We start from the raw sequence: 115,343 nt of genomic DNA, 5'->3' as shown, positions 1-115,343 counted from the left end.
CATAAATTGGCATAGCCGCAAACAACGCCGGGATAAGAATCGCAAACACAAACGTGCCCAGGAACTCGATAATCGGCGTGTATTTTTTATGCCGGATTCCCAGCGACTGAAAGCCGCTTTGAAATCCGTGTACGAGGTGATACCCTAAAGCCACCATGGATACTACGTACAACAGTACGTACCACCACTGCGCAAAAGCCTCCTGAACTACAGCGTACAGATCCTTGTACTGCTTTCCGTCATACTCGGCCATGGGTACGGAGCCAAAGTGCATTTCGTACCAAAACGTCCGCATATGAATAACAATGAACAGGAACAAAACGGTCCCCAGAATGCCCATGTTACGCGATGACCAGGTACTGTTTGCTTCCGGACGACCGTAAGCATATTTAACCGGCCGCGAAGCCTGGTTGTGGCGCGTCAGTACAACCGACATTAACGCATGAACCAGAATAGACGTGTAGAGCAGGTAGGAGATTGTGATAATGAGCGGATTGTGCGTCATGAAATACGTATACTCATTGAACGCACGTCCATCGTCACTTTTGAACAATTGCAAATTACCAGCTACGTGAACAATCAGAAAGGAAGATAAAAACAGTCCCGTCAGCGACATGATTACCTTGCGACCGAGCGAGCTGGATAGTGTTTGTGTTACCCAAGCCATATGGTGAACGACACGAAATTTTAGTGGTAAACGGTTGAAAAAAAGCCGTTTCAAACGGCGCATCAAAACTAAAGCACAAACCCGATGGAAACAACTTTACAGGACTTTTTCCAGTTACAAAGTGTCTAATTTATAGCTTGTAAAAATTAGACAAATCCATCGACTTGCTAACAGAGTGTGTAAAGTTTTTGTTTGTCTCCTTCAACAAAATGTACCCCGTCGAGGATACCGCACATCCTCCTTTTTTTGCCTGACAAACAGCGTGTCATAAACACAATTCAAGTGCTCACAGCGCGGATTTTGGTTTCGACCGGTCAGTCTTGTTACTTTGCAGAAATACTCACCTGATTTACTCAACTGTTTTTGTACCACTAAATTCCCCTGTTTCAGCAGGTTCAACTTGTCATGAAAGCATACGTTTTTCCCGGCCAGGGCTCTCAGTTTCGAGGTATGGGCCACGAACTTTATCAACAATCCGGTGCTGCTAAGGCGCTGTTTGATCAGGCAAACGACATCCTGGGGTATGAACTGACCCGGATTATGTTTGAGGGCACAGATGATGAACTTAAACAGACCATCTACACCCAACCGGCCGTTTTTCTGCATGGGGTTACGCTGGCGCTAACTACCGAATCATTTGCACCTGATATGGTTGCCGGCCACTCGCTCGGCGAGCTCTCGGCGCTGACGGCCGCCGGTGCCCTTTCGTTTGAAGATGGACTGCGGCTCGCATCCATTCGGGCTCAGGCCATGCAGCGGGCCTGCGAACTGACTCCGTCGAGTATGGCCGCCGTGCTGGGTCTGGCCGACAACGTCATCGAGCAGATCTGCCATGAAATTACTGATGAAATTATCATCCCCGCCAATTATAATAGTCCGGGGCAGGTTGTTATTTCCGGAAGTCTGGAAGGCATCCAACTCGCTACTGAAGCGCTGCAGAAAGCCGGTGCCCGCCGTATCGTTCCCTTGCAGGTTAGCGGTGCCTTCCATTCGCCCTTTATGGAACCGGCCCGTCAGGAATTTGCCGAAGCCGTAGACGCCATGACTTTTGTTAAGCCTCGCTGCCCGATTTACCAGAACGTCGACGCCCGGCCTACCACAGACCCACAGACGATACAGGCGAACCTGATTGCTCAGCTAACGTCGCCGGTCCGCTGGACACAATCGGTAGAAACGATGGTAGCTGATGGGGCAACCGAGTTTATCGAGTGTGGTCCGGGTAAGGTGCTTCAGGGGCTGATCAAGAAAATTGTCTCTCATATTGAAGTAGCCGCTGTATAGTCACCACTGGTTAGCGCTGAGGATCAGGGGAGAGCTGTTTTTATGAGCCAAGTCGATTATTTTTTCGAACTCAGTCTTGCTTTTGACACCTCGTCCTTCTTATCTTTGCACTCGCAAATGCGAATTGCCCGATCGTCTAAGGGTAGGACAGCAGATTTTGGTTCTGTTTGTGGAGGTTCGAATCCTTCTCGGGCAACATAAAAAAGCCGCTTGGTATTTACTGAGCGGCTTTTTTATGTTGCTTTAAATAAGATAACGTAACCAATGGTAAAAAACCACCACTTTTTTGTACGAATTTGTTTGCCGATTAATATAAAAACGTTTTCTTTGCTAATAGTATCTTTCAGGTGACTTGTATAACTTTCTGCCGTAGTGTAGATTATAGATCTTTTGTTTGTACAATCATTTTATAAAAAAACGTTTATTCAGTAATTGCCATTTGTCAGCCCCCTTTGCCAGCTATTGAAGTACAGCGATTCTATTTTGTGTACAATGCGACTTTAATGTGACTATTCTTGGCAACTTCAGTCTGACAGATAACAAGGTATTGAATCGCAGTACTGTTCATCACATGGAAAAAGCAGAAAAAGTAAGAAGAAACCGGGCAAAGACAACCCAGCGCATCGTTGAAGCACTGGAAGAAGTGATTGCGGAGCGAGGTTTAGAAGGTGTAGGTGTAAACCGGGTAGCCGAAAAAGCTAACGTCAGCAAAGTCCTTATCTATCGCTATTTCGGCGGTATGGAGGGTTTGTTGGAGTATTACGTGAAAATGGGTAAGCTCTTCCCGGTGCTTAATCCTGCCGTACTTGATCAAATCCGTCCGCTTCACGAATCGGATGTTGCCCGTATCTGGTACCGCCAGGTAATCCAAACCTACCGCTATTTCCGGACGTTCAAAGCTGCCCGCGAGATCCTAAAAGCAAGTATCATTGAGAATGACCCGACTGCCGCTACAACGGCCCGGGCACAGGATGAAGAAATGACCCGGCTTGTCGAACAATTGTCCTTTGTAAGAGGAGCCGACACGCAGGCTATTTCGGCTGTGGTTCTTGGTGCAATGTCCTATCTAACCATCCTGGCTCAGAACGACCGTACAATGATCGGCATCGACCTGCGGAGTGAAGAAGGCTGGAAGCGCATTGAAAACGCCGTGAAAGCGATTTACATCGCTCTGAACAAGATGGCAATCCAATCAAAAGACGTACAATTGGATCTGCAGTCAGCTAATTTGCCGATCGCTCAGTGGTAATATAAACGATTATGTCAGATTTTTTCTGGCATCCATTTTCATGTAGATACACGCACATGAAAATGGATGCCTTTTTTTATTGTACCTGAATGGTGCGCTGCTGAGGCCCAACGCCCTTAATGGTAAGCGACTTCCACTTTTTAGGTAACCGGGTTTTCAACTGCGTTATCCCGTTATCGGTGATGTCTAATCCGCCAAAACCATTCAGCACTGCCTGTAACATACCACCTGCTCCCGTAGCAAAATAGGGATTTGTACCGCCTGCCGTTTCGGACAATACGCCAAATGGGGGTACTTCATTGGGTTTATAGCTTTTTACAAACCAATCGTAGGCTTTATCAGGCTCATTGAGCCGGGCATGCAGCGTCGATAGCACTGACCAGCCCATAGCCGGCCCTTCCGGAGAGTAACGAGGTCCATAATACGCTAGATCCTTACGGATAGCCGCTTCATCATTGACTACTGTTAACGGATAGGCTAATAGGTTAACATCAGCCTGCTTAATCGTAACTCCATCATACGTCCGGTTTTCTTTGGTTGTACCGTCTGGAAATTTTAGGATAGGAATGTTGGCTGCTACACTTGCCCACTCCGGATCTGGCGTTATACCCAGTTCCTGAGCAGCCTGAGTGGCAAAACCAAGCACCGTTTTAGCCATTCCGTTCGTAAATGCATTGTCGTCAATGTTCTCCTGCCATTCGTTGGCGCCGATTACATTGTTGATGTGTAATTTTCCGTCCTGTCCTTTCTCTACCCGGCTGACCCAGAAATCAGCAACTTCTTTCAGCATGGGATACCCCCGCGTCCGGAGCCATTCCTTGTCTTTCGTTACCTGATAGTATTTCCAGAAAGCCCAGCCGACGCAACCCGTAATATGGTGCTGAAACGGCCCCGTTAACGCCCAGACTGGAGTCGCTTCCTGCCCATCGGCGTCGGACTCCCACGGAAACATTACCCCATCGTAGCCATGACTAAACGCGTTTTGCTTCGCCATTGCCATCCGTTCAAAGCGGTATTCAAGCAATGATTTAGCCATTTCAGGTTTTAGAACCAGCAAGGGCGGATACATCCAGAGCTCTGTATCCCAGAATACGTGTCCGTTGTAGCCCAGTCCAGACAGGCCCATAGGTGACAAACTGTAGGCTGTATTCTCACGGGCAAATGAATACAGATGGTAGAGTGCGGAGCGTACTGCCCGTTGTGCATCCGGGTCGCCGTCGATAACGATATCGCTTTGCCAGAGCTTGGTCCATTCGGCCTGGTGGCGCTGGAGCAGACGCTGTGTCCGTTCGAGGGCTGCGAAAACGGTTAGCCGCTCGGCTTCATTGTGCGGATCAGCCGTGTGGGCGGTCGATGATACCGAACCAACCACGCTGAATCGGTAGGTCTGACCGGCTTTCAGGCGTTTTTTAAACTTAGCCAGATGCATATTGTAATCCCAGTCCTCATGGATCACGTCGGGCTCCTGGCCATGTGGTTCCTCGAAGATGAAGCTGTTTGAGGCAGCGACCGTATGCCGACCTGATGGACTTTTGGCTACCGATGTCAGCAGTCGAATTGTAACGTGGGGGCGGTCAACTTCGGAATAAAAGTTTTTTACCTCCTTCAGGTTTTCCGGCGACTCAATAACCGACATCGGTACAATCTCACAGTCTTTTTTAGCGGTGATTTCAACCATAGACAGGGCGGTAAACGGTAGGTGACGGAGCGCCATCATGGTTTGCCGAACGGTTATCTTATCCTTATAGTCGAAGGTAGTTGTCAGGGCCGCCTGCTTCATATCCAGGGTCTGACGGTAATTGACAATGTCTTTAGGGCCCAGCCGCATCCCGTCGACATCCAGGTTCATATTGGCAAAGTTGAACACCTTCAGAATGTTGGAAACCCGCCCCCGTCCGTACGTATCAAAAGCCCCGTTGAGGACTACGTCTTTAACTTTCATCGGCTCCGGCGACGACACCAGGCCAATGATGCCATTAGCCACGGTGATGCCGTAGTAGTTTGCCGGATTAATACCCTGTCCAACAATTTGCCACTCGGGTCCTGATGCCTGACTAAAGACGTTTGAACCGGAAAGGACTATGACGTTCAACAAAGCAAAAGCCCCGCTAAACCGGCTAAATCTTGTTTTCATGTAATTATTGATACGATAAGTCCTCAAATTTGAGTGATTAGCAACTACAAACCAATAATTACAAAGAATAAAGCTATGCGTAAGTTTGAGTATATGGTGTTGGACGTACCAGCAGGAGGTTTCTGGGGTGGTAAGGTGAACTTTGACGAACTAACTCACAAATTGAACGAATTAGGCAACCTGGGTTGGGAAGTGACAACCACCACCGACACAAATACGTTTGATGGAGCTTCCCGCGGGGTCTTAATTATCCTCAAGCGCGAGATTCGGTAGCAAAACCTTAACGCATGAACCTATCGGCTCGCAATAGTCGACTTGCGGGTACGTGCCTTTTGCAGAATCCATTGCCCTACCTTTTCGCCCATAGCGGCTCCGTTGTCAAGCGCCGATCGGTAATGTATACCCCCGTAGAGCCGGCTAACCGATGCTTCCAGGGCAGCGTCTCTGAACGATTTAAACGACCTGATGCCGTGCCCGTATTTGTATTCCGTCGAGTCTGTGAAGGCAATGTTATCGCCTATCAGTTCCGTAAGCACCGTCGCTGCAGCCGCCGAAATGGTACTGTGCCCGCTTGGATACTCGGGGAAAGGCGGGGTTTGCAAATAAGGCGTCCATTTTGGATCGAGGCTTTTGTTGATCACCGTTTCCGGCCGAACGGTACGGGTACGGTATTTCTCATCCCAGCACGCAATGAACCCATCGGCCATGGCAAACGACGTAAGGGTATACGCTTCGACGGTTTGCATCAGGTTTAATTTCTTCTGCCGGGCAACCGTTTCGGCAATAGCCAGCCAGTGGCCGCCGGGCGTCATTTTTTTCGATGCGTAGGTCACGTGCCCCGCTACGTTGATAACGAAGGCGTTATCATCCCAGAAATACGCAATTTTCTTCTGCTCTTCGGTCAGGTTTTTACCGATCTGGTAGACTTCCATCACCTCTTTCTCGTACGGGGTGCCCTTGGCCAGCGAGTAAGCGAACGGACGGGGCGGCATAAACTGACTGCACGTATCCATTACCCAGCAACGGAGTTTGTTCCACTGCGGCTCAGCAGCATCCATATAAGCAGGGGGCGTCGGCACCCAGGTACCCTCTTCATTCGTTACGGTGAATTTGAACCCCCGGGTTTGTTTGTAAGAATCCTTGGCCGCAAAATCAAGTACGTGTTTGGCAACGGCCTCACCATAGGCCATTGACCGCTCGTAGACATCGTCGGGGACACCGTCTTCTTTATACTTCTCGTAAAATGTCTTCTCAAATTCGTCGTAGAACTCGGTTTCAAACGTAAGAGCGCGGGCTACGGTCAAAAAAGCGCGGGCACTGGCGAGCGGATAACAATAGTCCTTACCAGCTTCAGGCTGAGGGCCCGTTTGAAAGCGCTTCATTTTTCCGCCCAGCGAGGTATAGTTTGGGTCAAACGGAACCAGCGCTTCATAACCGGCCAGGTTGGCGTAGCCGTAGATCCGGCTGGCTACCGGGGGCGAAAAAATGTCGTGAATAACTACCTGAGTCAGCTTGTCCAGGGCCATATTATACCGCTCCGGATCGGCGGCTTTAGCATTGTATTCCGCAGGCGTCGCCTTCTTCTGGCAACCGGCCAAACCCAGCATAACCAAAGCGGTGAGACAGCCAAAAAGAAGTTGTTTACGCAAATGCTTCACGGGATTCATAAATGATTGGCAATCAGTGGAAACTAACCAGGCACTAAAACGTAGCGCAACAACAAAAATAACTGTTTTTGTCGTACTTAGAAGCCTGACCGACGGCTTTAACAGCATTATAACACGCACAATGACAGCATAAAAAACCCCGGCCACTATGTACTGGCCGGGGTTGTAAGCAATCACTGTTCATTAAGACTCTTTTACTGGATAATCCTTCATGATCTTACGCACACCCCGGGCAATCTGCCGCTCAAGGCGCTTTGGATTATCAACTACGCCCTGGGCCGTTCCCCGCCACAGAAGCTGGTTCGTGCGTGCATCGACCATATCGACCAGCAGTGTACCCTGCGTGAAATTTTCCTGGCGATACGCTGGCTGATTCCAGCCGCCGTAGTACCCACCAAAGAAAGGCCAATAGAACCGGTAGGGAGCGAATCCCCAGCCGTACCGGAAAAGCGGTCCATAGGCCGATCCGTTGTATACGTTACGGGTCTTATTCTCGGTATATGTATGGATTTTAACCAGCAGGTCAGGGTTAGTTTTCTGTTGCGTCAATCCCCGCTCATTAAACTCGCGAACCAAATTACCTTCAATACGCTGCATCAACAACGGGTTCTTATACACCGGATTGTTGCCAACATTCACCTCCGGTTTAGCAAAGGTGTACGTCCGGTATTTCGAGAAGTCGACCGATTGGTCGTAATCAGTGCTGATTTGAGCATTCGCTATGTGGCCGAACAAGCCTAGCACCAAGGCAGTGGCCAGAGCAAGCATTCGTTTCATCTATCTGTTAATTGGTAGGTTTTCCAAACAAACTGAGGGTGTTCTTACCACTCTACTAATTAACAAGACTATAAGATGGAAAATTCCAGAATTTACGTTATTTCTTACTAAGTAGCTGTCCTGGCTTCACGGTGGTTTTCGGGCTGAACAATTGTGGGAGTTGTCCATTACGCGCAATCATGATCAGCGGCCCGGTAGCCGTTTGTATGGAGCGGATATCCCGTACTTCTCCGCTTAGCAGGAAGCCGGTCCGGATCGGCGACAGGGTGGTAAACTTTCCTTTGCCGTCGTTTCGAAGCACCAGCCCGTAGCTGGCATCATAGCGCCCCTGATACGTACTGACACCATAGTAGTTTCCTCCACCCAAAACGTCCAGATCTCCATCGCCGTCGATATCGATTGGATACAGGGCAAACAGCTTGGATACCTGCGCCATCATGGGCAATTCATGCACTACAAACCGCCCGCCTACGTTTTCGAGGTAAACCGACGCAAACTGGTTAACGGACAGTTCGTCGGCTCCGTCAAGGTCATCCTCAAAAATGTCGGATACGGTTTTGCCCGCAATCGATACGTAGTCGGTGAATCGCTTATTGATGATGCTGGGGAGCTGTTTTCCCAACTCGTCCTTGAAGGCAATAGGATACCAGTCGTCGTTCCGGCGGGTAGCAATGATTTGCTCGATCTGCTGATTTCCGTCCACGTCCTTGACCCACATCTTAAGCTCTGAATCCGGATTTTTGCGGAACTTTGTGTTAGTACCTAGATTCCCCGCCATCAGGTCAACGTCGCCGTCGCGGTCAAAATCGGCGGCTACCAGACTATGCCAGAAGCCATTCAGGGGAACTTCTTTTTCTACAATTGATTCGGCTCTGGTAAGTTTACCAGCCTGGTTTGTAAACACCTGAATCGGCATCCATTCGCCTGCAACAACCAGATCGAGATCATTGTCCTTGTCGACATCAGACCAGACGGCATCCGTAACCAGCCCAGCCTTACGAAGCTCGGGAGCCAGCTTGTCAGTCTGGTCGGAGAATTGACCTTTCCCGTTGTTGATGAGCAGGTACGAATTAGGCGTTTTGCCATACTGGAAGCCAACCACCCGCCCCCCGACAAACAAATCTAGGTCGCCGTCGCGGTCGATATCGTACGGCCTCACGCAGCTTTTGTTGTCGTACATTGGCGGCAGTGCATTGGCAGACCGGGTAAAGTTGCCGCGACCGTCGTTGATATAGAGCCGGTCGAACTGCTCGGGCATTTTGTCGTAAAATTCATTGCCGCCCGATACAACATACAGGTCCAGATCCTTGTCACCATCGGCATCGAAGAACAGCGCATCAACGTCTTCAAACGTCGAATCAACGACAAATATCGACTGCTTACTCGGCGTAAACCGCCCGCCCGCCTGCTGCAAGAACAAGCTTCCGGCCTGCCATTTGGCTCCGCAGGCATAGACATCCTCCAGCCCATCGCCGTTCACATCGCCCACGGCCAGCTTTGGCCCTTCCATCGAAATCTTAAACGGCATCAATGACTCCCGGACAAAGTCAAAATACTCCTTGTTTTCGCGGTGAGTAAACGGCAGTAACGTAGTATCGGCAACCTCGGTAAACAGGGTTTTTTCAGAGTCCGGTCTAATCACGTAACCTGTTCCATCCAGCCGGGCGTCAGCCTGCCGAAGTGTCAGTGTCTGACTCGTGTTCACTTTCGTCCGGACTTCCATACGCTGATCAGGCCAGATAACAATAAGGGAATCAACCACCGATCGGGGTCCCATGCCGAAGGTCAGGACTGGTTCTACGGCCGATTCAAAGCCCCGCGTAGGCATCAACTGCTGCACCTGCAGGCTGTCGCCATATTTCAGAATAACCCTGGCTCCTACCCCGAACGTATTGGGTGCATTACCGTTCAGCTTGATTTTAACATACTTGTTGCCCGGGAAAAGCGCACTGGCCTGGTTCTGGTAAATACCAGCCGGCTCATCAATATTGTTCGTTACCAGATCCAGATCACCGTCGTTGTCGAGGTCGGCATAAGCGGCCCCGTTGGAAAAGGTAGGCGTATCGAAACCCCAGGCCACCGACTTATCCTCAAAGCGCAACGAGGGTGTACCTCGATAGAGATAGTTATGCACTTTCCCTTGGGGCATCATACTGATCGCTCTGTTGTCCAGCGATTTGGACGTTTCCATAGCGTAGCGCAGTGAATCATCCGACGCAAACTTGACGTAGTCCAGGTTGTTGGGCCGGTGAACGATACCGTTGGCAACAAACAGGTCCTTGTACCCATCGTTGTCGTAGTCGGCCAATAAGGGCGACCAGCTCCAGTCAGTTGCGGCCATGCCCGACATCGCCCCAATCTCCATAAATTTCTTTCCCGCCATGTTCAGTTGCAGGCAGTTCCGGCTGTACTGATTCATGTAGCCGTAACTCATCTTGAACATGTAGATGTCCAGCGGATCTTCGCCCAGCGACGACTTTTCGACGGTCTCATCCTCCGGGTACATGTCCAGCGTCACTACGTCCGGGTAGCCGTCGTTATTAACATCGGCGACGTCGTTGCCCATTGAGAAACGACTTACGTGCTGAAAGGCCGTTTTGACGCTCTCCGTGAACGTACCGTTCTGGTTATTGATGTAGTAGTAATCGTCTTCGTGGAAGTCGTTGGAAACATAGATATCCTCCCAGCCGTCGTTGTTGAGATCAGCCACGGCTATGCCCAGCCCGTATCCCATGGCTGCCCCCAAGATTCCTGATTTTTCGCTGACGTTTTTGAATTTAACGGGTCGGTCACCAGTTGCTTTTACACCGTTTGCAATAAGCTGGTTTTCGAACAGATAATCGCCGGATTCGTTGTTGCGCAGATACCGGGCCGACACCCGGTCGTAGCTTCGGGAAGTATGCACGGCGTGGTTGAGCAGGTATACATCCAGGTCGCCATCGTGGTCGTAGTCGAAGAAAGCCGCCTGGGTCGAAAAGCCCGTAAAATCCAGCCCATAGTCGGCCGACTTTTCGGTGAACGTACCGTCCTGGTTATTGATGTATAGCTCATTGGCACCTTCCAGCCCCCTGAAATTACCCACCGCACAGACGTAGATATCGAGCCAGCCATCGCCGTTGACATCCGCCATGGTTACGCCGGTTTGCCAGTCAGAGAAGCCTTCAACCCCAGCTTTATCCGTTATATCGTCAAACTTCAGGCCTTCCCCAGCTTTTGACCGGTTCAGGTACAGCTTGTTCTTACCCTGGTTGGACACGAAGTAGAGATCCGTCAGGCCATCGTTATTGATATCCCCGGCCGCTACGCCCCCACCATTGTAGAAGTACAGATAATCGAGAATGTTGAGCTTTTCAGTACTAGTCAGTTTATTCACAAATCCAACGCCGGTCTGAGTCGAGTCAAGCGTCTGGAACAGTGGTTTTTCGTTTAGTGACTTCAGTTTGTCGCAACTGGTCAGTGCCAGTAAGCAGCCAATACTATAAATCCAGATACGTTTCATTACGGTTAGTTCATTCAAAGATCGTGATTCACTACGCCGTATCGGGCATAGACAGGAATCCATGAGGTTAGTCGTTACGCACAAGCGTTGTTGCGGCTTTCGGCCGCACCTGAAACACCTGCGGCCGGCTGTTATTCTTCGCCAGGATAAACTGCCCCTGCCGGGTCTGGCGGATACGACGCACCTGACCAGGCACGAAGAAGCCCGATGCGGCCGGATTAACGGGCGTTAGTTGTAGACGCCCACCGGTCGCTTGACCGGCATTACGCAGCACCAACCCATAGCTGGCGTCGTAGCGACCAATTTCGGGGAGCACATCGAAGAAGTTTCCGGCGAGGATCAGATCTTTCCGACCATCTCCATCATAGTCCGTTACGGATACACCACAGACCGGCGAGAACTGGGCTTCGGTCGGCAGGGGCTGGAACACGAACTGGCCTTTGCCGTTGTTCAGCAGAATAGCTGATTCCGCTACGTAAACCTGCCGTTTGACCGCCTTGCTCAGGGCATTTTCGTCGATAATCTCTTCTATCTTCTTGCCGGCGTAGTCGGTAAACTTTACGTACTTCTTCTTGATGCTGGGCATTTCCTTTTGCAGGTCATGCTTCAGTACCATTGGAAACAGCTCACCGGTTTCGTCGGCGCAGTTGATAATCTGCTCTACATTACCGTTGCCGTCGAAGTCATTGACGTACAGCTCTGCCGGGGTACTGGCCGAAGCCCTGATCCGGGAGTTTAGGCCCAGATTACCGACAACGAGATCCGTATCACCGTCGCCGTCGACGTCTGCGGCTGTTACGCAGTTCCACCAGCCGTCTGTTTTCATGGCCTCACCCTGGGCGTCCGTGACCTTAAGCATCGGTTCAGCCGACAATCGGCCCCGCTTATTCTGGAATAGCTGAACAGGCCCCCAGTCATTGACCAGAATTAACTCAGGGTACTGATCACCGTTCAGATCCGCCCAGGTGGCAGCGGTAATCATGCCCAGGTGCTCGGCGTCGGGCAGGTAGCGTTTCGTAAAGTTTTTAAAATTACCGGTACCGTCGTTGATCAGCAGGTAGCTGGCCGGATTATAGCCATACTGACCGGGAATCAGTCGAGCCCCGACAAACAGGTCCGTATCGCCGTCGCGGTCAAAGTCGGAAGCCGCTACGCATGAACCGCTGCTTTTCAGGTTTGGCAGCCGATTATCACTGGTAAAGTTGCCGGTACCGTCGTTTAGATAAAGCCGGTCGAGGAGTTCGTCAGCATCTGCGCTGAACTCATTGCTGCCTGTAACCACAAACAGGTCAAGGTCTTTGTCGCCATCAGCGTCGAACAGCACCGCGTCGACCGCTTCGTACGTACTGTCCTGCCGGATGGCCGCCGGTGTTTTTTCGACAAACTGCCCGCCCGGGCGTTGTAGATAGAGCCGTCCTCCCTGCCCGCTGGCTCCCCCGAAGAACACATCATCCAGTCCGTCGCCATTGACGTCGCCGGTTGCCAGGGCCGGTCCCTGCGTCGACAGCATCTGTTTCAGCAGCGGGTCCCGGTTGTAATCGACAAAATTGCTTTCCTTATGCTGATACGTCAGCCCAGTAGCCGCTGTGATGTCCTGAAAGGGTTGCTCGGCCAGCAATCGGGCCGGCTTCCAGTAGCCCGCAGCATCCTGTTGTTTCAGCGTAAGCAATTGATTGGCTTTGGGATTAGGAATAGTCTGTTTTCGATCATCGGGCCAGATAACGACTACCGAATCGATCCGGCTGTTAGTGCCCAGGCCAAACAATAGATTAAGATCGACGGACGATTCGAAACCACGGTTGGGCATCTGCTGCAATACCTGTATGTTCGATACAATCCCTTTACCGGTGCTGTCGGCGGCCGTCTGGTACACAATAACGCGGGTGCCGATGGCATTCAGATTCTTATCCTTACCGACTAGTTTTACCCTCAGATAATTGGTCTTCTGTTTCTCCTGCGACAGGTTTTTGTAGACTGCCACGGGTGCATTGACGTTGTTGACGATCAAATCCAGATCGCCATCGTTGTCCAGATCGCCGTAAGCGGCTCCGTTCGAGAAGTCCGGTTCTCCCAGCCCCCACTCAGCTGCCTTATTGACAAACCGCAGATTTCCTTCGTTGCGAAACGCGTAGTTTGGAATAGCTTCCGACGGCGTTTTATCCAGAAATTCCTTGAAGTTGAAAACACCCTGCCGGGCTACCTGAGCCATGGTTTCGCGGTCGGCCAGGAAGTTAACAAAGTCCTGATCGGTAACATCTTTGGCGATGCCGTTGGCCACGAAAATGTCTTTACGCCCGTCATTGTCCATGTCGAAGATCAGAGCGCCCCAGCTCCAGTCGGTGGCCTCGACCCCCGAAAAGCGGGCAATCTCATTAAACCGGGGAACGGTCTGTCCGGGTAGGGTACCGGCGTTCAAATGCAGCATATTCTGCATCACCTGGTAGTGGAAATCGCGGTCAAGCTTTATCTGCTGAAGATCATAGCTTTCAAACGTGGAGTTCCGTTTCAGACGAACATTATTACCCGGCAGCATATCGGTCACGAAGATATCCAGCCGCCCGTCATTGTTAATATCGGCTATATCGGCGCCCATCGACGACAGGCTGATGTGCGGCATCGCGTCTTTTACCGATTCCTGAAACGTACCGTCGTGATTGTTTATATACAGATAGTCCCGCTCGTAGAAGTCGTTGGAAATGTAAATATCCAGCCAGTTATCGTCGTTAACGTCACCGATGGTGATACCCAGGCCAAAACCGATTAGACTCCCGTAGATTCCGGCTTTTTCGCTGACATCGGTGAATCGGACGCCATCATTCCGAAACAGTTTCTGCCCTCCCAGCGAATCCCGCTCGGTCCGGATGTTGGCATATTGCAATCGCCCAACGGGGGTAAAACTATTGTTGAGCAGGTACATATCAAGGTCGCCGTCGCGGTCGTAGTCGAAAAAAGCCGCGTGGGTCGAAAAGCCGTGATCATCGAGACCATATTCGCGGGCCTTCTCCGTAAACGTAACAACGCCGTTAGCGTCAGGGCCGTTGTTGATAAACAACTCATTGCCCCGATCGTCGCCCGCCCGAATCCCGGCATTGCAAACGTACAGGTCCAGACGACCGTCGCCGTTGACATCGGCGAAGGTTGCTCCGGTACTCCAGGCTCGCTTTCCGGCAACACCAGCTTTGCCCGTGATATCCTCAAACTGCATGCCGCCTTTATTGAGATACAGTTTGTTATCGCCCATATTGGCAATCATGAACACATCGGATAAACCGTCGTTGTTCACGTCGCCGATGGCCACGCCCCCCCCGTTATAGAAGTTCCGGTAGTTGAATACATTAAAATCTTTATCGTCCGTTACGGTATTGGCGAAGTCAATGTGTGTCTTATCGGCCGGTAATTTTTCAAACAACGGATCAGACGAAGCTGATCGATCTGAGTTACAGCCAATCAACCAGTAAACAATCGGTAAAAACAATAAAAAACGCATGATCCCCATTGTGTCAGACACAAATGCACAAGTACGAAAGCTAAGTCAGGAAAAGGAGAAGGGTATAGGAGCAGTCAGAATAGAGTGTAAAATTACCAAAAAGCCCGATGTTTTTAGCTATTTTCTTTAATTATTTGACTTTTTACCAGCTACAATAAAACAAAAGGCAAACTCTACGCGAGTTTGCCTTTTGTTTTGACTCGGGTTGTGGCTTATCATGCCCAAAAGGCACAACATGACACCAGATGTATCCCTTAATACCCCGGGTTCTGCTTCAGGTTCGGGTTCAACGCTATCTGATCGTTCGGAATCGGGAAGATAGTCCGGAAGTCCTGCGAAGCGGGCTTAAAGCGCCATGTTCTCGTGTATTGACCAAAGCGGATCAAATCCTGACGGCGGTGGTATTCCCAGGCCAGCTCACGGCCACGCTCGGCCAGCATTTCGTTCAGCGTCAGCGTACCAGCCGTGTACTCCGGAACACCAGCCCGGCGACGGATAATGTTGGCGTCTGCTACAGCCGCTGCCGTGTTGTTCAACCGCAGATTAGCCTCAGCACGCATCAGGTACACATCCGCCAGACGGTAGATCACGAAATCGTTGTCCTGATCGTTGAACGGGTTGTTCCGCTGAATCTGGTATTTCTGGCTACGGGCACCGGCCAGACGACCAGGCGCACCCGCCGGCAATACAAATGACGGAATTTCAGGCGTGAACACCATCGGTACTCCATCGTCCTGTAACGGCGTACCATTGGCGTGGAACTGCTGGCCTACAATCCACATTTGCTTCCGAACATCGTTGTTAGCGAATGTATTGTAGAACTCCGTAACCGTACAGTATCCGTTCCAGGGCTGCCCACCGAGGTTATAAGTCAACTGGTTGAGGTAGTGCAACGTCCGCATCTGAATATTCATACCGCCCCGCTTGGTGCTGCTGAACGGCGTAGCCAGAATGATCTCCGGCGACCCCTGGTTCTGCGTCGTAAAGTTGCTGAAGAAATCACCAGTCAGCGAGAATTTGCCGGAATTGATGATGTTGTTGCAACGCTCGATAGCTTTCTGCCACTGGGGTGTACCTGTATATACCTGCGCGTTCAGGTACAGCTTAGCCAGAATCATGTCGGCTACCCACTTATTCATCCGGCCATAGTACGCACCACCCACTACGTCCGATAAGCCTGGATACGCTTCCAGCAATTCTTTTTCAACCCAGGCATACACCTGAGGGCGCGTACTCTGCGTCGGTGTAGCACCACCGAGCCGTTCGGAAATAATTACGTTTCCGAACAGGTCCATGGCCTGGTAGTGGAAAAACGCCCGCAGCGTTCTCAACTCGGCCTGCAGAACAGGATCCGTAACGGTCGGTAACTGCTGGTTAATGGACGTGATGTTGTTATAGCACCAGGTCCAGCGGCCATTAAACTGACCATTGTCCGTAACAGGTCCCCAGGTGTGGGTATACAGACGCAGCCAGTTATCACCGTCTTTCCAGTCACCACCCCGGGTCGGCACCATCTGCTCGTCCGTTGTGGTGTTCAATTCGTTCATATTACCGAAGTATTCTCCTAAGCCCGAGTACAGAGGGCCAATCAGGGCCGCCTGCTGAGCCGGAGTAGTACCAAATGAACCGCTGGTCGGAAGCACGTCAAACGTCGTCTCCGTTAGATCAGTACAAGCCTGGCCTGTCAGCAGCAGTGCTGCGCAGCCCATGAGTACTCTTACAGGTATGCGTTTCATAAAAGTTTTGATTATTAGTTAGTTAAGTTACTCCTGATGATCATGCTCGTGTTAACGGTCTGTTGACAGCAAGAGTTTTAATGAACCGGACGCCTGGTTTCGCGTCCGGTTCGCTGGTAGGTTAGAATGTTAAGTTCACACCCAACTGGAACGAACGCGTTTTGGGGTAGAACCCAGCATTCGCTTCGTCCAGGCCGATCGGGTTAGGGGCCTGCCCTGCATTGAAATAACCCGTTGATACGCCATTGGTAGCAGGGGCTGCCACCTGACCACCGCCCGGGTTACCACTCAGGTCACCACGTGCCTGCAGTTCAGGATCAACACCTTTGTAGCCGGTCAGCACGAACAGGTTGTTGCCACCCACGTACACCCGGGCACCCGAAATGTACTTGTTAGCCTTAACTGGAACGGTGTAGCCAAGCTGCCAGTTATTTAACCGTACGAACGTACCGCTTTCGAGCCAGTTGGTCGACAATACGTTGACGCCGTAGTTATTCGGCAGAGTTGTTACGTCGCGGAGCATGTTCGTTTCCAGAATGGATCCCGGAATCATGTAGTTAGACCGCGTGTTGTTCAGAATTGTGTTGCCGAATACTCCACGCAACAGGAAGTTCAGATCGAAATTCTTGTAGCGGAATGAGTTGCTGAGCGACAGGTTAAAGAACGGCTGCGGGTTACCCTGGCTGATGGGATTGCCATTAGCGTACGCAACAATGGCGTCAGAATCGGCTACGTTGGGCGTCGGCGTATCACCATTACCCGGTACCAGCAGCGGCTGACCGTCGGCGTTGTATTGTCCCGTAAAGGTCGGTACGTAGTTAAACTCACCTAACGGACGGCCAACGACCAGATATGACGCAAACACGTCAGACAGCCCACGACCACCGAAGGGGTTGAAGCGAACCTGACCAACGTTGAACTGATCGTTCGAGAGGGATTCGACTTTGTTCTTGTTATACGAACCAACCAGACGAGCATTCCAGTTGAACGTGGTGCCCTGAACGATGTCACCGCCAAACGACAGTTCGACGCCCGTGTTGCGGATACTACCAATGTTCGCCAGAATCGTGTTAGCGAAGTAGTTAACCCCATCGGCCGGTACGTTGATGTTGTACAGGGCGTCGCTGGTCAGCTTGTTGTAGTACTCGACCGTACCTGAGAACCGGCTGTTGAACAACTGGAAGTCCAGACCTACGTTGGTTTGACCAAGAATTTCCCACTTCAGGTTCGGGTTGGCGTTCTGCGTAATACCGTAGCCCGGCAGGAAGTCGCCGATCGATCCATCATAGTACGTACCCCGCTGACCATACAACTGGATTGAGCTGTAGGCGTTGATTCCTTCGGAGTTACCCGTTTGTCCCCAACCTACGCGCAGCTTCAGGAAGCTAAGTACGTTGCTCTTGGGGAAGAACGATTCGTTGGTAATGTTCCAGCCCGCAGCGATTGACGGGAAAACACCCCATTTGTTGTTCGCTCCGAATTTCGAGCTACCGTCCCGGCGAATTGTTGCCGTCACGTTATACTTGTCGTTCAGATTCACAACGCCCCGTCCGAAGAAGGAGATCAACCGAGCCTGGTTGCGATACGACGTAGCGTATGAGTTGCTCGGGTTCAGCAGCGTACCAGCCCCCTGACCCAGGTTGTTGAAACCAAAGTCGGTGGTTACGAACTGGTTGTTGGCAGCGCCGAAGCCGTCGTTGTCGAACTGCTGGAATGAGTAGCCACCCAGTAAAGAGAAGTTGCTGGTCGTACCAAACGAGCGGTTGTACGTAGCCGTGATTTCAGCCAGCCGGTTCAGCGAGTTGTACTGACGACGCTCAGCACGGCCATTGTTGCCCTGATAGGCTTTGATAGCCGGGTTCGATACGTAGTTGTTGTTGGTGTTATCACTCTGCAACTGACCGTTTACACCCAGTGAAAGTCCGTCCAGGATTTCGTAACGCAGGTTCGCTCCAACAATGGCCGTGTTCCGTACCCCGTTGTTCGTCGCGTTTTCGAGCATTGCAACCGGGTTGAACAGGTCAAACGCACCACCTACTTCACTGTACTGGCCCTGCGCATCCCGTACCGGCAACGTAGGCAGGAACTGAGCGGCCCGACGCACGATGCCATTGTCGGCAAAGTTCTGGTTCGTTTGCGTGTACTGCAGGTTATACTGTACGTTCAGGCGGTTATCGAGTGCCTTCTGGTCGAGGTTAACCCGGCCAATCAGACGGTCGAAGCCCGTGTTCTTTACAATACCCTGCTGGTTGATGTAATCAAGCGACCCGCGGTAGGTGAAGGTGTTCGATCCACCCGATATTGCGATGTTGTGGTTATTTACCAGGCCCGTACGCGTAATTTCCTTGATCCAGTCCGTATTGTAATAGTTACCACTGGCATCTCTCGGAAAACGCTGCTGATCCGATAAGGCAGAAGCTCCTCTGATCTGCGTTACTGCGGCAATGTAGCCGGGGCCGTCGAGCAGATCCAGGCGGTTCGAAATGGTTTCAGCACCCACGTAGTTGTTGAACGTAACCGTAGTCTGTCCGGCTTTACCGCGCTTAGTCGTTACGATGATAACGCCGTTGGCAGCGCGTGAACCATAGATAGCGGCAGCTGAGGCATCTTTCAGTACGTCGATGCTTTCGATGTCGTTCGGGTTTACCTGGCTGATCGGTACACCGATCATACCATCCACAACGTAGAGCGGGTCAGAGCCACCGGCCAGCGACGTGTAACCGCGCAGACGAACGGTTGGGCTCTGGTTCGGGTCGCCTGACGGCGTCGTGATAACCAGACCGGCTACCTTACCCTGAATGGCCTGCAGGGGGTTTGGCGTAATACCGGGGTTAAATTCCCGGGAAGTAACCTGCGTCACAGAACCGGTCAGGTCCTTCCGTTTGGCTGTACCATAACCAACCACCACCACCTCTTCGAGGGCTTTCGTGTCGTCGGCCAGCTGTACGTCTACCGCCGAGCGGTTACCAACGGCTACCTCCTGCGACTGGTAACCGATGAAGCTCAATACCAGCGTGGCGTTATCGGGTACGTTAGTCAACTGATACGTACCGTCCGCCTGGGTGTTCGTACCTCGTTGCGTTCCTTTAATCTGCACACTCACCCCCGGTAAACCTGAGCCTGTCGGATCGGTTACTTTGCCTGTCACAGTACGTCCCTGCGCCCACGCCAACTGGTTACTCAGCGTTAACACAGCCAGCATCATCAGGAAGCCGAGCAGGCTTTTCCGCGCCGATGACTGGAACTGGCGATTGCCAGATTCCCCTACTAAACTGCTTTCGCAGTCAATGCTGTAGGAATTGTTCATCATAGGTTTTAAAAAAAGGTTAGAACAAAATTTACTAGTGAAGCTTATAGCCAAACCTCCGGTGAAGGGCTGTCAGACAGGACGTATAGTCCTGAAACGTAGAACCTTGTCGGGAAAATTTAGCATATAATCTTGAACTATTAAGCAAATTACAACAGCCTTACTTAAAAATACAAATGGCTATCGGTTTAAAAACAATTAACTATGGTCAAAATTGTATCATAAATTTTCTTAAAAAGCTACCAGTTTGTTTCACTTTAACAACCCACACGACTTTGAGATAGACTATACTATGCCTGATTAACAACGCCTTCGGATATTCTTTATCAAATTGATTATATAACATTTTATAGTCAGAAGCCTAATGACCAGGCGAACTGTTACTCATAAAAATTTGTAAATCTATTAGTGAGTTAACCCATTAAATTTGCTCATTAATTATTTCCTACTCGATCTGGCATGGTAACCGCGGATGATTTACGGCATTTAGCCGGGCTTCTGGAAGGCGAACTACACGACAATTTGACTCAGCGTACACTCTATGCGACGGATGCTTCGGCCTACCGCGAAATGCCGGTCGCGGTGGCGGTTCCGAAAACCGTCGGTGATTTGAAAACGCTGATCAATTTTGCCCGACAGCACAAAACATCGCTGATTCCCCGCACGGCCGGGACCTCACTGGCCGGCCAGGTGGTTGGGGCCGGTATTGTGGTTGACGTGTCCAAGCACTTTACCCAAATTCTGGAAGTCAATCCGGAGGAGCGATGGGTGCGGGTGCAGCCCGGTGTGGTCCGCGATGAACTGAATCTGTTTCTGAAGCCATACGGTCTGTACTTTGGTCCCGAAACCTCAACGGCCAACCGGGCCATGATTGGTGGGATGGTGGGCAACAACTCCTGCGGTTCTAATTCGGTGGTGTATGGTTCTACCCGCGAGCATACCCTGGCCGTAAAAGCCTTGCTGGCCGACGGTAGTGAGGTTTCCTTTGGGCCGATGCCTGCAACTCAGTTTGAGCAGCTGGTATCTACGGCCGGCCAGAAAAACGGCTCCGCTTCGCTGGCCGATCGGATCCTATTACAAACTCACACCGTTCTGTCTGATCCGGCCAACCAGGCCGAAATCCGGCGAAACTTCCCTAAGCAGAGCATTGAACGCCGGAATACAGGCTATGCCCTCGATATGTTACTCGATTGTGCGCCCTTTACGCCGAACGGGGAGCCGTTTAATTTCACCAGACTGATCGCCGGATCGGAAGGTACGCTTTGCTTTCTGACCGAGATCCAACTCAACCTGGTGCCGCTGCCCCCCAGCGAGTCGGGGTTAGTGTGCGTGCATTGCCACTCGATCGACGAAGCGCTCCGGGCTACGCTTACGGCCCTGAAATACAAGCCACAGGCGGTGGAGCTCATTGACGATATTATTCTGGAACAGGCTGACACCAACCCCGAACAGCGTAAGAACTCGTTCTTCGTTCAGAAAACGCCAACCGATCATTACCCGATTATTCTGGTAGTTGATCTGTCGCGCAACGACCGGGCGGAAGTCGAACGTTTAGCGGCTGACATGGAAGCTGACATGCGGGCTGAGGGCCTGGGTTACCATTTTCCGTTGCTGTTTGGTGAGGATACCAAGAAAGTCTGGACGCTCCGCAAAGCTGGCCTTGGCTTGTTGGGCAATCTTCCCGGCGACGAAAAAGCGGTGGCCGTGATTGAAGATACGGCCGTTGATGTGCGTGATCTGCCCGCATACATCCGGGATTTCAACGAGATTCTGGCCAGGCACGGTATGCACTCGGTACACTACGCCCACGCGGGTTCGGGAGAGCTGCATTTGCGGCCTATCATCAACCTCAAAACAGAAGAAGGTCACCGCCAGTATCGGATGATTGCCGAAGAGATTGCTGCGCTGGTGAAAAAGTACGACGGCTCACTGTCGGGCGAGCACGGCGATGGTCGACTGCGGGGCGAGTTTATTCCGCAGATGGTTGGTCCGCATAATTACGAGCTGATGCGGCAGCTTAAGCAAACGTGGGACCCCGACGGCATTTTCAATCCTGGTAAGATCGTCGATACGCCCCCGATGGATACGTTCCTGCGCTACGAAGCCGGCCAACAGACCCCGACGTTTCAGACGTACTTCCGGTATCATGACCAGGACGTGCTGCAGCACGCCGAGCAATGCAACGGCTCCGGCGATTGCCGCAAAACACACCTCTCGGGGGGAACCATGTGCCCCAGCTATATGGCCACCCGCAACGAAAAGGACACTACCCGGGCGCGGGCCAACATCCTGCGCGAAATGCTCACACGGTCGCCGAAAGAGAATCGCTTTGACCATGAGGAGATCAAGGAAGTGTATGACCTGTGCCTGTCCTGCAAAGGCTGTAAATCAGAGTGCCCATCGAACGTGGACGTAGCCAAGCTGAAAGCTGAGTTCCTTCAGCATTACTACGACGCCAATGGCGTACCCATCCGGTCGCGGCTGGTGGCCAACTTCGCCCGGCTGTCGGGCGTGGCATCGCTGGTTCCTTGGGCTTACAACGCGGTGCTGGGCACACCAGCCCTCCGTCGGGTAGCCAACCGGATGATCGGCTTCCACCCCGACCGGACTATGCCTCTGCTGGATAAAACGACGCTGAAGAAATGGGCCAGGAGCAGGGGTGGCAGGGAATGGCAGGGTAACAGCAGGACAAACCCTGCTATCCGCGCAATCCCTGCCAAGCCCCTGCTTTATTTCTTCTGCGACGAGTTTACGAATTACAACGATGTAGAGGTTGGTCAGAAAGCGATTCAGTTGTTTGAGCGGCTGGGCTACGAGGTGGTTATCCCCGAACATGGCGAAAGCGGCCGGGCAGCCTTATCGAAAGGGCTGCTGAAGTACGCTAAAACGCTGGCCGAACGTAACGTCAACGCGTTGAAAGGTATTGTAACGGCTGAAACGCCACTGGTGGGCCTGGAGCCGTCGGCTATTCTTACCTTTCGCGACGAGTACCCCGATCTGGTGAGTGAGTCGCTGGTGGCCGATGCCCGTCGTATTGCTGAACATGCCCTGACGTTCGAAGAATTCATCGCCCGCGAAATCGACGCCAGACGTATCAGGCCGGAGCAGTTTACCAAGGAGAAACGGCTCGTCAAGCTCCACGGCCACTGCCAGCAGAAAGCGGTGTCATCGCTGGTGCCGGGGAAGAAATCGCTGTCCCTTCCGAAGAATTACTCCGTGCAATTGATTCCGTCCGGATGCTGCGGCATGGCCGGATCGTTTGGGTACGAAGCCGAGCACTACGACGTATCGATGAAGATTGGCGAACTGGTGCTGTTCCCGACTGTTCGGCAGCAAGCTGACGATGTGATTATTGCGGCCCCCGGCACCAGTTGCCGCCACCAGATCAAAGACGGTACCGGCCGCAAGGCGAAGCACCCCGCTGAGATTTTGTTTGACGCGCTCGCCTAACCGAGGTCGGCCGCAGGTAATTACCAGGATCGGGACGCCGGGATGATAAAAAACGGCCACAGCATAACCCGATCGAGCGATTACTGAAGTTCGTGAGCTTGAGTGGTATTGGCTCGCTCCACCACCCGACTGCGTTTGAGTTCAGGCAAGCCGTGTCAGACTTCTTAGTCGGCTGGTGACTTATCATGCCCAGTCGAAACATCTGATGATGCTCAGGTTTACCGTATTGTTGTCCGGAATAGCTTGGGTATAAGTAAAGCAAAAGCGTTCAGCGCTCAAAAGGCCATCGTTTTTGCACCGCGGCCGATACCAGAAAAGCGACGATGCCCAGAACACTTACAACCAGGCCGGACAGCATGAACTCCAGGCCCGTAGAGATGAAAATAAACGCCCATACGCCGATGGCCAGCAAAACCGGCAGCGGATACAGTGGCATCCGGAATGGGAACGAAACCGCCACCCCACCCGCCCGGCGTCGTTGATGCAGCCGAAGCAGGCCAACGGCCTGCCCAATGAACTGAACCAGGATACGCATCGCCAGAATGGCCGTAATGACATCCCCCAGTCGGAACAGCAGGCTAAATGCAAAGCCCAGCCCGCCCAGAAACAGCAACGATACGTAGGGGAATTGGCGGGTTGGGTGCAGCCGGGCAAAGATGCGGAAGAAACGCCCATCGGCAGCAGCGGCATACGGTACCCGCGAATAGCCCAGCAGGACGGCAAACAGCGAGGAGAAGGCTACTACCAGCACCAGAACGGTGGCCATCCGGGCCGCTCCCGGTCCATACAGCGTCTCAACAAACGTACTGACAATGAACTCACTATGCTGCGCCTGCTGCCAGGGTACCACGCTTACCACACTGATGTTCATCAGCAGATACAGCACCGCAATGCCAACAATGGAGATAAACATACTGGCCGGAATGTTCCGCGCCGGCTGCCGGATTTCGCTTCCGAGGTGGCAGATGTTATAGTATCCCAGATAACAGTAGATCGTTTTGACCGACGCCTGCCCGAGGCCCGCAGCCATCAACCCACCCCCAACCGACCCCATCGAGGTAATCACCTCCCCTACGGGAATTCGGGCGTTGGTCAGGCCACCGACGATGATCCAGCCGAGAGTAAGCAGCACCGCCCCCCACATGACCAGCCCAATGCGGCCGATGGAGTCGATCTTACGATACAGCAGCGCAATAATCACCAGCACGACTCCACCCGAGACGAGTTTACGCTGCCAGTCGTCGAGTGGCATCAGGTACGAAGCATACTGCGAAAATCCGATGGCCCCCGAGGCCAGTACCAGTGGCGCCTGAATCATGGTCTGCCAGACGTACAGAAACGACATGAGCCGCCCCCATTTCCGTTCGCCGTAGGCGATTTTCAGGAAGTTATAACTACCCCCGGCCTGCGGAAAAGCAGCCCCCAGTTCGGCCCAGACGAAGGCATCAATCAGCGACACAACCGCTCCGAGTACCCAGGCCCACAGAAACTGGGGCCCGCCAATAGTTTTGATAACCAGCGACAAAACCACAAACGGCCCAATCCCGACCATGTCGATCATATTGAGCGCTGTGCCCTGCAACAGGCTTAACCGGCGCGGCAAGGTGACCTCGGATGAGGTAACGGACGGATCAGTAGGCTGGCTGGAAGACGTAGAGTTGGTCAATAGCGTAGAATGTCAATACCAGTTACGTAACTTTTCGGGTTGGTTAACAAAGGATAGAAACCCGCTAAAAGTTCGTTGAAACTACATTTTGCCAATTAATTGCGTTGCCGGCGTCGGCTCCATCCGAATTAAAGAAACCGTGTGACCAGAAAACACCCTGAAAAGGTACGCAAGTAACAGTTCAATTTTTCAAACAAACCCTATAGACAAAGGTTATTAATCCAGTAATCAATAAATGAATAGAATTACTTACGTTATGAAAAAGGCAATTGTTTTAGGAATATGTCTGACCATTGGTGTTGGTACCGGGGTAATGGCTCAGACACAGGGACAGAAACGAAGTTCTAATGGAATGACTTCAAAAGGAGGTGACGCCAATACCAGTTCCGTTGAGGGTATGCAGCGCCGGGGCACTGGTAAGATGTCGTCCGGGGCTACACGCAACGGTAACAGCAACCTGTCGCCTACCTCACCGACGAACACGCAGGGCAGCACATCGGAAGGATCGGCCAGCGTACCGTCGAACGGCGGAGCTAAGGGTACGAACGTAAAATCGCAAGGCAGTGCCAATCGGGCAAAAAGCACGAAAAACGGGACAGCCACCGACGGCGGCCTGACCAGCACCGGAACACCTGATTACGGCACCAATGTCGATCAGAAGTCAACGTCGGGCACGACGGGTGGTTCGAAGCGGCCAACATCGACCAGCGGAGTTCGGAAAGAAGCTCAGACAAGCGATAAGAACGTATCAACCGGCAATCCGCAACCGACAGGGCCGGGCAAACCCGGTACGCCCTCTGGCAACGCCAAAGGGAAACAAGGTGGCGGCAGCACCTACCCAACTCAAAAATCAGGGTCGGGTAGCTCAGGGAACAGCAATCAATAAGTCAATCGTTTCTGTCTGTGAACAGAACGGCCGGCCTACGTAACGTAGGCCGGCCGTTCTGTTTATGTTCATGATCTGGTAAAGCCGACTCAATTGTTTCAATTGAGTAACTCGTCGAAGGTCAGACTGATGTAGTACGTTGATCCGATGTATGGGTTACCGAACGCCTGGAAATAGGGTTTGCCAAACAGGTTGGTGCCCCCAATCTTGACGATTGATTTCAGGTTCGACAGCTTGTAGTTAACCTGCGCATCGAAGTTGTTGATCGCTGGTACAATCGTGTTTGCGTACAAGGGCACCCCCGCTTCCGACGGCTGGCCAAAGCCTTCCCATGTGAATTGATCCTGATGACGGAACGTCAGGGCAAAACCCGCTTTCGACGTAGCGGTCGGCCGCTTGCTGAAGGACAGGTTCCAGCGGTATTCCGGCGTATTAAACCCGGAGGTTTGCAGCTCAGGCGAAGGCGTGAAATTGTTCAGTTTGTTATTCGCAATGTTACCGGAAACGACAAATCCTTTGGGCAGACTGTAGTTCAAGCCCACCGCCCAGCCTGAAGCCGTAATGCGTTCACTGCTGTTGGCCGGTGCCGAGAATACCCGACGCGTATTGCCACTCAGTACGCCCGATGCCAGCGGCAGCAATCCCGGCGCAGCCGAAGCCGTCGGTTGGATCAGAATAACCGAACCGATGAAGTTGGTGTATACGCTGTAGTAGTAATACGCATCGATAAACAACCGCTTGTTGATGATGCCCCGGTACCCAATTTCGTAGTTAGCGACCCGCTCCGGCTTAAACTCCTTGCGCTGGTAGGGTTTTAAATTTGCCAGATTCGCGTTTACCGCCAGCCCTTGTACCACTGCCGGTTTATTAGCCTGAATAGCTGCATTGATTCCCTGTTGAATAGCCGCATCAATAGCCGTTTGATTGTTTGGAATTTGCCCGGCCGTTACGCCTGCCTGTACAGCAGCCACCACCTGAGGGCGAGCTTGCAAAGTAATTAAATCTTCAGCCTGTTTTTGCAGAGCCGGATCAGCCGCCGACTGTAGCACCGCAGCCCCAAAAGCCGCTACGTCGGGGCGGGAGTAGGAGTTCGACAGTTGATAGCGGTCGAAGAACTCCGGCAAGCCGCCAATCAGCCGGGCGTTGGGCGTCTGCAAGTCAATGTACTGATTCTGCGTCGTTGGAATCCGGAAACCCGTCTGATACGACAGTCGGATGTTATGATCGCCAAACGTCGTCACGGCCGACACCCGGGGCGTAAACTGGCCCTTGAAGTTCTGGTTTTTGTCGTACCGTAGCGAACCCGTCAGTTTCAGGTGGTCGCCGAACAGTTGCTTGCTTACCTGGGCAAACCCGCCGTATTCGTTAATAGTAATCGTTCCGGTACGTCCCTCCACCTGATCAGCGAAGAGCGTCCCCTCCGAACGCAGTTGATACATGCGGAAGTTAGCGCCGATCAGGACATCGGCGAACTTGATTTCATTTTTCAGGTTGTACACCCCCTCGGCATGGTACAGGTTCGACTTATCCAGAAACGCCCCGCCCGGGTTTGTCGGATTTGAGATCGGGTTCGTCCGGACAGCCTCGTATAGCCGGTTGTAAGCTTCGGTGCCCGGTACGGGCCGCCCCTGATCAGCAACGCCCCGGGCCGTCAGGTGCGCCTGATCTTCTGACTGCCCTGCCTGACGAGCCTGTGCGAATGCGCCCACGTACTGACCATACCAGACTGAGCTGGGTTTCCAGGCTTCGTTCAGGAAGATGCTGGCCAGACCCGCCGTGTACGACTTGCCCGATCGCTCCTGGGTCGTATAGGCCCGCAGCGTAAAATTGTCGCCCCGCAGTTCGAGCTTACCCTGCGTCAGGTTAAAATCCCGCAGCGAATACCGGCCGTTACCTGTATATACCGTCGTACCGAAGCCGTAGTTGATCTGCCCGATGGCTTCAATTTTTTCCGTCAGCCGGTAGTGGACAGCACCGTTTATTTTAAGGCTTTTGGTGTCGTAATCAACCAGATTTACCTCCGGATAGCCCGTACGGCTTACGTTCCGGTTAGGCAAAAGGGCCAGCGCAGCAGACGGCAGTTGTCGGGCAGCCACCAGCGCCTGTCCAACCGTAAGGATGTTAGCCTGGTTCTCATCGCCGTATACGTTCATTCCGTCATAGTTTATAGCCGTGCCCGGACCCCGATTCGGATCAGCATTTCCCCCACCGTTCAGGTTGGTATAGTTCGTTGCCTGCCAGTCTTTGGCTTTTATGTACGACAGGTTTACTTTGAAAGCCAGCTTGTTGTTAAACGCCTTGGCGTACCGGATCGATGCATCGTAGAAACCGGTCGTTGGCTCGGTACGATTGTCGGCATGCATGATACCCGTCTTTACGTTAGCGCTGAGGCCCTGATACAGAAACGGGCTTTTGCTGTTCAGCAGGATCAGGCCCTGAATCGCGTTTGGCCCGTACAGCGCCGATGCCGCTCCCGGCAGAATCTCGACGCTCTCTACGTCCTGCTCCGGAACGCCCACGATGTTGTCGATGGGAAAGTTCAGGCCCGGCGCGGAGTTGTCCATACCATCGATGAGCTGCACCGTGCGTGGGTTACCGTTGGCACCAAAGCCCCGCATGTTAATTGATTTGAACAGCAGCCCCTGCGTAGAGATGTCGACTCCTTTGAAATTGGCCAACCCACTGTAAAAATCCGGGGCTGGTGTGTTCTGAATGGCCCGGATGTCCATTTTCTCAACCGCTACCGGCGACTTCAGAACACTCTCCTCAACCCGCGAGGCCGACACAACGACCTCCTCGCCAAACGTGACCTGTTCCTTCATTGTAATGTTCAGGTCTGTGCGGTTACCATTGATTGGGAGTTCCTGCGTCTGGTACCCGACCGACGAAACGACGATCGTGAATGGAGCTGGCGTATTGGTCGATAAGGAAAAGTTTCCTTTTGAGTCGGTAATCGTGCCGATCACTTTGCCCTTTACTGTGATACTGACACCTGCCAGCTCTTCCTTCTTTACTTCATCGGTGACCTTTCCAGCAATTCGAACCTGGGCAAACACACTAACTGACATTACACAAAACAGCCAGACCAGTGGTAAAGAATACCTCATAGTTGTACACATAGGTAATTGTAAGTGAATAGGATTAAGTAAACTCGCGGTTTATTTAAATATAAAACTAGATAAAACTCTGCTTTTTGTCCAAAAAATTCTTGATATTAATAAAAAATATGATTTAAAAATTAGTTATATGTCGCTAAGTATCTGTTTAACAAAACTTTAACGCTCTACCTTATACGTAGCTTTTTTCATACAAGGAATGTACGTTACTCGATCTATTGTACTCTTGAGGAACGTCCGTTGAATTTCTGGTTTCAGGTGTGTTCGTGTTACCGGTATGTAGATCGATAGCAAACTGACGGGTAGTAAATTTGATAAGGAGCTGTCTTTTACTAGTCAGCACTCTTTTCTCAACTCATATTCTTTTTCCATGAACAACGACTTCGAACAATCCGGTCGGCGTGATTTCCTGAAGGCCTCCGGCCTGCTGACGGGTAGCGCATTACTAAGCAGCCTGCCTTTTGGATCTATTGCGGGTGGTTATCACCGGTCGGTAGACGATACCATCAAAGTTGCCCTCATCGGTTGCGGTGGACGTGGAACCGGTGCTGCTCAGCAGGCACTCAGTACAAAACAGAACGTCAAGATCGTGGCGATGGCCGATGCCTTCCGCGACCGGCTCGATCAGGCTTATAAGTCGCTGACTGGCCGTGGATTGAAAGCCGCCGATGGCTCCTCTAAAGTAGACGTACCCGAAGACCGGAAGTTTGTCGGGTTCGACGCCTACAAGCAGGCTATTCCGCTCGCCGACGTAGTGATCCTGGCCACGCCACCGGGTTTCCGGCCGAGCCACTTTGAGGAAGCGGTTCGGCAGGGCAAACACGTCTTCATGGAAAAGCCGGTTGCTACCGATGCGCCGGGTGTGAGGAAAGTGCTGGCCGCAGCGGAAGAAGCCAAGAAGAAAAAACTAAACGTAGTAGCCGGTCTGCAGCGTCGCTATCAGCCCAGCTACCGGGAAATGATCAAGCGCATTCACGATGGCGCCCTGGGCGACATTGTTGGTGGGCAGGTTTACTGGGTCAGTGGTGGCGTCTGGCATAAGCCTCGTCAGGCGAATCAGTCCGAGATGGATTACCAGATGCGTAACTGGTATTATTTCAACTGGCTTTGTGGCGACCATATCAACGAGCAGCACGTTCATAACATCGACGTAGCGAACTGGGTAAAGCAGAGCTATCCGATTTCGTGCCAGGGCACCGGTGGCCGCCAAGTGCGGAACGGTAAGGACGACGGCGAAATTTTCGATCACCACATCGTCGATTTCGTTTATGCCGATGGCACAACCATCAATAGCCAATGCAGACACTACGAAGGTACGTTTAGCCGCGTAGATGAGCTGTTCCTTGGTACCAAAGGCAAGGTTGAAGGTATGGAAAAGAAAAGCAGCGCGCTGATGGGCTACAACGGACAGCCAATCTTCTCCTACGCGGCAAAACCGACTGACAATCCGTACCAGATCGAGCACGACGAACTGTTTGAAGCCATTGCCAAAGGCGAATACAAATTTGCCGATGCCGAGCGGACAGCTAAAAGCACCATGACGGCCATTATGGGCCGGATGGCAACGTATTCGGGGAAAGTGGTGAAGTGGGACGAAGCCCTGAACTCGCAGATCGACCTCTTCCCCGAAAAACTGGCCTGGGACGCTATGCCTAAGGTAATCCCCAACGCCGACGGTATCTATCCGATTGCCGTTCCCGGCAAAACGATTGCCGTGTAGAGACACAATATGTTGTGTCTCTACATCCGGAATTCGGCCGACTGCCACCTGCGCAGCCGGCCGTTTTTGTTTTCGAGGATGTACAGTTTTGTGCCGGGAAAGCGACTAATCAACCGACGGCTTTTCCGCCAGCCCGCTACGCTGAATACTTTGGTCAGGGCGTCGGCATGGTATCCATCGGGTGCCAGCACGGTGGCCCGAACGAAATGGCGCAAACCCAGCCCACTCCGGGGGTTCATGACGTGTGAATACCGCCGACCGTTGTATTCCAGATACCGGTACGTATCGCCTGAGGTGGTAATAGCCGCATTTTTCAGATACACCGTCAGCGTATCCGTATCGCCGGCTTTTCCTGAACTGACTGCCACACGCCAGCCGTCCGGTCGGTCGGGTGGCGCATCGCCCGCCAGAACATCGCCCCCCAGATCAATCAAAGCCGAACGGATACCGAAGCCCTGTAACACGGCTAATGCTTCGTCAATGGCCAATCCCTGCCCGATCCCGCCCATGTCGAGCCGCATACCGGCCCGGCGCAACCGAACGGAACGCGTTACTGAATCCAGCTCAATGAACCGGTACCCAACGGATCGCCGGGCTCTTCGACGCTCTTTACCCGACGGAAACGCCTTCCGGCGAACAGCCCGGCGCCATAGGAGCGACAACGGCCCAATGGTTGGATCAAAACGGCCATTCGACAGTCGGGCGATGGTTACTGATTTCTGGAGTACGTCGAAAAGCTCGGGCGAGACCCGTACCCACTGGCCCGAACCACTGGAAGCCGACAGTCGGTTGATTTCACTGCCGTCGAGGTAATCGCTCATGATCTGATTCAGCGAATCCATCCGGGCCGAAACGGCTCCGTTAGCCCGACTGGCGGTCAGGCTATCAGGCGCATAAACCGTTACGTTAAATTGCGTTCCCATGAGCCCTCGGTGGAAACTATAGCGGTGCAGCGGCTGAGCGCCCGCCGGAAGCAACCAACCAAGCAGCAAAAACAGAATGACAAAGCGTAGGGACAAAGCAGGGGGGAATTTGGTTATCGTAACAGCTTACAGAACGAGAGTATGACGATTAAGAACAAATACATTATCCTGGCAGCGGGGTTTTGGTTGGGTGGTATCCTTATGTTGCTGCTGGGGTCAGTCTTAAAGGATCAGTCGTGGGCGGGTACACTTTTCACAATCGGCATTCTGGGGCAGGCCGCCGGTTTCAGTCTGTTCGGCTTTGCCATCATGAAAGGCGCTTTCAACAAAAAAGAGTAATCCTGTTTATCCATTCTGCCACAACTGGGCCAGTATCCGGGCGTTTTCGGCTTCGTCAAAAACGGCGCGAATCGGGATGCGAAATCCTTCTACCGCTACGCTGGTAATTGTTGCGTCCGACGCTTTGACTAATAGCTCATACGTATCGTCCTGCAGCACGTACTGTTCGATAACCTGCTTCTCGGGGTCTACGATCCAGTATTCCCTAACCCCGTGCGATTCATAATCCTGGTATTTGATACCGCGGTCGTTCTCGGCGGTTGAGTCAGAAAGCACCTCAACCACAAAATCAGGCGCCGGAAACTGAGCCTCGCTCGGTTTAAAGTCGCTGGCTTTCTCATTACCCCAGAAACAAACGTCCGGCTCGTAATCATTGCGCGTTAAGGAAACAAGCAGCTTTTCGATGCCAACGTATCCCAGTTTTTTTAGTCGCACGTAAGTTCGAAGTAACTCATATATATTACCCGACGCTTCATTGTGCCGCAACCGAACCGGCGAGTGGTAGTAGATTGCGCCGTTGATGAACTCCATCTTCCGGTTCTCCTCAACAAGGGTGTAGAAATTCGCCCGGGCCGCTTTCTCCAGCTCCAAAGCCGCCTGCAAACGATCAATGAAAATATACGCGTCAGGCATTTGCAGGGCTTGTTCGAGTAAGGTGGCTTGCATGATTTGTCAAATTGGGTTACTAACAAATTTACAATAATCCAGCCTCTTTTTCTGTCTGTTGGCCTGCGACCTGCGCTACCTTGTTTCGCAGGTACATATCGACCAACACCAGCGCGGCCATGGCTTCCACGATCGGCACGGCGCGGGGCACAACGCAGGGATCATGACGGCCTTTGCCCGATACTGTTACGGGCTGGCCGTGCACATCGACGCTGTCCTGATCCTGCATGATGGTAGCCACCGGCTTGAACGCCACCCGGAAGTAAATGTCCTCGCCGTTGCTGATCCCGCCCTGAATGCCTCCCGAATGGTTGGTCTTTGTACGAACGTGGCCCTGCTCGTCGGTATAGAATTCGTCGTTATGCTGCGAACCGTACAACTCTACACCCGCAAAGCCGCTGCCGTACTCAAATCCCTTCACGGCGTTGATACTGAGCATGGCTTTTCCCAGTTCGGCGTGCAGCTTATCGAAAACCGGCTCGCCCCAGCCCACCGGTACCCCTTGGATAACGCAATCGACCACACCACCGATGGAGTCGCCCCGCTTGCGAGTCTCGTCGATGTACTGAAACATGCGCTCGGCCGTTTCAGGATCCGGGCAGCGAACGGCGTTTTCTTCGGCCAGGGGCAGATTCAGCGCCTGATACGGTTTCTCCAGCTTCAACGTGCCCACCTGCGATACGTAGGCCTGTACCTGAACGCCCTGCTGCTGCAACAACAGCTTGGCCACTGCCCCGGCCGCTACCCGGGCGGCCGTTTCGCGGGCCGACGACCGGCCACCACCCCGGTAGTCGCGGGAGCCGTATTTGGCCTGATACGTGTAGTCAGCGTGCGACGGACGAAACTGCCCGGCAATGTGCGAGTAGTCTTTGCTACGCTGGTCGGTGTTACGAATAACAAGGGCAATAGGCGTTCCCTGCGTCCGGCCGTCGAACACCCCCGACAATACCTCAAACTCATCGGCTTCGCGACGCTGGGTTGTGATGCGCGATTGACCGGGTTTGCGCCGATCCAGTTCGTGCTGAATAAAGTCAGTATCGAACGGCAAACCGGCCGGGCAGCCGTCGATCACTACGCCGATAGCCGGCCCGTGCGATTCGCCAAAGGTTGAGATCTTAAAGAGGGTTCCGTATGTACTACTCATAGCCGCAAGTATCGCAGAGATTCAATTGACCAGCAAAATTCGGGTAAATCTGCGGATTCCGCGTAATCGTAGGTTCATCTTCTGAAAAACACAACCAACATGCCCAGTAACATCAGTATGATCAGCACATTAGCTACCGCCCGAACCAACACAGCGCCGTTGATGGGCTGGTCGGTGCTGTCCAGTTTATCAATACCCGCATAAATTGACGTTGGCGTACCGACCCCGGACGAAACGCTCTGCCCTGGTTTCTCAACCCCACCGTCGACCGAAGCTACTGCCGTCGTCGCCGTGCCGATCTGCAACTGTATCTGCGACCGCAGTGTATCGTACCGGGCGGTCTGCGGATTAAAGAAAATCCATTGAAATCGGTCACCGAGTGGCAACGGACCATTCTGGCGCGGAATCAGAAAGTAGGTGAATGTTTTACGGCCGGTCACGCGCCCTCCTGCGCGACTAAGCGTCTGACGTTCTTTCGGCGGAAAAATATCAATGGCCGTAGCCTCCGGGCCGGTGGCCGGCACAGGGGCCTGAAGGGTAGCGATGTTTCCTTCCCCTTCCACGGCAAAGCTATACCGAATGCTCTGCCCAATGCTTACCCGCGTGCGTTCAACGGATTCGGCCAGATGAAACAGACCGACCGGCACCTGACCACGCAGCGGATGGGGCGGCAGCGGCCGAACGTTTACCGTAAGCGGTTTGCTGGTAAACACGACCGTTTCGGACTGCGCCAGCGGAGGGCCAACTTTAGGCCGGGGCCGTGCGAGCCACATCGACACGGCCGGCAATCGGAGAGGCTGGGCCGACAGCGGAAAGTAAATAGCCTGATACAACAAATACTCTCTGAACTTTCGTCCGCTCACCATCACCGGGATGGGCTTCAAGTCATTGATCCCAACGTTTTCTTCCCAGGCGTTGGCGGGGCGAATTTTTTTAAGGATTGTCTGCAACTGTCGATCCAGCGCTGTAAAGCTCAACTCCAGTTCGTAGGGATAATCATCCGCTACGTAGAACGCCAGTGAAAGCGCTACCCCTTCGCCCGCATAAATCGACGAGTGCGACGCTTTGAGGCTGAGAAAAGCCGAACCACTTGGTGGCGTGGCGGGCGTCGTGAGTGTTGTTGCATCGGGACCGCCCGCTACCGCAGCCGCCGGCCGTACAACCAGCACTGCCCCTTCTGATCGGGCCACGAATCCGTTGACGGTTACCGAGAATGGCGCTAATTTGAACCGTCCCGGCGATTTTGCCTGATACGTCTGCGTGACTACTTGATTTACAACCGGTTTATTCTCAACTTCGGACGTTGTAAAGCTCACCGAAGTACCTCGTTTTATAAAACCCGGTATGTCTGGAAAGTCGATTATCGGCCTATTTTCGCTGTTTGGGGCGATCACCGAAATGGTAAAGGGCCGTTCGATCGAAAAAGCGGTTTGACTTAATTCAATAGTTACAAGATTCTCAGCACTTTGTCCAAAAACGGCTGAAATACAACAAAAAAATAATACAAGAAATTTGCGGAATATTTCTAATGGCATCGTTATATTTGAGCAACAATTGCACTTTACACACCGTTATGGCTGTGAGTAGTGATTGAAAACGAAACGTTCAACCAAATTAATAAATCCATAGGCTTTTTAACCAAAAATTAGATGTGAGTATGGCCTCAATGCTGGAATACATTAAAACCATCCTTCAGAAGGTGAGTTTTGATAAGGCCCTGTTTGAAAAAGAGTTGAGTAAAGCCATCGCCATGCTGGTTCCTGAGGAAATTAAACAACTCAAGACCTGGTGTTATGCACAGTTTGGTAAAATTTATCGTGTTGTGCTGAACCGCTGCTTTTCGCGGGTACGGTTTTCCTGAAGAAAACGCTTCTTAGCGATACAAGCCTCCGGCCAACCCGGAGGCTTTTTTGTTGCTTACAACGCAAACCGCTCGCGCATCTCGGGGATGTCGACCCGTGAGAAACCAGCCGCTTCCAGCTTCGCCTTCCAGATCAACTGCTTGTCGTACTCGCCGTGAACGAGAAACAGCTTTTTGACCTGCGTCGGGTCCTGGCAAGCCAGGAATTCCAGCATTTCGCGGTAGTCGGCATGGGCGCTGAACGAATCCATTACAGCCACCTGTGCATTGACGGTAAACGTTTCACCGAAGATTTTCACCTCCCGGTCGCCCCGCTTCAAGGCTCCTCCCAGCGTCACCGGCGATGCGTACCCGACCAGGAGAATCGTGTTGAGGCTATCCTCAATATTGTTCTTGATGTGATGCTTGATCCGTCCGGCCTCCGCCATTCCTGATGAGGAAATAATGATGCAGGGCTCCGACCGGTCGTTGATGGCTTTGGAATCCTCTACGTCGGAAATGTAGTGCAGATTCGGGAAGTCAAAGGCGTTGCCGTCCTTTTTGATGTAACGCAGGATTTGCGGGTTGAAACATTCCTCATGATCGTCCATAACCCGGGTCGCCTTCACCGCCATCGGGCTGTCGATGTAAACGGGCAATCGGGGGAGTTTTCCTTCACTCTCCAGTTGGTCGAGGGCGTAGATCAATTCCTGCGTCCGGTCAACGGCGAAAGCCGGAATAATCAGTTTGCCCCCTCGTTTGACGCACGTATCCTGCACGATTTGCAGCAAATGCGCTTTCATATCCGGCTCGGGTTCGTGCAGTCGGTCGCCGTAGGTCGATTCGCAGATTATGTAGTCGGCCTGCGGGAATGGCTCGGGGCGTTTAAGAATCTGATCGTTAGGCCGGCCAATATCGCCACTGAAAAACAGCCGCTTCTCCTGCCCGTCTTCCTGAATCGCCAGACTGATGGCAGCGCTGCCGAGCAGATGGGCGGTGTCTGTAAACAGTACGCTTATCTGATCGGTGGGCCGGAACAGCTTACCGTAATCCACCGGTTTAAACTGGCGAAGCGCCTGCTCTACATCGGCCTGTTCATAGAGTAGTTCCAGTTCGGGGCGTCCCTGCCGGTTGCGCCGTTCGTTGATGCGCTTCAGGTCTTTTTGCTGAATGTGCGCACTGTCCGACAGCATAATCTCGCACAGGTCGGCCGTTGCGGGGGTTGCGTAGATAGGTCCGGTGAACCCCTCACGAACCAGCCGGGGAATTAATCCCGTATGGTCGATGTGCGCGTGCGACAAAAGCAGAAAGTCAATGCTGGCCGGATCAAAACCAAAATTCTGATTTAGCTCGTCGGTATTGATTCCCTGAAACAGGCCACAATCGAGCAAAATACGGGTGCCACTGTCGGTCGTCAGCAGGTGTTTACTCCCCGTCACGGTGCGGGCTGCACCAAAGAATTGAAGGTTCATATCGGTAAGGGTCGCGATTGAAGGTGTAATTACGTTGATTATATAAAATTTCAAGACCCGGTAAACGTATATTTGTTCAGACTGGTAACTAGGTATGTCGAATCAGCCCGGCTCTGCTTTCACAAAATTCACTCAGCCGTCGACCAGGCACAGGGCTGTTTCCAGACGCCTGTTCCGGCTGGTACGTCGTCCTCTTTTCTGGGCTTTGCCGGTATTCCTGCTGGTTTTCTTCGGCCTTGATCTGCTTTTTCCCCTTCGCACATCGGTACCCTACGCTCCGTTGATTACGGCTCAGGATGGTACAACCCTGCACGCTTTTCTGAGCCGCGATGATAAATGGCGCATGTACGCCGAACTGACGGAAATCACCCCGATTGTCCGCAAAACGATTCTGTTCAAAGAAGACAAGTATTTTTATTATCACGCCGGCTTCAACCCGGTTGCCATGATCCGGGCCGCCGGCCGTAACCTGCTAACCGGCCGACGAACGTCGGGGGCCTCCACCATTACGATGCAGACCGTCCGGTTGCTGGAACCCCGCGAACGGACGTACGGCAGCAAACTGCTTGAACTATTCCGGGCGCTGCAACTGGAACTGCATTTCTCAAAAGATGAAATTCTTCAACTGTATCTGAATCTGATTCCGTACGGCAGCAACATCGAGGGTTTGAAAGCCGCATCGCTGCTGTATTTTGGCAAACCACCCACCCTGCTAAGTCTGGCTGAACTAACCACGCTGACCATCATCCCCAACCGACCGTCGAGCCTGCGGCTGGGCATCAACAATGCGTACATCATGCAGGAACGTAACCGCTGGCTGGCCCGCTTCCGGTCAGCCGGGTTGTTCGATGAGGCCGCTATTGCCGACGCCCTGAACGAACCCCTTACGGCCCGACGCCGGGCCGCTCCGCAGCAGGCTCCCCATCTGGCTCGTCGGCTGCGGACTGCTTATCCAGACACGCCCATCATCCGATCAACGCTTCGGCCGGCGGCTCAGGCTACGGCTGAGCAACTCGTCTACAACTACGTTAACCGGGTCCGGGCCCTGAATATCCACAACGCGGCCGTTCTGGTTGTGGATAACCGAACCCTGGACGTAGTGGCCTACATCGGGTCAGCCGATTATGCGAATACGTTCGATGGGGGGCAGGTAGACGGCGTTCGGGCAGTACGGTCGCCGGGTAGCGCCCTGAAACCCCTGCTGTACGCGCTGGCCTTCGACGAAGGGCTGATTACGCCCAAAACCAAACTGAATGACGTACCCACTAACTTCGGCGGCTATGAGCCGGACAACTATGATCGGCGCTTCAACGGCTCCGTTACGGCGGAGTTTGCCCTGGCCAACTCGCTGAATATTCCGGCGGTAGCCCTGCTTAAAGACATTGGTACGCCCACCTTCATTTCAATGATGCGCAAAGCCGGCTTCTCGACTATCCAGAAACAGGCGAAGGACCTGGGGCTTTCAATGATTCTGGGCGGATGTGGTGTTACCCTGGAAGAAATGACGCGGCTCTACACGGGTTTCGCTAATGAAGGGGTTGTGGGGGCATTGGCGTTGACCTCACCAATCGTAGGCCCGGCCCCGCTTTCAAAAGAAGAGAGGACGGGGCCGGGCCGACGATCGGTGAGGTTGACTAAATCCTTTTCCCCGGAAGCCGCTTATCTGGTCACGCACACGCTGACCCAGATTACCCGCCCGGATCTGCCCAACAACTTTGATAACAGCTACCACCTGCCCCGTATCGCCTGGAAAACCGGCACGTCGTACGGTCGGCGCGACGCCTGGAGCATTGGCTATAACCGAAACTTCACCATCGGTGTCTGGGTCGGAAACTTTTCGGGGGCCGGTGTTGCGGAACTAAGTGGAGCCAATACCGCCACGCCCCTGCTGTTTCAACTGTTCAACGCCCTGGACTACAACTCAGCCCGGGGGTGGTTCAAGCCGCCCAAAGGATTAGCAATGCGTCGGATCTGCCCCGAAACCGGCGATACTCCCGGCGAATTCTGTACAAATCCAGTAACCGATTACTGCATCATGGGCGTATCCCGGTTTCGGCGCTGCCAGCACCGGCGGGCCGTGTCGACCAATGCAGCCGGTACGATCTCCTACTGTACGTACTGCCTTCCGGATCAGCACGAAGCCATCGTGCGTCGGTCGTACCCAAACCTGACACCGGACCTGATGGCTTTCTATCGGAGCAGGCACATTCCGTTCGAGACCGTACCGCCCCACAACCCTGCCTGCGAACGGGTGTTCGGCGATACTCAATCCGGACCGCAGATCGTTAGCCTGAACGACGGCAGCGAATACTTTATCAATCCCCGGCAACCGGTCGAAATGGAACTGAGTTGCCTGGCAGCCAACGACGTACAAACCGTATTCTGGTACCTCAATGATAAGCTATACCAGAAAGCGTCGCCCGGCGAAGGCGTCTTTTTCAGGCCCCGCCCCGGTGTGCTGACCGTTTCGTGCGCCGACGATAAAGGCCGGCATAGCAACGTGCGGGTAGTCATCCGATCTGAGTAATGATAACCATTTCTTTATTTTGCATTCTGAGGAAAAACCATCATTTTTCCGGCCTTAAATATTATATCAATGAAACTTGCTTCACTAGTAGTAACCGTCTTTTTGTTTACAACGACCACGTTTGCTCAACAGACTACCGACCCAGCTCAGGACCCTACAGCCCTCGGCAATGCCTTTTTCAAAGCCATGCTGGATGAAGATGGCAACACAATGGGAAAACTGCTGGCCAACGACTTTTTCCTGACCAGCTTTGACGGCCAGGGCATTGAGCGCGATTTGCTGCTACAGGCCATCAGTGGCGGCTACGTAGTGGTCGACAACGCTACGGTTTCCGAAACACGCACCCGCACCTACAACAGCAATTCGGCGGTGATGACCGGTTTTTGGAAAGTCAAAGGGAATGTGCAGGGCAATGCGTTCGACTACAACGCAGCGTTTTCGGTCATTTGTGCCAAGCAGGGCGACGCCTGGAAGATTGTTAACGTTCAGTTTACGCCGGTACGGCAATAGCAGCCTTCCGGAAGTTTGCCGTTCGCTAAGTCGATACGGCCAGTTCCCGTAAAATTGACACCCACTCACCTGGAATGAGTGGGTTTTTCGTTAGTATGCCGTGAGTTAGCTACCCTCTACAATGAAACCTACCGTCTTTTTCCGGCCCCTGCTTTTTGTTGCCCTATTCTTTTTTATTGGGCTGGGCTGCACCCATTTACCGTTCAATGAAGTGACCGTTGTGGGCCGCAACTTCGGCGACGAAATCCAGCGAACCCAGAACCTGACCTTTTCTTTCAACAAGAACGTTGGCCCGGAAACTGGCCTCGACGAATGGGACTCAACGCAGTACGTTCGGTTTATCCCGGCCGTTCGGGGAAAGTTTAAGTGGATCTCCCCCAACGAACTGGTGTTTTCGCCGGCCGTCGCTTTCGATGCGGCTACCGACTACCGGGCTGAATTAACCGACGATCTGCTGAAGCGGTCGGCAACAAAAGACCTTAACGTGTCGGGCGAGGCCATTGCGTTTCATACCCCCTATCTCCAGCTCACGGGTACCGAAACCTGGTGGACGCGCTCCCGCGAAACCAGTCAGCCCGTCGCTAAAGCCCGGCTGAACTTCAACTATCCGGTGTCCTCGGCGGAGGTCTCGACCAAACTGACAGTTTCGGCAGATGATAAACCGCTGACCCCTCAGCTACTGCAAGGGGGCGAAGGCCCCGAATCGGCGGATCGGCGTTCGCTGGTAGAACTGGCCTTACCCAACGCACCGGCGTTGAAAAACGAGCAGCCGCTGGCTCTGAAAATAGGGCAAGGCGTTAAAGTGCTCAACACCGCCTACACCACTAAGGAGGCCATTGAACAAACCAGTACGCTACCATCCCGCTACCGAATTGAGATCGCCGACGTAGAGACCGGCTTTAACGACAACCGACCGGGTGGGCCACGCGGCCAGGTACGGGTCATCACGACGCAGGAACTGCAGCCGGGCGATCTGAGCCAGTATTATACCATTCAGCCCCAGATCGAAACGACCGCCGAGCTGACCGAGAACGGGTTCATCATCCGGGGCGACTTCAACGAAACGGACACCTACGTACTGACCCTGACCGATCAGATACGGGGGGTGCTGAATACAAAGCTGGACGAGCCCGTAACCCGCGATCTGTTTTTTGGCAAAATGCCCGCCAGCATTCAGTTTGCAAGCAAAAAGGCACTTTACCTGTCGTCGAAAGGAGCCCGCAACGTGGGTTTGTCCATTGTTAACGTACCCCGCGTGCAGGTCAGAATCGCCAAAGTATTTGAGAACAATCTACTGAACTACCTGCGTAGTTACCGTTACGAGGAATACGCCGAAACCGCCGACGGTAGCTGGCAACCCAACGGAAAGTTCAATTACAACGACGATGAGCAGGAGCAACTGAGCAACCTGCTGGTGAACAAAACCGTCGAAACGACCGATCTGCCCAAAGTCAGGGGGGTGTCTGCGCTGAACATCGCGCTGCCTGATCAACCGAACGCCTACCGGGGGGTGTATCTGGTTACGGTCGGGTCAAAAAATGAAGCGTACCTGCGTAGCAGTCAACTGGTTTCGGTTTCGGATATCGGCCTGGTGGCCCGACACACCCCGGACGAGGTGCTCGTGTGGGCTAATTCCATCCGCACCGCCGAACCCCTCCAGGGCGTGGAGATCACGCTGGTCAGCAGCAACAACCAATCGGTGGCCACGCAGAAAACCGACGGCAGCGGCTTTGTGCGCTTTGAAAAAGTAAACGAAAAAGCACCCGGCTTTACCATTGCCTTGCTGACCGCCCGCACGCAGGAAGATTTTAACTTTATTCACCTGCCCGATACGCAGGTCGAAACGTCGCGCTTTGAGGTGGAGGGCAAACGGGACAATGCATCGGGCTTTGATGCGTTCGTGTACGGCGACCGCGACATCTACCGCCCCGGCGAAACCATCCATCTGAACACCATCATCCGGTCGGCTACCTGGCAGAGTGTCGGCGAGGTGCCCGTTACGGTGCGGGTACTGATGCCCAATGGCCGCGAGTTTCGGGCGTTTCGTAAAACCACCAATAGCCAGGGCGCCGTGACGACCGACATCCCTCTTGACCCGGCGGCCGTAACGGGTACGTATAGCGTTGAGATTCAGAACGCGAATGGTACGCTGCTCACGTCGCAGCCGATCAGCGTGGAGGAGTTTGTACCGGACCGTATTAAAGTGGATGTGCTGACGGATAAAACCGCCTACGCAGCCGGGCAGACCATCACGTTGTCGGCTACGGCCCTGAACCTGTTTGGCCCACCAGCCAGCGACCGGGCTTATGAAATGGAACTGCAACTGAAGCGGAAAGTCTTCGCGCCCAAGGGATATGATGCGTACAGTTTTGACATTCCAAACGAAACCACCTTTCAGAAAGAACTCCGCCAGGGGCGAACCAACGCGAACGGGCAAGCCACCGAGCGCTTCCCGATTTCACCTTTATACCAGGAGATCGGCATGCTGGAAGGCAAGCTGTTCGTGACGGTGTTCGATGAAAACGGTCGGCCGGTCAACCGGCTCCGGCGCTTCGACGTACTGACGCAGACTACTTTCTACGGCGTCCGGCTGGCCGACCGCTACGTTGCTACCAATGCGCCGGTTGCGGTCGAACTGGTGGCGCTGGACCCGGCGGGGCAGCTTCGCCCGGCGGCCTCGGCGTTGGTTGAGGTCGTCCGGTTCGATTATCAGACCGTAATTGAAAAGAAAAACGAGCAGATCCGGTACAGTACGCGGAAGCGCGAAAAATCCGTTTATACCAACGCCCTTACTTTCAAAGGAGGGAAAGCGTCGTTCCGCTACGTACCGACCGTATCGGGCGAATACCAGATCCGGATTCGCCGACCCAATCAGGCCGAGAAGTCGGCGGTGAACTACGCGGCCACTGGTTTTTATGCCTATGGCTACGGCAGCACAGCCGCGTCGTCGTTCGAGGTCAGTCAGGAAGGCCAGGTGTTGATGACGCTCGACAAACCGGCCTATAAGGTCGGCGATCAGGCGAAGGTGCTGTTCAAGGCGCCCTTCGACGGTAAACTACTCGTAACGGTCGAGCGCAACCGGGTGGTCGAATACCACTGGCTGAACACGGATAACAAATCGGCCGAATGGAGCTTCCCGGTCGGAAACGAGCACCTGCCGAACGTCTACGTAACGGCTACGCTGATCCGCGCCATTGATGCGAATGGGACCAATTTACCGTTGACGGTTGCTCACGGTTTTGCGCCGGTACCGGTCAGCGCCGATGATACGCAGCTGCCCGTTACCATTACGGCCGTGGCCCAGTCGCGATCAAAAACCAAACAGACCATCCGCGTGAAAACCCGGGCTAATGCGCAGGTAACGCTGGCAGTAGTGGACGAAGGAATTCTTCAATTGAAAAATTTCCGCACGCCCGACATTCACGGCTTCTTTTACCAGAAACGGGCGCTCGAAGTCGGCAGCCACGATCTGTACGCCCTGCTCTATCCGGAGTTGTCGCTGAATGCTACGTCGAGCGTGGGGGGCGACGGCTACGATCTGGAACGGCGCGTTAATCCGCTCAGCAATGGCCGGGTGAAGCTGGTGGCGCTCTGGAGTGGTATTCTGGAAACGGGGCTCGATGGCGAAGCTGAGTTTACGGTCGATATTCCGCAATTTTCGGGCGATCTGCGCATCATGGCCGTTGCTTACAAAGACAATGCGTTCGGATCGGCCAATACGAACATGAAGGTAGCCGACCCCATTGTGATCAGCGCCGGTGTGCCGCGCTTCCTGACGCCCGGCGATGAACTTGAACTACCCGTTAACCTGACCAATACAACCCCAAAAGCAGCCGCCGTTACAGCCCGGCTGTCCGTGACGGGGCCGCTGACAATCGTGACCGACAGCGCATCATCGCCCGTGCAGACGCTCACCATCCAGCCGGGTCGCGAAAGCCGCACCCTATTCCGCGTCCGGGCCCGATCAGCCATCGGTACGGGTGCACTTGTCGTAACCGTCAATGGAGTCGGCGCTTCGCTGCGGGGCGAATCCTTCACCGAGAAAACGGACGTAACGGTCCGACCGGCGGCTTCGCTCGTGAAAACGAGTGCATCAGGAGCCGTACCGGGCGGCCAAAGCCAGGCGATTCAACTACCCGGCGGCTTTCTGCCGGGAACAGCGCGGACCAGCATCACGCTGAGCCGGTCGCCGGTTGCGCAGTACGGCCGGGAGTTGTCGTATCTGCTCGGCTACCCACACGGCTGCATCGAACAGACTATTTCGAAAGCGTTTCCGCAGATATACTTTGCCGATCTGGTCAAAACCATTGGCCAGGGTGGCGTGTATTTCGTCCGCAACGGCGAAAGTGATCTGAATCCGGCTACCAATGTCCGGCAGGGCATTCAAACCGTCGAAGGGGTACAAACCTACAACGGTGGCTTCTCGATGTGGCCGGGCTTTCCCCGCGAAGACCCGTGGGCTACGGCCTACGCGGTGCATTTTCTCACCGAAGCCCAGCAGGCCGGCTACGAAGTCCGTGGTTCGGTGTTGAGCAAAGCCATCGACTACCTGACCAACCTGACGAGCAATCCGAGTGCAGGCCTGTCCCGCACCGAAACCGACGTTCGTTACGACGAAACGGGGCAGCGGGTTCCGGGCGACCGAACAGCTCGGACAGTGGCTAGCCGAACCGCCATATATGGCCTGTACGCACTCGCTGCAGCCGGTAAGCCGAACCGCCCGGCCATGAACTATTACAAACAGAACGTCGGCCTGCTTACTCCCGATACTCGGTATCTGCTGGCGGCCGCATTTGCCCGTATCGGCGACACACGCGGCTACTCAGCCCTGCTGCCAAAACGCTTTGTCGATTCTACCACGGGTCGGCAAACCGGCGACAGCTACGCATCTCCCCTGCGGAACCTGGCCCTGGTCTTACATTCACTGGTCGATTCGGATCCGGACAACCTGCAGATTCCAACCCTGGCCCGGCAATTGTCGGCCGCCGTTCGCCAGACAAATTACCTCAACACCCAGGAAGCGGCTTTTGCCCTTTTAGCACTGGGTAAGCTGGCCCGGCAGAACGCCGGCAATACGGCTACTGCTACGGTGCTGGCCGGCGGCAAGTCAGTTGGTGCATTGACCGAAGCCCCGGTACAGATCAGACGCCTGCCGGTTGGGCAACCGTTGACAGTCAACACGAAGGGAACCGGAACGATCTATTATTTTGCCCAGAGCGAAGGTGTTCCGGCCAGCGGAACCGTTGCCGAAGAAGACAACGGGCTATCCGTTCGGCGTGAGTTTCTCAGCCGCGATGGCAAACCGATCGGTACGTTCCGGCAGAATGATCTGGTGGTAGTCAAGCTGACCCTGCTTAGCCAGAATGGCCTGACGGTCGACAATGTAGTCGTTACGGACTTACTTCCGGCCGGCTTTGAGGTAGAAAATCCCCGGCTGACCGAACCCCGGGATATGCCGTGGATTCAGAAACCGAGCGTTCCAGATCATTTTGATGTTCGGGACGACCGGATCAATTTCTACACGAAAGCAGATAACACCGAACGAACTTTCTACTACCTCGTTCGGGCGGTCTCGAAAGGACGGTTTGTGCTGGGCCCCGTTTCGGCAGATGCCATGTACAATCCCGATTACCGGAGTTACAACGGTGCCGGGGCCATAACCATTAAATAGTTGCAGCCGGGGTTTCAGTACGTGGTTCTAAATGGTTAGCAAACAACGTACTGAAGCCCCGGCCGAATGCGCAATATACTCCACAAACTATGTAGAATGAATTCTAACATTTATAGCGTTTCCCTGGTTCATTGACTAAAAAGTGGCTTGGTACACTTTTTGGTCAAAGATTATCGGCATCGTCTACTAGAAAGAAACGTTATGAAAAAGAGAACCTGGGTGGTAGCGTCGCTGATTGCGGCTACCGTTAGCCTATCATCCTGTGCCTCGTTTGAGAATTGGCTCTATGGCGATTCAAACACGAGCCGCAGCCGTCAGAGCGCATCGCAGCGCGACCGGGACAGCCGGACCAATACGTCACAGGACCGCTACGCCAGCAACGACCGCGACCGGGACTCTGACCGTAACCGCAATTCGGACAGCAACCGCGATCAGGACAACCGTACTAACAAGAACAGCGGTCTCGGCAGCTTATTTAACAGCAAAAGCAACGATCGTGACGACGAGCGCAACCGCAATGATTCGCGCAGCAGCGAGCGGGGCAGTTCGTATAACAACCGCTATAGTTACTCCGATCAGGACAATCGCGACGACCGCTCCAGCCGCATGTCGGGCAGCGATTCGTACGACAGCCGCGATGATCGGAACAGCCGTAATGATTCGTACAGCTACCGCGACAATCAGAACGACCGCTACGACGACAACAGCCGCCGTGACGACCGCTACGATAGCCGCTCGAACGACTCCTACCGCGACCGCTACGATGATCGCCGGATGATGGATGACCGCATGAGCGATCGGTACCGCGATGATCGGGATCGTCAATCGTACGACGACCGCCGGTACGATGACCGATATAGCTATAACGACCGTCGCTACGATGATCGCCGGATGATGGACGATCGCTCCAGCAACCGGTATCAGGATGACCGGTATTCGAACAACAGCCGCTACGATGAGCGGGATCGCGACAGCCGCAACAGTGATCGCTACGATGATCGCCGGATGATGGATGATCGCGACAATCGCAGCCAGCGCTACGACGATCGGAACAGCCGCCGGGATGATGATCGTCAATACGACGACCGGGACAATCGACGGGATGATCGCGACGATCGTGACCGCGATAACCAGCGCAGCAACCGGGATCGTAACGACGAGTTCAGCGAAGAACGCCGTGATCTGACCGATCGGCTTTCCAAACAACTCGACAACGTTGAAGAAAAGCTGGAAGAAGCTCGTGAGGAAGTAAAAGGCGAAAGCAAAAAGGCTCGGAAAGACCGCGAGGACCGCGTCAAGGACCTCGAAGAAAAGCGTCGGGAACTCACAGACTCATATTATAAAGTACAACGGGCCGGTGAAGACGATTTCAAAAAAGTGAAACGGGAAGTCAACCGCCTGGCCGATGACGTAGAAGATGCGCTCGAAAAAATGGTCGATAAAGTCGACAAGAAATAAGCCCATTTACGTATGAAAGCAGGATCGGTTCAGTACCGATCCTGCTTTTTTTATGCGCCAAAATGCACAGACCTAAACCATCCGCTACATTTGCGGTATGGCACTAATCAAGCCCGTTCGGGGTATTCATCCACAATTCGGCGAAAACTGCTGGTTCGCTGATAACGCCACCATTGTCGGAGAGGTGACGATGGGCCGCGACTGTACCGTCTGGTTCAACGCGGTGGTTAGGGGCGATGTCAATTCCATCACCATCGGCGACCGTACCAACATCCAGGACGGGGCCGTTATTCACTGCACATACCAGAAATATAAAACGACCATCGGCAACTACGTCTCCATTGCTCATAATGCCGTTGTACACGGATGTACGCTGGAAGACCGCGTGCTCGTCGGTATGGGGGCTATCATTATGGACGGTGCCGTGGTTGGCAGCGGCTCCATCATTGCCGCCGGCGCTATCGTCACCCAGCATACCATCGTGCCACCCGGCTCCGTCTACGCCGGTAATCCGGCCCGGCTCCTCAAGACCGTTACGCCCGAACTGGAAGAAATTTTCATGCGTACCGCTAATAACTACGTAATGTACGCGGAATGGTTTAAATAAAGACCTGAAGCAGAGAGCATTCAGTAGTCAGATGTTACCTGACCCTTTGCCCCTGTGCAGGCCCACATTTTATGAACGACTTTTTCATTTATCTACGGCTTGGCTTTGACCACATCACCGATCCGAGTGGTTACGATCATATTCTGTTCGTTATTGCGCTTTGTGCCGTGTACACCCTTCGCCAATGGCGTCAGGTCCTGATTCTGGTAACCGCTTTTACCATCGGGCATTCGATCACGCTGGCACTCGCTACGCTGCGCATCATCAACTACCGAACGGATGTTATTGAACTACTAATTCCGATTACCATCCTCATAACGACCGTAGCCAATTTCTTCGTCCAGGAGCCCAAAAGCCGGTTTTCTGACCAACCCCCGACCAGCCAATCCCGGGGGCGATACGTACTGGCCCTGCTGTTTGGCCTTATTCACGGCATGGGGTTCTCTAATTACCTCCGGAGCCTGCTGGGCCGGGAAGCCGACATTATTCAGCCGTTGCTGGCGTTCAACATTGGTCTGGAACTTGGTCAGTTGCTTATTGTCGGTATCGTTCTTTGCGTCGCCCATGTAGTTCTCGAAATTCTGAACGTCCGACGGCGCGACTGGGTACTGATCGTTTCCGGCATCGTAGCCGGGATGGCGCTGTCGCTGATTATTAACAACGAGTTGGTAGCGGGGTAAATATTTTCTTCCAGCGCGCGAGAATTCGCAAACGTCTTAACCATTAGTTTTGTATTTTTACCAAAGATTATTTGCTAATTAACCCCTCGATGAGACGATCACTTTCGCTATTGGGAGCGGTGCTGGCAATGAGTTGTGCCTGGGCACAAACACCCCAGCAATCCAACTACAACGCCAACAATCGCTTTGAGCAGCTCGGCCCGATGCTGCCGACACCAAATACGTTCCGAACAGCCGCAGGTGCCCCCGGCCGCGACTACTTCCAGAACCGCGCCGACTACGACATCAAGGTTGAGCTGGACGATGCCAACCGGAAGATCATTGGTACGGAAGTCGTTACGTACCATAATTACTCGCCCGACGAACTCCGGTTTATCTGGCTCCAGCTCGATCAGAACCTGTTTGCCAAGGGTTCTACAGGCAGCATTACGCGCACCGGCAGCATTAACGAAAACGGCATGAGCTTCGGGGCGCTGCAAAACCTGACGTCGGTTCGGGAGCGCAGTCAGCAGCAGGCCAGCGACAAATACGGCTATACCATCACGGCCGTAAAAGATGCCAAGTCGAACCAGCCTTTGAAGTACACCATCAACCAGACCATGATGCGGATTGACCTGCCGACGCCCCTGAAGCCCGGCCAGAGCTATTCGTTCGGTGTTGACTGGAACTACTTCGTAACTGAATACTACGGCCGGAGCGGGTACGAATTCTTCCCGAAAGATGGCAACTCAAACTACTTCATTGCCCACTGGTTTCCGCGTTTGTGCGCTTACAACGACGTAAATGGCTGGCAGAACAAGCAGTTCCTCGGCCAGGGCGAGTTCACGCTGATATTCGGTAACTATAAAGTAGCGATCACCGTACCGAGCGATCATGTCGTTGGCTCAACGGGCGAATGTCTGAACTACAAGCAGGTGTTGTCGGCTACGCAACAGAAACGGCTGTCACAGGCCGCTAACTCAAAAACGCCGGTGGTCATCGTGACCCAGGCCGAAGCTGAAGCGGCCGAGAAAGCCAAACCTGCCGACGTAAAGGGTAAAAAAACCTGGGTATACAAAGCCGACAACGTGCGTGACTTTGCGTTTGCCAGCAGCCGTAAGTTCATCTGGGACGCTATGCAGACCGATGTATACGGCGATGGCCGCAAGATCTGGAGCATGTCGTTCTATTCGAAAGAAGGCAATCCGCTGTGGGGCCAGTACTCAACCCGTGTAGTTGAGCATACACTGAAATCATACGGCAACCGCACGATCAAGTATCCGTATCCGGTAGCTATTTCCTGCCACGCTACGCCCGGTGGCGGTATGGAATATCCCATGATCTCGTTCAACGGCGGTCGCCCCGAACCAGATGGTACGTATTCGGAGCAAACCAAGGCCGGTATGATTGGGGTGATTATCCACGAGGTTGGTCATAACTTCTTCCCGATGATCGTCAACTCCGACGAACGGCAATGGACCTGGATGGACGAAGGTCTCAATACGTTCTGCCAGTATCTTGCCGAAAAGGAATGGGATTACAATTTCCCCAGCCGCCGGGGTGAACCCCAGTATATTGTCGATTACATGAAGTCTGACAAATCGGTGCTGTCGCCGATCATGACCTCGTCCGACAACGTCATCAGCCTGGGACCAAACGCCTACGCCAAGCCGGCAACGGCCCTCAACATCCTCCGCGAAACGGTGATGGGCCGTGAGCTGTTCGATTACGCCTTCAAGGAGTACGCCCGTCGCTGGGCCTTCAAAAGCCCCGAGCCGGCCGATTTCTTCCGAACCCTCGAAGACGCATCGGGTGTCGACCTTGACTGGTTCTGGAAAGGCTGGTTCTATGGTGTTGAGCCGGTTGACCAGGATTTGGCAGAAGTTGAGTGGTTCCAGATTGACTCGCAGGACCCGACGGTTTCTAAAGCAAACGCCCGTTCCGACTACGAGCGCCGGACGAAAACCATCAGTAAGATGCGCGACGCCGAAAACAAAGGCCAGACGGTTGTGGCCCAGGATTCATCCATGCGGGACTTCTACAACAGCTACGACCCGTATGCCGTAACCGACTCGGACCGCAAAAAATACCAGGATTACCTCGCTACGTTGACCGAAGATGAGCGTCGGGCCTTGCAGGAAAACGCCAGCAAGAACTTTTACACCATCTCGCTGAAGAACAAAGGGGGAGTCCCGATGCCAGTTATCATCCGGATGGAGTTTGAAGATGGTACCGATTCGGTTGCCCGCTTCCCGGCCGAGATCTGGCGTTTTAATGATGTGAGCATCAAGAAAGTCGTTGCCACCAGCAAAAAGGTGAAACAATGGACGCTCGATCCTTTCCAGGAGATTGCCGACATTGATACGGAGAATAACTCGTTCCCGCGTCAGTCGCAGCCATCGCGTTTTCAGTTGTTCAAACAGCGTCAGAATCCTTACGCGCCACAAGGGCAAAACCCGATGCAGCAACAGCGCCGGGCTAATGGCCAGCAGCCGGCGGTGCAAGGTAGCGGTCGAAATTGATTCAGGCGGAAAGGTATTGTAACAAAATTCCTTTCCGCCTTTCTTCCTTTTTTCCCCGCTATCCCTTATTTTTGCACCCACTTGTTCGGGATGTAGCACAGTCCGGTAGTGTACTTGTATGGGGTGCAAGGGGTCGTGGGTTCGAATCCCGCCATCCCGACTGAACAACAGAAGCTCAGCGATCATTCGCTGAGCTTTATTTTTTATTCAATTTCAGGCAGAACCCACAGGCAATAACCTCACAAACGGCAGTGTGCTTCTCACATTGGCAGGTACACCGTGAACAGCGTACCGTCACCAATTTTACTGTCGACGGTGATCATGCCGCCGTGATTTTCAGCGACGCGTTTGCAGATAGCCAAACCAATGCCTGAACCTTCGTACTGGCTCCGGCTATGGAGTCGCTGAAAGAGACCAAAAATCCGATCTTCGTACCGTGTGTCGAAACCGATTCCGTTGTCATGAACTGTGATCGCTACGTATCGCCCGCGCCTTAGCTGTAACGACTCCGGCAGGGCATTCAACGGTACCTCTTTGGCTTCAATGTTAATGACAGGCGTTACGTCCTGCCGTCTGAATTTGAGCGCATTGGACAACAAATTCTGCATCAGCTGACCTAACTGTGATGCATCCCCCGGTAAAACCGGAAGTGAACCGATACGAATCTGGGCGTTCGTTTCCTGAATGGTCACATCCAGGTCAGCCAAAACATTACCCACAACGCGGTTAAGATCAACTGGGTCAAGCGCCTGCTGGTGCGTTGCCGTTCGTGAGTAGGCCAGCAGATCCCGAATTAATACCTGCATGCGGCCGGCGGCTCCCTGCATCCGTCGCATCATGTCGCGGCCGTCTTCACCAACCTGTGGTCCATACTGCTCAACAATTACGTCGCAGAATGACTGTACTTTTCGAAGCGGCTCCTGCAAATCGTGTGATGCTGCGTAAGCAAACTGCTGTAGATTGCTGTTAGCCTTTGACAGTTCCGACACTTTGTCTTCCAGTTGGCGCTGGAGTGATTTCATGGCCGTATGATCCCAAAACGTAATCAGCACCTCGCCGTTTAACGGTATAGCCTGTATATCGACCCAGGCATCAATACCGTCGCCCTCATAATGGTGTTCAAAGTGCTGGGGCTCTCCGGTTTCAATTACCTGCCGGTAGCGATCAAACAGGCCATTTAGTTTATAGGTTGTGAAGTATTTGCTGGCGATCTGGCCAACCAGTTCACCGGTTGCCCGACCAAGGTAATCAGCCTGTGAGCGGTTGACCAGCGAGATGGTAAAATCCTCAATCTGGCCACCGTTTACCGCCCTTACCGGCCGAATCATGATGATTCCTGTATGCGCCTGGTCAATAACCGTCTGGAGCTGCTCCGTTGCCCGCTTCAGGGTAGTAATGTCGTTGGCTATGATCATAAAGCCGTCTTCGAGCTGAGTCCCGGCCAGATTTAACCATTTACCCAGATGCGGATAGTAACGGTCACGTCTAAACGCTTTACCAGTCTCGGTAACAGTCACGTAGAAATTAAATAATTCGATCCCGGTTCCATCAACAAATCGCTCCCTGAACGTATGCCCGGCAATGCGTTCGGCTGACTCGTTGAAGATCTGCTCGTAGGCCTGATTAAAAAATACCGTCCGGAAATCAGTGATAACACCTTCTGGACTGCGTATAGCCTGATAGGCAATGATACCGCTAGATGATATTTGTAAGATCTGATTTCGAAAGGCAGCCTGCTTCTGGCTTTCCAGCTGTGCCTGTTTACGTACCGTAATATCGCGGGTTGTCCCAACAACCCCATCGTCCAGTTTAACAACGGTCAGTTCATACCAGCCACGAATGCCTTCTCCGTCATAAAAAATCTCCTGCTGAAACGACTGCCCGGTTTCAACCACGGCGCAGAACTTGTCGAAGAGTCCTGACGACTTCACCGTTGGATATAACACCAGATAATTTCGGCCGACGATTGCATCCGCCTGCGTACCAAACATACGTTCAAACGCCTGATTGACATGCTGGTACCGAAAATCGACAATAGAACCGGAACCGGCCTTTGCTCCTCCGTCACGAACGGCCTCCAGCACATAGATAGCTTCGCTTGTTACGTTGAAGATGCCATCCATGTACCGACTTTGGCGTTCAGCTTCCAGAGCCGCCTGTTTAGTCGAGGAAATATCAGCAAAGGTAACCGCAACGGCATCCCCATACCGGTTAATACTCAGATCAAACCAGCCATTCACCCCATCGGCTGCGTAATGCACCTCAGGAACCCGAATGGCTTTTCCTGTTTCCAGCACCTGCCGATAGGTTGCTAGTAAACCACTGCTTACTGCCTCGGAAAAAAAGCCCAGGTAACTCCGTCCAAGAAGCGCATCAGTTGGTTGGCCCAGGATGTCGGCACCGGCCGGATTAATGTACGCAAAGATAAAATCAAGAAACTCACCCTGCTCATTACGAACAGCTTCCAAAACAGTTACTCCAACCTGACTATCATTAACAATATTTTGAAACAGCTGACTTTGTGAGGAATCGGGTTGAGCAGATGAGATCATGTACTATAAACTTGAAAACCCAAATTAAGGGCTAATTCTACACAAATACCGACAATTGGCCGTCCCGTTCAGCAAGTTGTCACCAGCAATTACTTTTATACCGGCTTATGGCCTAAAAGAAAAAGAGCGAAACGCCTTGTTCCGCTCTTTTTAAGCACTATACGTATACGTGGACGGGCTTACACAATAACAGCTTCGGCCAGCACCAGCACTTTGTTACGTAACACTTCAACCACTCCGCCATCAACGGTAAACGACTGCTGCCCAGCCGCCGACTGAACGACAATCGGCCCGCGGGCCAGTGTGCTCACCAATGGCGCGTGATCGTTCAAGACCTGAAACTGCCCTTCGCTACCCGGAAACGTTACGGAGGTAGCTTCTCCAGTGAATACCTTCCGGTCGGGGGTGATAATTTCTACTTGCATTACAGTTTGTAGTTTGTGGGTTGTAGTTGGTGGTTAACTGTCGTGGCCACAACCACGAATCATAAACCACAAACTACAAACCAGGCTATCGTCCGGCTTCTTTTAACAGACGCTCACCTTTTGCAACGGCGTCGTCGATTGTTCCTACCAGGTTGAAGGCAGACTCCGGCAGGTGGTCGTGCTTACCATCGATGATTTCGTTGAACCCGCGAATGGTTTCTTCGATAGGCACCAGAACGCCTTTCAAACCGGTGAACTGCTCAGCCACGAAGAACGGCTGCGACAGGAAGCGCTGCACACGACGAGCACGGGCAACGACCAGTTTGTCGTCTTCTGATAATTCTTCCAGACCCAGGATGGCGATAATATCCTGCAATTCTTTGTAACGCTGCAGGATTTCCTTCACGCGCTGAGCCGTGTTATAGTGCTCATCACCCAGAATCTCAGCCGTCAGAATCCGCGACGTAGAGTCGAGCGGGTCCACGGCCGGGTAGATTCCCAGCTCAGAGATTTTACGGCTCAATACCGTCGTAGCATCCAGGTGGGCAAACGTTGTTGCCGGAGCTGGGTCAGTTAAGTCATCGGCTGGTACGTATACAGCCTGTACGGATGTGATCGAACCGCGCTTGGTTGAGGTAATCCGCTCCTGCATGGCACCCATTTCGGTAGCCAGAGTCGGCTGATACCCTACGGCCGACGGCATCCGGCCCAGCAGAGCGGATACCTCAGACCCGGCCTGCGTAAAGCGGAAGATATTGTCGATAAAGAACAGAATGTCACGACCCTGGCCTGTACCGTCACCATCGCGGAAGTGTTCGGCAATCGTCAGACCCGACAAGGCCACACGAGCGCGGGCGCCGGGAGGTTCGTTCATCTGACCGAAGATAAAGGTAGCCTGGCTTTCTTTCAGTTCCTCAGGATCAACCTTGGACAGGTCCCAGCCGCCTTCTTCCATGGAGTGCTTGAAGCCCTCACCGTATCTGATGATACCGGCTTCAATCATCTCGCGGAGCAGGTCATTCCCCTCACGAGTCCGCTCGCCCACACCCGCAAACACCGATAGACCCGAGTATGCTTTGGCAATGTTGTTAATCAGCTCCTGAATCAATACCGTCTTACCCACACCGGCACCACCAAAGAGACCAATTTTACCGCCTTTTGCATACGGTTCAAGCAGGTCAATTACTTTGATACCTGTGAATAAAACCTCGGTAGAAGTAGCCAGATCCTCGAAGCGAGGAGCTGCCCGGTGAATCGGCAGACCACCAGAGCTTTTAGGTTGAGGAATACCGTCGATGGCGTCACCAACGACATTGAACAGACGGCCACGGATTCCTTCGCCAGTCGGCATGGTAATCTGCGTACCGAGGTCAACGACGTCCATTCCGCGCTGCAACCCTTCGGTCGAATCCATGGCGATGGTCCGCACACGGTCTTCGCCAAGGTGCTGCTGGCATTCCAGAATTACCTTCTGGCCGTTGGCTTTAGTTACTTCAAGGGCGTCCAGGATGGCCGGGAGCCGCGAGCCTTCGCTCTCAAAACTCACGTCCACAACCGGACCGATTACCTGCGTAATCTTACCCGTATTGACTGCCGTTTCAGTAATCATTTGTGTATGATATAGCTTAAAAAGAAGTTACCCACTATTTGGGACTGCAAAATTAGGAGAAAAACCGCGCAACTTCAAGCTACGATTCCATCAATTTGTGTAATGGTTCAGGCGAAACGGTTTGTAAATTAGGTTTTTTCAGTAAGATGCACCCGAACGCCTGTTTTTCAATATTTGTACAAAAAATAGATAACGACTTATCCCGCCGACTGATTTACCCCGCAGCTTACAATTGATTCGGGGCCTGAATTCACTCAATTGCATTGAAAAGGCACTATTGCCCCCTCGGTTTGCGTTGCTAACAGAAGCAGTCTGCGGTTAAAAACCATATGATATCCCTGAATTTCTGGAAAGAGTGGAGCCGCCCCTATCGGCTCCTGTACATAGTGAGTCTTAGTCTGTTACTGGCCAGCTTGCTGGTTTTCCTGTTTACCTGGTGGCAGGGGTTAGGCAATGTCATTCGCTGGGATGTGCTGAGCGAGTTGACTGAGGTGCCTATCACATTACGTACGTTTACCGACGGCCTGCTCGACTACGCGGTGAGTGGCAAAGCATATGCCGTTTCCGAACAGTTTGTTGCCTCGGCCATGCAGGTGCGTCCAGGTAGTGCCACCGTTTTCCTGATTGGCATCTGTACGGCGTTTGTGCTCATTCTGGGAGCGTTGACGCGCCTGGACCGTATCCGGTACCTGGTTGGTATGGGACTGGTAATTGCGGGGCTGGCATTCTTCCGGTGGGAGATCCTTGACGTACCGGGTCTGGGCGGGCAGTATCTGTTTATGCTGCTTACCTTCCTCTTCGGCTCCGTCAGTTATTACTTCCACGCGTTTCGGCCGGAGCTGCGTTTTCCCATTCGGGCGGGGGTATTCGCCGGGCTTATCGCTGGCGTTGCGGTGGTGATTGGTGCGCTTTCTCCAGTACTGCTGCCGGCCATGACGCTGGTCAGCTACGGACTGCCCGTAGTGCTGGTTGGTAGCGTTGGTTTCATCTTTTTCATCGCGTTCGACATAGTTGCCGCCCTGGTCTGGCTTACATCAGCCGGACGCCAGGACACCAACGCCCCTCGCGTATCCGGCCGCCGGCCGCTGGGGCTCAACAACTTTCTGTTTATCAGCTTTCTGTATCTCGTCAACCTGGTGTTGATCTGGCTCCGAAATACCAAATCGATCGATCTTGACATCCTGTCCGTCAGTCCGTTTCTACTTTATTTGCTGTCGGTCGTGCTCGGTATCTGGGGAGTTCGTCGGCTGGTTCAGCAGCAGGAGGTTGTCTCGTTTCAAGATTCGGCAGGGTTTCTGTACGTCGGCCTTGCCCTGCTCACTACGTTCACCATTGGCTACGTGTTTGCTACAGCCAACGACCCGCTCATTGAACTGTTTGAAGATGCCATCGTATACACTCACCTGGCCATGGGACTGGCGTTTGTCATCTACATCTGGATCAATTTTCGCGAGATCTACCGGCAAAACCTGCCCGTGTATCGGGTTATGTTCAAACCGCCCAAGCTGGAACTGAGTCTGTTCCGTATTCTGGGTGTGTTTGGAACCATTGTGTTGCTGGCTTCGGGTGGGTTGATCACCGTACGGCAGGGAGTGGCGGGTTACTACAACGCCCTGGGTGACCTGTATGTGGCTACCAATGAGTTTAATTCGGCCGAAGCTTTCTACCAGCTGGCCCTTGAGCAGGAGTTTCAGAACCACAAGACCAATTATTCGCTGGCTTCGCTGGCACTGACGCAGGGCAATCAGACAGCGGCTGCCTATTTTTTCCAGCAGGCGTTGATTAAGCGTCCGAGCTCACAGGCCTACGCCGGACTGAGCTATACGTATCTGCAGACCAATCTTTTTTTCGAGTCGGTTAAAACCCTCCAGCGAGGCATTCAAGCTTTTCCGGCCAGTGGTGAGCTACAGAATAATCTGGGCTACCTGTACGGTCGGACCAGCGTAGCCGACTCGGCTTATTATTACCTGGAAGCTGCCTCCAAGAACGCCGATCGCGATGAAGTGCCCCAGGCGAATCTGCTGGCTTTATATGCCCGCAATCCCAAGATTCTTCTGGCTAACCCAGAACTGGCGAAGCCGGATACCCGCTCATCGTATGAATCGTTTCAGGCGAATGCACTAGCCGCCCGACTGGTTGTCGGCGCCGATACCACCCAGCCCGAACAACCCGACTGGCTGGCCGATCAGCCGTCGGAGGGGTTGAGCGTGGGCCGGTTTGCGAGCCTGTACAATTACGCCCTGACGAACGAACAGCCCGACACTACCCTGACAGCTACGTTGCAGCGTCGGTCGCTGGACCCCGTAAATCAGGATTTTGCCGATGACCTCCTGCTGGCCCGCGCCGTGGCCGAATACAACCGCCATAACCATGCCGACGCGTTCAGCCTGATGAGTCAGTTGGCCGAGGGTAACGTCCGCAGTGGCCCGGCCTATCGGTCGATTACGGGTTTGTGGCTACTTGAGCAGGGGCTGTATCGCAAAGCGGCCGAAACATTTGAACTGAATACGGATACGGTTTCGATCTATTACCGCGCCGTTGCTCTGACCAAAGCCGGTAAACTGGCCGACGCCCGGCCGGCCTGGGAAGCGGCTTCGCTGGACGACAACGACGTAGCTGGTCTTAAACAGGTGCTGTACGACATCAAGCGCCCTGAATCTGACCTCGAAAAAGCGATGTATGTCACGTACCGGCCTGACGACGCCAATCGGGGTGCTATCTGGGAAACGATCAAAGATCCGAATCTGCGTACCGTAGCTGGAGTGAGCCTTCTAGAGCAATACCTGGCTACGCGGCAGCCGTTCTACGCCCAGATGATACTGAGCCAGATGGCTAAACCCGATCAGTTGAAAGCCTTTCCGCTTTCAGTCGAGAATCTATCGGCATTACGCATTGCGGTTTTCAGAAACAAGCTGAAAGCCGCGCAGGAGATGGCGGCTACGTTCTTTCTGCCTCAGCACGAAGCTGAGCGACAGATGCTGCTTGGCCAGGCGTACGCCCAGAATGGACAGTCCGCTCAGGCCAGACAAGCTTTCGACGCGGCCTTACGGCTGGCTCCGCTCGACGCCGAAGTTGTTTCGGCCGTTGCGCGGTTTCGGCAGCAACAAAAGCAGATTGTGCCCGCGTATCAAGCCATACTGGCCGCGCTGCCCTACAATGAAGACAAGCCGGAGCTGATCAAAACGTATATTCTGCTCTGCCTGGCTCAAAACCTGGTTGACTACGCCGACGACGGTCTGCTACAGCTCCAGCTGGCTACATCCCCAGCCGACTATCAGTCATTTCTGTCGATATATCAGGAAAAACTCGCGTTATTACAAAATGATCGCAATAAGTTTCTGCAATGATGTAGTTTTGGTTATTCATGATGATAGTGGACTCTATGAAGGTTCAGTTATGGGTACTGGTCATCCTGATTGGAGGGGCTCTGCCGGTGCTGGCTCAGCCAGAATCGTACAGGAATGAAGTGATTGAGAAGTGGAAAAACGCCGGGGCGTATACCCTCGAAGTGGCCAGGCTTATGCCAGATTCCGGTTATTCCTTTAAGCCCGTTGCCGAGGAAATGAGTTTTAAGGAGCAGCTCCTTCATTCGGCGTCTAACATGCTCTGGTTAAGTTCAGCTCACTTGTCGAAGCAGACGCCCCCGTTCGACTATAAATCCCTGCAACAACGTAACGGACTGCCGAAACGTGAGATTGTAGCCCTGCTGGAGCAAGCTCTTCAGTACGCTCAAACAGCAATTGAACAGTTGCCAGACGCAGAACTTGACCAGAAGGTAGACTTTTTTGCGGGGCCTAAAACCAAGCGGCAGATCATACACCTGATGCACGACCATCTGACTCATCATCGGGCACAAGCTATTGTTTATTTACGACTGAAGGGCATAACCCCGCCTAAATACATTGGTTGGTAACTTCATTGACAGACCATGAACATCATTGAAACTCAGGATATTGCTAAGCGCTACATAATGGGTAGCGAGGTGATAGAAGCGCTTAAATCCATCACAATTTCGGTTAGAAAGGGGGAGTATGTAGCCTTCATGGGGCCGTCGGGATCGGGCAAATCGACCCTGATGAACATTGTGGGCTGTCTGGACACGCCTACCTCAGGGCGGTACATACTGAACGGTCAGGACGTTAGCAACATGAGCGAAAATGAGCTGGCCGAAGTGCGTAATAAAGAAATTGGCTTCGTCTTCCAGACCTTCAACCTGCTTCCCCGCCAGACATCACTCGAAAACGTAGCGCTACCGCTGATCTACGCGGGTTTCAGCAAAGCCGACCGCACCGAGAAAGCCATGATGGCCCTTAGAAACGTCGGGCTGGAGAATCGGGCCGGCCACCGCCCCAATGAACTATCGGGTGGTCAGCGGCAGCGCGTGGCTGTAGCCCGGGCGCTCGTTAATGACCCCAGCATCCTGCTGGCCGACGAACCGACGGGTAACCTCGATACGAAAACGTCGTACGAAATCATGGACCTGTTCGATCAGATTCACAGCAAGGGCAATACGGTGATCATGGTAACACACGAAGAAGACATTGCCGAGTATGCGCACCGGATCGTTCGGCTACGGGATGGATTGATCGAAACGGATCGCGCCAACGACAATATCCGCAAAGCCCGGACGCTGATGCAGGGGGTTGGCGACCAATAACATGAGGCTACGTATCAACTGGCCGCTATACGTGATACATTCGCGCTAAACGACTACGCATACACTCCACGCTTCGGACTATACGAATCAGTCTCGTCATTCCGATTGCAATGCCGTTTATCTGCCCGGAACAAAATCAGTTGGCCGTACCATCGCCGAGATAGTACGACCAACTGTGCAAGTACCAGCTAATGGCTGGACGGTCCTTGAAGTCTCTGCCGGACGCTTTTATGACTTCAACTCAATTTTCCGGCCGGTTTCGGCAGCCCGGTAGATAGCCTGCAGTAAGCGAACGTCGCGAAGCCCCTCCTCGCCCGTAATATGATTCGGCAGTTGTTTGCCATCCATTAAATCCTTGCAGACCCCGTCCATGTGTACGGCCTGGTGGTTGACTACCGGCTGCTCGATGGGTCCTTTGCTGGTACGTCCTTTCAGGGGACCGTAGCCAAAAGCAGGCGACAGTTCAAACCAGCCGTTCTGGCAGGACGCGTACAGGCGCTCTACTCCGGCGGTGTAGCTGGTGGTTGAGTTACACACCGCCCCACTCGGAAACTGGAACTGCCAGAACAGGGTCTCTTCAACTTCCTTGAATTTTTCCGGCTCGGTTTTCGGCGAAAATTGCGCCGTTACGGAGATTGGTTCTTCACCCGTTACGTAGCGGGCGCCCTGTACGGCATAGATGCCTACGTCCATGAGCGGGCCACCACCGGCCATGGCTTTTTTCATGCGCCACTGAGTTGGGTCGCCGATCCGGAAAGCATCGCTACTTTCCATGAACTTAACCGGGCCAAACACTTTTTCCTGACCCAGACGCATTACCTCTTTCGTGAACGGCTCGTAGTGCAGCCGGTAGCCCACAGCCAGCTGCCGATTTGCCTTTTTACAGGCATCGATCATATCCTGGCACTCTTTGGGCATGATCGCCAGCGGCTTTTCGCAGATCACGTGCTTGCCCGCCTTGGCGGCCCGAATAACGTACTCGGCGTGCATAGAATTAGGTAGCACGACGTAGACCACATCGATATCCTTGTTATCGGCAATCTGGTCGAAAGTTTTATAATCGTAGACGTTTGCCTTGGGTATATTATACTTCTGCATCCACTCGGCAGCCTTCGACGGCGTTCCTGTCACGATCCCGGCCAAACGACAGTGCTGTGTCTGCTGTAAGGCCGGTGCCAGCCGTTGTGAACTATAGCTGCCCAGGCCAACGAGTGCGATCCCCAGTTTGCGGCCCGGCTGAACCAGACCGGTCGACTTGTTGACCAGCGTTTGTATGCGACCGTATTCACCCTCGTACAATTCCGTTCCGGCATAACCAGCCAGTGGTAATGACGATAACCCAGCGCTGAGGGCGGACAACCGCTGCAGAAAGTCCCGGCGTGAAAAGCCTGTGTTGTTTTTCATGATGGATTTACAAACGTGAAGGAGACGCGTAAAACTACAAAATCTGACTTAGGCTAGTTAAGAATATAAAAAGTACCGGCGTATCGTACACCGGTACTTTTTTCAAAAGTCGTTCAATAGTGTTGTCTACTGTCAGTCGCCTGGTCTGAACATTTTGTCGTGGCATGCCATGTTCAGGCCAGGTGGATTTGAAGTTCAGTCACGTTATTCGCCGGGTTTTCAAAATCAATAACAACATACACCTCACGAACGCGGCCATCGTTCTGATACCCCATCCCGTGTAAAGCAGGGAAGAGCGCATCATAAACACCCATAAGCTCGTTCCAGTTGCCGGTATGCGTGTAAGATAAGCACCGAAACGGCTCAAATGTACGATACGTAAACCCAGTTGGCTCCGCCCCGGCCTGGCGAATAGGCAGGACAATCTCCAGTTGAAATTCATTGGCCGGATCACCGTTAACACCGGTATAAATCCACTGAACTGGCCCGTTGATGTCGAGCGAAAGGCGAGCCGCTTCAGTGTAAAGATCTTCAGCGACTGTCTTGTAATACCGGCTAAGCTGCGGTAACGTAGCCCGGGTGGTGAAACAAAGACCTGTAAAGGGTTGAACCTCTTTGACGAGCAGGGCATCTTCCGCGATTTGTTGTTGGGTTGTCATGGTTAGTTGTCAATTTGAAGACCGATTACATCAAAGGTCGGCGTTCATTGTGACAGCGGTATGTCAGCAGGGTTGTGGAGAAATCGCCTTATTTTTGAGCCTACAGTATGCATGCCGTTATGCCCTTTTTTGATTCTGCTACCGTATCGCTTGTCCGCAATCAGGCCTTTGATGCCGAGCAAACCGGCGTACCATCCGCCGAAGTCCAACAAATCATGACAAAGCTTGGGCTTTTTAAACTCTTCGTTCCCGAACAGCTGGGCGGCCAAATGATACCCCTCCCGGACGCCATACGTTTGATTGAGGAAGCCGCTTATATAGACGGGAGCTTTGGGTGGCTGACCAGTATTGGTGCCGGTGGCGGCTATTTCTCAGCATACTACGAACCCGCGGTTGCCGGCCGATTGTTCGGCCCCGCCGAAGCCGTAGTAGCCGGCAGCGGGCATCCGACCGGAACAGCCCGCCGGGTTGAGAACGGATACCAGGTAACCGGGCGCTGGCGCTATTGCAGCGGGTCTGCCTACGCCACCTTGTTTACCGCCAGCTGCCGAATTACGGACGATGCCGGCCAATTGACCAACACCGTTCGGGCCTTCACCTTCCGGCCAGAGCAGGTAACCATCCTGCCTGACTGGAACGCCTTCGGCCTGAAAGCGACAAACAGCCACAGTATTGATGTAGTCGATGCGTTTGTACCGCACGAATTGGTGTTTGACTTGTCCCGTCCGCCGATTGTCGATGCTGGGCCTATCTTCTCCTATCCGTTTTTACCATTTGCCAAAGCGTCCTTTGCCGCCGTTTGTATCGGTATTGGGCGACACTTTCTGGATGAAGCAACTCAACTGGCCCAGCAATACAGAACTTCGTGGGAAGGAGCCAGACCGGAGCGATTTCACTACGTCCGGGAACAAATGGGCCAGCAAAAAAACCGCTTCGAAAGACGTATCACATCGTTCTACGAAGCCCTTGATGAGTCCTGGTCACTCACCGTAGCCGGACACGCTGTATCAGATGCGCTAAGCCAGAAGGTAGGCGATTTGGCCCGGGAAGCAACCGTAACTGTCCTAACTGGCGCTCAGCAACTTTTTCCACATCTGGGTATGGCCGTAGTTGACGAATCTACGGCGATCAACCGGGCCTGGCGGGACGTACATACGGCCTCACAACATACACTGCTGAAAGCATATCCGGTTTCCCGTTAAATTAATCCATAAACCTCCCACCTGTTTTGTGGTTTACGCTTTCAAAACAGCAGACTATGAAAAAGAACCTGATTATCCGAATATCCGGTCAGTTGGGAGGCACCCTGTTCCGGCAGGCAGCCCGCCAGCGAGCCGAAAAACTGGGCCTGACCGGCACAGCCCGTAATCAATCGAACGGCGAGTTACGTATTGAGGTAGAAGGCGAAGAAGAAGCTCTTCAGACGTTTCAGACCTGGTGTCAGACTGGGCCGGAGGGTACCCAGGTTGACCACGTAGAGGTCATGGACGGTCCTTTGCAGGAATTCGACCGGTTTATGGAGATGCGTTAACAAATAAGCCGGCCCTGAATCAGGACCGGCTTTACCCTATTACGTTGTTGATTGTCAAAATATATATTTATTCTCGGCCACCATTGCATCCGCAATCTGACGGCGAGCGTCTTTCAGGTTCATCGGTTCAATCTTCGTGAACCGCTTCAGTCCCATCAACATTCCGCGCAGTTCATCACCTTCGGCAAACGACGTAATGGCTGCCCGTCCTGCATTGTTAACTTTTTCAACGGCTTCGTGCAGATACACCAGCGCCAGGAGCTTTTGTAACGTAAGAGCCTCTTCGCCTTTGATGCCAATCAGTTTCTCGACCCGCAGCAGCGCCGATTCAGCTGCATAAATCTCGATGACCATGTCGGCGATGTTCATCAGGATTTCCTGCTCGTCGGACAGCGTCATCATGAATTTCTGAACGGCCGCTCCAGCAACCATCAAGGCTGCCTTTTTCAGGTTACGCAGTACTTTCTTTTCGGCTATGAATAAACCTTCTTCCTCATCGGTGCTGAAATCGGGAATTGACATGATCTCTTTGGCAACCGCCATAGCCGGCCCCATCAGGTCAAGTTCGCCTTTCATCGCCCGCTTCAACAGCATATCGACCACCAGCATCCGGTTGATCTCGTTTGTTCCCTCGAAGATCCGGTTGATCCGGGCATCGCGGTAGCTACGGTCCATCGGCGCATCAGCTGAGTAACCCATACCCCCGTAAACCTGAACGCCTTCATCTACTACGTAATCCAGCGCTTCGGAGCCGTGTACTTTCATGATGGCACACTCGATGGCAAACTGCTCCAGGGCTTTCAACTTTGCAGCGCTGTCTTCCATGCCTTGAGCTTTCAAATCCTCGATCAGGTCGTCGATGTTCTGGCCGGCCCGGTACGAAGCCGATTCGGACGCATACACCTTTACGGCCATTTCAGCCAGTTTGTGCTTGATCGCGCCAAACTGCGAGATAGGCGTCTTGAACTGCTTCCGCTCGTTGGCATACCGGATGGCATTGTTGATCACTTCCTTCGAGCCACCAACGGCGGCCACGCCAAGCTTAATCCGGCCAATGTTGAGAATGTTCACAGCAATCTTGAAACCGTTGCCACGCTCAGACAGCAAGTTTTCGACCGGCACCTGTACGTCGTTAAAGAAGATCTGACGTGTATCAGACCCTTTGATGCCCATCTTATGCTCCGGTTCGTTCATCGAGATACCCTCGTATGAACGGTCAACAATGAACGCGGATAAATTCTTATCATCGTCAATTTTGGCAAAAACGATGAACACATCGGCAAAACCCCCGTTCGTAATCCACATCTTCTGGCCGTTCAGGACGTAGTGTTTGCCGTCTTCGGTCAGTGTAGCTTTGGTTTTACCTGAGTTGGCATCTGAGCCGGAATCAGGCTCGGTAAGACAATAAGCGGCTTTCCATTCACCGGTTGCCAGCTTAGGCAAATATTTCGCTTTTTGTTCGTCGTTGCCGTAGTAAACGATAGGTAAGGTACCAATACCCGTGTGAGCCGAAAGCGCCACCGAGAACGAGTGTCCGGCACCCGTTACTTCAGCGACCAGCATCGACGTATTGAAGTTCATACCGAAGCCTTCATATTCGGCCGGTACCGATGTACCGAGCAGACCAAGTTCACCGGCTTTATCCATCAACGATGAAATTAACTCCGGCGAATCAGCACGATCAATCTCATCTAATCGCGGCCAGATTTCGCGCTCCAGAAACTCGCGGCAGGTAGCCGCGATCATCTGTTGTTCTTCCGTAAATTCTTCAGGAATGAATACCTGCTGGGCGCTCGTTTCCTTGATCAGAAATTCGCCCCCTTTGATTGAGGCTTTAGGTTCCGTCGCAATCATAGACTCTAGTTGTTTGTTATGCTTGCATACTAATTTTATACAAATAAACTAATTGCATAAATAGTATGCAAGCATACTAATAACAAAAATTTTGCCGAAAAAATCCAACTCGGTACGACCACAATCTAACCAGCGACGCACCGGCTTTAAAACAAAAAGCCGGGCAGTTGCCCGGCTTTGGAATCTAGTTTGTTGAAGTAGTTAATGTGAATTATGGCTAGACATTCGACCCAGGTAAGCCGGTTTTTGTCATCCCGACCAAAGGATGACAAAAATGAATTAAGCTGGCACGTATCTTTTAGTGATCGCTAGTTAAGTCGTTCAAATATACCGGCAACCCCTTGTCCACCGCCTACACAGGCCGACACCATACCGTATTTCTGATCGCGCCGACGCATTTCATTGAGCAGTTGAACCGACAGCCGGGCCCCTGTTGAACCTAGTGCATGGCCAAGCGCAATGGCTCCACCGTTCGGGTTAATCGTACTGCGGTCAAGACCCAGTTCCTGAATAACCGCCAGCGACTGAGCTGCAAACGCTTCGTTTAATTCGATCAGTTCAATATCATCCTGTTTCAAACCCGCTTTCTTCAACGCGAGCGGAATAGCGGCCACCGGTCCGATTCCCATGATCCGCGGCTCAACGCCGGCCGACGCATACGATACCATCCGGGCAATCGGCTGCAGGCCAAGTTCATTCACCATCCGCTCCGACATGACAATTACAAAAGCAGCGCCATCGGAAGTTTGCGACGAATTACCGGCCGTAACGGAGCCGCCCTGCGCAAATACGGGTTTCAATTTGGCCAAAGCGTCGGCATTTGTATCGGCGCGTGGACCTTCGTCTTTGGCTACAGTCCATTCGCGAGTCTTCTTTTTGCCGCTTTCGGCATCAAAATACGTTTCGCTTACTTTGACAGGGACTATTTCGTCGTCGAATTTACCGGCAGCCTGAGCAGCCAGCGCCTTCTGGTGAGATTCATAAGCAAACTGGTCCTGAGCATCCCGGCTAATCTTGAATTGCTCGGCAACCTGCTCGGCCGTTAAGCCCATGCCGATGTAATAGTCCGGGTGAGTTTTCGCAATTTCATAGTTCAAGGCCGTTTTCCAGCCCATTACCGGCACGAGCGACATAGACTCCGTACCGCCCGCAATGATGCAGTCGGCCAGCCCGGCGTGTATCTTCGCTGACGCAATGGCGATAGCTTCCAGGCCGGAACCACAGTAGCGGTTGATGGTCATGCCCGGCACGCTGTTCGGCAACGACAGCAGTGCAATATAGCGGGCAATCTGCATGCCTTGTTCAGCTTCAGGAACAGCATTACCCACAATCAGATCGTCAACCCGGGCCGGATCAAAGTTAGGAACCTGACCGACCAGGTGTTTGATCACCTCGGCTGCCATATCATCAGGGCGAGTAAAACGCAGACCACCTCGTGGCGCTTTACCTACAGCAGTACGATAGCCGGCTACAATGTATGCATCCATACGAATGTTGATTTCTGGTTAAGTGGAATCTATAACGATAACTAAAAATCCAGCGGAATAATTACAAATATACCAATTATTATTATGCACGCATACTATTTCCGTAGGAATCTGATTTAAACAAAAAGCCGCTCTTTCAGGGGAGCGGCTTTTTATCTGGAATAGACCTAAATCAATTAAACTGGCTGGATCTTCAGCTAGAAATGTCGGTCGCCCGCTTCACGTTTGCCCAGCATTACTGCGCCTACCATCGCCACCAGGAACAACACCGAAGCTAGTTCAAAAGGTAGGATATAGTCGCTGTACAGGATGCTACCCAGGTTTTCAACCAATCCCGTACGCGAGTCAAACGATACAGGGTTAAATGTCGGTACCTGAGCACTTTTTGCCCGGAAAATGGTAATGAGCATCACCATTAGCAGCCCACCTACGACAACGGCAGCCATCTTGGTCAGATTTGTCTTCGACTCTTCGTCTTCCCTTCTCAGGTTCAGGAACATGATGGTAAACAGGAAAAGTACCATGATAGCTCCCGCGTAAACAATGATGTTGACGGCCGCCAGAAACTGGGCATTCAGCAGAATGTAGTGCCCGGACAAGCAGAAGAACGTAGCGATTAACGCCAGGACGCTATGGATTGGGTTGCGTGCTGTCACGACCCAGACGGCACTTAACAATGCCAGAATAGCCAGTACCCAGAAGAGGTAGCCAGTTGCAGTGAGTTGCTTAAATTGATTTAGAAATTCGCTCATGGTGGAAAAAACGATAGCCACCAAACGACGTTTACATCTGGTGGCTAAGAGTTATGACTTACTACGTAGCAGCTTTAGTTAAACTTGGCTCCGTTGGGGTGGCCTTTACTTCCGAGTTCATACGAACGTAGCGATCGTCCAGCCGCTCAACTAATTTATCTTTACCGTAAACTATATCGTCACGCTCCAGAAAAACGGGGACCATACGGTCGTGACGGAGATAAACGGCTTGTTTTGGGCAGGCTTCTTCGCACAACCCACAGAAGATGCAGCGCAGCATGTTAATCTCATAAACGGCTGCGTACTTCTCTTCCCGGTAGAGGTTCTCTTCGCCTTTCTTACGCTCAGCGGCTACCATCGAAATGGCTTCTGCCGGGCAGGCTACCGCACAAAGTCCGCAGGCTGTGCATCGTTCGCGCCCCTGCTCATCGCGTTTCAGCACGTGGTGTCCACGAAAAACCGGTCCCAGATACCGCTTCACTTCGGGGTACTGGATGGTCGGCTTCTTCATGAAGAAGTGCTTTATTGTAATGGCCAGCCCCTGTACAATTGACGGAAGGTACATCTTCTCCGCCATTGTCATCTCTTTGTTGCTGACCTGTTTTGACCGATTTGTTAGTTGCATACTCTTTCCGTTTACGGTTTAGAGTTCTTGGTAATTAGGCATACCTACACTCATAAACCGACTATGATTAAGCTCGTTGCGGTGCTGCCTGCGATTTTGGCGCCCGGGCGTTTGACGTAAGGGCTAATACGACCATCACGACGACAATCAGCCAGGTTGTGTACTTAATGTCATACAGCAGACCGGCTCCCGTAACAACTACGTTTAAGATCGACAGTGGAATCAACGACTTCCATCCCAGGTTCATCAATTGATCATACCGGAACCGCGGGATAGTCCAGCGCACCCACATGAAGAAGAAGATGAAGAAGAAAATCTTGGCGAAGAAAACGACCGTGCCGATGGCGGTTGCGATGTTATGTCCCGCGATCTCGCCCAGCGAACCGGTCAGCCCGTCGTGAACAGCATTCATGAACGGGTAGTGATAACCGCCAAAATACAGTGACGAAATGAACGCCGACGACACAAACATGTTGATGTATTCAGCGAAGAGGTAGAAACCCAGCTTCATCGAACTGTACTCCGTATGATAGCCGCCAACGAGTTCAGTTTCACACTCGGGTAAGTCGAATGGCGTCCGGTTACACTCGGCAAAAGCGCAGGTCAGGAAGATGATAAAACCCAGCGGCTGCGTGAAAACGTTCCACTCAAAGAACGTCGCCTGTTCGTTGACAATAGCCCGGAGTGATAGCGAACCGGTCATCATCAGAATGGCGATCAGCGACAGTCCCAGCGCAATCTCATAACTGATGTTTTGCGATGCGGCACGAATAGCGCCCAGTAGTGAGAACTTGTTGTTTGAAGCCCAGCCACCGACCATAATACCGTACACACCCAGCGATACTACCCCGAAGATGTACAATACTCCGATGTTGATTTCAATAGCCTGCATCGGAATGTCGTAGTTGGTACCATCCCAGGCCAATCGAATGCTATCGCCAAACGGAATAACAGCGCTCGACATTAAAGCCGTTAGCATGGCCAGACAGGGGCCGAGGATGAAGAGCCATTTGCTGGCCTGCGCCGGTATAAAATCTTCTTTAAAGAACATTTTGCCCGCATCGGCGATCGGTTGTAATAACCCAAACGGACCTGCCCGGTTTGGACCAAGACGGTCCTGAAGAAACGCTGCTACTTTGCGCTCAGCGTATGTTGAGTACGTCGCAATCAGGAGGGTTATCCCGAAAATTACCAGGATAATGAGCCCTTTGACGAGTAATACGGTTAAATCCATTTTTATTTGGACGTTGGATGATGAACGCTGCCTACCGGTCTTGTACCCGATAAGCAGCGGCCAATGTCTAAAATCTAATTTTCGTTTGCCGATGGTAGTTTTGCAAAACGCTCCGGCGGCAGTTGCTGAATGTCCAGTTGCGACGTATCCCGTTTATCATCTATCGGCTTGTAAGTAGCCGCAGCTAACCGCTTGCCAAAGTCGGGCTTGATCGTATCCGCGCGGTACTTATTTGCCGAAATGACCGAGCTGCGTGAGACCTTGGTCGGTCCTTCAATCACCCAGTCGCTTGTCTTCTTGGTATCAAAGCGGCAGGTATTACAGATGAACTCGGTCACCTCATTCCACTCGTTTTTGCGAGCTGTCACGCGGATTACCTCTTCACCGCGATACCACAGCGTAACCTTACCCGAGCAGGTAGGGCAATCGCGGTGCGCATCGACCGGCTTTGTAAACCATACGCGATTCTTGAACCGATACGTTTTGTCCGTCAGCGCGCCGACCGGACACACATCGATTACATTACCGGAGAAATCGTTGTCAATAGCTTTTTCGATATACGTACCAATCTCAGCGGCATCGCCACGACCTAATACGCCGTGCACGCGCTTGTTGGTGATCTGATCGGCAGTGTATACACACCGGTAGCACAGAATGCAGCGCGTCATGTGCAACTGAATGTACGGACCGATGTCGTGCTTCTCGAACGTACGCCGATCTTCTTCGTAACGTGTAGTTGCTTTGCCGTGATCAAAGGCGAAATTTTGCAGATCGCACTCACCGGCCTGGTCACAAACCGGGCAGTCGAGCGGGTGGTTGATGAGCAGAAATTCAACGACTCCGTTACGGGCATCGATGACCTGCTGACTGGTAGTGTTTTCGACTACCATACCATCCTGCACCGGTGTGATACACGATGCTACCAGCTTAGGCATTGGTCGAGGGTCTTTTGCCGACCCGGCCGCCACCCGAACCAGACAGGCCCGGCACTTCCCACCGCTGCCTTTCAGCGGCTGGTAGTAGCACATCGCCGGCGGGGCCACTTCCGGACCGATCTTACGAGCAGCCTGCAGGATCGTTGTACCCGGCTCCACCTCGACTTCAATTCCGTCAACGGTGACTTTGAACAGTTGCGGCTTATTATCTTCCATAGTTAATCTCTTGATTATACTAACGCCATCTCACCCCGGTATACGGCACCCGGCTGAGTCGCTTCCTGTGGGTTTGTGATGTGCCACTCGAACTCATCGCGGAAGTGACGGATGGCACTGGCCACGGGCCACGCAGCCGCATCACCGAGCGGGCAAATGGTATTCCCTTCAATCTTTTTCGCTACGTCGACGAGCAGATCAATGTCCTGACGATGACCGTGACCGTGTTCAATGCGGTGCAGCACTTTTTCCATCCAGCCGGTTCCTTCGCGGCATGGGCTGCACTGACCACATGATTCATGATGGTAGAAACGGGCAAAATTCCACGTATTGCGAACAATACAGGTTGTTTCGTCCATTACGATAAAACCACCTGAGCCGAGCATTGTGCCCGTCTGGAACCCACCGTCCGACAACGATTCATACGACATCAGGCGCTTTTCACCGTTGGCCAGATTCAGAATCAGATTAGCTGGCAGAATAGGTACGGATGAACCACCGGCGACTACGGCCTTTAACTTATGACCCGGGCGGATACCACCGCACCACTCGTCGGCATAGATGAAATCTTCAACCGGAACACCCAGTTCGATTTCATACACCCCCGGCTTATTAATATGCCCTGAAGCAGAAATCAGTTTCGTACCCGTACTGCGGCCGATCCCAATAGCTGCGTAAGCTTCGCCACCGTGATTGACAATCCACGACGTAGTGGCAATTGACTCCACGTTGTTGACAACCGTTGGGCTCTGGTATAAGCCTTTTACGGCCGGGAACGGCGGCTTGTTACGAGGATTACCACGCTTGCCTTCGAGTGACTCCAGCAAGGCTGTTTCTTCTCCGCAGATGTAAGCACCACCACCCGGCTGAACAACCAGTTCGAGGTCGTAGCCAGTGCCCAGGATATTTTTACCCAGAAAGCCTTTAGCTTTTGCCTCTTCAATAGCTTTTTCGAGAATGTGGATGACGTACATCAACTCACCCCGAACGTAGATAAACGACTTGTTTGCCCCTAATGCGTACGAGGAGATAATCATACCCTCGATCAGCAGGTGGGGGATAGTTTTCATCAGGTAGTGGTCTTTGAACGTACCCGGCTCCGACTCATCGGCATTGCAGACGAGATAGCGGGGCACACCCTCGGGCTTTGCCAGGAAGCTCCACTTCATGCCCATCGGAAAACCGGCGCCACCGCGGCCCCGAACCCCCGATTTTTTTACTTCTTCGACCACTTCTTCAGGCGTCATGGTCTTGAGCGCCTTTTCAACGGCCGTGTAGCCGCCCTGTTTCCGGTAAACATCGAACGTCTCGATGCCCGGGACGTTGATATGTTCGGTTAATATCTTGGTAGCCATAGATTTTTGTACAGGTTACTTTGACAACTCATCAATGATTTCATCGACGCGCTCGTTGGTCAAATTCATATAGTATTTCTCCCGAATCTGGAAAACGGGACCCATACCGCAGGCAGCCAGACACTCGACTTCCTTTAGTGTAAACCGACCATCAACGGTCGTTTGTCCGGCATCGATACCCAGCCGCTGCTTCAGGTGAGCGTACACGTCTTCGCCACCCATCAGGCAGCAAGGGCCCGTACGGCAGTATTCAATGACGTGCTTACCAACCGGGTTGATGTGGTACATTGTATAGAACGTAGCCACTTCATATACCTCGATTGGTTGAATATCCAGCATCTGAGCAATGTAATCCATGCCTTCGGGGCTGGTCCAGCCTTCCTGTTCCTGCAGCAAGTGCAACAGAGGCAGCAACGCCGACTTCTGTTTTCCTTCCGGGTAGCGAGCGATAATCTCCTTTGCCTTTTCGAGCCGGTCGGGCGTAAATTGTATGGTATTGTTAGATTCCGTTGTCATCTTACAGCAGGTATTCGTCTTCAAAAGCTTCAGACCAAGTCATTTCAGCCGGTTCAAATTTATCCTTGCGAGATATATTCATTTCAGCTTTAGCTACTTCAGTTGCAGCGTCGAAGTTACGTTTCCACACACTTTCAATATACTCATTTGTCAACGAAGGCATGTACTCCTGCAATTGGTAAATCTCCTGTCGAGCGTTGACAATACTTCGAACCCAACTTGTACTACGCTTATTGGGTTGGTATTTCCATTTCAATATATGAGCCATAAGCCGACGAAGCTGGCTATTCAAAGCAAGCCTTTCAGCTCTACCCATTGCTTCATACAATTCGTTCAATCCTTCAATAGCTTCCTCATAATCGTGCTCGTCAACAAGTTGGCGTATCATTCCAACTGTTTCCAAGTGAGACGTAGCCACCAGTTCTTGCCAGTCTATCGTCTTCATAACACGTTATGTTTATGCATCCAGCTCACCCGCAATCACGTTCAGGCTACTCATTGTCACGATAGCATCGGACAACGTTGAGCCGACGCACATTTCGGGAAACGCCTGGTAATAGATAAAGCATGGCCGACGGAAGTGCAGCCGGTACGGAGCACGGCCACCGTCGCTGATCAGGTAAAAGCCCAGTTCACCGTTGCCGCCTTCGACGGCGTGGTACACCTCGCCTACCGGCGCGTCGATCTCACCCATCACAATCTTGAAATGGTAGATCAGCGCTTCCATGTTTTTGTAGACTTCCTGTTTCGGTGGCAGGTAGTACTGAGGAGCGTCGGCGTAGTAAGGGCCTTCGGGCAGGTTGTTGATAGCCTGCTCAATGATGCGCAGACTCTGCCACATCTCTTCGTTACGAACCATAAACCGGTCGTACGTATCGCCACTCTGCCCAACCGGAATGTCAAACTCAAACTCCTCGTATGACGAGTACGGATTCATTACCCGAACGTCGTAATCAACGCCTGCGGCCCGGAGGTTCGGACCCGTGAAGCCGTAGCTCAACGCCCTTTCGGCCGAGATACCACCTACGTTTACCGTCCGGTCCATAAAGATTCGGTTCCGGTTGAAGAGGTTTTCGAATTCACGCAACACTTTCGGGTAGCGCTGAATAAACTCTTTGATCTTGCGAATAGCCGTGGGCGACAGGTCACGCTCCATGCCACCAATCCGGCCCATGTTCGTGGTCAAACGGGCACCGCAGACTTCTTCGTAGATTTCGTAAATGTTTTCGCGCTCCTCAAACAGGTACAGAAAACCGGTGAATGCGCCGGTATCCACACCCAGGATGCCGTTACAGATCAGGTGGTCGGCGATTCGGGCCAGCTCCATCATAATCACCCGGATGTATTGCGCCCGCTTCGGCACTTCAATGCCCAGCAGCTTCTCGACCGTCATGTGCCAGCCCATATTATTGATGGGCGACGAACAATAGTTCATCCGGTCGGTCAGCGTCGTAATCTGGTAGAATGGCCGACGCTCGGCAATTTTCTCGAACGCCCGGTGTATGTAGCCGATTGTCTGCTCACCCGACACGATTTTTTCGCCATCCATTTGCAGGATGTTCTGAAAGATACCGTGCGTAGCCGGGTGCGTTGGACCGAGGTTGAGCGTAGTAAGCTCATTCACGTACTGCACCGGCGTTTCGTCGTTCCGGGCCGGTACGTTCGTTTTGGTTGCTATATCGAGTTCGTCAGAAACCATAATCAAAGAGTGAAAGCGTGAAAGAACGGAAGAGTGAATAAACCCGCTACATAAACTATTCGTTTAATCAATCGTTCGCTCGTTCACCAGATAGTCATCGTCCAAACAGGGCGTCAATCTTATCTTCGCGGGTAGCATCTTCGAGCGGATACTGCTTGAGCATGGGGTGATAATCCATCTCCTCCATGTTTAAGATACGTCGCAGGTCAGGGTGGCCGTCGAAAATAACGCCAAATAAGTCAAAGGTTTCACGTTCCATCCAGTTGGCACTGAGATGCTGCTTGGTTGCGGTCGGAATATGAGGGTCTTCGGCCGGCAGATATACTTTGACCCGCACCCGGTAATTATTAACGAAGCTATGCATGTGATAGACTACGCAAAGCTCACGACCGGGTGAGTCCGGATAATGCACAGCCGTGATATCAGTCAGGAAAGCAATCTGATACGTAGGGTGCTCTTTAAGGTACTGGATCAGCGGAATGATTTGTTCGCGGGTAACCGAAAAGGTCAGTAAATCAAACGGATCATCAAAGTCACTGACGGCGTCACCAAACTGCTGAATTATGGTTTGTGCAACTTCTTCGTTTGTAAGCATAGTGGGTGGTTGACTGATTGACTAATTGAGTTGCCAGCGAGCCAGCAACTCAATCAGTCAACTATTGTATGCTATACGAATTCAATAATTTCTGATACTCTTCTGTATTACGACGGCGCAGTGACTCGTTTTTGGCCAGTTCCTGCACCTGCATGACGCCTTCCAGGATTTGCTCCGGACGCGGAGGACACCCCGGCACATACACATCAACCGGAATGATACGGTCAATGCCCTGCAACACGCTGTACGTATCAAAAATGCCGCCACTCGACGCACAGGCCCCAATGGCGATTACCCAGCGGGGCTCAGCCATCTGCAGATACACCTGCTTGAGGATAGGCCCCATCTTTTTGGCAATCGTACCGGCAACCAGCAGCATATCAGCCTGACGCGGTGAGAAGCTTGGTCGCTCAGAACCAAAGCGGGCCAGGTCGTAGTGTGAGCCCATGGTTGCCATAAACTCAATGCCGCAGCAAGAGGTAGCAAACGGCAAAGGCCAGAGCGAATTGGCTCGGGCCAGACCAATGATTTTATCGAATGACGTAGCCTGGAAACCGGGACCTGAGTAGCTTTCAGGTGCTTCAGCCAGCTTGATGTTTGATGCCATAGGTTAGTTGACTATTCCTGATATACCAACGAATTATCCTATTTAATCGTTTCATTTACTAGACTATTCCCACTTCAACACCCCCTTGCGGATGACGTAGTAGAATCCGGCCAGTAATAAACCCATAAACAAGATCATCTCGATAAAGCCGGTTAGTCCTAATCCTTTAAAGTTAACCGCCCATGGATACAGGAAGATAACTTCAACATCGAACAGAACGAACAGGATAGCAATCAGGAAGTACTTGATTGAAATCGGCGTCCGGGCATCGCCCTGAACCGGAATACCGCACTCAAACGGATCGTCTTTTTTCTGGCTTTTCCGCTTGGGTCCTACTGAGTGCGTAACGATCATCGTTGTCACAATGAAACCGAGCGCCAGCAGAAGTTGGATTAAGACCGGCAGATAATCTGACGGCAGGTATGATGTGTTCATACGGATTATTTACGAATAACAGCGCAAGTTAGCGATAAAACCAATAAACCCTTCTTTTAAACAAGGGTAGCCATTGCCTGACTTACCTCAAAATTAACATTTTTCAACTGTTTTATCAACGTTCCACAACTAGCCCTCGTGCTACGAATGCAAAAAGCCGTTCCTGACAGGAACGGCTCTAATACACTAGATGTAATGGGGCTATCGATTGATTATAATCCGTCGTGATACGTTAAATCCCGCCGAACGAATGCGGACTATATATTCGCCCTGAGCCAGGTTTTTCAGATTAAGTGACCTCCGCTGGTTAAGTATCGGCACCAAGTCTGTATACAGCAGTTCGCCGTGCAACGAGAACACCTCTATTTCGGCATTAGCCAGGTTTTCGATTGTTTCGATATTCACAATTCCGTCCTTCGACGGGTTGGGATAAATTCCAAGGCCCCCGTTCGATTCATCGAAGTCAAATGGTTTTGGAGCACTGAAATCTGAGTAGCACGTGAGTCGATTGCCATTCTCCAGGATAAACGTCGATTTAGCACGGACCGAATAATTAGCGTCAAGAACGACTTTTGCTACCGGGCCACTTTCTGGAATTAATTCGCCTGTCCGGCGCCAGTCAAACTCATCGGTTTGCGCACCCGACGGAGCCGGCAATCTGGCTTCCAGCGAATACGTACCTATCTGTTCGATACTGGGTGTTGGTATTTTTGGCCGAACAGTCAGGTTGATGCCCAACGATCGGGTCGACCGGCAGCCATACGTATTTACCGCCTGAACAGAATACCCGCCTGGCGTGGCCACTGTGATAGTTCGGCCAACTGTGCCTGTATTCCAGATCAGACTGTTAGACGCCGTGGTATTACCCACCAGGGCCAACACGGAATCAGTACAGATCTGCTGCGTAGGATCAGCCAGCAACGTCGGTTGTTTGGCCAGTGAAATAGTTGGTGGTGTTGGCTGCACAGGATCAATCACCTCCACAGCCGGCGACAGGAAGGTATTATCGTCCGCTCCTTTCAACACGGCCCTATACACCCCGCTTCTGTTAACGTTTATCGAGCGGGTTTTCTGGCCACTTTTCCAATCGTAGGATTTATACCCTTCGCTCAGCGTAAGCGTCAGGCTATTGTTGTCGGGGCCGCAGGTAACCGAGATAGTCGGCGGAGGCAAAGGAAGCAGTGGGCGGGAGCTGGCAAAAAACACCGGATTCAGGCTTTCATACCAGGCTTGCGCCAACTGCTTCAGCCCGTCGCCACCGAAGTGTACTTCGCCCTCAAAACGGGGAATCTGGATGTTGTCGGTCAGGGGTCCCGGATACACGTTATTGTTGTACGTGTTGATTACGTCGTTCTGGGCCTGGGTAATTTCCTCGCTTACCTGGCCAAGGTTGTACGATGACCGGGCAAGCACCCAGGCCGGATACCGTTTTGTGTCCGAACGCGTTTTGTTCACCAGGTACTGCATTGCTTCCCGGTAATCCTGTCGCGTTGAGCGGAGCGGTACATTGTCATTTTCACCTTGCTGCCACAATACGGCCCGTAGACCCTGCAGCGAACAATAATAACGTAGTGCAATCAGCAGGTTTGCGTACGGCATTCCGGCCGGGAAGTTTTCGTTGGGCGTACCCATGGCAAAGATGTTCTTGGCAATCTTGCCGTCGGCGCTTTCTGTCCAGTTTTTGATTACTGTTCCCTGCCAGGCGGTATTGATAAAGAGAACAGGTACCTGATACTGCTTGGCAATCAGATCACCAAGCATACCCCAGCACCAGGCGCTTTGGCCTCGTGGCCCAATCAACGACGCTGCGCTTAACTGCTGAAACGTAGGAGCCGGCGGATCAGTGAGCAGATTGGCTCTGGAGTTATCGTACGTAACGCAATTGACCCGATCGTCGGTGGCACCCACCGCCCCAAAATCCTGGAAGCCCTGGGCGTTCGACTGGCCGGTTATGATGAACACTTCACCTACACCAATCTTGCGCATTACATCACTACCCACCACGGCTCCGTTGGCAAACGCCCGAACTTCGAGCCGATACCACCCCCCTTTTACCGATAGCGCGCCCTGAAAAACGCTTCCTTGCGGATTACGCTGGATAGTGGCCCAGTTTGTATTGAATCCCTGATACGAATCCTCAACCTGTACGCGAGCCTGAACGCTGTCAATAGGCTGGTAATAGCTGCCCGACAGGTAAATAGTTGATGTGTTGTTGACGTCTCGTTGGAAAATTGCCCGGCTCTCCGGGTAGGTAATTTTAATAACAGAGCCGTTCCCCTGGCCTGACGCGTTCAGCGCAATACCAAGCAGACAGTAGAAGGGAAGCTTTTTAATCAGCAGATAATAGTTATTCATACGTTAGGTGTCCATGAATTTCACGCAAAGACACCATGAATCAACGAGGCCCATACGGCGTTCTTTGCAAAAATCAGACCTGATACGACTTGGTAGATAACAAAGTTCACATTTTCCCGGGAAAATGCAAATTTACCCCTACACTCCTTACGTAAACGGTTGAAATTCGGATTCTATTACAATCCAAGTAAAATTCGTTTTGCCACATCGAAGCCTGCGGCCTGAACGCGAAGTATGTAGTTTCCTGATTGAAGCCCGGTCAGTACAAGTTGTTTGCGCTCATTGAAAGCAGGAACGTTGGTTGTGTACACTTGCTGACCCGTTAGCGTGTAAATCGTAACTGTAGCGTTAACAAGATCCTGCTGGGTCTCAAGAATAACTACTTTGTCCGGATTTGGATTCGGGTAGATACTTAGTCCCCGATTATCAGTTGCTGCAACAAACGCGAATGGAGCAGACGGTACTGAGAAGCACGTCAAAGTGGGCGAATAGGCAATGGAGGCCCGGGCCGTATACGAACCGTTCTGGTTCGCCTTAATGACGCCGGATTGTACCGCTAATGAGTCATCACCCCGGCGCCAGCGGAATACATCGCTATTGAGCGGTGTAGCATTGACTGCCTGCAGCGTATACGTGCCGATAACCGCAATTGTCGGAGCAGGCGGCAATGGCTTCACCTCCACGCTGGTTGGCGTCGACAGGGGTGATATACACCCATTCACATCCCGAACGCGGGCGGCATACTGCCCGGCCGAATTCGTTGTAATACTTTTTGTTGAATCTCCCGTCGACCAGAAAACCGTATAAGGCCCTTCGACGGTAAAGGTAATGCGATCCCCTTCGCAGAGTGCCGGCTGTCTGCTGGCAAGCAGGGTGGGCGCATTCGGCAACGGATTTACTTTTACGTTAATTGCCCGGGACCGCGGTGACAGGCACCCATTCTGATCCCTGGCCTGTGCTGAATAATCCCCCGACTGTTCAACGACGATGTTTTTGCTGGTTGAACCACCCGTCCAGACAACGTTCAGTGGGGTCGTAGCAGCCAGTGTAACCCGATTGCCGGCGCAGAAAGTAGTCGATCCAAGTGCAGCCACCGATGGAGTTTCGGGCAGTGGATTAACAGTCGTCGTCACAGCATCCGACGGATCAGACAGGCATCCGAATTGATTTCGGGTCTGCACCGAAAACGTACCCGGCCGATTGACCGTTATGCTGCGGGTAGTTTCGCCTGTTCGCCACACGTATGCTGTTTCCTGCGGAGCGGTTAACGTAACATTCTGATCCGCACAGAACGTCAATGGACCACTAAGCGCGAGCGTTGGTTTAGCCGGCAGGGGATTAACCGTTATGTTGATTGTATTTGAGCGTTCAGACGTACAGCCGTTCTGATCAGTTACGGTCAGAAAATACTGTCCCGACGTACCGACCGTAATGGCCTGATCCCGTTGGCCACCGCTCCAGTTGTATTGTACATTTGACGCGTTTGTGCGAAGTACCGTATTGTCCCGGTCACAGAACGTAGTGGGCTTCTCATTCGTAATGGTCGGCGTTGGCGGAAGCGGATTCACCGCTACGGGCAAGACATTGGATGTAAATTCGCATCCACTGACATCCTGATACTTAACGTAGTAGTTTCCGGCTGAGGTTGTGCTATAGGTCTTTCCGGTCGCTACGGTCGCGTTGTTTTGCTGATTGACCCAGGTGATGTTATTCTCGTAGCTGGCTGTCAGGGCCAGACTGCTACCAATGCAGACGGAAGGAGGCCGATTGTCGACGGTTGATACGGTTGGGGCGTCTGCTACGCGGATGTAGCTGGTGAAATGCGTATTGCCTAAACCATCTTTTACTTTTGCCCGGTATAGCCCCTGCCCTTTGGTCAACGTTCTGCTTAACTCGCCGGTTTCCCACTGAACGAAGCTATAATCCCCGTTTACGGTAAAGGTCAGATTATTACCCCCTCCACAGGCCACGGAGATGGTCGGTACCGTCGCCGGACTTTGTGGCGTAGACCGCTGAAAAAATGATTCGTTAAGGCTATTATTCCACGCATTAGCCACCTCGACTAACCCATTGGCATCAAAATGCAGGTCGTCAAACAGGGGAGGTCGTCGGCGGGGTACCTGGATGTTGTCGGTATTAGGACCTTCGAATACGTTGGGGGTTGACGCAATGACCTGACTTTGTGCCGCTGTTACGTTCGCATTCGGGGTTTTGAAATCGTTGGAGCGCGACACCTTAGCCACAACCCACGATACGTTTTTCCCGCAATCCTGCCGGCTTTTGTCAATTACAAATCTTAAATCGTTTGCGTAGCTGTTGGCATCTGTATTGATATCCGTGTCCGCTTCACCCTGTTGCCAGAGTACGGCCCGTACGCCCAGCATATGGGTATAATACTGCAAAGCTACCTTCAGATTGATGTAGGGTTGGCCAGCCTGATAAAACGTTCCGGGAATGTAAACACTTTCAGCAAGACCACCGGCAGCGCTTTGGCGCCAGTTCCGCATGGCCGTTCCGGCATAGGCTGCATTGAAAAACATGATTGGCACGTTGAGCCGGGCCGCCAGCAGATCGCCCAGCCGCCCCCAGCTCCAGGATGTATACCCTCGTGGAGCAGCCCATTCTACGTCGCTCGTTAGCCGGTCAAACGAAGGCACCGGTGGATCATCCGTTTTTCCGGGCGGATACAGATAGCGAACACAGTTGACCCGATCATCGGTAGAAGGCGGTACGTTCGGACGAGTGTTCTGCGGAGTTTCCACTCCCTGCGCGTTCGACTGTCCGGCAACAATAAACACTTCGCCTACGCCAATCCGCTCAACGACTGTGTATCCAACCTGATTGCCATTGTTAATGGCTCGCACCTCCAGATTGTACCAGCCACCCGACACGGGCAGCCCCCCCGCAAATACTCCACCGCTTGGGTTGTTCTGGATAGTTACCCAGTCCGGAGAGCTGCTTCCCTGACCATCGCGCGCGGTCACTTTAGCCTGAATCTGATTGACGGCCGTTGTATAAAATCCAGTTATATAAACGGTAGCCTGATTGCTGTTGTTACGCTGAAAAACCGCTCGGGTAGTTGGAAAAGAGACCTGGAGCTGAGCCATTGCCACAAGCGGCATAAGTAAACAGGCCGCCATGGTTTTGGCTGCGAAAATATATTTCATAGCGTTCTTTAACAGCTGGTTTGGGCTTACCAGCTTAAATAATGACATGAGTCCATTCTATTCTTGCTCGGCCGGCACATTCAGGCTTTGCCAGATTGTGTCTTTCAATTGTTCTAACCCACGCTGACTAACGGACGAGATAAACGAAACCGGTAGTTGTTCAGGCACTTGTTTCTTAATGGAAGCTAGCTCTTCGTCGCTCACTAAATCTATTTTCGAAATAGCTACCAATCGCTTCTTATCCATTAATTCGGGATTATACTCACGCAATTCATTCAAGAGCGTCTCGTATTCACCACGAATGTTTTCACTGGTAGCTGGAATCAGAAACAGTAAGATTGAATTTCGTTCTATGTGTCGCAGAAACCGCAGCCCAAGGCCTTTACCCTGTGATGCGCCTTCAATTATCCCCGGAATGTCGGCCATTACAAACGACTTATAGTCTCTGTATGCTACGACTCCTAAATTGGGTACAAGGGTTGTAAACGGGTAGTCAGCAATTTCGGGCCGGGCTGCCGACAGCACCGACAACAGGGTTGATTTTCCGGCATTTGGAAACCCGACCAGGCCTACATCAGCCAGTAGTTTTAATTCCAGTATGACCCAGGCCTCCTGCCCTTCCTCGCCAGGTTGAGCATAGTACGGTGCCTGTTGGGTAGAATTTTTAAAATGATCGTTGCCTAATCCCCCCCGACCACCCGGCAGAAGTATGATCTCCTGGCCGTCTTCAGTGATTTCGGCCATTTTTTCATTGGTTTCGGCATGACGGGCTATTGTTCCCAGGGGGACTTCCAGAATTACGTCCTCGCCCTGACCCCCACTGCGTCGCCCTCCTTCACCAGCATTTCCACCTTCAGCCTTTACGTGTTTTCGGTATTTTAAATGCAGCAACGTCCATAGCTGAGCATTGCCTTTGAGTATTATATGGCCTCCTCGTCCTCCATCGCCCCCATCAGGACCTCCCTTGGGAACGTGTTTTTCTCGCCGGAAATGAACCGAACCAGCACCGCCGGCGCCCGAGCGACAGTTAATTTTAACGTAGTCAATGAAGTTGGATGAAACCATATTTGTTGTTCTACTGTGTTGAAAGGCACCGTCCAAACAAGCCGAAACTAGCCTGCTTTGGTAGCGGCCTGCTCAATTTTGCTGCATATAGCTTCGAATATCTCATCAATATTACCGATGCCATCTATTGCGGTAAACTTATCCTGCCGGTTATAAAAATCGGCAACGGGTGTTGTCTTGTCGTTGTACTCCTTCACTCGCCGACGTATCAAATCCTCATTGCTGTCGTCAGGCCGACCGGATGTCTGCCCTCGTAATAGCAACCGACGCGTCAATTCTTCGTCATCCACTACCAGCGCAATCATTACCGTAATCTGCGTATTGTAATGGCTTAATAATTCATCAAGCGCTTGTGCCTGTGGAACGGTACGAGGAAAGCCATCGAAGATAAACCCAGCTACTGATTGATTTTCCCTCAGTTTGTTATCAATCATGCCAATGACTACTTCATCGGGCACCAGTAGCCCCTGATCCATTAACTGTTTTGCCCGCAAGCCCAGTTCGGTGCCAGCTGCAATTTCCGACCGTAACAAATCGCCGGTCGACAAATGAATCAGATTATACTTTTTTATTAACTTCTCACTTTGTGTTCCTTTACCAGCACCCGGCGGGCCAAACAGTACAAGATTGAGCATACGGTTTTTTAAGGGTAGTGTCGTCCAATCAAAATTTGCGCCCGCAAAGTTACAACTCCTCGGTTAAAATAATACGTTGATGAACTGACAGTCATTGGTTTTTATTAATTGGCCAAAATAAAAAGCGCAGGCTAGTAGCCTGCGCTTTTTAGCACATTCTTAAATGTATTGCCTATTTGCTGGCCGCAGTTTTCTTAGCGGGTGCTTTTGTCCCTTTAGCAGGCGCAGCCTGAGCTTTTGGTGGCTCTAAAGCCTTCAGAACGTCCTTGTCATTAGGATCTATTTCAAGAACCTTGGCAAAGTATTCTTTTGCTTTCGCTTCATCCTTCTTAGCCAGACTAAATCCGGCTAACGCTTTATAGGAAGTTACCAGGTATCTTGAATAGTCTGTTTTATCCGTTGAATCCGGAGTTGTGGCCTGTTCAATGAATTTCTCATACAGTGGCGTTGCAGCCGCTGCTGCCTTTTCCGGGTCTTCCTTTGCGTAAGCATAATAATTTGCCTGCGCCCGGTAATAGTAAGCTGCTGGGTACTTCTTGCCCGGAATTTCCTCTACGCGCTTGGCCATTTCGGCAAAGGCTGAATCGGCCCGCAGATAATACATCTGCTTAACCTGCGGAATTTGAGCCGAATCAATCGGAGCAGCTGAACTATCACGACCTACACGAGGAGCGTACTGATAGTTTGACAGTGCCATGAACAGGAAATCATTGTTCTGTGGCTTTTTGTCATTAGCAATCGTTTTAGAATAGTAATCGGCGGCTTTATCAAATCGCTTCTTGTCGTAATACAACTTGGCAATTTCGCGATAGAGGTTCTCCGTAGTATCCTGCGGAGCTGCCTTTTCCAGATTATTGATTGCTAATGAATCACCTTCTGGCGTGTTCAGCTGGCTGTAAGCACGTCCAAGGAATTTGTAATCCTCAGGCAGCACTTTCTGCGGAGCCGTTGAGATAAACCGATTTAATGATTCAACCGCTTCCGGTGCTTTATTGGTCTGCGTATAGGCCCAGCCATACATCCGGTCGATGATCGGGTTGTTGATCTTACCTTTCAGTTGATCGAGGTATGAAACAGCGCCCTGATAATCTTCGGCCAGGAAGCGATAACGAGCTACGTCGAGCAAACGCTCAGGATCCTGCGTACCGCTCTTTTGTACATATGATTCGTAGCGCTGGGCAGCAGCCTTGTAAGCCCGTGAATTGGCAAGAGCATCAGCATAGGCCAGATACGTCGGTGCAAACTCAGGATCGTTCTCGATTGCCTTGTTAAAGAACTTCTGCGCTTCGGTATAGTTCTTACCCCGCAGAAACAGCCGACCAATTTTATAATTAGCTTCGGCCAGATTCGGCTTGATTGCCAAAGCGTTTTCGTATTTGCTTACGGCATTACCTCCGTCGTTGCGCAGGTAATACGCGTCGCCAATCGCCATCTCGATGTCGGCGTTCTCGTTCTTCTTGTCCCGCTCGTCAGCTTTTTGCAGCACTTCGAGCGCCTTGGCCGGGTCGTTCGTTTTCTCGAACATGGTTAGCACCTCACCAGCACGTACCAGTACGTTGATATCCTTACCTTTCGACTTATCGACGGCTTCATCAATTTTTGCGATGGCTGTCTGCCGGTCACCTTTAGCCAGAGCTACACCGGCAAGACCAACGTTGTTCAACTGGTTCTTGCCGTCGGCCGCCAAGCCTTTCTCAAATGCAGCTTTTGCCTGATCAGGCTGGCCGGTTTTCAGATAATAATAACCAAGATAAAATTGATTATCAGCCGTCGGCGAACTGGTAGCTAACTGTGTCAGAGCCTGCCCCGCTTTCGCAAATCGATCTGCCTCCAAGTCATTCAGGGCCGTTTGTGCGTCCTGAGCCATTACAGGCACAGTCAACGATGCACCCATGAACAAAATGGCCAACAGCGACTTTTTCTGGTTGTTCATCATGTATTTCAGGTTGGAATTGATAAAATTTAGATTGTGACTAGTAAACAGCTTACAAAGCTAAAAAATTGCTTTTAAACCAAAAAATTGCTTGTCATCTGAGTTTCACCTCTCGATTATACGGTATTGCAGGCCAAAGACCCAATTTTTCAATAATTAACGATCCAGCGTCACGAGCTACGTAGTTTATTAACCCTCCGCCTAACCCTGGATGGGCTTCACGGCTTAGTATATAAACCGAGCGACGTAACGGATAATCCTGCAGACCCAATGCCCGCTGGAACGGTTGGAAATAATCGTTCCGGGATGTGGGGTTTGCTTTTTCTGTTACGCCCATTACTCGCAAATCGCGGGACAGTTCCGCCGATAGTGGAGAATCCCCGTCGCTAATCCAGTTAACGCCAATAAATCCCAGAGCAGTTGGATTTTGACGAACATAGTCAATTACTTCCCGATTTGAGCGAGCTGTAAAGATCCGTAAGCCTTCAACTCGCTTAACCTTGAATTTGCGTAACATAAACTCCAGATTGCTCGAATTGTTATTATCAAACACGAGCGTGATGGCGCCTGACAGATTTCCGCCTTTCAATTGAGGCCATTGCTTAACAGACCCATCAAAGATCGAGTTAAGCTCATTCATGGTGATAAGGCTATCTGTGTTGGCCTTATTTATGATTAGTGCGACTCCATCTGTGGCGATTTTTTGCGCTGCCCCTTCGATCTTTCGTTTGTCGAGAACGGCCCGTTCCTGAGGATCTAGCTCACGGGTTGTGAACGCAATCCGGGCACTATCCTGCAACATCAGGTTAATGGCTTCCTTTTCAGGCCTGAAGATTATTTTAAATTGAGTATTCGGGTAAATACCGCTATAGGCATCCGTTAACTGCGTCACCAACGGCTGAAACGATTCATCGGCGGCAACGACTATACTTCCCTGCGACGGGCTATCGAGCTTCGTCTTGTTGCTATCGCAACCGAAAAGGCTCACCAATAAAATGGATGCCAGCCAGCCTGTTTTTTTACTCATCCCGGAAATGTAGGTAGGCACGATACGCCCTGAAACTGCCATAAGCAATCAATAGTACAGCCAGACCATACCGTAGTACCGGACTGGATGGAAATATCCCAAAAGACTGAGAGGAGGCCATCAGTGCGATGCCTCCTCCCAAGTATGCCAGCGACGCCAGCACTGAAATATACAGTGTTAGCCGCGCCGGACCTCGATCTCGCTCGCGCATCCGATTTTATTCCAGCGTGAAGTTGATCGGCAGGTTAAATTTCACACGAACTGGCCGGCCAGACTGTTTACCTGGTCTCCATTTCGGCATGCTTTTTACCACACGTACGGCTTCTTCATCCGTACCGAAGCCTAAGCCTTTCAGTACCGCCACGTCCTGAATACTACCGTCGGTGTTTACGACGAAGCTCACGAATACGCGACCTGATACGTTAGCCCGTTGGGCAGCCGCCGGGTAACGGATGTTCTTAGAAAGGTACTGTCCCAAGGCAGCCATACCGCCCGTAAACTCAGGCTGCTGTTCTACTACCGTAAAGATTTCTTCTTCTTTAGGAGCAGCTTCAACGGCAGCTTCGACCCGGGTTGGTCCGGTAATGGCCTCAGGAGCTGCAATGACCTCTTCTGCATTCGGGTCACCTTCCTGCGTTTTTTCAGCAGCAACAGCCTCCTTCAGTTCTTCAACGGCCGGCGGGGGAGTTTCTTCCGGTACTTCCTCATCCGGCTTTACTTCCGGCGGCAGGAATTTTACCGTATTCACCTTCGGCACTTCAACCGGTGGTGGCGGTGGCGGTGGCGGTTCGTTCGGGTCGATAGGCGGAGGAGGTAACTTCATCAGGTCAACCTCAACCATTGCCTGTTCTTCAGGTTCCGGTGCCAGCGCGGTAATGATCGTTGGCGTCAGAACACCCAGCGTAAAAATAACCCCACCTATGATAAGCGCACGGGTTACGATTTTTGGGTATTCTTTCCGTAACGTATACGCACCGTACGCTTTGTTCCGGTTGGCAAACACTATATCATCCAGTGTTGCGTTTGAATCGAGTTCTGCCATAGCGTTATACGTCTAGATTTGCTTTATCCTTCAGCAGCTTTTTCTCGTCAGGTGTTAACTGATCCACCAAAGCATACCGCTTCGTTTTCGTAATTGCCATTTCGTCCAGCAAGTCCACCATATTGCGGTAGGTCGACTCTTTGGTCGGTTTGATAACGACTACGAACTTATCAGCCGGCACTTTCCGTGAACTTTCCTGGATTGCTTTCCGCATGTCGTATCCAATCGATACGGTTTCCAGCTTCGGGTCTTCATTAGCTGCTTTCCCGAAGATGTAATGCGCTTTGTTATCCTTACCCAGGAAAATTGTCATTACGTTCGAAGCCTTGATCGGCTCCGTTTCTACTTTTTCCGTTTTGTCCGGTACGTTAAGCGTCATTGACGACGGCTTACTCAAGGTGGTAGCAAGAATGAAGAAGGTGATGAGAAGAAATCCCAGGTCCACCATCGGCGTCATATCTACTCTTGTAGACGCTTTTTTGGAGCGGACTTTACCACCATCATGTTTACCACCACCTCCACCGGTGTTAATCTCTGCCATGTTTTCTGAACAGATTTATGGGGTGAAAAATGATCTGCTTGTGCCTGTCAGGTACATTAATCATTCGTCCAGCCAGCCGGCGGAGCTTCCGTACCGGTAATCAGGTTGAACTTATTGATGTTTTGTGCCTGCAACGTAGCCAGTACGTCCTTGAAAGCTGGGAACTTCGCCAGGTTATCGCCTTTCAGCGCAATCCGAAGATCGTTATTAGCCTTACGCGAGTTATACACCCACTCTTTCAACTCATTTGTCGGAGCCGCTCCGGTTGAATCCGTTGGAATCCCCGGCTGCTTAATTTTGGCCTGCTGTTCCTTGGGCAGGTTCAGGTAAGACTTCAACTGAGCGATTGGCATACCAAAGTTCGACATCAGGGCAAACTCCTTCTTTTCCTTCGGAGTGAAGGTGATGCCTTTGGCAGCCCCGATGTTCTCGAGCGTTTCGATACGCTCCTGCTGGTTGTCAATCCCGAAGTAGACTTTGCCTTCCCGATCCAGGCCAATCGTCATGATGTTCTTATCAGGAACCTTGATACCGGAGATTGACGACGGCGTTTCGATCGTTGCGGCATCCTGGGCCCGGAATTGAGCTGTCAGGATGAAGAATGTTAGCAACAGAAATGCTACGTCAGTCATCGCGGTCATGTCCACAGAGGAACTGGCGCGTTTAATTTTAACTGCTGGCATGAGTTTTTTAATTTCTACTGCCCGACCGTAGTCGGGCAGTGGTTAATTAGTACCATCAACTAACCCGTGCGGCTTAGTAGTGAGCCGCAAAGTTTTGCTGAATGCTCAAGCCGATCTCATCGATATTGTACGTCAGTACGTCGATGCGGCTTGTGAAATAGCTATACATGATTGTTGCGATAGCAGCGGTACCGATACCCAGGGCCGTATTTACAAGGGCCTCAGAGATACCCGTTGACAGAGCAGCCGTATCGGGCTGACCAGTAGCACCCATGGCTGCGAAGGCGCGAATCATACCCAATACCGTTCCGAGCAGGGCGATCAGCGTTGATACTGAGGCCAGGGTTGCGATAATGGTCAGGTTTTTTTCCAGCATCGGCAATTCGAGCGTAGTAGCTTCCTCTACCTCTTTCTGCAGCGCTACCAGTTTCTGCTCTTTGTTCAGTTCGGTGTCAGTCGACAGTTGCTGATATTTCAGCAGCGCAGTTTTCACAACGTTTCCGATTGAGCCTTTCTGACGATCGCACTCCTGAATGGCTGCGGCTACTTCGTTGCGGTCAAGCAGGCTTTTGATCTTACGAACAAAATCATCAATAGAACCTGAACCGTTGGCCCGGCCGATAGTGATGAAGCGCTCGATCGAGAATACCAATACCGTCAAGAAACAAGTGAACAGGATTGGTACGATAAAGCCTCCCTTGTAAACCGTGCCAAAGTAGTCACCTGGCAGCGGTTCTTTGGTGTTATCGCCATCCTGGAAGTGACTGCCATCGCCGAAAACGAACAGGTAAGTCAGGATACCGATCAACAGGAGAACCGGAATTACTAACGCCGGATTAAGACCACCCGACGATTTTCTTTTAGGTGCTGCTGCTTTAGCTGGTGCTGGAGAGGGCGTTTGTGTTTTCATTGGAACTTGACTGTAGGGTTAAATTGAAAGTTGGTTTTCCCGGTAAAAAAAGCGAAAATTTTAAACTGTTAGGTTTGCCGAACTAAAAATTTGACAGAAACACGTCGAAACCTTCACAAAATTAGGGTTTTTCTGACGAATACAACGCAAACCTTCAGGTCAAAAATTGCATTTTCGTAGCAATCCACTTATAAATAGTAGGATATAATTCACACTACTAATCTACTATTCTTTGCGGATCAACTCGGTAAAACCTTGTTTTTCAAACACCCAGCAACACTTTTTACCCTGCATCAACGGCAAATAAGCTCTATGGTCGGGCGGTGCTTTGTTCATAAAATTATTGTTAAGAGTGTCTCAACCGGTCGTTTTTCAGTTAGATGCAGGCGGCTTCCAGATTCCACAAAGCCATCAAAAATTTTAAAAAAGAAACCCCGGGCCGTATTCCGCCCGGGGTTTTCAGTAGTTAAAGCCATGTACTCTCTACACCTGCTGAGCAACGCCGACCTCCTCGGCTACCTCGGTTGCGTAGGCATCCGTCGGAACGCACGAACAGACTAGGTTCCGATCCCCGTAGGCCGAATCAATCCGACTGACACTCGGCCAGAACTTACGAGTTCGAACGTAGGGTAGCGGATAAACGGCTTTTTCCCGGGTGTAAGGCCGATTCCAGGTTTCAGCCAGAACGACCGTAGCCGTATGGGGTGCAAATTTCAAAACGTTATTCGCTTTGTCGGCCCGCCCATCTTCAACTTCACGGATTTCCTCCCGAATACTGATCAGAGCGTCGCAGAAGCGGTCCAGTTCAGCTTTTGATTCTGATTCGGTTGGTTCGATCATCATGGTTCCAGCAACCGGGAACGAGACCGTAGGGGCATGGAACCCATAATCCATCAGTCGTTTTGCAATATCTTCGACTTCGACTCCGGCTGCTTTGAATGGACGACAGTCAATAATCATCTCGTGGGCGCAACGACCATTACTGCCTGTGTACAGCGTCTCGTAATGACCGCTCAGCTGAGCTTTGATGTAATTGGCGTTCAGAATAGCTCGCTTTGTTGCGTTTGTTAACCCTTCGCTTCCCATCATAGCAATGTAAGCGTATGAGATGGTCAGGATGCTGGCAGACCCATAAGGAGCAGCTGAAACGGCATGAATGGCTTCCTGACCACCTGTCTGAACGACAGCATGGCCGGGCAGAAACGGCACCAGGTGAGCGGCTACCCCGATTGGGCCCATGCCTGGTCCACCTCCACCGTGCGGAATACAGAACGTTTTATGCAGATTCAAGTGACAGACATCGGCACCAATGTTAGCCGGTGACGTTAAGCCCACCTGTGCATTCATATTAGCCCCGTCCATGTACACCTGTCCACCATGCTGATGGATGGTATCGCAGATTTCGTTGATGCTTTCTTCGAAAACCCCGTGTGTAGACGGATATGTCACCATCAGGCAGGACAAATCCTTACTGTACTGCTCGGCCTTTGCTTTTAGATCGGCTACGTCGATATTACCCCGGTCGTCGCATTTAACGATAACGACCTTCATGCCAGCCATTACAGCACTGGCGGGGTTGGTTCCGTGCGCCGACTGCGGGATCAGTGCTACGTTACGATGGGTATCGCCCCGGCTTTCGTGGTAGGCCCGAATCACCATCAATCCAGCGTATTCACCCTGCGCACCGGAATTTGGTTGCAACGACATAGCCGCAAAGCCCGTGATCTCGCTAAGCCACGTATTCAGTTCAGAAAATAGCTGCTGGTAGCCGGCCGTCTGATCTTTTGGCGCGAAGGGATGCAGTTTGCCGAACTCAGGCCAGGTTACCGGGATCATTTCTGCCGTGGCGTTGAGCTTCATGGTACAGCTTCCGAGCGGAATCATCGAATGCACCAGCGACAGATCTTTTTCTTCGAGCGACTTCAGATACCGAAGCATCTCGTGCTCAGTGTGATGTGTGTTGAACACCGGGTGCGTCAGATACTCAGACTGACGTACTAAACGCTCCGGCCAGGTGATTTCGATCGCGTTTTCGAGGGCTTCAAGATCCACTTTAACGCCGAACACCTCCAGCAGGCAAAGCAGATCATCAATGGTTTTTGCTTCGTCGAAAGAAACACCGACGTGCAGTTCATCGGCAAAATAGCGAAGGTTAACCTGAGCCGCCCGGGCCGTTTTCTTCAATGACTCAATGTCATCGACCCGAACGGTCACCGTATCGAAATAATGCTCGGTTTCGACGGTATACCCATTCCAGCGCAGCGCCGTGGCAAACGCCTTGGTCAGGCCATGCACCCGTCCGGCAATGGCTTTCAGCCGCACCGGACCGTGATAAACGGCATAACTACCGGCCATTACGGCCAGTAAGACCTGTGCGGTACAGATATTTGACGTAGCTTTTTCGCGACGGATGTGCTGTTCGCGGGTCTGGAGCGCCATACGAAGTGCTGGCTTACCTTCTGCATCGACCGAAACGCCGATGATTCGTCCAGGAATCTGGCGCTTGAAAGCATCACGGGTAGCGAAAAAGGCCGCGTGTGGCCCACCATAGCCCATCGGCACACCAAAGCGTTGAGAAGAACCAACCACTACGTCAGCTCCCATCTCGCCCGGCGACGTCAGCATTGTCAACGCCAGCAGATCAGCGGCAACAGAAACGAAGATGCCTAACTCGTGGGCTGATGCAATCAGGTCGGTATAGTCAAACACTTCACCATCAGAAGCCGGGTACTGCAACAACATGCCAAACAAATCGGCGTTGGTCAGGTCAACCTTACGATGGTCGCCGATCAGCAACGTAATACCGACCGGGGCAGCCCGCGTCTGAAGCAGATCGATTGTTTGCGGATGGCAACGCTCCGAGACGAAGAACGTAGCTGCGTTTTTCTTTGCAGCCGGGCGCATGGCGTAGAGCATATGCATAGCTTCGGCAGCCGCAGTCGCTTCGTCGAGCAATGACGCATTGGCCAGATCCATACCGGTCAGATCCGACACAACGGTCTGAAAATTCAGCAGCGCTTCCAGACGCCCCTGCGCAATTTCAGCCTGGTACGGTGTGTAGGCCGTGTACCAGGACGGGTTTTCCAACACATTACGCAGAATTACGTTCGGCGTGATGGTATCGTAATAACCGGTTCCGATAAACGATTTGAATACCTTGTTTTGAGCAGCCAGTTTCTTGAAATCATGAAGAAACTGATGTTCTGACTTGGGAGCCGGCAAATTCAGCGGCTGAGAAAGCCGAATAGCCGCCGGAACAGTCTGATTGATGAGTTCGTCGATGGAATTTACTCCTACAGTTTGTAGCATTTCCTGTTCGGCACTACTGATCTGTCCTTGATGACGCTCTTCAAACGCTTCATTAAAGCGAATATTTATCTTCATTTGTAGACCTTCGTTTTCTATAAAAACCCAAAAATACAGTAAAACGTGCTAACCTGTGTATCTGAGGTTTCCTCCTTAATAAACTATTGAAATTTGTTAAAATAATCTGTAGGAGCATGCTATAATTCAGTTGGCAACCTGATATTTGTACGCACAGTCATATAATAGTTTACTATCCGGAATGAAAGTTGTTATTTTAGCTGGGGGCCTGGGCACTCGTTTAAGCGAAGAAACCGTACTTCGCCCAAAACCAATGGTTGAGATTGGCGAAATGCCTATTCTCTGGCATATTATGAAAATTTACTCCTCATACGGTTATAATGAGTTTATCATTTGTCTTGGCTATAAAGGTTACATCATAAAAGAATATTTTGCCAACTACTTCTTACATCAATCTGACGTAACGATCGACTTGGCCAGAAACAGCATGAACGTTCATAATTCACAAGCTGAGCCCTGGAAGATAACATTGGCCGATACCGGTGGTAATAGTATGACAGGCGGACGTATTCGACGTGTTAGGCCCTATGTTGGTGATGAGCCATTTATGTGTACTTATGGTGATGGTGTAGGTAATATAGATATCGGAGCGCTGGTAGCTTTTCACAAAGCTCACGGGCGTGTCTGTACCATGACGGCTGTGCAACCATTGGGGCGCTTTGGCTCACTGGACGTACGTTCTGATAATGCAATATCCTCCTTTCTGGAAAAGCCTAAAGGTGATGGTGCCTGGATAAATGCTGGTTTTTTTGTATGTGAGCCAAGTGTATTCGACTATTTAGGCAGTGACCAGACGATCTGGGAACGTGAACCTCTGGAGCGTTTAGCTACAGAAGGCCAACTTATGGCCTATAAACATGAGGGGTATTGGAAGCCAATGGACACCCTCCGCGACAAACAGGAATTGGAAACAGCCTGGAATGCGGGGGCTGCCGAATGGAAAACATGGTAGTATAATGTCTGTAACTACACTTTTTCAAAGTGCCTACAAGGGCAAAACTGTACTGGTAACAGGCCATACTGGTTTTAAAGGGTCTTGGTTAGCTTACTGGTTACACCAGTTACAGGCGAACGTAGTTGGTTACTCGCTTCCTGCCCCCACAGAGCCTAGCCACTGGCAATTGCTACATCTGCCCATTTCACATTATGAGGGCGACATTTCCAATGTTGAGCAGCTTAAAGCGGTTTTCAATCAGCACGAGCCTGAGGTTGTTTTCCACATGGCGGCTCAGCCATTGGTTCGCTATTCGTATCAACACCCGCTCGAAACAATTGAAACAAACGTTCTGGGAACAGTTAAACTGCTTGAATGTGTACGCCAGTGTCCATCCATACGGGCGGTGATCATCATAACCAGTGACAAATGTTACGAAAACCCGGAAGATGGACATCCTTTGCGGGAAACTGACCCAATGGGGGGATATGATCCTTATAGTATGTCAAAGGGCGCGGCCGAGTTGGTGACCAGTAGCTATCGAAACTCGTTTTTTAACGTAGACCATTACGGTCGTACTCATCAAACGCTTATAGCCAGTGTACGAGCAGGAAACGTAATCGGCGGTGGCGACTGGGCCTCCGACCGGTTAATTCCAGACTTAGTACGAGGTAGTTTATCGAGACAACCTGTCACCATCCGCAATCCGGAGGCTGTGCGGCCCTGGCAGCATGTTCTTGAACCACTATCAGGCTATTTACTTGTAGGTCAAAAGCTACTTCAGGGTGACACTAATGCAGCAACAGGCTGGAACTTTGGTCCTGCAGTCGACGACGTACTATCAGTTCGTAACGTCGTTGAACAAGCAATTGACTGCTGGAACGTTATTTCTTTTAATGAACTTTCGTCGGTTAAAAACCCTCATGAGGCTCATTTGCTCAGGCTCGACTGTACAAAAGCCCACCGTGAATTAGATTGGTATCCAGTTTGGGATACGAACAGTGCTATCACTCGAACAATCGATTGGTATCGTACCTTTTACGAGACAGAAAAGCTCCTTACTGATGTAGATCTTGCCAGTTATATACAGGAAGCTCGGGCTCGTAGATTAAATTGGACTACATGACCTTTACCGAAACAAGTCTTCCGGGTTCTTTCATGATTCAACCGTCGCCACGAGTCGATCATAGGGGATGGTTTGTGCGTACATTTGATAAGCAAGCCTTCACCCAAATTGGCCACTTTGACGATTGGGTGCAAATGAACCACTCAATGACTCAACAAACGGGAGCTTTACGGGGATTACATTTTCAATACCCACCCTACGCTGAGGTTAAGCTCGTACGCTGTGTGGCCGGATGCGTGTTTGATGTTATTGTTGATATTCGTGCTGGTTCTCCAACCTTTTTACAATGGTTCGGCACTGAACTTTCTGCCGAAAATGGACTAATGCTTTATATCCCTAAAGGGTTTGCTCACGGCTTTCAGACACTTACCAGCAACTGTCAACTGCTTTATTGCCACAGCAATTATTACAAGCCGGAGTGTGAAGGAGCACTACGGTATAACGACCCACAATTGGTTATTAACTGGCCTCTTCCTGTTACTGACTTATCAGAACGTGACGCAAATCACCCTCTACTAAATGACCAATTTGTTGGCATAACTTTATAATCAGCATGAACTGCCGCTTCTGTCAGACAACCCTGAACCACGTTTTCATTGATTTAATCAATTCACCTGCTTCTAATTCATTTCTTACGGAAGCACAACTGAACGACCCTGAAATATACTACCCTTTAAAAGTTTATACATGTCCAACGTGCTTTCTTGTTCAGGTAGACGAATACAAAAAATCTGATGCAATTTTCAGTAACAACTACGCCTACTTCTCTTCTTTCTCAAGCAGTTGGCTAGCTCACTCAAAGCATTACGTCGACTTAATGACGGAACGCTTCAACCTTACTTCTGATTCTCAGGTTATAGAGCTTGCTTCTAACGATGGTTATTTATTACAATACTTTGTTCAGAAACAGATTCCTGCTTTAGGAATTGAACCAACAGCTAACACAGCCGCAGCTGCTGTGGAGAAAGGCGTACCAACTATTACCCGATTTTTCGGCAGAGCATTAGCTCAGGAACTGGCTCAGCAAGAAACAAAGGCCGATTTACTTCTTGGAAATAACGTATTAGCTCACGTTCCGGATATAGTAGATTTCGTAGCTGGTATGGCTATTGTTTTAAAACCAACCGGGGTAATTACAATGGAGTTTCCGCATTTGCTCCGGTTAGTAGAGCACAATCAATTTGATACTATATACCACGAACACTTCTCTTATCTTTCATTTTATACCGTTCAGCAGATATTTGAAGCACAGGGCTTAGTTTTATTTGACGTCGACGAACTTCCGACTCACGGGGGGTCTTTGCGTATTTATGCCAAACACCGCACTGATAACTCTAAACCTATTTCTGCCAACGTAGCAGACATGTTGGAGAAAGAAGAGCAGGCAGGACTTAAGACACTGGACTATTACGTTGGCTTTCAGCAAAAGGCCTTTCAGGTAAAGGTAGATCTGCTCGATTTTCTAACAGCTCGCAAACGGGCAGGTGAAAAGGTAGCAGCTTATGGAGCAGCCGCAAAAGGTAATACATTATTGAACTACTGCGGCATCAAGAATGATCTGATTGATTACGTTGTTGATGCCAATCCAGCTAAACAAGGCAAATTTTTACCGGCCAGCCACATTCCAGTGGTCCAAGAGCAGCATCTGAAGAATGATCAACCCGCTTATGTGCTGATTTTACCTTGGAATCTAACCAATGAAATTACCCAACAACTTGCTTACATTCGGGATTGGGGTGGGCAATTTGTGATTCCAATTCCTAATGTACGCGTTTTATGAAAGTTCTCGTAACAGGGGCAACCGGCTTTGTGGGTCGCCACGTTATTCCTCATTTACTTTCTGAAGGCTGCGAGGTGGTTGCTACATCGACCAACGTTGAAGCAGCTGCGAGGTTTCCTTGGTTTAAGCAAATTAGATTTATTCCTTACAGAATTAAACCTGAGGGTGATAGCCAGGATCTGTTTGCTTTCTTTGACAAACCAGACGCAATGCTTCACTTGGCTTGGTACGGCCTACCCAATTATAAAGCTTCGTTTCATTTTGACCAAAATTTATTTCCACAGTATTATTTCCTAAAGAACCTGATTCAACATGGCTTGCATAACCTCACAGTGACTGGCACTTGTTTTGAGTATGGAATGCAAAGCGGCTGCCTTCAGGAAGAAGGGCTAACGCAGCCGGGTAATCCTTATGGCCTTGCTAAAGAATCGCTGCACCGGTTCCTACAAGCCCTGAAAGCCGAACAGAGTTTTACTTTAAAGTGGGCAAGGTTATTTTATATGTATGGAGACGGTCAGAATTCGAATTCGCTGCTACCGTTGCTCGACAAGGCGATTCGAGAAAAGGCTCTAGTTTTTAATATGTCGGGAGGAGAACAACTTCGCGACTATTTACCAATTGATAAGGTAGCCCACTATCTTTGTCGAATTGCTTTACAAAATACTGTTGAAGGTCCTATTAATTGCTGTAGTGGTCAACCGATTTCAGTACGTCGGTTAGTAGAAAATTACCTTCAGGAGGCCAACGCATCCATCCATCTCAATTTAGGTCATTACCCTTATCCCGACTATGAACCGATGGCATTCTGGGGGGATAATCGAAAGCTCATTCATTTATTAACTTCGACAAGTCATGAGTAACACTACCACTTTTAATCCGATCGAAGCTTTTCGCCAGGAACGGACTGATCGTATTGCGAGCTACGCCAATAAAGCGGATTTAAAGGAAGCTGCCGCTGTTTTTAACGAAGTGTCCAACCGCGAGCAATACTCTTACAACTTCAGCTGGATGGGCAGACCAATTATCCAGTATCCTCAGGACATGATTGCGATGCAGGAGCTGATCTGGCAGATTAAACCTGATTTAATCATAGAAACAGGAATTGCACATGGAGGTTCCCTAATCTACTACGCATCATTACTTGAACTGATTGGTAAAGGAGACGTATTAGGGATTGATATTGATATACGTGATCATAACCGTCGGGAAATTGAAGCACATCCTATGTTCAAGCGTATATCTATGCTACAGGGATCCGCAGTTGACCAAAACTTGGTCGATGAAGTAAGCAAGCTGGCTGAAGGTAAAGAAACGGTGATGGTGTGTTTAGATTCTAATCATACGCATGCACACGTCTTGCGCGAACTGGAATTGTACGCTTCACTAGTTACTGTTGGATCATACATGGTTGTATTTGACACAATCATCGAAGATATGCCCGTTGATTTCTATGACCGTCCATGGAACAAAGGGGACAACCCCAAAACAGCAGTATGGGAGTTTTTAAAAACTAATGACAATTTTGAGATTGATCATTCAATAGATAACAAATTACTCATTTCAGTAGCCCCTGAGGGGTACCTTAAGCGAGTAAGATGAAAGATGAGGCTACGGTACCGCTGGTAAGCATTGTTATTCCTGTCTACAACCAGCGGTTAAACTTTTTCAGGGAAGCGGTAAATAGCGCACTGCAACAAACCTACCCCAATGTTGAAGTTATTGTCTCAAATAACCACTCGACTAATGAAGTCCCGGATTACCTCGATACACTTCACGACAATCGATTACGAGTAGTTAAACCAGACAGTTTTTTGCCCATGGTGCAGCATTTTCAATTCGCTGCTGATCAGGCTCAAGGGGATTGGATTATGTTTTTGTGCTCTGATGACTGGATTTATCCCGACTGTGTTGAAACGCTAATTTCTCACCTGATTACTGCTCCTGAATCAGTAGTAGTGGCTTACGGGGAAATTGAAAGCGTAGAACATCAAGATTTACAAAACGTCAAATTCTATTACAACCGACGCAAAACTGGCTTCCGAACAGCGGCTGAATCAATAAATGAACTGGTACACGCACGACCGTTCATTATGTGGATGCCAGGTGATTTATTTCGTCGATCCGCCTATCAACAAGTTCGGGCGATGTTATCAGGCGAGTTTACGTATGCATTCGATTTGGCTATGCTTTTTAAACTGCATGAATTTGGGGACTTATTTTATGTAAACAAGCCACTGGGAAAGTTTAGGTTCTGGACGGTTAAAGATGGTAAAGTAACAAATGATCGATTTGCTGATTTTATTGGTGATACGGGTAAATTGTGTAGACTTATTGAGCAGTCGCCTAAACTAAGCACCTATTTGGCTAATGGCACGACTGATATGAAAGCATGGCGTCAATACCAAGCTCAACGTTGGTTGTTAGGCCTGCTGGTCGGCTACATATCTGGAGACATAGACGCTGAAAAATGTAAAATCGGCATCAACGCTTTATCTGAACACATTAGCTCTCGAACAACGTTTTCTGCCTTACTAGCCTGGACAGTTAGCCGGCCCCAATCGCTGGTGCTTCGGCCAGCTCTACGCGGTATGCACTCTTTCTACTCGTACTTACAATCAAAAGTTAAGATACCGTTTTAATTAATCCAGCAAGCTGAATACCTTACATAATGAAGATTTTGATGCTATCCAGTTCTTATCCACCCGATGCATGTGGTGGAGGAGACTACGTTTTCATACTCGTTTCTCATTTACAACAGTTAGGCATCGACGTTGAGGTGTTTCATAATTTCGCGTGGAAAAACAATGCCAAAGTCTTTGATTTTTTTCAAGCACGAAAGGAGCGAGATTTCGATATTGCTCATTGGCAGTATCCAACGGCAAACTTTGGCTTTTCGCTTATACCGCACATTAACAGTATACTTAAGCGTAATATCATTACTCTTCATGAGGTAAGCTACGCGCACCCACTACATCAAGCGTCGTATTTGCCTTTCTCCTTTACGGAAGATCTAATTTTTACCACATCGTTTGAAGTTGACTATTTCAAACGGTTATTTCCATGGCGGAAAAATCACCTTCACATAATACCTATCGGTTCCAATATTCCAAAAGCACCTTCCTCACTCAACCGCCAATCTGATATTCTTTATTTTGGCCTTATCACACCCCGAAAAGGCGTTGAAAAAGTGATCGATTTAGCCCAGCAATTAAAGAATGATGGTAGTCAAACGATATCCAGAGTAGTTATTTCTGGTCGCGTTCCCGAAGGTTATGAAGATTACTACAAAGAGTTACAACATCGTTCGGAAAACTTGCCTGTTTTGTGGGAAATGGACTTAAGCGCTGAAGCGGTAAGCTTAAGGATGGCCAGAGCGGCCGTAGCCTATTTTCCTTATCCTGACGGAGCATCCGACCGGCGAGGTTCTTTAAAAGCAACTCTTTTAAATGGGTTACCTACTATTTCAACTGTTGGTAAGGCTACTAACAATGAACTTAAAAACGTTCTTATACCTGCCGCTGAAACACCTTCAGACGTATTGCGACAAATAGAAACGCTAGTTCAGGATAACATCGCTTGGAAACAATTAGCTGAAAGATCAGTCACTTACGCATCGCAGTTCGATTGGACTGAAATTGCCCGGCAACACATCCAGGTGTACGAAGACCACCTGCGTAGATATCCAAAACACTAACTTAACGTAGCCGCCGGGGAATCAACAAGCGATACATGGTCGTAAGAATTGCATCTGCTACCGAACTAAATGGCTTAGGCAGTAATGAGGCAAATGGCAAGGATAATTCACTTCCTGCCAACAAAGCGGTATCTGATACATTAGCCAATTGCCTGGTCAGGTGCTGATGCTCCTGATTAATCAGGGACCGGTTTGCCCATATATACTTATACGTCCGAAATCGACTTTTTAAAAAGCTCCACCCTCGAAGCCCATAAACCCAGGTTAGGAGTTCGGTTAGTAACAAAGCTGGCAATAAGGCTCGTAGTGTATTCCGGGAAAATATTTTCAGAAACGTAAGCAGCCGATTACGTTCTAAAAAGTAAAATTTACCCGCGCTCAAGCTCAATGTATAATGATGAACAACCTCCGCTCTGCTTTCGCAAACTAATTGAATTCCTTGACGACGGGCCCGTAGCGAAAAATCAGTATCCTCAAAATACATAAAATAACGTTCATCGAAGCCGCCCAACCGCCTGAAAACTTCCGCGCGGCCTATAATTGCTGCCCCTGAAAGCAATGGAATAGTATGTAATGTAGTAAATGTATTAAACGGCTGGTTTAACCCACGGCAGGTTGTTATTCCTGTGAAATGCATTTGGTTACCACAAGCATTGATCGTTCCATCAGGATTAAGCAGTTTTGGATTGAGTAGCGCGTCAGGAAGGTCGCGGGCCGACTTCATTAGCTGCGCCAAGCTGTCCTTGCGTAATTCCGTATCAGGGTTCAGTAGAAACACCCATTTTCCCCGGGCATGTTGTACACCTAAATTATTTCCTCCAGCATAACCATTGTTGACCGGATTGACAATAAGAATTATATTGGGATAGCTAACCGACAGCCAATTAGCTACTCCGTCGGCTCCGTGATTATCAACAACAATGATTTCGTAGGAGAAGTCAACGCTCTGCTCAGTTATTGTTGGCAGACAACGTTGCAAATCAGTAAAACTGTTATAGGATACAATAACAATACTTAGTTCAATATTCATTGCGGCAACACCTTATCTTCAGCAACAACCGTTGGCTCATCGTTTTCAGACGGTATAGCCCTAACCGCCGACTCCTTGACTGTTTGCTGGTCAATCTGCTGTTTTAGATAAGCGACTTCCTGAGCCAGCGTTTTGATTTGGTTCTGCAACTTAGAAATTACCACCGACAAATGAACCAGGAAAAAGATAATGGCAAAAATTGCACCGATAAAAATCAGAGAGGGTGGATAATAAACCCCTAATAAGAGAGAGATTTGTTCCAATCCTTTCCGCCAAACAGCAAAAACGATCAAAATAATTGTACATAATATCCATACTATAGAATATTCTTCACGAAGGCGTCCCTTTACAATCAGCCGAAAAATGAAAAACATGAAGGTAAACGCTCCAATGAGGCTGATGATTTGTATAGTAATTGGTAAAGAGGCCATTTGTCAATGAGTTAAATTCTTACGGACCAAACGAGCATATACAAACAAAATACCCAAGCTTACTTTTAGCATGTAGTACAGTGCCTTGCTCGAGTTAATCGACGAAACTCCCCCCTGACGCTCCCGCATAATTACCGGCACTTCCTGAATATGCAATTTACTTAAGCCGAACAGCACTATTGCTTCAGGTTCGGGATATTCATCCGGATAATATCGGTTAACGATTTCAAGCGTACGGCGGTTAAAAGCCCTAAAGCCCGACGTACTGTCGTAAATCGTTTGCCCAATCAGGGCCTGATTAAGACGCCGGAAGTAATTGATACCTACCCGACGCATAGCCGATGACTGAAATCCTTCTTTCTCGATAAATCGTGATCCAATGACTACATCGGCCTGATTGTCTAAAATAGGAGTTAATATGGTCATGAGCTGATTGGCCGGATGCTGTCCATCACCATCCATCTGTACGGCAATATCGTATCCATTCCTCCAGGCATATTTATAACCGGCGTGCATCGCCCCACCAATTCCTAAATTAACGGGCAGATCAAGATATAAGCATGGTAGCGTTCGGATAATGTCAATTGATCGGTCAGTTGAGCAATCATTCACTACCAATACATCCAATCGCAGTTGGTGATGAGCTTTTACCTGGTATATGTCACTTACCACCGCAGCAATCACTGCTTCCTCGTTGTAACAAGGCACTACAACGAGAACACGTGCCTGATTCCTGGTCATAATAAACTGATTATATGAAGTATCTCATAAAAATTGTATAATTAGCTACCGATAGCATATATACAATAGTTAACAGGGCAATAACAAAAACTGCCGGCCTAAACCGTTTGAACGCACTGTGATGATTGTACAGAACCAACGCTAACAGCATAGCAACCGGCAGAAAATAGCGCCCCTGAATACCATTGATTACAAAAGATGCTTTCGGGTTTTCTCGTAGATCTGAACTTACGGCGAATAATAAACCTGTTAGCGTCAGAAAAAAAACGAATAGAAAGAGTATTTTATGTTTCCAGTTAATAGGTAACTGGCCATCACCATTGCATACGATTACTGCCAGCAACATAACATAAGCAATGACATACGTATAGAGGGGCATTACCGTATCAAGCCAGCCAAAAACGCCAACAAAACTAAGGCCGTACAGTAACGCGTGTTTTGATACTGTCGCTATCAATATCTTGGGATAACTAAGCGGGTTTGCCAGCAAGAAATCAACTTGAGGAAATCTAACAGGTCCTCCCGCTACAGAGCTCGACATACTATTTGCTGGCGTATTACTGTATAGACTCACAAATAGAAGTATCAGCGATATTACTGCAATCGTCCCCGTACTAACGAATGACGCCCAAAAAAGGGTAGGAGAGCCAAACTTACTCTTTGGAATTAGTAAATGGAGTAAGAGTAGTGTACCATACACAAATTTGGTAGCAGTAAGCGCAACTATCAGCACCACTCCAAGCAGAATCTGCGTAATAGTGACCTGTTGCTTAGAATAAGCTAATCGAAAATAATAAGCGGTTGTCAGGAACGCTAGAGCAATTGTCATCCCATCAGCCGAGGTCGAACTCGCCTGCGCTAAAGTCATTGGCAATAAGGCAATAACGAAAAAGATGAGTTTTGCCCCGGGTAACCAGCGGAGGGCAATGAAAGAAATTGACAGCCAAGCCAATAATCCCATAAGCCTTGCCCAGTACATCATCGTGACAATACTGCTTTCGCTTACGCGTAGAATTGCAATAATTATAATCTGTGGCAGGTAGGCAACAGGTGAATAGTTCGGAACATTGGCATAGAAAGCACGCTGCTCAGGACGTAGCGGAATTTCCATTAACTGATTAATTCGAGTACGGGAAATTTTCGTCTCTTCCTTACCAATCAGATAGCTAACCTGCTTGTCCACCTGTACAAAGCTTAGCGGTAATGAATCACGGGCCGGAATTAAACGACAGGCCGAGAGTCCTCGCTCCGCCAGTTGATAGGCCCGGGCGAAATGACGTGGTTCATCTGCAACTTGAAAGGGTGGAGTGAAGTAGATAAACATCAGTCCAAAAACCAATCCTGTGCATACGAAGACATTCTCAAGTTTTATCCGATTCTGAATAATTGATGACGTTTTTTCGCTAAAAGCAACTATCCTATTTAATACCACTGAAAATCAATCGTTAATTCGGAAAATTTGAAGTGAACCAAGGGTACTTACTAATTTCATACAGCGGGTTTCAACTGGCTGTGTCTGATGGTCAAATATGATGTATTTAACGTTTAATTGTTTGAACTTAGGCGAGCAAGGGTCCATTGCGACAACGCACGCATCTTCAAATGTATTTTGGATATACACACTATCCGTCCCATTGATAAAGGTATTATAAACAGTATGAGCGTACCGATTATAGGCAGAATCCCGCTTCATTTTTGGATCAAGCACATTGTAGATGGTTCTCGGTGGGGTATATTTTACCCCACTCAGCAAATCAACCCCGGTTGCTGTGACCATGTATGAGATGTATTGGCTACCAAAAACGACCCAGCGGGCTTTAGGCTCCTGCTGGTGTATACTCTGAACCGTTCGATACAACGCATGATCGGTGATAGGAGATAGGCCTTTTGCAATAGGATTTAGACGGAGGTTAGGCATTAAAAACGCGGTGATACCCAGGCAAAAAATAGGTACTCGGTATGACACCGGCCAGGTTGGAATTAGCAAGAGCCCAAGACCAGCAAAGAAAATTATCGGAACGAATAACTGGTGCCACTTAAAAAATCCATCACTATCACCAACATTTACCGAGGCCGTGTAAACCATATATCCGACAACAGCTAAAGCACTTACCCAGGTCAATATCTGCTGGCGAGGTAAGGGATTCTTTCGAAGATAGCTGAGGTAGATAACGGTTAGTAATACGTTGGCAATACCAAATGGAATTTGAGCCCGGCGTGTCGGACTCATATTTAGTAACGTTGCTTTCGCCAGCGACTCTGAAAAACCAACCTCAATCCAGACGTACATCAGCATGATATATACGCCCAAGAGCAGTAAAGTCCAGTCAATTTTTCGATTTTGAAAAAAAGACAGCCCAACGAATGGTAGAATCAACGGTGCAAACGTGATGTAATGAGATAGCTCACAATGGTTAAGCCAGCTTTTGGGGAACCTAGCATCTGACACTAACCAACTGTAATATTCTGAAAACCAGTTGGCAACAAAACCCGTTCCTCCCAGTTCACTACGCTTACCTGGGTACACCGTTCCCGTAACGGCATCCAGGGTTGGCTTCAGATCATTAAAAAATGTGTAAAACGTTACCCCAACGATACCAAGTACCAGTGCTCCACCGGCTAGCTTGAAAGGCCATTTAGAAGTTATCAGCTTCCATTGGGCGTTGTTGATCACATATCCGATAAATAGCAAGCCAATGGCATAAGCGAGCGGGATCTGATAAGGGGGGTACAAAATCAAGGCAAAATTTGTGAATGACCAGCCCGCAGCTAATGCCGCTAACCAAATTTGCCGCTGATTAACAGCATAAAGTAAATAAGCCGCTGATACAAATAGCAGGCAGGCTCCAGGAACTGCATGCATTGCGTTATAGAACCATGACTGTGTTCCCGACGAAAGCAGAATCCATATACCGCCAAAAACAGATAACCAAAAGTTATTTCCCGTTAGTAGCAGCAACATAAGGGTCATCGATACTAACGAAAGAAAGATGGTCATGTTAACCCCCCAGGCAAAGCCCCGATCGACATCAAAAATGAAATAACCCCAGTTTGTAGGTCTGAAGAGAATGGTAAAATACGGGGTCGGCGTTGTAAGGACAGGCGCTTTTTGGCCACCGATGGTTTCGTTTTCAAGGGGGTATCCTTTGTTAGCCTGTGAAATGATCCAGGGGATACCCACCGCGTAGTCATCCATTCGAATTGAGCGGGGTTGTCCTGAAATCAGGCCCCGCTGCGGAGAGCTACCATCTGGTAGAATCTGGTTCCAGATGGCAACGGAACTTGTATTAATGTTTGCTAAGGTGAGCAGAAAAAATAAAGTGGTACAGATCCCCAAAAACCACTTTAATCGTTTATCGAAACGAATAAGACCAAATCTCTGGTTAGTCTTTTGTTCATCAGAAATCACCTTGGACTCAGCTTGCTTGACTGGTACATCAAGTTTGCTTTGCACAGGTCTGACAGAAACTTGACGCTCTAAGGACCCCTCTGCCGATTTTGATTTTACAGTCCCGACAGGAGGTTTTTTTCTGGAAGATTTTGACATACCAGACTATGAAGAAGACAACGTACAAAAGCTCGATAATGGCATTTGACGTATAGGTTATTAAAAATGTTCACAAAATTAGAACGTTACAAACTCCATTCCAAATAACTCATCTTAAACGCATTGTTATAAATTAAGTAATTTTGAGACCATTCTTCTCGAAATCGAATGCACTTGCTTAAGCGATCAATTTTCTTACTGCTGGCCATTGGCTTGCTAATTTTTGCTCTAAAAGATGTATCATTCGGCTCGTTGGTACAGCAATTTCGCCAGGCTAATTATACTCTGATTGCCCTTGTCGGACTGGTAATGATAATAAGCTATCTTCTGCGGGGGAAGCGTTGGCAACTTCAGCTACAAGCTCTTGGTTATCAACCTACTGTACTGCGAACTACTGTCGCTATGCAAACGGGCATGATAGCGAGTATGATTATACTAGGCTCCGGCGAGTTGACCCGTTGTATTACGCTTCAACGTACAGATGGAGTGCCGGTTGCTCAGGGAATTGGCTCTGCCGTGGCTGAGCGTATCATTGATATATTCATGCTGATGCTAGTTCTGTTGCTTACCTCCATACTGGAGTTTGAGCGGGTTCAATCGTACGTTCAACAGTTGACATTTCGAGTGCCAAGCACATATATTACTATAAGCACACTCGTTGCATTGGTTGTGTTCGCAATAGTGGCCAAATGGATTTTTACTAGTCAACGTTTTCGATCTCACCCACTGGTTATTAAGCTATTAAGCGTTTTAGATGGCTTCAGCCGCGGGTTTATGACCATACGTAAGGTACCTCAATTGGCCTTATTTATTTTATTAACGATATTGATTCAGGTATCTGTTTGGCTAAGCACTTACCTAATGTTGATGTCTTTGGAATCTACAGTCTCTTTGCCACCCACTGCAGCATTAACAATTCTTGCTACAAGTTCAATAGGTGGTTTAGCGGTTCCTACTCAAAGCGGTATTGGCACCTTCCATTTTTTGGTTAGCCGTGTTCTTGTTCTATATGGATTTTCCTCAGCTGAAGGTGCCATCGTTGCTACCTTTATTCATACAATTGGATTTAGTATTAACTTAATTTTAAGCAGCTTAAGTTTCCTGATACTCCCATTACTAATTGTAAAACCGAACACACATGAACCAGAACGTATTAAATAGAGACCATCTTAATTTGAGATTTGATTTATATGATTAATCAGTTATTGTACCGTACTATTCTTTATATCGTTTTTTAGTAGAGCATCTTATCGTTCAGATAAAACCTTGTTTTTCTATGTTAAAATTTGTGCTGCCTTGTCTGCTACTTACGGGCACTACGTTACTGGCACAGGCACCGGCCGATCAGGCTACTAAATTTGCGCAGACCATTACGGCCGCCGATCTCGAAAAGCACCTGCGTGTGCTGGCAGCCGATGATATGCAGGGCCGCGAAACCGGTACCCCCGGTCAGAAAAAAGCGGCTGAATACATTGCCAAACAGTTTGCTGATAATCGACTGCAGCCGATCGTCAAAGCGGGCGACGGGCAAACCGGCTATCTCCAGCCCTTTAAACTGTACCGCAAAACCTGGGGCGATTTTTACGTTAAGGCTGGCAATCAACAGTTTGCTTATCTGAAAGACTTTGTTACGAATGGCCTCCTGAACCTGCCCACCGAAACAGCCTACGAAACTGTTTTTCTTGGCTATGGGATCAGCGACGCCAATTACGACGACTACGCCAACCGCGACGTAGCCGGCAAAGCGGTCGTCATTATGGAAGGCGAACCCAGAAAAGCGGATGGTACATCGATTCTGGCGGATACGTCCAAATGGACCGGCACGACCGGCTGGCGCAACAAAGCTACTTTGGCGAAGGATAAAGGAGCGGCTCAGATTTTTATTGTTTCGGCTGAGTCGCCCGACGCGTTCAAACAACTGCTTTCTCAACGGAACGCGTTGCAGGGCCGCTTTAATCGGCTGGGATTGAAGTCCGGTTCTGAAAATGTAGGGACGGTGGGCATCTTTCTGATTGCCAGTGAAACAGCAGCCTCTCTGCTCAACACGAAAGTCGATAAACTTAAATCGGCTGTAGAGCAGACCTCAAAAACCGGTAAGCCTGCCACCACATCGCTAAGTGGAAAGGTAGCCGTAAAAGCTGAACGCCGGGAAGAAGAAGTGCAGACCGAAAACGTAATTGGTTTCATCGAGGGCACCGACAAAAAAGATGAAGTAGTCATTGTGTCGTCTCACTACGACCACATTGGCGTTAACCCCGACGGGAAAGTCAACAACGGTGCTAACGACGATGGCTCGGGTACCGTATCGGTCCTGGAAATTGCGCAGGCGTTTTCCGAAGCCAAGGCCGCAGGGCAAGGTCCCCGGCGGTCGATGCTGTTCCTGACCGTAACCGGAGAAGAAAAAGGATTGTTAGGGTCTGAATATTACGCTGATATGAGCCCGGCGGTTCCGCTTGAGAACACAGTGGCCGACTTGAATATTGATATGGTCGGGCGGGTCGACGATCTGCACCAGGGCAAATCAGATAATTATATCTACGTAATCGGTTCCGATAAACTGTCGTCAGAGCTGCACAAAATCAGCGAAGAAGCGAATCAGAAGTACACGCAGATGGAACTGGATTACAAATACAATGATCCGAAAGATCCTGAACGTATCTACTACCGCTCCGACCACTACAACTTTGCCAAGCACAAAATCCCCATTATCTTTTACTTCAACGGCCTTCACGCTGATTACCATCAGCCAACCGACGACGTAGAGAAGATCGATTTCAAGCTGGCTGAACGAACCGCTCGGCTGGTATTCTATACGGCCTGGGACATTGCCAACCGCGACAACCGACTGGTTGTCGACAGCAACAAGCCGTAAAATGCAGGATGTAGGGACTAATTTTCATCCCCTGTATGCTTGCATCCTGTAGCACAGGTAACGTATCGAAATACTTCAGGCGTTGTTTGTCATGCTTTCGGCCCGGCGATCCGGCTTTGCCAGCATGATAAACAACGCCATGATACGTCAGACCAGGTACGCCTGACTACCGTAGCATCTGTCTTTCACTTCCCTCCTCCCACTTTTCCGGCTTTCGGTGAAACGCCGGGCTGAGTAATCTCAAACCCTTCTTTTTGCTTGGCTTCGGCTACAATTCGTCGTACGTCGGCAAGCAACTGCTTTGCATTGTAAACGACCCCGTCTTTCACCGTATAGGTCACTCCCCCAACGCGCTCTACTTCGTTCCGGTCGTTCAGGTGAATGGCCCCTGTGCCGTACAACACTTTCAGGTTAGCCAGTGGGTTCTGGTCTACTATGACGAAATCAGCCAGTTTACCCACCTCCACCGACCCAATTTGATCGGCCATTCCCAGCGCTTCGGCGCCTTTTAACGTAGCCGCCCGGATTACCTCAAGCGGATGGAATCCAGCCTCCCGCAGCAATTCTAATTCGCGAATGTAGGCGAAGCCATAAAGCTGGTAGATGAACCCCGAGTCGGAGCCGGTTGTGACGCGGCCACCCCGGTTTTTATACTCGTTCACGAAAGCCATCCATAACTGGTAGTTTCGCTTCCATTCTACCTCCTGCTCGGTGCCCCAGTTATGCCAGTACGAGCCGTGTGAAATCCGGCTCGGGCCGTAGAAACGCCACAACGACGGTAGGGTGTAGTCATCGTGCCACTCCGCCCGACGAGCCAGCATCAACTCCCGGTTGGCTTCGTAGATGTTGAAAGTCGGGTTGATGGTGAAGTCAAGCGCGATCAGTTCATCCAACACCTGGTTCCACTTCTCGGTACCTGGCTTCGCGGCCTGCTGCCATAGCTTGCCGGCCTCTTCAAATCGATTCTGTTCGTTATTATAATTATAAGCGGCCGGATAATCCTGGATGGTCCGATCGGCAAACAACGCTTCCGGCAGGCCGTACCAGTGCTCCATTGACGTGAGACCCGCCTTGGCCGTTGCCAGTACGTTCATTCGCGCCACTTCGAGTTGCGCGTGGTGACAGGCCGACCGCAATCCCAGTTTCTTATTTTCGTCAAGTGCTGCCCTGAACACAGTCGGCTCGGCACCAAAAAACTTTATGCCATCAGCGCCTTTCTTGGCGTTGTCGCGCACCCAGGCGCGGGCCTGTTCGGCGGTGGTGATTGGCTCTTTAGCGCCCTGACCAAACACAGTATAGGCTTTAATCCGGGGGGCCGTAATTTCGTTGCGTTCACTTTTGGTACGGTGTTCCAGAACCCAGTCAAGCCCATTTCCGCACGACGGATCACGAATGGTGGTGATGCCATGTCCCAGCCAGAGCTTGAATACGTACTCCGATGGGGTTCCCTGCGCACTACCGCCAATATGCCCATGCATATCAATAAAGCCAGGCATCAGGTACATACCTTCACAATTCAGTTCCTGATCGCCGGGATTTGCCTGCGGGCGACTTTTTGGGTCAATAGGAACGCCCGGATACCCTACTTGCCTGATCTGTGCGATCCGATTCTTTTCCACTACGATATCGACCGGTCCGACCGGCGGTGCGCCCGTGCTGTTGATCAACGTAACACCCCGGATAAGTAAGCGGTTATATGGCCCATTGCCTTCCACACGGGCGGGGGCTTTCGGCACTTGTGCGTTGGTGAGTTGCCAGAAGAGGGTCAGCAGAAAATACGAACAACAAATAATCGTTTTCGGTAGATACTTTGTCATATTTAATCAGTTCCGGTAGCTAAGCTTTTGTAAGATAGCAGAAAGTGCCGGTAATTTGATACGTAAATAACCACAGCTATGTTTGTTAAAAAGAACTTCCTGCTCATTGTCGTCGGCCTCGCGGTTATTTTCGCGTTTGCCATGAAAGCAACCATCTTTCAGCAGTCGGGAAGTGCACCAAAACCAACCGGCGACGTAGCCCCCGACTTCCGGTCGTACTGGTTCAGCGGTAAGGCAGAACTGAACAGTTACCAGTTGCAGCAGGCGCAGTACGGTGCCCTGAATCCCGGGCAGGCCGTTCTGATTTTTGTTACGGAAGACTTCCGGACGGATAAGCTGGTGAAGTCCGAAACCGAAGAAAGCCGCGACAAAGCCGTGCCAGTGCTGAAATTGAACGCCGTCAGAAAATTCGTGACGGGCATCTATGATTATTCCCTGTTCACGTCGGTCTTCACACCTATCAATACCGGCAACGGCCAGGCGGACGCTTTCCCTACTACGCTGAAAGTAAGTACGTCGGGGCAGGAGTGGTGCGGGCACAGTTACCTGCAGCTTAGCTACAAGAACAACGGCTACCAGGTGAATGGTCGTTCGTATTTCGAGAAAGAGGTTGAAGAAGACTATAAGCTCGACAAGGCCTTGCTGGAAGATGAGCTATGGACACGGATTCGCCTGGCTCCCGATCAGCTTCCTACCGGCAACGTTACGCTGATTCCAGGCACGGCCACCGCCCGGCTGCGGCACAAAACCCTCGAACCTCTGGCCACCAAAGCTACGTTGGCTGATTATCAGGGAACAATTTTTCCGGGGCAGGGCTTAAAAACCTACACCATCGAATACCCAACTGATGGCCGGACACTGATGATCGTGTTCGAGGACCGCTTTCCGCATAAAATTGCCGGCTGGGAAGAAACCTACAAAAGCAAAGATAATCTGCTGACTTCCCGGGCTATTTTGCAGAAGACTATCCAGACCGATTACTGGAATCACAATGCGCCCGCCGACAGTACGCTGCGGCAGGCACTAGCCGTCAGATAAGCGGGATTAAACCAGCTGCACAGACGTTTAGCGAACGTAATCCGTTTTATACATACGTTGATTTTCGACGATCCTAACTATGAAAAAAGCCCTGTTTCTGATCCTGTTTGCAACGGCATGCTCGTCGGACAAGGAGAAAGCGACACCGACCGACGACCCTACCTACACCCTGATTTTTCTGGATAAGACCCGGAGCGTCAACGTTAACAAGGCGTTTGTTGCTCAAAAATACCAGCAGGCCATCAACGACATCATCGAGCAGAATATCAAACAGAAAGGCGATCGGCTCGATGTGTATTTCATCCACGAAAATACGTCGAAAGCGCGGGCCGTGAGCCTGACAACGCGCACGGAAATGGAGGATGTGAGTGCAGCCAGTCCTACTGACCGCGAAGCCGCCGAAACTGAATTTGAGCTGGCCCTCGGCCGCGAAAAAGCGCAGATCCGGCAGCGGGTTCTGCAGCAACTGGCCGCTCAGAATACCGGTTCATCCAACAACGAAACCGACATCTGGGCCAGTCTGCCGGTCATTGCCAAAGCCAACGAAACTGGAGCGGTTGTTAAGGTATACTACCTCAGCGATATGATTGAAAGCGTGAAAGGCACCAGTCGCCGGGATTTTCAGGTACGTCCGCCGGCCGATAACGCACAGGCCGATACGTGGGCGAAAGAAGACGTCGACCAACTGAAACAGTATACCATCGGCAGCCCGAGCATCACAATGGTTCTGCCTTTCGAACCGAATGCGTCCGTAAAGGAAAACAACCCTGCCGTGACGCAGTACTGGCAGACGCTGTTCAATGAGCTGGGTGCCGGACAGATCGAGGAGCTGTAGTTTAAACGGTTCGGGTCATGCTCAACGGGTGTGGGATGGTAAATTGATAGCCTTCTTCGAACCCGGAAAAATCCGCTTTCAGGAAGTAAGACGTTATCGCTAGCTCCTGCTCGTCGCGCCGAACGGTCAGGTAGTGAAACAAGGGCTTATAGGCTGCAGCCAGATCAGGCAGGCGACTGGGCGATACGTTTAGTGGTTGACGCAGCCCACCCCCGCCCCCAATAACCAGAAACTCTTTATCGTCGAATCGGAACCGCTCGAAAGCGTGTGAATGACCAGTTATGAACAGGCTGGCCTTCCGGGATTTTACATAGAGCGGCACAAATCGCTGCTGTACCAGCCTGGACGATCCTACCAGTTTACTGTTGGAATAAGGTGCATGGTGGCAGGTTACAATCACTGTTTGTATGGCCGGATTGTCGTCCGCTTCGCGAAGGGTCGCTTCATACCACGTTTGCTGCTTTACCAGATCGGCCGCCGACAGGATGTGAAAATTAGAGTTCAGCATAATCACCGCAATCCCATCGGTAACCTGCATATACCCCGTGGGGCTATGATCCGGAAAGCGCTGCTGGAAGTTCCGGGCTCCTTTTCTGGGTCGCCCCATTACGTCATGATTGCCCATAATGGCGTAGACCGACGTACCGATTTCTGTACATTGGGCCAGGAACCGATCAATGATCCGCCACTTGTTGTCCCGAAAACCGAGCGATACGATATCGCCGAGCCAGTACAGGACCGGTGGTCGACGGCGAATGATCTCGTCAAATATGGTGGTGGTTGCCCGTGTGTTCTGATGCGTCCGTAACACCAGCCGTTCGACCCACATCGGCGCCTGGGTATCGCTCAGAAACACAATGGTACGATCCTGAAGTTGTTTATTCATAACGTTCTACATTCAATTCTACCACGAGAGTGCCCGCCATACCAACTGCAGCTGCACTGCAAACGTTGCATCGTCGGTAGCTACCGAGTTGTACCACTTTAGTTCAACCGCGGCCCGGAGCGTTCGGTTAATCGGCTGCGTATACGATCCGGCAGCCATCCAGCCCAAGCTGGTTGTCCGGCCGTTTACAGTCCCGGCATAATCGAGCCGCGAGGTAATAAAGTAAGCGCCGGTTCCGGCAGCAAGACTTAACCGTCGGGCCAGACTGCGTTCTGTTCCGCTGAGCCAGGCCAGTGGCATTGACCAAACCAGCAGCACCGGCACCGACGATACAGTTACCTTCGACGGTAGCCCATTTACCTGCCCGCGATAGCCATACATGGGTACGTAACCCGATTCTAGTCCCAGTCGCAACCGGTGATCGGGATGCCACATGACACGAACTGTGGCTGGTACGCCAACCCGATTTCTTCGTCCGCCTTCCAGTTCCACAGGAATGCCAAGTGCCATAGCATAGTATGATAGCCCTCCACCAACCGATACAACCACCGTATAAGGGCCACGCTCGTAGGCCGTCGAGTCGGTATTACGCTCAACTTGTGCCCAGGCGGCCCCGTTCAGCATGAAAACGAAAAATAGCTCGGCCGATCTACGTACTACGTTGCTCAGTTTCATGGCTGGCGGGTGTAATGGTAATAAGCAACCAGGGTCGAGTAGTTGGATAAGATGCCATCAAATTGCCCTTCGCTGATGTATTGCTGAATGAACTGCGGCTCGTCGAGTGTCCAGACAAACACCGTACGGTTCTCTGCCTGCATGGCCTTCACTTCCGCTGTTTGTGGTCCAAGCGTCCAGCGGGGTGCCCAGATCCGGGCGTTCAGGCTTCGGGTGACGGCCGTATCCAATTCGCAGAGAATCGGCGTATTTTCCTTATTGGCCAGGGCCCGGTAGGCTTCAACGGCTTCGGTCGAGGGCAACCCAATGACAATCCGCAAATCCCGACGGGCCTGTATAGCCCGCTGCCGATACGTCTGCTGAATGGCCTGAACCTTATCCATTGGCCCGATGTATTTCGTGTCGAGCCAGACAAACCGGAGTGTTGTGTTGGCGATTACGGTCTCCAGTGCCTCCTCTAGCGTCGGAATCTTCTCGCCGTTTATAAGCCGAACGTGCGCACTTAATTGCTGATACGTGTACTCCTCTACCGCTCCGATGAGACCATTTTTTTGAATGAGCCGCAGATTCAGCTTGTTGTCATGGTAAAGAATCGGGACACCGTCTTTTGTGTATCGAACGTCTATTTCAACCCCGGTCGCCCCCAGGCGAGACGCCAGCTTGATCATATCGATTGAGTTTTCGGATACGGGCAGTAGATCGGACGTTCGGCCGCCAGCCCGGTGAGCCAGAATTTCGTAGGGAGCTGGGTTAAGGGGCCGTTGATAAAGCAACGTCAGTGGGCGGGTTGGCTGAGCCGTATTGTCGCCATATGCGCCCTCCAGCGAAAGCGTATCACCGGGGGTCAGCCTGCCTGAATATACCCTGGTCTGCCCGTTCCGGCGGACCTGGAGTGTAAGCCTGGCCTGACCGGTCTCAGTGTTCACCAGTTTGCGCCAGAATCCCGCTAGTACCAGGCTGTCGGAATCAGGCCGGCCTTCCATATTAAAAAAAGCCGCATCCTGCCCGGTGAAAATGGACAGGAAAAACGTAGTATCAGCTCCTTCCAGCGTGTAGGTCCATTTTAGG

85 protein-coding genes and 2 tRNA genes (2 of these 87 only partly in view) are annotated in these 115,343 nt (G+C 51.2%); 34 read left to right on the top strand and 53 right to left on the bottom strand.

Annotated features, from left to right (window positions below):
- Positions 1-667, bottom strand: partial view of a succinate dehydrogenase cytochrome b subunit gene (locus tag DYU11_RS15185; protein WP_119668545.1) — the 5' portion only. It extends 29 nt beyond the left edge of the window; 667 of the gene's 696 nt are visible here — the first part of the coding sequence; its start codon is at positions 665-667; its stop codon lies beyond the left edge, outside the window.
- A 405-nt stretch (positions 668-1,072) separates the two neighbouring features.
- On the opposite strand from DYU11_RS15185, the gene fabD reads away from it, so the two are divergent.
- From fabD to DYU11_RS15170, 3 genes are all read left to right on the top strand, one after another.
- Entirely contained in the window at positions 1,073-1,948 is an 876-nt protein-coding gene (fabD, locus tag DYU11_RS15180) for an ACP S-malonyltransferase (RefSeq protein ID WP_119668544.1), read from the top strand.
- Between the two features lie 125 nt (positions 1,949-2,073).
- Positions 2,074-2,144: transfer RNA gene (locus DYU11_RS15175), tRNA-Gln, on the top strand.
- 375 nt (positions 2,145-2,519) lie between these two features.
- Positions 2,520-3,197 (top strand): TetR/AcrR family transcriptional regulator, encoded by a 678-nt coding sequence (locus DYU11_RS15170; RefSeq protein WP_009285516.1) that lies wholly within the window; start codon positions 2,520-2,522, stop codon positions 3,195-3,197.
- Positions 3,198-3,273: 76 nt separating this feature from the next.
- Here DYU11_RS15170 and DYU11_RS15165 read toward each other — a convergent pair whose 3' ends face one another.
- The gene (locus tag DYU11_RS15165; protein ID WP_119668543.1) at positions 3,274-5,331 is read right to left on the bottom strand and encodes a kojibiose hydrolase; all 2,058 of its coding nucleotides are present in this window, start codon (positions 5,329-5,331) and stop codon (positions 3,274-3,276) included.
- A 75-nt stretch (positions 5,332-5,406) separates the two neighbouring features.
- Here DYU11_RS15165 and DYU11_RS15160 point away from each other — a divergent pair, with 75 nt between their 5' ends.
- Positions 5,407-5,604, top strand: a complete 198-nt coding sequence (locus DYU11_RS15160; RefSeq protein ID WP_119668542.1) for a DUF4177 domain-containing protein — start codon at positions 5,407-5,409, stop codon at positions 5,602-5,604.
- 20 nt (positions 5,605-5,624) lie between these two features.
- Here DYU11_RS15160 and DYU11_RS15155 read toward each other — a convergent pair whose 3' ends face one another.
- From DYU11_RS15155 to DYU11_RS15130, 6 genes are all read right to left on the bottom strand, one after another.
- Complete coding sequence (locus tag DYU11_RS15155) at positions 5,625-6,998, bottom strand: vanadium-dependent haloperoxidase (RefSeq protein ID WP_119668541.1); 1,374 nt, start codon at positions 6,996-6,998, stop codon at positions 5,625-5,627.
- A 183-nt stretch (positions 6,999-7,181) separates the two neighbouring features.
- On the bottom strand, positions 7,182-7,775 hold the full coding sequence (locus DYU11_RS15150; protein WP_119668540.1) for a DUF4136 domain-containing protein: 594 nt from the start codon (positions 7,773-7,775) through the stop codon (positions 7,182-7,184).
- Between the two features lie 97 nt (positions 7,776-7,872).
- Positions 7,873-11,274 (bottom strand): VCBS repeat-containing protein, encoded by a 3,402-nt coding sequence (locus DYU11_RS15145; protein WP_119668539.1) that lies wholly within the window; start codon positions 11,272-11,274, stop codon positions 7,873-7,875.
- A gap of 67 nt (positions 11,275-11,341) precedes the next feature.
- Entirely contained in the window at positions 11,342-14,761 is a 3,420-nt protein-coding gene (locus DYU11_RS15140) for a VCBS repeat-containing protein (RefSeq protein WP_119668538.1), read from the bottom strand.
- Between the two features lie 254 nt (positions 14,762-15,015).
- A complete protein-coding gene (locus DYU11_RS15135; protein WP_119668537.1) occupies positions 15,016-16,497 on the bottom strand; it encodes a RagB/SusD family nutrient uptake outer membrane protein in 1,482 nt (493 codons plus the stop codon).
- 121 nt (positions 16,498-16,618) lie between these two features.
- A complete protein-coding gene (locus DYU11_RS15130; RefSeq protein WP_119668536.1) occupies positions 16,619-19,807 on the bottom strand; it encodes a SusC/RagA family TonB-linked outer membrane protein in 3,189 nt (1,062 codons plus the stop codon).
- Positions 19,808-20,263: 456 nt separating this feature from the next.
- On the opposite strand from DYU11_RS15130, the gene DYU11_RS15125 reads away from it, so the two are divergent.
- Positions 20,264-23,254 (top strand): FAD-binding and (Fe-S)-binding domain-containing protein, encoded by a 2,991-nt coding sequence (locus DYU11_RS15125; protein WP_119668535.1) that lies wholly within the window; start codon positions 20,264-20,266, stop codon positions 23,252-23,254.
- 268 nt (positions 23,255-23,522) lie between these two features.
- On the opposite strand, the gene DYU11_RS15120 is transcribed toward DYU11_RS15125, so the two are convergent.
- Positions 23,523-24,920 (bottom strand): APC family permease, encoded by a 1,398-nt coding sequence (locus DYU11_RS15120; RefSeq protein WP_119668534.1) that lies wholly within the window; start codon positions 24,918-24,920, stop codon positions 23,523-23,525.
- A gap of 352 nt (positions 24,921-25,272) precedes the next feature.
- Between DYU11_RS15120 and DYU11_RS15115 the strand changes: the two genes are divergently transcribed.
- Positions 25,273-25,806, top strand: a complete 534-nt coding sequence (locus tag DYU11_RS15115) for a hypothetical protein (protein WP_119668533.1) — start codon at positions 25,273-25,275, stop codon at positions 25,804-25,806.
- Between the two features lie 98 nt (positions 25,807-25,904).
- Here DYU11_RS15115 and DYU11_RS15110 read toward each other — a convergent pair whose 3' ends face one another.
- Positions 25,905-28,913, bottom strand: a complete 3,009-nt coding sequence (locus tag DYU11_RS15110) for a carboxypeptidase-like regulatory domain-containing protein (RefSeq protein ID WP_229365847.1) — start codon at positions 28,911-28,913, stop codon at positions 25,905-25,907.
- Between the two features lie 379 nt (positions 28,914-29,292).
- On the opposite strand from DYU11_RS15110, the gene DYU11_RS15105 reads away from it, so the two are divergent.
- Positions 29,293-30,642: a Gfo/Idh/MocA family protein gene (locus DYU11_RS15105; protein ID WP_119668531.1), complete on the top strand. Its 1,350-nt coding sequence runs from the start codon at positions 29,293-29,295 to the stop codon at positions 30,640-30,642.
- A gap of 20 nt (positions 30,643-30,662) precedes the next feature.
- On the opposite strand, the gene DYU11_RS15100 is transcribed toward DYU11_RS15105, so the two are convergent.
- Positions 30,663-31,661 carry an FAD:protein FMN transferase gene (locus tag DYU11_RS15100; protein ID WP_119668530.1) on the bottom strand — a complete coding sequence of 333 codons (999 nt, stop codon included), beginning with the start codon at positions 31,659-31,661 and terminating at the stop codon, positions 30,663-30,665.
- Between the two features lie 45 nt (positions 31,662-31,706).
- Between DYU11_RS15100 and DYU11_RS15095 the strand changes: the two genes are divergently transcribed.
- Positions 31,707-31,904: a hypothetical protein gene (locus DYU11_RS15095; protein ID WP_119668529.1), complete on the top strand. Its 198-nt coding sequence runs from the start codon at positions 31,707-31,709 to the stop codon at positions 31,902-31,904.
- A 6-nt stretch (positions 31,905-31,910) separates the two neighbouring features.
- On the opposite strand, the gene DYU11_RS15090 is transcribed toward DYU11_RS15095, so the two are convergent.
- The 3 genes from DYU11_RS15090 to DYU11_RS15080 form a co-directional block, all read right to left on the bottom strand.
- On the bottom strand, positions 31,911-32,570 hold the full coding sequence (locus DYU11_RS15090) for a Uma2 family endonuclease (RefSeq protein WP_119668528.1): 660 nt from the start codon (positions 32,568-32,570) through the stop codon (positions 31,911-31,913).
- A 28-nt stretch (positions 32,571-32,598) separates the two neighbouring features.
- Complete coding sequence (gene aroC / locus DYU11_RS15085; protein WP_119668527.1) at positions 32,599-33,714, bottom strand: chorismate synthase; 1,116 nt, start codon at positions 33,712-33,714, stop codon at positions 32,599-32,601.
- A gap of 74 nt (positions 33,715-33,788) precedes the next feature.
- Complete coding sequence (locus DYU11_RS15080; RefSeq protein WP_229365846.1) at positions 33,789-35,030, bottom strand: BatD family protein; 1,242 nt, start codon at positions 35,028-35,030, stop codon at positions 33,789-33,791.
- 341 nt (positions 35,031-35,371) lie between these two features.
- On the opposite strand from DYU11_RS15080, the gene DYU11_RS15075 reads away from it, so the two are divergent.
- A complete protein-coding gene (locus DYU11_RS15075; protein WP_119668525.1) occupies positions 35,372-35,575 on the top strand; it encodes a hypothetical protein in 204 nt (67 codons plus the stop codon).
- Positions 35,576-35,631: 56 nt separating this feature from the next.
- Here the strand turns inward: DYU11_RS15075 and DYU11_RS15070 are convergent, their stop codons facing one another.
- Positions 35,632-37,026 carry an MBL fold metallo-hydrolase RNA specificity domain-containing protein gene (locus tag DYU11_RS15070; protein ID WP_119668524.1) on the bottom strand — a complete coding sequence of 465 codons (1,395 nt, stop codon included), beginning with the start codon at positions 37,024-37,026 and terminating at the stop codon, positions 35,632-35,634.
- 94 nt (positions 37,027-37,120) lie between these two features.
- Here DYU11_RS15070 and pbpC point away from each other — a divergent pair, with 94 nt between their 5' ends.
- The 8 genes from pbpC to DYU11_RS15030 all read left to right on the top strand — a co-directional run bounded on the left by pbpC (position 37,121) and on the right by DYU11_RS15030 (position 51,140).
- The gene (gene pbpC, locus DYU11_RS15065; RefSeq protein ID WP_119668523.1) at positions 37,121-39,553 is read left to right on the top strand and encodes a penicillin-binding protein 1C; all 2,433 of its coding nucleotides are present in this window, start codon (positions 37,121-37,123) and stop codon (positions 39,551-39,553) included.
- A gap of 69 nt (positions 39,554-39,622) precedes the next feature.
- Positions 39,623-40,063 carry a nuclear transport factor 2 family protein gene (locus tag DYU11_RS15060; RefSeq protein ID WP_119668522.1) on the top strand — a complete coding sequence of 147 codons (441 nt, stop codon included), beginning with the start codon at positions 39,623-39,625 and terminating at the stop codon, positions 40,061-40,063.
- A 121-nt stretch (positions 40,064-40,184) separates the two neighbouring features.
- A complete protein-coding gene (locus DYU11_RS15055) occupies positions 40,185-45,734 on the top strand; it encodes an alpha-2-macroglobulin family protein (RefSeq protein WP_119668521.1) in 5,550 nt (1,849 codons plus the stop codon).
- A 201-nt stretch (positions 45,735-45,935) separates the two neighbouring features.
- Positions 45,936-47,192 (top strand): hypothetical protein, encoded by a 1,257-nt coding sequence (locus tag DYU11_RS15050; protein ID WP_119668520.1) that lies wholly within the window; start codon positions 45,936-45,938, stop codon positions 47,190-47,192.
- Between the two features lie 97 nt (positions 47,193-47,289).
- Positions 47,290-47,799 (top strand): gamma carbonic anhydrase family protein, encoded by a 510-nt coding sequence (locus DYU11_RS15045; protein WP_119668519.1) that lies wholly within the window; start codon positions 47,290-47,292, stop codon positions 47,797-47,799.
- 71 nt (positions 47,800-47,870) lie between these two features.
- Positions 47,871-48,479, top strand: a complete 609-nt coding sequence (locus tag DYU11_RS15040; protein WP_119668518.1) for a HupE/UreJ family protein — start codon at positions 47,871-47,873, stop codon at positions 48,477-48,479.
- Between the two features lie 89 nt (positions 48,480-48,568).
- Positions 48,569-50,980: a M1 family metallopeptidase gene (locus DYU11_RS15035; RefSeq protein ID WP_119668517.1), complete on the top strand. Its 2,412-nt coding sequence runs from the start codon at positions 48,569-48,571 to the stop codon at positions 50,978-50,980.
- 86 nt (positions 50,981-51,066) lie between these two features.
- Positions 51,067-51,140 (top strand) — tRNA-Pro (locus DYU11_RS15030).
- A gap of 100 nt (positions 51,141-51,240) precedes the next feature.
- On the opposite strand, the gene DYU11_RS15025 is transcribed toward DYU11_RS15030, so the two are convergent.
- The 3 genes from DYU11_RS15025 to atpD all read right to left on the bottom strand — a co-directional run bounded on the left by DYU11_RS15025 (position 51,241) and on the right by atpD (position 55,566).
- Positions 51,241-53,448, bottom strand: coding sequence for a PAS domain-containing sensor histidine kinase (locus DYU11_RS15025; protein ID WP_158600289.1), 2,208 nt, complete (start codon positions 53,446-53,448; stop codon positions 51,241-51,243).
- Between the two features lie 263 nt (positions 53,449-53,711).
- Positions 53,712-53,957 (bottom strand): ATP synthase F1 subunit epsilon, encoded by a 246-nt coding sequence (atpC, locus tag DYU11_RS15020; RefSeq protein WP_119668515.1) that lies wholly within the window; start codon positions 53,955-53,957, stop codon positions 53,712-53,714.
- A gap of 85 nt (positions 53,958-54,042) precedes the next feature.
- On the bottom strand, positions 54,043-55,566 hold the full coding sequence (gene atpD / locus DYU11_RS15015) for a F0F1 ATP synthase subunit beta (RefSeq protein WP_119668514.1): 1,524 nt from the start codon (positions 55,564-55,566) through the stop codon (positions 54,043-54,045).
- A gap of 329 nt (positions 55,567-55,895) precedes the next feature.
- Between atpD and DYU11_RS15010 the strand changes: the two genes are divergently transcribed.
- Genes DYU11_RS15010 through DYU11_RS15000 form a run of 3 tightly spaced genes read left to right on the top strand, consistent with a single transcriptional unit; the run spans position 55,896 to position 60,223 of the window.
- Positions 55,896-58,913: a tetratricopeptide repeat protein gene (locus DYU11_RS15010; RefSeq protein ID WP_119668513.1), complete on the top strand. Its 3,018-nt coding sequence runs from the start codon at positions 55,896-55,898 to the stop codon at positions 58,911-58,913.
- A 35-nt stretch (positions 58,914-58,948) separates the two neighbouring features.
- Positions 58,949-59,479 (top strand): DinB family protein, encoded by a 531-nt coding sequence (locus tag DYU11_RS15005; RefSeq protein ID WP_158600288.1) that lies wholly within the window; start codon positions 58,949-58,951, stop codon positions 59,477-59,479.
- A gap of 15 nt (positions 59,480-59,494) precedes the next feature.
- Positions 59,495-60,223: an ABC transporter ATP-binding protein gene (locus DYU11_RS15000; RefSeq protein WP_119668511.1), complete on the top strand. Its 729-nt coding sequence runs from the start codon at positions 59,495-59,497 to the stop codon at positions 60,221-60,223.
- Positions 60,224-60,451: 228 nt separating this feature from the next.
- Here the strand turns inward: DYU11_RS15000 and DYU11_RS14995 are convergent, their stop codons facing one another.
- Positions 60,452-61,627, bottom strand: coding sequence for a Gfo/Idh/MocA family protein (locus tag DYU11_RS14995; protein WP_119668510.1), 1,176 nt, complete (start codon positions 61,625-61,627; stop codon positions 60,452-60,454).
- A 173-nt stretch (positions 61,628-61,800) separates the two neighbouring features.
- On the bottom strand, positions 61,801-62,286 hold the full coding sequence (locus DYU11_RS14990; RefSeq protein ID WP_119668509.1) for a GyrI-like domain-containing protein: 486 nt from the start codon (positions 62,284-62,286) through the stop codon (positions 61,801-61,803).
- 119 nt (positions 62,287-62,405) lie between these two features.
- Between DYU11_RS14990 and DYU11_RS14985 the strand changes: the two genes are divergently transcribed.
- Both DYU11_RS14985 and DYU11_RS14980 read left to right on the top strand, forming a co-directional pair.
- Complete coding sequence (locus tag DYU11_RS14985) at positions 62,406-63,488, top strand: acyl-CoA dehydrogenase family protein (protein ID WP_158600287.1); 1,083 nt, start codon at positions 62,406-62,408, stop codon at positions 63,486-63,488.
- 56 nt (positions 63,489-63,544) lie between these two features.
- A complete protein-coding gene (locus DYU11_RS14980; protein WP_119668884.1) occupies positions 63,545-63,817 on the top strand; it encodes an acylphosphatase in 273 nt (90 codons plus the stop codon).
- Between the two features lie 54 nt (positions 63,818-63,871).
- Here the strand turns inward: DYU11_RS14980 and DYU11_RS14975 are convergent, their stop codons facing one another.
- The 24 genes from DYU11_RS14975 to gcvP all read right to left on the bottom strand — a co-directional run bounded on the left by DYU11_RS14975 (position 63,872) and on the right by gcvP (position 92,869).
- Positions 63,872-65,671, bottom strand: a complete 1,800-nt coding sequence (locus tag DYU11_RS14975) for an acyl-CoA dehydrogenase FadE (protein ID WP_119668507.1) — start codon at positions 65,669-65,671, stop codon at positions 63,872-63,874.
- A gap of 308 nt (positions 65,672-65,979) precedes the next feature.
- Complete coding sequence (locus tag DYU11_RS14970; protein WP_119668506.1) at positions 65,980-67,158, bottom strand: acetyl-CoA C-acyltransferase; 1,179 nt, start codon at positions 67,156-67,158, stop codon at positions 65,980-65,982.
- 197 nt (positions 67,159-67,355) lie between these two features.
- On the bottom strand, positions 67,356-67,910 hold the full coding sequence (locus DYU11_RS14965; protein WP_119668505.1) for an NADH-quinone oxidoreductase subunit J family protein: 555 nt from the start codon (positions 67,908-67,910) through the stop codon (positions 67,356-67,358).
- Positions 67,911-67,971: 61 nt separating this feature from the next.
- Positions 67,972-68,535, bottom strand: coding sequence for a NuoI/complex I 23 kDa subunit family protein (locus DYU11_RS14960; RefSeq protein ID WP_119668504.1), 564 nt, complete (start codon positions 68,533-68,535; stop codon positions 67,972-67,974).
- Between the two features lie 67 nt (positions 68,536-68,602).
- Positions 68,603-69,769, bottom strand: a complete 1,167-nt coding sequence (nuoH, locus tag DYU11_RS14955) for an NADH-quinone oxidoreductase subunit NuoH (protein ID WP_119668503.1) — start codon at positions 69,767-69,769, stop codon at positions 68,603-68,605.
- A 74-nt stretch (positions 69,770-69,843) separates the two neighbouring features.
- On the bottom strand, positions 69,844-70,920 hold the full coding sequence (locus DYU11_RS14950; protein ID WP_119668502.1) for an NADH-quinone oxidoreductase subunit G: 1,077 nt from the start codon (positions 70,918-70,920) through the stop codon (positions 69,844-69,846).
- A 14-nt stretch (positions 70,921-70,934) separates the two neighbouring features.
- The gene (gene nuoF, locus DYU11_RS14945) at positions 70,935-72,275 is read right to left on the bottom strand and encodes an NADH-quinone oxidoreductase subunit NuoF (RefSeq protein WP_119668501.1); all 1,341 of its coding nucleotides are present in this window, start codon (positions 72,273-72,275) and stop codon (positions 70,935-70,937) included.
- Between the two features lie 15 nt (positions 72,276-72,290).
- Positions 72,291-72,791 (bottom strand): NADH-quinone oxidoreductase subunit NuoE, encoded by a 501-nt coding sequence (nuoE, locus tag DYU11_RS14940; RefSeq protein ID WP_119668500.1) that lies wholly within the window; start codon positions 72,789-72,791, stop codon positions 72,291-72,293.
- A 1-nt stretch (position 72,792) separates the two neighbouring features.
- Positions 72,793-73,236 (bottom strand): DUF29 domain-containing protein, encoded by a 444-nt coding sequence (locus tag DYU11_RS14935; RefSeq protein ID WP_119668499.1) that lies wholly within the window; start codon positions 73,234-73,236, stop codon positions 72,793-72,795.
- A gap of 12 nt (positions 73,237-73,248) precedes the next feature.
- Positions 73,249-74,490 carry an NADH dehydrogenase (quinone) subunit D gene (gene nuoD, locus DYU11_RS14930; protein WP_119668498.1) on the bottom strand — a complete coding sequence of 414 codons (1,242 nt, stop codon included), beginning with the start codon at positions 74,488-74,490 and terminating at the stop codon, positions 73,249-73,251.
- Positions 74,491-74,584: 94 nt separating this feature from the next.
- Positions 74,585-75,085: an NADH-quinone oxidoreductase subunit C gene (locus DYU11_RS14925; protein WP_119668497.1), complete on the bottom strand. Its 501-nt coding sequence runs from the start codon at positions 75,083-75,085 to the stop codon at positions 74,585-74,587.
- A 61-nt stretch (positions 75,086-75,146) separates the two neighbouring features.
- Positions 75,147-75,692, bottom strand: a complete 546-nt coding sequence (locus DYU11_RS14920; RefSeq protein ID WP_119668496.1) for an NADH-quinone oxidoreductase subunit B — start codon at positions 75,690-75,692, stop codon at positions 75,147-75,149.
- 63 nt (positions 75,693-75,755) lie between these two features.
- Positions 75,756-76,127 (bottom strand): NADH-quinone oxidoreductase subunit A, encoded by a 372-nt coding sequence (locus DYU11_RS14915; RefSeq protein WP_119668495.1) that lies wholly within the window; start codon positions 76,125-76,127, stop codon positions 75,756-75,758.
- 201 nt (positions 76,128-76,328) lie between these two features.
- Positions 76,329-78,482: a T9SS type A sorting domain-containing protein gene (locus DYU11_RS14910; protein WP_119668494.1), complete on the bottom strand. Its 2,154-nt coding sequence runs from the start codon at positions 78,480-78,482 to the stop codon at positions 76,329-76,331.
- Between the two features lie 176 nt (positions 78,483-78,658).
- Positions 78,659-81,649, bottom strand: coding sequence for a T9SS type A sorting domain-containing protein (locus tag DYU11_RS14905; protein WP_119668493.1), 2,991 nt, complete (start codon positions 81,647-81,649; stop codon positions 78,659-78,661).
- Between the two features lie 57 nt (positions 81,650-81,706).
- Positions 81,707-82,714: a GTPase ObgE gene (gene obgE / locus DYU11_RS14900; protein ID WP_119668492.1), complete on the bottom strand. Its 1,008-nt coding sequence runs from the start codon at positions 82,712-82,714 to the stop codon at positions 81,707-81,709.
- A 47-nt stretch (positions 82,715-82,761) separates the two neighbouring features.
- Positions 82,762-83,349: an adenylate kinase gene (locus DYU11_RS14895; protein WP_119668491.1), complete on the bottom strand. Its 588-nt coding sequence runs from the start codon at positions 83,347-83,349 to the stop codon at positions 82,762-82,764.
- A gap of 172 nt (positions 83,350-83,521) precedes the next feature.
- Entirely contained in the window at positions 83,522-85,285 is a 1,764-nt protein-coding gene (locus DYU11_RS14890) for a tetratricopeptide repeat protein (protein ID WP_119668490.1), read from the bottom strand.
- 91 nt (positions 85,286-85,376) lie between these two features.
- Positions 85,377-86,309, bottom strand: a complete 933-nt coding sequence (locus DYU11_RS14885) for a PstS family phosphate ABC transporter substrate-binding protein (protein WP_229365844.1) — start codon at positions 86,307-86,309, stop codon at positions 85,377-85,379.
- A 217-nt stretch (positions 86,310-86,526) separates the two neighbouring features.
- Positions 86,527-87,351 (bottom strand): energy transducer TonB, encoded by an 825-nt coding sequence (locus DYU11_RS14875; protein WP_119668487.1) that lies wholly within the window; start codon positions 87,349-87,351, stop codon positions 86,527-86,529.
- A 4-nt stretch (positions 87,352-87,355) separates the two neighbouring features.
- The gene (locus DYU11_RS14870) at positions 87,356-87,892 is read right to left on the bottom strand and encodes an ExbD/TolR family protein (protein WP_119668486.1); all 537 of its coding nucleotides are present in this window, start codon (positions 87,890-87,892) and stop codon (positions 87,356-87,358) included.
- Between the two features lie 56 nt (positions 87,893-87,948).
- Positions 87,949-88,575: an ExbD/TolR family protein gene (locus tag DYU11_RS14865; protein WP_119668485.1), complete on the bottom strand. Its 627-nt coding sequence runs from the start codon at positions 88,573-88,575 to the stop codon at positions 87,949-87,951.
- A gap of 73 nt (positions 88,576-88,648) precedes the next feature.
- A complete protein-coding gene (locus DYU11_RS14860) occupies positions 88,649-89,485 on the bottom strand; it encodes a MotA/TolQ/ExbB proton channel family protein (protein ID WP_119668484.1) in 837 nt (278 codons plus the stop codon).
- 483 nt (positions 89,486-89,968) lie between these two features.
- Positions 89,969-92,869 carry an aminomethyl-transferring glycine dehydrogenase gene (gene gcvP / locus DYU11_RS14855; RefSeq protein WP_119668483.1) on the bottom strand — a complete coding sequence of 967 codons (2,901 nt, stop codon included), beginning with the start codon at positions 92,867-92,869 and terminating at the stop codon, positions 89,969-89,971.
- A gap of 181 nt (positions 92,870-93,050) precedes the next feature.
- On the opposite strand from gcvP, the gene rfbF reads away from it, so the two are divergent.
- Genes rfbF through DYU11_RS14815 form a run of 8 tightly spaced genes read left to right on the top strand, consistent with a single transcriptional unit; the run spans position 93,051 to position 100,403 of the window.
- Entirely contained in the window at positions 93,051-93,821 is a 771-nt protein-coding gene (gene rfbF / locus DYU11_RS14850) for a glucose-1-phosphate cytidylyltransferase (protein WP_119668482.1), read from the top strand.
- A 4-nt stretch (positions 93,822-93,825) separates the two neighbouring features.
- Positions 93,826-94,929, top strand: a complete 1,104-nt coding sequence (gene rfbG / locus DYU11_RS14845; RefSeq protein WP_119668481.1) for a CDP-glucose 4,6-dehydratase — start codon at positions 93,826-93,828, stop codon at positions 94,927-94,929.
- Complete coding sequence (rfbC, locus tag DYU11_RS14840) at positions 94,926-95,477, top strand: dTDP-4-dehydrorhamnose 3,5-epimerase (protein ID WP_119668480.1); 552 nt, start codon at positions 94,926-94,928, stop codon at positions 95,475-95,477. The genes rfbG and rfbC overlap by 4 nt, the downstream gene beginning before the upstream one ends.
- 5 nt (positions 95,478-95,482) lie before the next feature.
- A complete protein-coding gene (locus DYU11_RS14835; protein ID WP_119668479.1) occupies positions 95,483-96,709 on the top strand; it encodes a class I SAM-dependent methyltransferase in 1,227 nt (408 codons plus the stop codon).
- Positions 96,706-97,569, top strand: coding sequence for an NAD-dependent epimerase/dehydratase family protein (locus DYU11_RS14830; RefSeq protein WP_119668478.1), 864 nt, complete (start codon positions 96,706-96,708; stop codon positions 97,567-97,569). The genes DYU11_RS14835 and DYU11_RS14830 overlap by 4 nt, the downstream gene beginning before the upstream one ends.
- The gene (locus DYU11_RS14825) at positions 97,562-98,308 is read left to right on the top strand and encodes a cephalosporin hydroxylase family protein (protein WP_119668477.1); all 747 of its coding nucleotides are present in this window, start codon (positions 97,562-97,564) and stop codon (positions 98,306-98,308) included. The genes DYU11_RS14830 and DYU11_RS14825 overlap by 8 nt, the downstream gene beginning before the upstream one ends.
- Positions 98,305-99,348 (top strand): glycosyltransferase family 2 protein, encoded by a 1,044-nt coding sequence (locus DYU11_RS14820; protein ID WP_119668476.1) that lies wholly within the window; start codon positions 98,305-98,307, stop codon positions 99,346-99,348. Before DYU11_RS14825 ends, DYU11_RS14820 begins: the two co-directional genes overlap by 4 nt.
- 29 nt (positions 99,349-99,377) lie before the next feature.
- Positions 99,378-100,403, top strand: a complete 1,026-nt coding sequence (locus DYU11_RS14815; RefSeq protein ID WP_119668475.1) for a glycosyltransferase family protein — start codon at positions 99,378-99,380, stop codon at positions 100,401-100,403.
- Between the two features lies 1 nt (position 100,404).
- On the opposite strand, the gene DYU11_RS14810 is transcribed toward DYU11_RS14815, so the two are convergent.
- The 5 genes from DYU11_RS14810 to DYU11_RS14790 are packed head-to-tail and all read right to left on the bottom strand — an operon-like array spanning position 100,405 to position 106,152.
- Positions 100,405-101,433 (bottom strand): glycosyltransferase family 2 protein, encoded by a 1,029-nt coding sequence (locus DYU11_RS14810; protein ID WP_119668474.1) that lies wholly within the window; start codon positions 101,431-101,433, stop codon positions 100,405-100,407.
- On the bottom strand, positions 101,430-101,864 hold the full coding sequence (locus tag DYU11_RS14805) for a DUF2304 domain-containing protein (protein WP_119668473.1): 435 nt from the start codon (positions 101,862-101,864) through the stop codon (positions 101,430-101,432). Before DYU11_RS14805 ends, DYU11_RS14810 begins: the two co-directional genes overlap by 4 nt.
- Positions 101,865-101,867: 3 nt before the next feature.
- On the bottom strand, positions 101,868-102,605 hold the full coding sequence (locus tag DYU11_RS14800) for a glycosyltransferase family 2 protein (RefSeq protein WP_119668472.1): 738 nt from the start codon (positions 102,603-102,605) through the stop codon (positions 101,868-101,870).
- A gap of 10 nt (positions 102,606-102,615) precedes the next feature.
- Positions 102,616-104,037: a DUF2142 domain-containing protein gene (locus DYU11_RS14795; RefSeq protein ID WP_262697115.1), complete on the bottom strand. Its 1,422-nt coding sequence runs from the start codon at positions 104,035-104,037 to the stop codon at positions 102,616-102,618.
- Positions 104,038-104,043: 6 nt separating this feature from the next.
- Entirely contained in the window at positions 104,044-106,152 is a 2,109-nt protein-coding gene (locus tag DYU11_RS14790) for a DUF7657 domain-containing protein (protein ID WP_147367943.1), read from the bottom strand.
- Between the two features lie 168 nt (positions 106,153-106,320).
- On the opposite strand from DYU11_RS14790, the gene DYU11_RS14785 reads away from it, so the two are divergent.
- Both DYU11_RS14785 and DYU11_RS14780 read left to right on the top strand, forming a co-directional pair.
- Positions 106,321-107,313, top strand: coding sequence for a lysylphosphatidylglycerol synthase transmembrane domain-containing protein (locus DYU11_RS14785; protein ID WP_119668469.1), 993 nt, complete (start codon positions 106,321-106,323; stop codon positions 107,311-107,313).
- Between the two features lie 115 nt (positions 107,314-107,428).
- The gene (locus DYU11_RS14780) at positions 107,429-109,024 is read left to right on the top strand and encodes a M28 family peptidase (RefSeq protein ID WP_119668468.1); all 1,596 of its coding nucleotides are present in this window, start codon (positions 107,429-107,431) and stop codon (positions 109,022-109,024) included.
- Positions 109,025-109,209: 185 nt separating this feature from the next.
- On the opposite strand, the gene DYU11_RS14775 is transcribed toward DYU11_RS14780, so the two are convergent.
- Positions 109,210-110,841: an amidohydrolase family protein gene (locus tag DYU11_RS14775; RefSeq protein ID WP_119668467.1), complete on the bottom strand. Its 1,632-nt coding sequence runs from the start codon at positions 110,839-110,841 to the stop codon at positions 109,210-109,212.
- A gap of 78 nt (positions 110,842-110,919) precedes the next feature.
- Here DYU11_RS14775 and DYU11_RS14770 point away from each other — a divergent pair, with 78 nt between their 5' ends.
- On the top strand, positions 110,920-111,879 hold the full coding sequence (locus DYU11_RS14770) for a hypothetical protein (RefSeq protein WP_119668466.1): 960 nt from the start codon (positions 110,920-110,922) through the stop codon (positions 111,877-111,879).
- A 79-nt stretch (positions 111,880-111,958) separates the two neighbouring features.
- A complete protein-coding gene (locus tag DYU11_RS14765) occupies positions 111,959-112,714 on the top strand; it encodes a hypothetical protein (RefSeq protein WP_119668465.1) in 756 nt (251 codons plus the stop codon).
- A gap of 1 nt (position 112,715) precedes the next feature.
- Here DYU11_RS14765 and DYU11_RS14760 read toward each other — a convergent pair whose 3' ends face one another.
- The 3 genes in view from DYU11_RS14760 to DYU11_RS14750 are tightly spaced (at most 18 nt apart) and all read right to left on the bottom strand, a layout consistent with a single transcriptional unit that may run on beyond the window.
- Positions 112,716-113,600, bottom strand: a complete 885-nt coding sequence (locus tag DYU11_RS14760; RefSeq protein WP_119668464.1) for a metallophosphoesterase family protein — start codon at positions 113,598-113,600, stop codon at positions 112,716-112,718.
- Between the two features lie 18 nt (positions 113,601-113,618).
- Positions 113,619-114,275: a hypothetical protein gene (locus DYU11_RS14755; protein ID WP_119668463.1), complete on the bottom strand. Its 657-nt coding sequence runs from the start codon at positions 114,273-114,275 to the stop codon at positions 113,619-113,621.
- On the bottom strand, positions 114,272-115,343 hold the 3' portion of the coding sequence (locus DYU11_RS14750; RefSeq protein ID WP_119668462.1) for a glycerophosphodiester phosphodiesterase. Its footprint extends 194 nt past the window's final position; only the last 1,072 of its 1,266 coding nucleotides appear in the window; its start codon lies beyond the right edge, outside the window; the stop codon is at positions 114,272-114,274. The genes DYU11_RS14755 and DYU11_RS14750 overlap by 4 nt, the downstream gene beginning before the upstream one ends.

This window comes from Fibrisoma montanum (assembly GCF_003583365.1).
Lineage (GTDB): Bacteria > Bacteroidota > Bacteroidia > Cytophagales > Spirosomataceae > Fibrisoma > Fibrisoma montanum.
The sequence above is the reverse complement of the archived record's forward strand: the minus strand, read 5'-3'. Positions and strand labels throughout refer to the sequence as shown.

Coding starts and splice junctions, on each gene's coding strand:
- fabD (WP_119668544.1), top strand. CDS start 1,073: ATGAAAGCATACGTTTTTCCCGGCCAGGGCTCTCAGTTTCGAGGTATG.
- DYU11_RS15170 (WP_009285516.1), top strand. CDS start 2,520: ATGGAAAAAGCAGAAAAAGTAAGAAGAAACCGGGCAAAGACAACCCAG.
- DYU11_RS15165 (WP_119668543.1), bottom strand. CDS start 5,331: ATGAAAACAAGATTTAGCCGGTTTAGCGGGGCTTTTGCTTTGTTGAAC.
- DYU11_RS15160 (WP_119668542.1), top strand. CDS start 5,407: ATGCGTAAGTTTGAGTATATGGTGTTGGACGTACCAGCAGGAGGTTTC.
- DYU11_RS15155 (WP_119668541.1), bottom strand. CDS start 6,998: ATGAATCCCGTGAAGCATTTGCGTAAACAACTTCTTTTTGGCTGTCTC.
- DYU11_RS15150 (WP_119668540.1), bottom strand. CDS start 7,775: ATGAAACGAATGCTTGCTCTGGCCACTGCCTTGGTGCTAGGCTTGTTC.
- DYU11_RS15145 (WP_119668539.1), bottom strand. CDS start 11,274: ATGAAACGTATCTGGATTTATAGTATTGGCTGCTTACTGGCACTGACC.
- DYU11_RS15140 (WP_119668538.1), bottom strand. CDS start 14,761: ATGCGTTTTTTATTGTTTTTACCGATTGTTTACTGGTTGATTGGCTGT.
- DYU11_RS15135 (WP_119668537.1), bottom strand. CDS start 16,497: ATGAAACGCATACCTGTAAGAGTACTCATGGGCTGCGCAGCACTGCTG.
- DYU11_RS15130 (WP_119668536.1), bottom strand. CDS start 19,807: ATGATGAACAATTCCTACAGCATTGACTGCGAAAGCAGTTTAGTAGGG.
- DYU11_RS15125 (WP_119668535.1), top strand. CDS start 20,264: ATGGTAACCGCGGATGATTTACGGCATTTAGCCGGGCTTCTGGAAGGC.
- DYU11_RS15115 (WP_119668533.1), top strand. CDS start 25,273: ATGACTTCAAAAGGAGGTGACGCCAATACCAGTTCCGTTGAGGGTATG.
- DYU11_RS15110 (WP_229365847.1), bottom strand. CDS start 28,913: ATGAGGTATTCTTTACCACTGGTCTGGCTGTTTTGTGTAATGTCAGTT.
- DYU11_RS15105 (WP_119668531.1), top strand. CDS start 29,293: ATGAACAACGACTTCGAACAATCCGGTCGGCGTGATTTCCTGAAGGCC.
- DYU11_RS15095 (WP_119668529.1), top strand. CDS start 31,707: ATGACGATTAAGAACAAATACATTATCCTGGCAGCGGGGTTTTGGTTG.
- DYU11_RS15090 (WP_119668528.1), bottom strand. CDS start 32,570: ATGCAAGCCACCTTACTCGAACAAGCCCTGCAAATGCCTGACGCGTAT.
- aroC (WP_119668527.1), bottom strand. CDS start 33,714: ATGAGTAGTACATACGGAACCCTCTTTAAGATCTCAACCTTTGGCGAA.
- DYU11_RS15075 (WP_119668525.1), top strand. CDS start 35,372: ATGGCCTCAATGCTGGAATACATTAAAACCATCCTTCAGAAGGTGAGT.
- DYU11_RS15070 (WP_119668524.1), bottom strand. CDS start 37,026: ATGAACCTTCAATTCTTTGGTGCAGCCCGCACCGTGACGGGGAGTAAA.
- pbpC (WP_119668523.1), top strand. CDS start 37,121: ATGTCGAATCAGCCCGGCTCTGCTTTCACAAAATTCACTCAGCCGTCG.
- DYU11_RS15060 (WP_119668522.1), top strand. CDS start 39,623: ATGAAACTTGCTTCACTAGTAGTAACCGTCTTTTTGTTTACAACGACC.
- DYU11_RS15055 (WP_119668521.1), top strand. CDS start 40,185: ATGAAACCTACCGTCTTTTTCCGGCCCCTGCTTTTTGTTGCCCTATTC.
- DYU11_RS15050 (WP_119668520.1), top strand. CDS start 45,936: ATGAAAAAGAGAACCTGGGTGGTAGCGTCGCTGATTGCGGCTACCGTT.
- DYU11_RS15045 (WP_119668519.1), top strand. CDS start 47,290: ATGGCACTAATCAAGCCCGTTCGGGGTATTCATCCACAATTCGGCGAA.
- DYU11_RS15040 (WP_119668518.1), top strand. CDS start 47,871: ATGAACGACTTTTTCATTTATCTACGGCTTGGCTTTGACCACATCACC.
- DYU11_RS15035 (WP_119668517.1), top strand. CDS start 48,569: ATGAGACGATCACTTTCGCTATTGGGAGCGGTGCTGGCAATGAGTTGT.
- atpC (WP_119668515.1), bottom strand. CDS start 53,957: ATGCAAGTAGAAATTATCACCCCCGACCGGAAGGTATTCACTGGAGAA.
- atpD (WP_119668514.1), bottom strand. CDS start 55,566: ATGATTACTGAAACGGCAGTCAATACGGGTAAGATTACGCAGGTAATC.
- DYU11_RS15010 (WP_119668513.1), top strand. CDS start 55,896: ATGATATCCCTGAATTTCTGGAAAGAGTGGAGCCGCCCCTATCGGCTC.
- DYU11_RS15005 (WP_158600288.1), top strand. CDS start 58,949: ATGAAGGTTCAGTTATGGGTACTGGTCATCCTGATTGGAGGGGCTCTG.
- DYU11_RS15000 (WP_119668511.1), top strand. CDS start 59,495: ATGAACATCATTGAAACTCAGGATATTGCTAAGCGCTACATAATGGGT.
- DYU11_RS14995 (WP_119668510.1), bottom strand. CDS start 61,627: ATGAAAAACAACACAGGCTTTTCACGCCGGGACTTTCTGCAGCGGTTG.
- DYU11_RS14990 (WP_119668509.1), bottom strand. CDS start 62,286: ATGACAACCCAACAACAAATCGCGGAAGATGCCCTGCTCGTCAAAGAG.
- DYU11_RS14985 (WP_158600287.1), top strand. CDS start 62,406: ATGCCCTTTTTTGATTCTGCTACCGTATCGCTTGTCCGCAATCAGGCC.
- DYU11_RS14980 (WP_119668884.1), top strand. CDS start 63,545: ATGAAAAAGAACCTGATTATCCGAATATCCGGTCAGTTGGGAGGCACC.
- DYU11_RS14975 (WP_119668507.1), bottom strand. CDS start 65,671: ATGATTGCGACGGAACCTAAAGCCTCAATCAAAGGGGGCGAATTTCTG.
- DYU11_RS14970 (WP_119668506.1), bottom strand. CDS start 67,158: ATGGATGCATACATTGTAGCCGGCTATCGTACTGCTGTAGGTAAAGCG.
- DYU11_RS14965 (WP_119668505.1), bottom strand. CDS start 67,910: ATGAGCGAATTTCTAAATCAATTTAAGCAACTCACTGCAACTGGCTAC.
- DYU11_RS14960 (WP_119668504.1), bottom strand. CDS start 68,535: ATGCAACTAACAAATCGGTCAAAACAGGTCAGCAACAAAGAGATGACA.
- nuoH (WP_119668503.1), bottom strand. CDS start 69,769: ATGGATTTAACCGTATTACTCGTCAAAGGGCTCATTATCCTGGTAATT.
- DYU11_RS14950 (WP_119668502.1), bottom strand. CDS start 70,920: ATGGAAGATAATAAGCCGCAACTGTTCAAAGTCACCGTTGACGGAATT.
- nuoF (WP_119668501.1), bottom strand. CDS start 72,275: ATGGCTACCAAGATATTAACCGAACATATCAACGTCCCGGGCATCGAG.
- nuoE (WP_119668500.1), bottom strand. CDS start 72,791: ATGACAACGGAATCTAACAATACCATACAATTTACGCCCGACCGGCTC.
- DYU11_RS14935 (WP_119668499.1), bottom strand. CDS start 73,236: ATGAAGACGATAGACTGGCAAGAACTGGTGGCTACGTCTCACTTGGAA.
- nuoD (WP_119668498.1), bottom strand. CDS start 74,490: ATGGTTTCTGACGAACTCGATATAGCAACCAAAACGAACGTACCGGCC.
- DYU11_RS14925 (WP_119668497.1), bottom strand. CDS start 75,085: ATGCTTACAAACGAAGAAGTTGCACAAACCATAATTCAGCAGTTTGGT.
- DYU11_RS14920 (WP_119668496.1), bottom strand. CDS start 75,692: ATGGCATCAAACATCAAGCTGGCTGAAGCACCTGAAAGCTACTCAGGT.
- DYU11_RS14915 (WP_119668495.1), bottom strand. CDS start 76,127: ATGAACACATCATACCTGCCGTCAGATTATCTGCCGGTCTTAATCCAA.
- DYU11_RS14910 (WP_119668494.1), bottom strand. CDS start 78,482: ATGAATAACTATTATCTGCTGATTAAAAAGCTTCCCTTCTACTGTCTG.
- DYU11_RS14905 (WP_119668493.1), bottom strand. CDS start 81,649: ATGAAATATATTTTCGCAGCCAAAACCATGGCGGCCTGTTTACTTATG.
- obgE (WP_119668492.1), bottom strand. CDS start 82,714: ATGGTTTCATCCAACTTCATTGACTACGTTAAAATTAACTGTCGCTCG.
- DYU11_RS14895 (WP_119668491.1), bottom strand. CDS start 83,349: ATGCTCAATCTTGTACTGTTTGGCCCGCCGGGTGCTGGTAAAGGAACA.
- DYU11_RS14890 (WP_119668490.1), bottom strand. CDS start 85,285: ATGATGAACAACCAGAAAAAGTCGCTGTTGGCCATTTTGTTCATGGGT.
- DYU11_RS14885 (WP_229365844.1), bottom strand. CDS start 86,309: ATGAGTAAAAAAACAGGCTGGCTGGCATCCATTTTATTGGTGAGCCTT.
- DYU11_RS14875 (WP_119668487.1), bottom strand. CDS start 87,351: ATGGCAGAACTCGATTCAAACGCAACACTGGATGATATAGTGTTTGCC.
- DYU11_RS14870 (WP_119668486.1), bottom strand. CDS start 87,892: ATGGCAGAGATTAACACCGGTGGAGGTGGTGGTAAACATGATGGTGGT.
- DYU11_RS14865 (WP_119668485.1), bottom strand. CDS start 88,575: ATGCCAGCAGTTAAAATTAAACGCGCCAGTTCCTCTGTGGACATGACC.
- DYU11_RS14860 (WP_119668484.1), bottom strand. CDS start 89,485: ATGAAAACACAAACGCCCTCTCCAGCACCAGCTAAAGCAGCAGCACCT.
- gcvP (WP_119668483.1), bottom strand. CDS start 92,869: ATGAAGATAAATATTCGCTTTAATGAAGCGTTTGAAGAGCGTCATCAA.
- rfbF (WP_119668482.1), top strand. CDS start 93,051: ATGAAAGTTGTTATTTTAGCTGGGGGCCTGGGCACTCGTTTAAGCGAA.
- rfbG (WP_119668481.1), top strand. CDS start 93,826: ATGTCTGTAACTACACTTTTTCAAAGTGCCTACAAGGGCAAAACTGTA.
- rfbC (WP_119668480.1), top strand. CDS start 94,926: ATGACCTTTACCGAAACAAGTCTTCCGGGTTCTTTCATGATTCAACCG.
- DYU11_RS14835 (WP_119668479.1), top strand. CDS start 95,483: ATGAACTGCCGCTTCTGTCAGACAACCCTGAACCACGTTTTCATTGAT.
- DYU11_RS14830 (WP_119668478.1), top strand. CDS start 96,706: ATGAAAGTTCTCGTAACAGGGGCAACCGGCTTTGTGGGTCGCCACGTT.
- DYU11_RS14825 (WP_119668477.1), top strand. CDS start 97,562: ATGAGTAACACTACCACTTTTAATCCGATCGAAGCTTTTCGCCAGGAA.
- DYU11_RS14820 (WP_119668476.1), top strand. CDS start 98,305: ATGAAAGATGAGGCTACGGTACCGCTGGTAAGCATTGTTATTCCTGTC.
- DYU11_RS14815 (WP_119668475.1), top strand. CDS start 99,378: ATGAAGATTTTGATGCTATCCAGTTCTTATCCACCCGATGCATGTGGT.
- DYU11_RS14810 (WP_119668474.1), bottom strand. CDS start 101,433: ATGAATATTGAACTAAGTATTGTTATTGTATCCTATAACAGTTTTACT.
- DYU11_RS14805 (WP_119668473.1), bottom strand. CDS start 101,864: ATGGCCTCTTTACCAATTACTATACAAATCATCAGCCTCATTGGAGCG.
- DYU11_RS14800 (WP_119668472.1), bottom strand. CDS start 102,605: ATGACCAGGAATCAGGCACGTGTTCTCGTTGTAGTGCCTTGTTACAAC.
- DYU11_RS14790 (WP_147367943.1), bottom strand. CDS start 106,152: ATGTCAAAATCTTCCAGAAAAAAACCTCCTGTCGGGACTGTAAAATCA.
- DYU11_RS14785 (WP_119668469.1), top strand. CDS start 106,321: ATGCACTTGCTTAAGCGATCAATTTTCTTACTGCTGGCCATTGGCTTG.
- DYU11_RS14780 (WP_119668468.1), top strand. CDS start 107,429: ATGTTAAAATTTGTGCTGCCTTGTCTGCTACTTACGGGCACTACGTTA.
- DYU11_RS14775 (WP_119668467.1), bottom strand. CDS start 110,841: ATGACAAAGTATCTACCGAAAACGATTATTTGTTGTTCGTATTTTCTG.
- DYU11_RS14770 (WP_119668466.1), top strand. CDS start 110,920: ATGTTTGTTAAAAAGAACTTCCTGCTCATTGTCGTCGGCCTCGCGGTT.
- DYU11_RS14765 (WP_119668465.1), top strand. CDS start 111,959: ATGAAAAAAGCCCTGTTTCTGATCCTGTTTGCAACGGCATGCTCGTCG.
- DYU11_RS14760 (WP_119668464.1), bottom strand. CDS start 113,600: ATGAATAAACAACTTCAGGATCGTACCATTGTGTTTCTGAGCGATACC.
- DYU11_RS14755 (WP_119668463.1), bottom strand. CDS start 114,275: ATGAAACTGAGCAACGTAGTACGTAGATCGGCCGAGCTATTTTTCGTT.